The sequence below is a fragment of the Tenericutes bacterium MZ-XQ genome (assembly GCA_002838205.1).
Taxonomy (GTDB): domain Bacteria; phylum Bacillota_I; class Bacilli_A; order Acholeplasmatales; family Acholeplasmataceae; genus Mariniplasma.
This window is the reverse complement of record CP017950.1, coordinates 2,018,497-2,133,839: the sequence shown is the minus strand read 5'-3', so window position 1 is coordinate 2,133,839 and position 115,343 is coordinate 2,018,497. Positions and strand designations below refer to the sequence as shown.

Annotated in this window: 92 protein-coding genes and 1 pseudogene (2 of these 93 only partly in view); 83 read left to right on the top strand and 10 right to left on the bottom strand. The window is 32.4% G+C overall.

Annotation, left to right across the window (positions count from 1 at the left end):
* The 44 genes from BK011_10405 to BK011_10190 all read left to right on the top strand — a co-directional run.
* Nucleotides 1–740, top strand: the 3' portion of a protein-coding gene (locus BK011_10405; GenBank protein ID AUD66079.1) for a tRNA uridine-5-carboxymethylaminomethyl(34) synthesis GTPase MnmE. Its footprint begins 607 nt before the window's first position; the window shows 740 of its 1,347 coding nt (coding positions 608–1,347); the start codon falls outside the window, past its left edge; it ends in the stop codon at nt 738–740.
* 57 nt (nt 741–797) lie between these two features.
* Nucleotides 798–2,444, top strand: a complete 1,647-nt coding sequence (locus tag BK011_10400; protein AUD66078.1) for a hypothetical protein — start codon at nt 798–800, stop codon at nt 2,442–2,444.
* Between the two features lies 1 nt (nt 2,445).
* A complete protein-coding gene (locus tag BK011_10395; GenBank protein AUD66077.1) occupies nt 2,446–2,736 on the top strand; it encodes a nucleoid-associated protein, YbaB/EbfC family in 291 nt (96 codons plus the stop codon).
* A complete protein-coding gene (locus tag BK011_10390; GenBank protein ID AUD66076.1) occupies nt 2,736–3,326 on the top strand; it encodes a recombination protein RecR in 591 nt (196 codons plus the stop codon). The genes BK011_10395 and BK011_10390 overlap by 1 nt, the downstream gene beginning before the upstream one ends.
* An 11-nt stretch (nt 3,327–3,337) precedes the next feature.
* Nucleotides 3,338–3,622, top strand: a complete 285-nt coding sequence (locus BK011_10385) for a hypothetical protein (GenBank protein ID AUD66075.1) — start codon at nt 3,338–3,340, stop codon at nt 3,620–3,622.
* 59 nt (nt 3,623–3,681) lie between these two features.
* Nucleotides 3,682–4,236 carry a DNA-directed RNA polymerase subunit delta gene (locus tag BK011_10380; GenBank protein ID AUD66074.1) on the top strand — a complete coding sequence of 185 codons (555 nt, stop codon included), beginning with the start codon at nt 3,682–3,684 and terminating at the stop codon, nt 4,234–4,236.
* Between the two features lie 59 nt (nt 4,237–4,295).
* The gene (locus tag BK011_10375) at nt 4,296–4,919 is read left to right on the top strand and encodes a hypothetical protein (GenBank protein AUD66073.1); all 624 of its coding nucleotides are present in this window, start codon (nt 4,296–4,298) and stop codon (nt 4,917–4,919) included.
* 105 nt (nt 4,920–5,024) lie between these two features.
* Nucleotides 5,025–6,635 (top strand): CTP synthase, encoded by a 1,611-nt coding sequence (locus BK011_10370; GenBank protein AUD66072.1) that lies wholly within the window; start codon nt 5,025–5,027, stop codon nt 6,633–6,635.
* 94 nt (nt 6,636–6,729) lie between these two features.
* Nucleotides 6,730–7,593 (top strand): fructose-1,6-bisphosphate aldolase, class II, encoded by an 864-nt coding sequence (locus tag BK011_10365; protein AUD66071.1) that lies wholly within the window; start codon nt 6,730–6,732, stop codon nt 7,591–7,593.
* A gap of 19 nt (nt 7,594–7,612) precedes the next feature.
* On the top strand, nt 7,613–8,161 hold the full coding sequence (locus BK011_10360) for a hypothetical protein (GenBank protein ID AUD66070.1): 549 nt from the start codon (nt 7,613–7,615) through the stop codon (nt 8,159–8,161).
* 66 nt (nt 8,162–8,227) lie between these two features.
* A complete protein-coding gene (locus BK011_10355; protein AUD66069.1) occupies nt 8,228–9,271 on the top strand; it encodes a hypothetical protein in 1,044 nt (347 codons plus the stop codon).
* A 105-nt stretch (nt 9,272–9,376) separates the two neighbouring features.
* The gene (locus tag BK011_10350; protein AUD66068.1) at nt 9,377–10,402 is read left to right on the top strand and encodes a hypothetical protein; all 1,026 of its coding nucleotides are present in this window, start codon (nt 9,377–9,379) and stop codon (nt 10,400–10,402) included.
* Between the two features lie 84 nt (nt 10,403–10,486).
* On the top strand, nt 10,487–11,089 hold the full coding sequence (locus tag BK011_10345) for a hypothetical protein (GenBank protein ID AUD66067.1): 603 nt from the start codon (nt 10,487–10,489) through the stop codon (nt 11,087–11,089).
* Entirely contained in the window at nt 11,086–12,300 is a 1,215-nt protein-coding gene (locus BK011_10340; GenBank protein AUD66066.1) for a hypothetical protein, read from the top strand. Before BK011_10345 ends, BK011_10340 begins: the two co-directional genes overlap by 4 nt.
* Nucleotides 12,301–12,399: 99 nt before the next feature.
* Entirely contained in the window at nt 12,400–13,800 is a 1,401-nt protein-coding gene (locus BK011_10335; GenBank protein ID AUD66065.1) for a transcriptional regulator, read from the top strand.
* Between the two features lie 13 nt (nt 13,801–13,813).
* On the top strand, nt 13,814–14,662 hold the full coding sequence (locus BK011_10330) for a PIG-L family deacetylase (GenBank protein ID AUD66064.1): 849 nt from the start codon (nt 13,814–13,816) through the stop codon (nt 14,660–14,662).
* 110 nt (nt 14,663–14,772) lie between these two features.
* Entirely contained in the window at nt 14,773–15,663 is an 891-nt protein-coding gene (locus BK011_10325; GenBank protein AUD66063.1) for a hypothetical protein, read from the top strand.
* A 13-nt stretch (nt 15,664–15,676) separates the two neighbouring features.
* Nucleotides 15,677–17,260, top strand: a complete 1,584-nt coding sequence (locus BK011_10320) for a hypothetical protein (protein AUD66062.1) — start codon at nt 15,677–15,679, stop codon at nt 17,258–17,260.
* A gap of 119 nt (nt 17,261–17,379) precedes the next feature.
* Entirely contained in the window at nt 17,380–18,171 is a 792-nt protein-coding gene (locus BK011_10315) for an electron transfer flavoprotein subunit beta (protein ID AUD66061.1), read from the top strand.
* A gap of 10 nt (nt 18,172–18,181) precedes the next feature.
* Complete coding sequence (locus BK011_10310; protein AUD66060.1) at nt 18,182–19,381, top strand: electron transfer flavoprotein subunit alpha; 1,200 nt, start codon at nt 18,182–18,184, stop codon at nt 19,379–19,381.
* Nucleotides 19,378–20,775, top strand: a complete 1,398-nt coding sequence (locus BK011_10305; protein ID AUD66059.1) for a 2-hydroxy-acid oxidase — start codon at nt 19,378–19,380, stop codon at nt 20,773–20,775. Before BK011_10310 ends, BK011_10305 begins: the two co-directional genes overlap by 4 nt.
* Before the next feature lie 141 nt (nt 20,776–20,916).
* Nucleotides 20,917–21,753, top strand: coding sequence for a hypothetical protein (locus BK011_10300; protein ID AUD66058.1), 837 nt, complete (start codon nt 20,917–20,919; stop codon nt 21,751–21,753).
* A 158-nt stretch (nt 21,754–21,911) separates the two neighbouring features.
* On the top strand, nt 21,912–23,024 hold the full coding sequence (locus tag BK011_10295) for an anhydro-N-acetylmuramic acid kinase (GenBank protein AUD66194.1): 1,113 nt from the start codon (nt 21,912–21,914) through the stop codon (nt 23,022–23,024).
* 32 nt (nt 23,025–23,056) lie between these two features.
* Entirely contained in the window at nt 23,057–24,352 is a 1,296-nt protein-coding gene (locus BK011_10290) for a hypothetical protein (GenBank protein AUD66057.1), read from the top strand.
* Nucleotides 24,353–24,355: 3 nt separating this feature from the next.
* Nucleotides 24,356–25,576 (top strand): hypothetical protein, encoded by a 1,221-nt coding sequence (locus BK011_10285; protein ID AUD66056.1) that lies wholly within the window; start codon nt 24,356–24,358, stop codon nt 25,574–25,576.
* A complete protein-coding gene (locus tag BK011_10280; protein ID AUD66055.1) occupies nt 25,573–29,796 on the top strand; it encodes a hypothetical protein in 4,224 nt (1,407 codons plus the stop codon). The genes BK011_10285 and BK011_10280 overlap by 4 nt, the downstream gene beginning before the upstream one ends.
* A 21-nt stretch (nt 29,797–29,817) precedes the next feature.
* Nucleotides 29,818–30,876 carry a hypothetical protein gene (locus BK011_10275; GenBank protein ID AUD66054.1) on the top strand — a complete coding sequence of 353 codons (1,059 nt, stop codon included), beginning with the start codon at nt 29,818–29,820 and terminating at the stop codon, nt 30,874–30,876.
* Nucleotides 30,869–34,117, top strand: coding sequence for a hypothetical protein (locus BK011_10270; GenBank protein AUD66053.1), 3,249 nt, complete (start codon nt 30,869–30,871; stop codon nt 34,115–34,117). Before BK011_10275 ends, BK011_10270 begins: the two co-directional genes overlap by 8 nt.
* Nucleotides 34,118–34,248: 131 nt before the next feature.
* The gene (locus BK011_10265) at nt 34,249–36,744 is read left to right on the top strand and encodes a hypothetical protein (GenBank protein AUD66052.1); all 2,496 of its coding nucleotides are present in this window, start codon (nt 34,249–34,251) and stop codon (nt 36,742–36,744) included.
* 243 nt (nt 36,745–36,987) lie between these two features.
* Nucleotides 36,988–38,808: a hypothetical protein gene (locus tag BK011_10260; protein AUD66051.1), complete on the top strand. Its 1,821-nt coding sequence runs from the start codon at nt 36,988–36,990 to the stop codon at nt 38,806–38,808.
* A 65-nt stretch (nt 38,809–38,873) separates the two neighbouring features.
* Complete coding sequence (locus BK011_10255) at nt 38,874–41,789, top strand: ABC transporter substrate-binding protein (GenBank protein AUD66050.1); 2,916 nt, start codon at nt 38,874–38,876, stop codon at nt 41,787–41,789.
* Between the two features lie 16 nt (nt 41,790–41,805).
* Nucleotides 41,806–42,729, top strand: coding sequence for an ABC transporter permease (locus BK011_10250; GenBank protein AUD66049.1), 924 nt, complete (start codon nt 41,806–41,808; stop codon nt 42,727–42,729).
* A gap of 1 nt (nt 42,730) precedes the next feature.
* Nucleotides 42,731–43,615 carry an ABC transporter permease gene (locus tag BK011_10245; protein AUD66048.1) on the top strand — a complete coding sequence of 295 codons (885 nt, stop codon included), beginning with the start codon at nt 42,731–42,733 and terminating at the stop codon, nt 43,613–43,615.
* Between the two features lie 12 nt (nt 43,616–43,627).
* A complete protein-coding gene (locus BK011_10240; protein AUD66047.1) occupies nt 43,628–45,100 on the top strand; it encodes a hypothetical protein in 1,473 nt (490 codons plus the stop codon).
* 10 nt (nt 45,101–45,110) lie between these two features.
* The gene (locus tag BK011_10235) at nt 45,111–45,731 is read left to right on the top strand and encodes a hypothetical protein (GenBank protein AUD66193.1); all 621 of its coding nucleotides are present in this window, start codon (nt 45,111–45,113) and stop codon (nt 45,729–45,731) included.
* A gap of 11 nt (nt 45,732–45,742) precedes the next feature.
* Nucleotides 45,743–48,304: a hypothetical protein gene (locus BK011_10230; protein AUD66046.1), complete on the top strand. Its 2,562-nt coding sequence runs from the start codon at nt 45,743–45,745 to the stop codon at nt 48,302–48,304.
* Nucleotides 48,305–48,307: 3 nt separating this feature from the next.
* Nucleotides 48,308–49,240, top strand: coding sequence for a hypothetical protein (locus BK011_10225; protein ID AUD66045.1), 933 nt, complete (start codon nt 48,308–48,310; stop codon nt 49,238–49,240).
* A 46-nt stretch (nt 49,241–49,286) separates the two neighbouring features.
* Nucleotides 49,287–50,228: an ABC transporter permease gene (locus BK011_10220; GenBank protein ID AUD66192.1), complete on the top strand. Its 942-nt coding sequence runs from the start codon at nt 49,287–49,289 to the stop codon at nt 50,226–50,228.
* Between the two features lie 11 nt (nt 50,229–50,239).
* Nucleotides 50,240–50,881: a hypothetical protein gene (locus BK011_10215; protein AUD66044.1), complete on the top strand. Its 642-nt coding sequence runs from the start codon at nt 50,240–50,242 to the stop codon at nt 50,879–50,881.
* Nucleotides 50,874–52,013 carry a hypothetical protein gene (locus tag BK011_10210; protein AUD66043.1) on the top strand — a complete coding sequence of 380 codons (1,140 nt, stop codon included), beginning with the start codon at nt 50,874–50,876 and terminating at the stop codon, nt 52,011–52,013. The genes BK011_10215 and BK011_10210 overlap by 8 nt, the downstream gene beginning before the upstream one ends.
* Nucleotides 52,006–53,589 carry a glycoside hydrolase family 3 gene (locus BK011_10205; GenBank protein ID AUD66191.1) on the top strand — a complete coding sequence of 528 codons (1,584 nt, stop codon included), beginning with the start codon at nt 52,006–52,008 and terminating at the stop codon, nt 53,587–53,589. The genes BK011_10210 and BK011_10205 overlap by 8 nt, the downstream gene beginning before the upstream one ends.
* A complete protein-coding gene (locus BK011_10200) occupies nt 53,582–54,493 on the top strand; it encodes a hypothetical protein (GenBank protein AUD66042.1) in 912 nt (303 codons plus the stop codon). The genes BK011_10205 and BK011_10200 overlap by 8 nt, the downstream gene beginning before the upstream one ends.
* Before the next feature lie 4 nt (nt 54,494–54,497).
* Complete coding sequence (locus BK011_10195) at nt 54,498–55,400, top strand: N-acetylmuramic acid 6-phosphate etherase (GenBank protein AUD66041.1); 903 nt, start codon at nt 54,498–54,500, stop codon at nt 55,398–55,400.
* A 9-nt stretch (nt 55,401–55,409) separates the two neighbouring features.
* Nucleotides 55,410–56,132 (top strand): glucosamine-6-phosphate deaminase, encoded by a 723-nt coding sequence (locus tag BK011_10190; GenBank protein AUD66040.1) that lies wholly within the window; start codon nt 55,410–55,412, stop codon nt 56,130–56,132.
* A 44-nt stretch (nt 56,133–56,176) separates the two neighbouring features.
* Here the strand turns inward: BK011_10190 and BK011_10185 are convergent, their stop codons facing one another.
* Nucleotides 56,177–56,344, bottom strand: a complete 168-nt coding sequence (locus tag BK011_10185) for a ferredoxin (GenBank protein AUD66039.1) — start codon at nt 56,342–56,344, stop codon at nt 56,177–56,179.
* Between the two features lie 184 nt (nt 56,345–56,528).
* Between BK011_10185 and BK011_10180 the strand changes: the two genes are divergently transcribed.
* From BK011_10180 to BK011_10155, 6 genes are all read left to right on the top strand, one after another.
* Complete coding sequence (locus BK011_10180) at nt 56,529–58,553, top strand: hypothetical protein (protein ID AUD66038.1); 2,025 nt, start codon at nt 56,529–56,531, stop codon at nt 58,551–58,553.
* A gap of 87 nt (nt 58,554–58,640) precedes the next feature.
* Nucleotides 58,641–60,284, top strand: coding sequence for a hypothetical protein (locus tag BK011_10175; protein ID AUD66037.1), 1,644 nt, complete (start codon nt 58,641–58,643; stop codon nt 60,282–60,284).
* A 98-nt stretch (nt 60,285–60,382) separates the two neighbouring features.
* Nucleotides 60,383–61,474 carry a hypothetical protein gene (locus BK011_10170; GenBank protein AUD66036.1) on the top strand — a complete coding sequence of 364 codons (1,092 nt, stop codon included), beginning with the start codon at nt 60,383–60,385 and terminating at the stop codon, nt 61,472–61,474.
* Entirely contained in the window at nt 61,446–62,573 is a 1,128-nt protein-coding gene (locus BK011_10165; protein ID AUD66035.1) for a hypothetical protein, read from the top strand. The genes BK011_10170 and BK011_10165 overlap by 29 nt, the downstream gene beginning before the upstream one ends.
* A 14-nt stretch (nt 62,574–62,587) precedes the next feature.
* Entirely contained in the window at nt 62,588–63,001 is a 414-nt protein-coding gene (locus BK011_10160) for a hypothetical protein (protein ID AUD66034.1), read from the top strand.
* A 172-nt stretch (nt 63,002–63,173) separates the two neighbouring features.
* Complete coding sequence (locus tag BK011_10155; GenBank protein AUD66033.1) at nt 63,174–70,175, top strand: hypothetical protein; 7,002 nt, start codon at nt 63,174–63,176, stop codon at nt 70,173–70,175.
* A 43-nt stretch (nt 70,176–70,218) separates the two neighbouring features.
* Here BK011_10155 and BK011_10150 read toward each other — a convergent pair whose 3' ends face one another.
* Nucleotides 70,219–72,567, bottom strand: coding sequence for a hypothetical protein (locus tag BK011_10150; GenBank protein AUD66032.1), 2,349 nt, complete (start codon nt 72,565–72,567; stop codon nt 70,219–70,221).
* Nucleotides 72,568–72,648: 81 nt separating this feature from the next.
* On the opposite strand from BK011_10150, the gene BK011_10145 reads away from it, so the two are divergent.
* The 9 genes from BK011_10145 (at nt 72,649) to BK011_10105 (ending at nt 81,707) form a co-directional block, all read left to right on the top strand.
* Nucleotides 72,649–73,059 carry a hypothetical protein gene (locus tag BK011_10145; protein ID AUD66031.1) on the top strand — a complete coding sequence of 137 codons (411 nt, stop codon included), beginning with the start codon at nt 72,649–72,651 and terminating at the stop codon, nt 73,057–73,059.
* An 82-nt stretch (nt 73,060–73,141) separates the two neighbouring features.
* Complete coding sequence (locus BK011_10140; protein ID AUD66030.1) at nt 73,142–73,438, top strand: TrpR-like protein YerC/YecD; 297 nt, start codon at nt 73,142–73,144, stop codon at nt 73,436–73,438.
* Nucleotides 73,439–73,538: 100 nt separating this feature from the next.
* On the top strand, nt 73,539–75,038 hold the full coding sequence (locus tag BK011_10135; protein ID AUD66029.1) for a hypothetical protein: 1,500 nt from the start codon (nt 73,539–73,541) through the stop codon (nt 75,036–75,038).
* Between the two features lie 242 nt (nt 75,039–75,280).
* Nucleotides 75,281–76,549 carry a hypothetical protein gene (locus tag BK011_10130; protein AUD66028.1) on the top strand — a complete coding sequence of 423 codons (1,269 nt, stop codon included), beginning with the start codon at nt 75,281–75,283 and terminating at the stop codon, nt 76,547–76,549.
* Nucleotides 76,550–76,691: 142 nt separating this feature from the next.
* Nucleotides 76,692–77,600: a hypothetical protein gene (locus tag BK011_10125; protein ID AUD66027.1), complete on the top strand. Its 909-nt coding sequence runs from the start codon at nt 76,692–76,694 to the stop codon at nt 77,598–77,600.
* Nucleotides 77,597–78,019, top strand: coding sequence for a polysaccharide synthesis protein GtrA (locus tag BK011_10120; GenBank protein ID AUD66026.1), 423 nt, complete (start codon nt 77,597–77,599; stop codon nt 78,017–78,019). Before BK011_10125 ends, BK011_10120 begins: the two co-directional genes overlap by 4 nt.
* Nucleotides 78,016–78,393, top strand: a complete 378-nt coding sequence (locus BK011_10115) for a hypothetical protein (GenBank protein AUD66025.1) — start codon at nt 78,016–78,018, stop codon at nt 78,391–78,393. Before BK011_10120 ends, BK011_10115 begins: the two co-directional genes overlap by 4 nt.
* 44 nt (nt 78,394–78,437) lie before the next feature.
* Entirely contained in the window at nt 78,438–80,309 is a 1,872-nt protein-coding gene (locus tag BK011_10110; GenBank protein AUD66024.1) for a molecular chaperone HtpG, read from the top strand.
* 129 nt (nt 80,310–80,438) lie between these two features.
* On the top strand, nt 80,439–81,707 hold the full coding sequence (locus tag BK011_10105; protein AUD66023.1) for a hypothetical protein: 1,269 nt from the start codon (nt 80,439–80,441) through the stop codon (nt 81,705–81,707).
* Nucleotides 81,708–81,736: 29 nt separating this feature from the next.
* Here BK011_10105 and BK011_10100 read toward each other — a convergent pair whose 3' ends face one another.
* Nucleotides 81,737–82,309, bottom strand: coding sequence for a glutamine amidotransferase subunit PdxT (locus tag BK011_10100; GenBank protein AUD66022.1), 573 nt, complete (start codon nt 82,307–82,309; stop codon nt 81,737–81,739).
* On the bottom strand, nt 82,309–83,184 hold the full coding sequence (locus BK011_10095) for a pyridoxal biosynthesis lyase PdxS (protein AUD66021.1): 876 nt from the start codon (nt 83,182–83,184) through the stop codon (nt 82,309–82,311). Before BK011_10095 ends, BK011_10100 begins: the two co-directional genes overlap by 1 nt.
* 99 nt (nt 83,185–83,283) lie before the next feature.
* On the opposite strand from BK011_10095, the gene BK011_10090 reads away from it, so the two are divergent.
* Nucleotides 83,284–84,669, top strand: coding sequence for a hypothetical protein (locus BK011_10090; GenBank protein ID AUD66020.1), 1,386 nt, complete (start codon nt 83,284–83,286; stop codon nt 84,667–84,669).
* 43 nt (nt 84,670–84,712) lie between these two features.
* Here the strand turns inward: BK011_10090 and BK011_10085 are convergent, their stop codons facing one another.
* Both BK011_10085 and BK011_10080 read right to left on the bottom strand, forming a co-directional pair.
* Nucleotides 84,713–85,564 (bottom strand): hypothetical protein, encoded by an 852-nt coding sequence (locus BK011_10085; protein AUD66019.1) that lies wholly within the window; start codon nt 85,562–85,564, stop codon nt 84,713–84,715.
* Entirely contained in the window at nt 85,561–85,908 is a 348-nt protein-coding gene (locus tag BK011_10080) for a hypothetical protein (GenBank protein AUD66018.1), read from the bottom strand. The genes BK011_10085 and BK011_10080 overlap by 4 nt, the downstream gene beginning before the upstream one ends.
* Before the next feature lie 172 nt (nt 85,909–86,080).
* Between BK011_10080 and BK011_10075 the strand changes: the two genes are divergently transcribed.
* Both BK011_10075 and BK011_10070 read left to right on the top strand, forming a co-directional pair.
* A complete protein-coding gene (locus tag BK011_10075) occupies nt 86,081–88,384 on the top strand; it encodes a hypothetical protein (protein ID AUD66017.1) in 2,304 nt (767 codons plus the stop codon).
* An 88-nt stretch (nt 88,385–88,472) separates the two neighbouring features.
* Entirely contained in the window at nt 88,473–89,660 is a 1,188-nt protein-coding gene (locus BK011_10070; protein AUD66016.1) for a hypothetical protein, read from the top strand.
* A 40-nt stretch (nt 89,661–89,700) separates the two neighbouring features.
* Here the strand turns inward: BK011_10070 and BK011_10065 are convergent, their stop codons facing one another.
* The gene (locus BK011_10065) at nt 89,701–90,402 is read right to left on the bottom strand and encodes a hypothetical protein (protein ID AUD66015.1); all 702 of its coding nucleotides are present in this window, start codon (nt 90,400–90,402) and stop codon (nt 89,701–89,703) included.
* Between the two features lie 178 nt (nt 90,403–90,580).
* Here BK011_10065 and BK011_10060 point away from each other — a divergent pair, with 178 nt between their 5' ends.
* The 16 genes and pseudogenes from BK011_10060 to BK011_09985 all read left to right on the top strand — a co-directional run bounded on the left by BK011_10060 (nt 90,581) and on the right by BK011_09985 (nt 107,544).
* Complete coding sequence (locus BK011_10060; protein AUD66014.1) at nt 90,581–93,949, top strand: hypothetical protein; 3,369 nt, start codon at nt 90,581–90,583, stop codon at nt 93,947–93,949.
* Nucleotides 93,939–94,520 carry a hypothetical protein gene (locus tag BK011_10055; GenBank protein ID AUD66013.1) on the top strand — a complete coding sequence of 194 codons (582 nt, stop codon included), beginning with the start codon at nt 93,939–93,941 and terminating at the stop codon, nt 94,518–94,520. Before BK011_10060 ends, BK011_10055 begins: the two co-directional genes overlap by 11 nt.
* 242 nt (nt 94,521–94,762) lie before the next feature.
* Nucleotides 94,763–96,949 carry a ribonucleoside-diphosphate reductase, adenosylcobalamin-dependent gene (locus BK011_10050; GenBank protein ID AUD66012.1) on the top strand — a complete coding sequence of 729 codons (2,187 nt, stop codon included), beginning with the start codon at nt 94,763–94,765 and terminating at the stop codon, nt 96,947–96,949.
* An 88-nt stretch (nt 96,950–97,037) separates the two neighbouring features.
* Nucleotides 97,038–98,393: an aldehyde dehydrogenase gene (locus BK011_10045; protein AUD66011.1), complete on the top strand. Its 1,356-nt coding sequence runs from the start codon at nt 97,038–97,040 to the stop codon at nt 98,391–98,393.
* A gap of 4 nt (nt 98,394–98,397) precedes the next feature.
* Nucleotides 98,398–98,709, top strand: a complete 312-nt coding sequence (locus BK011_10040) for a hypothetical protein (GenBank protein ID AUD66010.1) — start codon at nt 98,398–98,400, stop codon at nt 98,707–98,709.
* A 405-nt stretch (nt 98,710–99,114) separates the two neighbouring features.
* Nucleotides 99,115–100,023, top strand: coding sequence for a hypothetical protein (locus BK011_10035; GenBank protein AUD66009.1), 909 nt, complete (start codon nt 99,115–99,117; stop codon nt 100,021–100,023).
* Nucleotides 100,007–100,588 (top strand): hypothetical protein, encoded by a 582-nt coding sequence (locus tag BK011_10030; GenBank protein AUD66008.1) that lies wholly within the window; start codon nt 100,007–100,009, stop codon nt 100,586–100,588. The genes BK011_10035 and BK011_10030 overlap by 17 nt, the downstream gene beginning before the upstream one ends.
* A gap of 12 nt (nt 100,589–100,600) precedes the next feature.
* The gene (locus BK011_10025) at nt 100,601–101,227 is read left to right on the top strand and encodes an NADH:ubiquinone reductase (Na(+)-transporting) subunit D (protein AUD66007.1); all 627 of its coding nucleotides are present in this window, start codon (nt 100,601–100,603) and stop codon (nt 101,225–101,227) included.
* Nucleotides 101,228–101,240: 13 nt separating this feature from the next.
* Nucleotides 101,241–101,813: an NADH:ubiquinone reductase (Na(+)-transporting) subunit E gene (locus BK011_10020; GenBank protein ID AUD66006.1), complete on the top strand. Its 573-nt coding sequence runs from the start codon at nt 101,241–101,243 to the stop codon at nt 101,811–101,813.
* A 15-nt stretch (nt 101,814–101,828) separates the two neighbouring features.
* Nucleotides 101,829–102,911, top strand: a complete 1,083-nt coding sequence (locus BK011_10015; protein AUD66005.1) for an oxidoreductase — start codon at nt 101,829–101,831, stop codon at nt 102,909–102,911.
* An 82-nt stretch (nt 102,912–102,993) separates the two neighbouring features.
* A complete protein-coding gene (locus BK011_10010) occupies nt 102,994–103,722 on the top strand; it encodes a hypothetical protein (GenBank protein ID AUD66004.1) in 729 nt (242 codons plus the stop codon).
* Nucleotides 103,712–104,458 carry a hypothetical protein gene (locus BK011_10005; protein AUD66003.1) on the top strand — a complete coding sequence of 249 codons (747 nt, stop codon included), beginning with the start codon at nt 103,712–103,714 and terminating at the stop codon, nt 104,456–104,458. Before BK011_10010 ends, BK011_10005 begins: the two co-directional genes overlap by 11 nt.
* Nucleotides 104,449–105,174: pseudogene (locus BK011_10000) on the top strand (hypothetical protein). Before BK011_10005 ends, BK011_10000 begins: the two are co-directional and overlap by 10 nt.
* A 55-nt stretch (nt 105,175–105,229) precedes the next feature.
* On the top strand, nt 105,230–105,766 hold the full coding sequence (locus BK011_09995; GenBank protein ID AUD66002.1) for a 2'-5' RNA ligase: 537 nt from the start codon (nt 105,230–105,232) through the stop codon (nt 105,764–105,766).
* Between the two features lie 8 nt (nt 105,767–105,774).
* Nucleotides 105,775–106,272 carry a GNAT family N-acetyltransferase gene (locus tag BK011_09990; GenBank protein ID AUD66001.1) on the top strand — a complete coding sequence of 166 codons (498 nt, stop codon included), beginning with the start codon at nt 105,775–105,777 and terminating at the stop codon, nt 106,270–106,272.
* Between the two features lie 243 nt (nt 106,273–106,515).
* Nucleotides 106,516–107,544, top strand: a complete 1,029-nt coding sequence (locus BK011_09985; GenBank protein ID AUD66000.1) for a cysteine synthase — start codon at nt 106,516–106,518, stop codon at nt 107,542–107,544.
* A gap of 79 nt (nt 107,545–107,623) precedes the next feature.
* Here BK011_09985 and BK011_09980 read toward each other — a convergent pair whose 3' ends face one another.
* On the bottom strand, nt 107,624–108,040 hold the full coding sequence (locus BK011_09980) for a hypothetical protein (protein AUD65999.1): 417 nt from the start codon (nt 108,038–108,040) through the stop codon (nt 107,624–107,626).
* A gap of 137 nt (nt 108,041–108,177) precedes the next feature.
* Complete coding sequence (locus tag BK011_09975; GenBank protein ID AUD65998.1) at nt 108,178–108,414, bottom strand: hypothetical protein; 237 nt, start codon at nt 108,412–108,414, stop codon at nt 108,178–108,180.
* A gap of 176 nt (nt 108,415–108,590) precedes the next feature.
* Here BK011_09975 and BK011_09970 point away from each other — a divergent pair, with 176 nt between their 5' ends.
* The 5 genes from BK011_09970 to BK011_09950 all read left to right on the top strand — a co-directional run bounded on the left by BK011_09970 (nt 108,591) and on the right by BK011_09950 (nt 113,719).
* Nucleotides 108,591–108,962, top strand: a complete 372-nt coding sequence (locus BK011_09970) for a hypothetical protein (protein AUD65997.1) — start codon at nt 108,591–108,593, stop codon at nt 108,960–108,962.
* A 135-nt stretch (nt 108,963–109,097) separates the two neighbouring features.
* Nucleotides 109,098–110,492: a tyrosine phenol-lyase gene (locus BK011_09965; GenBank protein ID AUD65996.1), complete on the top strand. Its 1,395-nt coding sequence runs from the start codon at nt 109,098–109,100 to the stop codon at nt 110,490–110,492.
* Nucleotide 110,493: 1 nt separating this feature from the next.
* Nucleotides 110,494–111,732: a hypothetical protein gene (locus BK011_09960; GenBank protein ID AUD65995.1), complete on the top strand. Its 1,239-nt coding sequence runs from the start codon at nt 110,494–110,496 to the stop codon at nt 111,730–111,732.
* Entirely contained in the window at nt 111,729–112,805 is a 1,077-nt protein-coding gene (locus BK011_09955; protein AUD65994.1) for a butyrate kinase, read from the top strand. The genes BK011_09960 and BK011_09955 overlap by 4 nt, the downstream gene beginning before the upstream one ends.
* 17 nt (nt 112,806–112,822) lie before the next feature.
* Entirely contained in the window at nt 112,823–113,719 is an 897-nt protein-coding gene (locus BK011_09950) for a hypothetical protein (protein AUD65993.1), read from the top strand.
* A gap of 320 nt (nt 113,720–114,039) precedes the next feature.
* Here BK011_09950 and BK011_09945 read toward each other — a convergent pair whose 3' ends face one another.
* Nucleotides 114,040–115,343 carry the 3' portion of a hypothetical protein gene (locus BK011_09945; protein AUD65992.1) on the bottom strand. 262 nt of this gene lie beyond the right edge of the window, so 1,304 of the gene's 1,566 nt are visible here — the last part of the coding sequence; its start codon lies off the right edge, out of view; it ends in the stop codon at nt 114,040–114,042.

Sequence of the window (115,343 nt, the reverse complement as noted above, 5' to 3'; positions counted from 1 at the left end):
TCAATGATTTACTGAAAGAGTCAGAGAAAAATCAACTCATCAGAGATGGTGTAAAAACAGCTATTGTTGGTAAACCGAATGTTGGAAAATCAAGTTTGCTAAATGCATTATTAAATGAAGAAAAAGCAATTGTTACAGATATTGAAGGAACAACTAGAGATACGATTGAGGCTTATATTAATGTAAATGGTGTAACGTTGAAACTCATTGATACTGCCGGCATTAGGGAGACAGAAGATGTTGTTGAGAAGATTGGTGTAAATCGCTCTAAAAAGGCAATTACAGATGCAGAACTTATATTATTAGTTTTGGATCAAAGTAAAGCTATATCTAAAGAAGATAAAGATTTACTAGAGCTAACAAAAGATAAAAAGCGTTTGATAATTGCAAATAAAGCAGATCTTCCAAAAGCTTTACAACTAGAAGAGGTTCTACAGATTTCTACACTGACTAAAGAAGGTTTAAAAGATTTGGAAAAAGCGATATTGAAGTTATTATCACTTGAAGACATTGATTCAAGAGATTTTAATTATTTATCAAACGTTAGACACATCCAAAAAGTTAAAGAAGCAAGAACATCACTGCTTAATGTTTTATCATCGATTGAACTTGATATGCCAGTTGATGTTTACGCGATTGATTTAACTCAAGCTTGGAAGTCATTAGGTGAAATATTAGGTGAGTATTATCAAGATGATTTATTAAATGAATTATTCTCGAAATTTTGCTTAGGAAAATAACCTATTAACATATCATATATGTTATAATAAAAAAGATAGAAAGGGTGGATGAATATTATGGCATATGTAGCATTATATAGAGCGTATAGACCTAAAGCTTTTGAAGAAGTTGCTGGTCAAAAAGTCATCATAAAGACATTACAAAATGCACTTATGCATGATAAGATTCAACATGCTTATCTATTTAGCGGTCCAAGAGGAACCGGAAAAACATCGATTGCAAAGATTTTTGCGAAAGCGGTCAACTGTTTATCTCCAATAAACGGTAGTCCTTGTAACAAATGTGATGTATGTAAAGGGATTGATCGTGGTGATATTCCTGATGTGATTGAAATTGATGCCGCATCAAATAATGGTGTCGATGAAATTCGAGAACTTCGCGATAAAGTAAAATACATGCCATCAGTTGGTAATTTTAAAGTTTATATCATCGATGAAGTTCATATGTTAACAACAGGTGCATTTAATGCACTTTTAAAAACATTAGAAGAACCACCAAAACATGTGATATTTATTTTAGCAACCACTGAAGTTCATAAAATCCCACCAACCATTTTATCTAGATGTCAACGTTTTGATTTTAAAAATATTGAAACTAGAGATATGGTTGAAAAACTTAATGAGATTGTTGAAAAAGAACAAATTTCTATAACTGAGGATGCAGTCATTGCGATCGCTGAAAATGCTGAGGGTGGATTAAGAGATGCGATAAGCTTACTCGACCAAGCAATATCTTATGCAGATGATGAAATCTCTGAAGAAGATGTACATCAAGTTTCAGGTTCAGTTTCAAAAGCAGCACTTAAGGAAATATTACTGGCAATTGTAAATAAAGAAGTCTCAAAAGCAATTGTCATTTTAAAAGATTTGATTGCTGAAGGTAAAGAAACTAGCCGTATTGTTACAGATTTAATTCTAGCTTTAAGAGATATTTTGATAGAGAAAACCATGAAGGTAGATTTACCTAAATATACCGAATTATTAAGTGTTTTCCCAATTGAAAAAATATATTTTTACTTAGAAGTTTTAAATAAATTATCACAAGATATCAAATGGACCCATCAAAAGCGTGCATATGTTGAACTTGCACTCATTAAAATGATGGAACACCAAACAATTAAGCAACTCGATTTTGAAGCAACTATTTTAGATTTAAAGGCTTCTATTCAAAGTTTAAAGGAACAATCTAAAACACAAGTTAGAACCGTTCAAGCAACAAATTTAGAGCCGTTAGTGACGATTAAAGACGTTGAGCATATACTTAATCAAGGCGACAAAGATAAAAAGCAACTCTTACAAAAAGGATGGTCGTATTTAAAAGATTATCCAAAAGATCATCTAAAGATGGCTGCATATTTACTCTATCAAGGGAATTTAGAAGCGGTTTCTGATTATATGCTTTTAGTTTATGATAATTTAGATATGTGCAGACAAATGTATGATGAAGAGGTTTATGAACAAGTCTTGGAAATCATTAATAACAAGAATGACTTAATTAAAGGATATTATGCTATTTTAAAATCTGATTGGCTTGTGATTAAGGAAATATATGCAGATCTGTGGCATAAAGGACAAAAGAAACCTAAGTTACCGCCACATGATTTGAAATTATACAAAGATTTAAAAGAAGAAAAAAGAACATCAGAAACTCTAAGCTTAGCAAAAGAGTATTTTGGTGAGAAAGTAATTGTAAAGGAGCAATAAAATGAATCCCAATATGTTAAACAAACTCAAAAAGATTCAAAAACAAATGATGGAAGCACAAGAAGCTTTAGAAAGAAAAGAGTTTTTCGGAAAAGCAAGTGGTGTGACAGTCATTATGCAAGGTACAAGACAAGTCATTGATGTACAAATCAATCCAGAAGTATTAGAAGAAGTAGAATTACTTCAAGATGCTATTTTATTAGCTGTCAATGATGCTTTAAAGCAAATTGATAAAGAACAGGAAGAAACAATGGGCCAATTCTCTGGTGGCATGGGTGGTTTTGGATTCTAATGATTCCCAAAATTTTACAGAAAGTCATGGATGACTTTCAAAGATTGCCGGGCATCGGAGAAAAAACCGCTGAACGTTTAGCACTATTTTTGATTTCTGATATGGAAGAAGAACAGTTAATTGATTTTAGCGAACATCTAAAAAAGTTAAAATCGGAAATAAAAACTTGTCCTGTGTGCCATATGCTAACCGATCATGATTTATGCGACATTTGCGCAGATGAGACAAGAGATCAAACACAAATCATGGTGGTATCAGATGCTAAAGATGTTTTCATTTTAGAAAAGATGAATTCTTATCAAGGCGTATATCATGTTTTAGGTGGACTCATAGATTTTTCTAGAGGCATCACAGATAAAGATTTAAACATTGATTCATTATCAGATCGTATCAAACATGCGAGTGAAATGATTATTGCGACCAATGGAACTGTAGAAGGTGAAATGACTGCAAAATTTTTGAAATCTTTATATGAAAATGATACATTAAAGATTACAAGATTAGCATCAGGTCTTCCTGTTGGAGCTGACTTGAAATATGCTGATGAGTTAACATTAAGTAAAGCTGTTGAAAACAGAATGAAATATTAGGAGGTATGTCCATGTTAAATTTCTCGTTATGGGATACAGTTAAAGGATTTCTTCTAGGTCTATATGACAGATTTAATGCATTTTTGCAAGACACATTAGATATAGATGGAAAACTGATTGGTTTATACCAAGAATTTATAGTACCACTCCCCGAGGTTATAAAAATCGTCGGTATTGTGTTTACAGGTATTATTATTGTCTTAGGTATACTATCTTTTGTGAAGAAAATGTTAAAATTATTCATTGTTTTAGCAGTTATTTTGGCAATTGTACTTATTTTAACAAGATTATCATAGAAAAAACTTGCAAAATGAGTATGAATCGTTTACAATATATACGGTTTTAGGAGGCAAAAATGAACGATAAATTTAAATCAATGTCAATGATTGATATTGTTGAACATTTGTTAAAGGAAAATAGCGAGCCTATATCAATACATGATATCATCAAACAAATCAAAGAGATTAAGAATGTTTCTGATGATGATGTAGATCGCTTAACGCAACTTTATATGGATATAACGCAAAGCGCTAAGTTCGTGTATGTTGGCGATGATAAATGGGACTTGAAAGAAAGAAACTTAGAGATGTGGGATAAAGACGGATATGCGTTTGTTACCCCTGATGAAGTTGAAGAAGATGTAGAAGAAGATTTAGACTTCACCGAATTTGATATCGAAGATCTTGAAGAACAAGAAAAAGATGTAGATGATGATGACGAGGATGAAGAAGAGGAAGAAGACGAAGAAATCAAGGAAGAAAAAGAATATATCGATGTAGAACTTCCAATCAAATCTACTGATGAAGATGATGTAGATGACGATGTGGATTTAGAGTTTGATGATGATTATGATGAAGATGATTATAATGAAATCATGGACGACTACGAAGATATGTATGATGAAGATTAATGAATAGAGTGTGCTTAGCACGCTCTTTTTAACCTATAAAAAAGAGAGGATTTGATTTTATGCCAAGTTGGATTGAATGGGTAGGGTATGTAGCTAGTTTAATTGTCTTGATTTCACTAGTGATGAGTAGTGTGAAAAGATTAAGATGGATTAATCTATCTGGATCACTTATTTTTGCAGTTTATGGTATTTTAATTTCTTCATATCCTGTAGCAGCTATGAACTTAGGTATTGTTTTAGTGAATTCGTATTATTTATATCAAATTTATAGTAAAAAAGACTTATTTGAACTAATTCCTGTTCAAGATGATGCATATTTTGAACATTTTATAGATGTTTATAAAAAAGATATGAGTGAATATATTCATTTATCGCATGATATAAAACAGACTGGATTACTTAAGTTTTTTGTTTATAGAAATACTGTACCTGCCGGATTATTTATCGGAAGAGCAATAGACGAAGATAAACTTGATATTTGGGTGGATTATACTACACCAATGTATCGAGATTTTAAGATAGCAGAGTACATCTACACAAAGAAAAAACAAGTTTTTTTAGACAAAGGGTTTAAGATGTTATATACAAAACCTGGGCAAGAAAAACATAATAAATACCTTGAAAAAATCGGATTTACATTAACTGAGTTCAAAAATGAACCTTATTATTCTAAAGAAATATAAAAATATGATTGTATGATGTTTTTGTTTTTGATATAATAAACAAGGGCACACCAAAGAGTCTCCTAAATGAGGAGACTCTTTTATATTTTTTTAGGAGGATAAGAAATGGCTAAATATATCTTTGTAACTGGTGGGGTTGTTTCAAGCCTAGGTAAGGGCATAACTGCTTCAGCAATCGGACAACTATTAAAGAGTAGAGGATTAAAAGTATTCATGCAGAAGTTTGACCCTTACATTAATGTTGATCCAGGAACAATGAGTCCATTACAACATGGAGAAGTTTTTGTGACTGATGATGGTGCTGAAACAGATTTAGATTTAGGACACTATGAAAGATTCATTGATGAAAATTTAAACAGACACTCGAGCATTACTACAGGCAAAATTTATCAATCTGTTCTAAAAAGAGAACGACGCGGAGATTATTTAGGCGCGACTGTTCAGGTGATTCCCCATATTACTGATCAAATAAAGAAGAAACTAAGGGATGTTGCTAAACATACCAATCCAGATGTCGTCATTACTGAAATTGGTGGAACCGTTGGGGATATCGAATCCCTTCCATTTTTAGAAGCAATTAGACAAGCAAGACATGATTTTGGTTTTAATAATACTTTATATATCCATAATACTTTAGTTCCTTACTTAAAAGCAGCTAATGAAATTAAAACGAAACCAACTCAACATAGTGTTAAAGAATTAATGAGCTTAGGGATCCATCCCGATATTATTGTTTTAAGAAGTGAAAAACCAATTGAACAAAGTGTTAAAGATAAAATCGCATTATTCTGTGATGTTGATGATCATGCTGTCTTTGAATCGTTAGATGTTGATGTATTATATGAAGTGATTACAAAAATGCATGAACAGCATATTGATGATTGGATTTTAAAACATTTTGGATATGAAAATTTAGAACCAGCTGATGTTAAGCCATGGTATGAACTTGTAGATCGTATACACAATCTAGATGGCAAAGTTACTATAGGGTTAGTTGGAAAATACGTGAAACTCCATGATGCTTATTTATCTGTGTCAGAGAGTTTGAAACATGCAGGGTATTTTCATAAAAAACAAGTTGAAATTAAATGGATTGATGCTGAAGAAGTCGATGAAAACAATATTGAATCTTTTATCAAAGACTGTGATGGTATTTTAGTACCTGGTGGATTCGGTCACCGTGCAACAAAAGGAAAAATTGCCGCAATCACTTATGCTAGAGAAAATAATGTTCCATTTTTTGGTATTTGTTATGGTATGCAACTTGCAGTGATTGAATACGCACAACATGTACTTCATCTAGTTGGCGCAAACTCCACAGAAATTGATGAGAAAGCTCCACATCCAGTCATCTCACTTCAAAGAGGAAGAGAAACAGATGAAGATTTAGGTGGTACATTAAGATTAGGTCTATATGATTGTGATTTAAAGAAAAACACTAAAACATATGATGCTTACCAGGAAAATGTAATCAAAGAAAGACATCGTCATCGTTATGAGTTTAATAATAAATATTTAGAGGATTTCGAACAAAGCGATATGATGATATCTGGGTTTAACAAAGACTATCATTTAGTAGAAATTGTAGAACTAAAAAACCACCCATGGTTTATTGCAGTTCAGTTTCACCCAGAGTTTTTATCTAGACCATTAAGACCACATCCACTTTTTAGAGATTTCATAGGGGCTTCAGTTAAAAATAGTGTAAAAAAATAGGGGTTACACAAACGTTTACACAACAGTTATCGATTGTAATAAATAGGTAATTGTAATATAATATAAGTGATAAAAATTCAAGGAGGAATATAAAATGTTAGTATCAGCAAGAGAAATGTTAATTAAAGCACATAAAGAAGGTTATGGTGTTGCTCAAATTAATATTAATAATTTAGAATGGACAAAAACAGTATTACAAACAGTTAACGAATTAAAATCACCAGTGATTTTAGGTGTATCAGAAGGTGCAGCTAAATACATGGGTGGATTTAAAACAGTGATGGCGATGGTTAAAGCGTTAGATGAATTCTATAATGTCACTGTACCAGTTGCAGTTCATTTAGATCATGGAACATATGAAGGTGCATTTAAAGCTTTAGAAGCTGGATTCACTTCAATTATGTTTGACGGTTCTCACTATGATTTTGAAGAAAATTTAGCGAAAACTAAAGAAGTCGTTGCTGCATGCCATGCAAAAGGTGTATCAGTTGAAGCAGAAGTTGGTTCAATTGGTGGTGAAGAAGATGGTGTTATTGGCGCAGGAGAAATCGCAGATCCAGAAGAATGCCGTCAAATTGCAGAAACTGGTGTTGATATGTTTGCTGCAGGTATCGGTAATATCCATGGTAAATATCCAGAAAACTGGAAAGGTTTAGATTTTGAAGTCTTAAAACAAGTTCAAGATGTAACTGGTGGTATTCCATTAGTATTACACGGTGGAACTGGTATTCCAGCAGACCAAGTTAAAAAAGCTATTTCATTAGGTGTATCTAAAATTAATGTGAACACAGAATTACAATTAGCTTTCGCAGCTGCAACTCGTAAATATATTGAAGCAGGCAAAGACTTAGAAGGTAAAGGATTCGACCCTAGAAAATTATTAGCTCCAGGTGTTGAAGCTATGAAACAAGTGGTTACTGAAAAAGTTGAAATGTTTGGATCAAAAAACAAAGCATAAATATTGTTGAGGTGAAATCATGCGTGATGAATTAAAGTATCATGAGTATGCAAATTGGAAAATGGAAAACCATGATTTATTAAAGTATTTGACTGAAAACAATTCCGATTTATTGATACGTTTTAAACACGTTTTGGATGTCACTGACTATTTGTATGACAAACTGATTGATGACCCTAATTTTTCGGATGATGAAGATCAAATATTTGAAACAGGTTTTTATTATCTATTTGATCAAATTGAGACAATCACTGAATTGTTAAAGCCCTATCAAAATGATTATCAAGCTTTGGAGTTAAGAGCTAAGGATATCAACTTGTTATTAGCAGCTATTGATTTTCAAAACGAACTAGCAAGTGTTGATGATTATGATGAGAGTGATATGGCAGATTTGATTGATTTTGAGGAAGAATTAACAAAAAAATTGGAAAATAAAGAAGAAGTCACAGAAGATATGTTTGAGAAGTTAGATCATATGACTTATGAGATATTTAACAAGATGAATGTGGAATATTTCCCAGTGAATGATATCTTTCTTGAAATTGCAGATGAATTAGGCATTTTATAAAACTTTGAAGGAACTTTTTAGTTCCTTTTTGTTATAATGAAGTTACAAATACATTGGGAGGACTATATGAAAAAATTGTTTAGTATTTTTGTTTTAAGTATGACTTTGTTCTTATTAGTGGGATGTAAAGATAATCAAGGAGAATTCCCAGAGATTAACGAAAACAAAGAAGTTGAGATGACCGCTGAAGAAGTAACAACCCTTTTATCAGCAGTCAATATGGAAACTGAAGTTGAAGATGCTATGATGTTATCTATAAATATTGATATGTCAGTAGTAAGTGAAACAACTGATATGTGGACAAGCAGTAAAGTATCGGATACAAGTGTAGACTTATTATTAACATCAACAACATACATGTATATGAATGATGATATTGCTGAAGTAAAGATGTTATCTGAAAATGATATTGATTTATCAGTCATAACAAATTATGTAGATGAAGCAACGGAAGATGAAGATGATCATTTAAAAGGGAGCTTTAATGCGTATTTCACTGATCAATACTTATATTACAATGCTGATTTAGAAACTAGTTCTGAAGTCGTTGAAAATGGCAAGTATAAACTTAACTTTGGAGTTACACAAGAGATGTGGGATGAAGTGTTTACAAGCCCAGAAGATATTGTAGATGATTATCTTGATGTCGGTATTGACTTAGAAACTGCTATAGATGATAGCGAAATGATTGGCGTTATGCTTGATGCAGATATGTTAAAAGTGTATCAAAGTGGCGGTGAAACCACAGTACTCATCGACATCACTAAGCAAGGTATTTTAGAACATGCCAATGACTTACTTGATGTGATGTATGATACATCTGGTTGGACTGAAGCGGATTATCAAGAATACAAGATGAACGATTTTGAGATGCAATTAGATATGTTTACAGAGCTTGAATTACAAGTAGCATTCGTGCTTAAAGATGATCAAATGACAAAAATGGGGTATCAATTTAATATTTCTGGTGAGACAGAAGACATGAGTATCGATTTAACAGGTACAATGGTGTTTGACATGTTTGTAGATATGCCAAAAATGCCTAGTGATTTAGAAGATTATGAATTAACTGAATTTCCATTAGAGATGTTTTTTAATAGTTATATGTGAGATTAGGAGTTTTCTTTTTATCTTTTTCTTAACTATATAGAAATGAAGGAACTTTTTAGTTCCTTTTTTGTTATAATAAAGTTACGAATACATTGGGAGGACTATATGAAAAAGATATTTACTATGATTGTTTTAAGCATGGCTTTATACTTATTGTCTGGGTGTAATGGCAATCAAGGAACGTTTCCAGAGTTTGATGAGAGTCATCAAGTTTTTATGAGCTCTGAAGAAGTTGTGAATTTACTTTCATCTATTGATGGAGAAACACAATTATATGAGGTTATGTTACTATCAATCGATTTAGATATTTCAGTAAAAGAAGAATTTATGGATATTTGGACATATACTAAAATATCAGAAAACACAGCCGATATAAAACTTCAATCAAAGACATACATATCTTTAGCAGAAGATATAAGTGAAGTTCAACTGATTTCTAACACCGAAATTGATGCGGTAATCAAAAGTACACATATGGAAGATGAATCGCTGAATGAAGAAGAAACCATTACAGGAACAGTTGATGCTTATTTTTCTAATCAAAATATATACTATGATGCGGATGTCAAGGGTGGTTCAGCGTATATGGATAATGGGAAATATAAAATAAATGTTGGGATAACTCAAGCAATGTGGGATGAGATTTATAGTGATACATTTTTAGATGATTATGCGGATGTAGATTCTGATTTAGTTTCTTCTCTAAATGATCAAAAAATGATCAATACATTGTTTGCTACTGAAATGATTAGAACTTATCAAATTGGTGATGAGACAATCATTGTTCTAGATTTAGAGAAACAAGAACTTTTAGAACATGCAAATCAAATATTAAATAGTATGTATGACACGTCAACTTGGACAAATACTGACTATATAGAACATAAGTATGAAATCTTTGATCAACCATTGAGCGCTTTTGAATTTTTTGATACACAAATTGCCATAGTAATCAAAGATAATCAAGTCACTAAAATTGGTTGTGACATGTATATGTATAGTATGCATAATAGAGAGAAAGTTGAGATTTCAGGCAGAATTGTTTTTGATATGTTTGCTGAAATGCCAAAAATGCCTGGTGACTTAGAGGATTATGAGTTAACAGATTTACCATTAGAGATGTTTTTTTAATGAATATCTGTAAGATTAGGGGATTTCTTCTAATCTTTTTTCTTATCCAAGTAAAACTTTGTTATGATAGTAATAGGTGATGAAATGAAAAGTATAGTATTTTTTGGTGATAGTGTTACAGAAGCACATAGAAATATGAAAGATACAAATGACCTTGGACAAGGGTTTATTTATTTGCTGGAGAAAACATATCCACAATTTCATTTTTTTAATAGGGGTATTGGAGGTCAAAAAGTTTTAGATCTTTTAAAGCGAGTGCATCATGATGTGATTGATCTAAGACCTGATGTTTGTTTTATTTGGATTGGCATCAATGATGCATGGTTACCTTATTTACTGCATCAGTCACCTACAAAAGATTCATTTGTTGATCATTACCAATTACTGATTCATTGTATACAAGATTCACTTAAAGAAGTAAAACTGATCCTCATAAAACCATTTGCGTTACCGATTGGACATGTATCCATTGATGTTTATCGCGACTTAGAGTTATTTAGAGACTTTGTTGAACATATTGGCGATATTAACAAATTAGATGTGATTGATATTAAAAAAGATATTGAGTCACAGTTAGTGCTTATGCCTGGAGATGCATTATTTTATGATGGTATACATCCAACACCAAAAGGATATGAAGTCATAAAAGACGTGATAGACAGATATATAAAGGAGCATATACTATGATTTATCATACAATAATTATCGGTGGCGGACCAGGTGGGCTGATGGCAGCTAATGTCCTAGAGAAAAATAATATCAATTATTTACTTTTAGAAAAAAATGAGAAGTGTGGAAAAAAACTTTTACTCACAGGCGGTAGAAGATGTAATGTTACAAACCATTTATCAGTTAGAGATTTTATTGATACATTAACCTTTAAGCATAAAAGGTTTTTATATAGTGCACTTAGCCAATTTGGATCACAGGATGTTATATCGTTTTTTGAAGTACATGGATTAAAATTAGTTCTAGAGAATAATTTTAAATACTTTCCAGAGACAGAAAAAAGTCTTAGTGTCTTAGAATCATTATTAAAAGATATAAAACCTAATCATATTAAATATCAACAAGCTGTTAGAGAACTTCATAAAGAAAGTGATGTATTTAAATTAGTAACAAAAACTGATACTTTTTATGCAAAACATGTTGTAGTTGCTACAGGTTCAAATAGTTTTCCATCAACAGGCAGTAGCGGTGATGGTCTTGTTTTTGCGAAACATCTAGGCATAAATTATCATGAGTTTACACCTGCTGAGACTCATGTGTACTCAAGTCAAATTAAAGAAAACTTTAAGGCTTTACAAGGGGTATCTTTATCTCAAAGATTAGTAACACTGAAGCAACAGAAAATCTCTTATCAAGGAGATTTACTGTTTACTCATTTTGGATTGAGTGGTCCGGTGATCATGCATTTGTCTGAGTTTATTTATGATGATGTAATGAACAATGGAAAATCAATTGTATCTTTTTCCCTTGTTGATAAAACTAAAGATGAAATCATGGATGATTTGATGAAAAGCGGAGATCAGTTTATTATTAAAAAACTAGAATCATTTACAACAAAAAAAGTTGTAGGTGTTATTGTTGAAACCCTCCGTATTGAAAATAAAAAAGTCGCAGAAATAAAAAAACAGGATCTTAATCATATTGTAGATATGCTCACTCAGTTTGAGGTCGTTATTGACAAAGTTGAAGATAAAGAAAAGGCTTATGTGAATAAAGGAGGCATTGATACAAAAAATCTAAATCCAAAATCAATGGAAGTTAAAACAATTAAAAATCTATTTTTTGTTGGCGAGGTTACAGACTTACATGGACCAATCGGAGGATATAATATTACGATAGCATTATCCACTGGACACCTTGCAGCGACACACATTGTTGATCAATTTTGAAAAAATTTTTTTAAATGTGATAAAAGCATTTTATTGTTAGAAAACGATTGTCTTTTTACATGTTTACATGTAAGATATCTATGAAAGCATGGTGATGATATGAAAGCATTTAAATACAATAAAAAATCAACGTTAGATACACCCTTAGACACAAACTTTAGTCCTGCAATTTTAGCGATAGAAGCATTTGAAAATGAAGTTAAAGCATCTCTAAAATATCAACATATTTTTATAGGTTTAAAAAGAAGTGAAAACGATATATCTGTCTACCAAACAGTAGTTTTTGATAATTCAAGCGCAAATATTAGTGATAATGAGTTTTATCTAGAAAGACTAATTAAAGCTCTATTATGGACTAAAGGTGGATATCAAATATTGTTTAAAGGACCTAAGGCATTAGGCGAATATTTAAAACATGTGTATTCACAGCAAGGACTTAGACAGTTCGATGTCTTGTTTATGGAACGTATCTATGAACACCCTTTTGAAGTGATTATACTTAATGACGAAGATGAACTCGTTGAGATTGAACAAGCTAAATCTATAGGCAAGCATCTAAATGGGTATCGTATTGGTTTTGATGCAGGGGGATCAGATCGAAAAGTTTCTGCAGTTGTCGATGGGAAGGCCATCTTCAGCGAAGAAGTTATTTGGCATCCTAAAACGAACAGTGATCCAATGTATCACATCAAAGGTATTAAAGATTCAATCTTAAGAGCTGCATCCAAAATGCCAAGAGTTGATGGTATTGGTGTATCAAGTGCTGGTGTTTATGTAGATAATCAAGCAATGGTTGCATCTTTATTCAGACAAGTGCCTGACGATTTATATGCTAAACATATTAAAAACATATATATCGATATTGCAAAAGATATGGGTGATATTCCAATTGAGGTTGCCAACGATGGAGATGTCACTGCACTTGCTGGCGCGATGAGTTTGGATGACAATGAAGTCTTAGGGATTGCTATGGGAACTTCAGAGGCTGCAGGATATGTCGATCAAAAAGGGCATATCACTGGATGGTTAAATGAATTAGCTTTTGTTCCTGTAGATTTTAATCAAGAAGCTGCAATTGACGAATGGTCAGGTGATTATGGCGTAGGTGTGAGTTATTTCTCACAAGATGCTGTAATTAAATTAGCTCCCAATGCAAACATTCATTTTGATGCAGATTTATCACCAGCAGAAAAATTAAAAGTTGTACAAGGTTTAGCTGAAAACAAACATGAAGGTGCATTAGAAATATTTAGAACTATCGGAATTTATCTGGGTTATGGATTAGGATTTTATCAGAGATTTTATCCAATGAAACATGTATTAGTTCTAGGAAGAGTAACTTCAGGTATTGGTGGAGAACTCATTATCAAATGGGCGAAAGAAGTTTTAAAGCAAGAGTTTAGTGATTTATATAAACGAATTAATTTACAATTACCAGATGAAAAATCAAGACGTGTTGGGCAATCAATTGCAGCAGCAAGTCTTCCAAAAATAAAATGAAAGAAGAGATAAAATGAAATTATTAAAACCAACCGCAGAATTTTTTGTATTTGATGGTAAACCAGTTGAAGAAGCGATTAACCGCACAACTTATATGTCGATAGCAGCTCATCAAGACGATATTGAAATTATGGCATATGATGGTATTTTAAAATGTTTTAATAATCCAGAAGAGTGGTTCTTTGGAGTTGTTGTCACAAACGGTTCTGGAAGTGCTAGAGACGGTGGATACAAGAACTACACTGATGAAGATATGATTAACATTAGAAAACTTGAACAAAAAAAGGCAGCTTTTATTGGTGAATTTGGAGCTCTTGCTTTACTGGATCATCCAAGCAAAGAAGTTAAAGACCCTGAAAATACAGAAATTGTTGATGAGATGCTTATGCTACTTAATCAAGCAAAACCAAAAGTATTATACACACACAACCTTGCAGATAAGCATGATACACATATTGGTGTGACAACTAAAGTCATCAAAGCGATAAGAAAAATGGATAAGAAAGATCGTCCAGAAAAAGTATATGGATGTGAGGTGTGGAGAAATTTAGATTGGATGGTTGATTCTGAAAAAGTTAGTTTTGATGTGAGTGCTCATCCAAATCTAGCTGCAAGTTTAGTTGAAGTTTTTGACTCACAGATCGTTGGTGGTAAACGTTATGACTTAGCAGCACTTGGCAGAAGACTTGCGAACGCAACCTTCAGTGAATCTCATTTTGTGGATAAGACCAATGCAGTGAGTTTAGCTATGGATTTAACACCACTTATTGAAGATGATTCATTAGATATTTCAGCATATGTGTTGGATTATATAGAAAGATTCAAGAAAGATGTTCAAAATCGAATTGATAAAATGTTATAAAATAGCGCCGTTTCATTAGAAACGGTTCTTTTTTTAGGTATTAAAAATTATTTTCACAATAGAAGATATAGAATGAAATTATACACTAAAAAAGTGAAAGAGGGAGTTATATGAAAATATTTAAAGTATGTCTAATGATCATGATTGTTTTATCTGTCATTGGATGTGAAAGAGGATCGGATACAGAAACAGCATCGTTCTTAGGAGTATCTGATATTACAGTTCCATTTGGATCTGATTTTGATCCACTTGATGGTGTGTCAGCTGTTGATACAGAAGATGGTTTTATAGATGCATCTGAGATTGAGGTTGAAGGTGCAGTCGATACGAGTGTTGCTGGTACTTATACATTGACTTATAAAGTTACTGGTAGTGATGGCAAAGAAGTAACAGTAACTAGAGAGATAACTGTTGAAGAGGAACCTTTGGTATGTGGTGATAATAGGGAAGAACAAGACGGAGTTTGTGTTGTTATTGATCAAGATCTAGAAGATATAAAAATTGCACTTAATAACACGATAAGTCTAACCAATTATCAAATGGGTGTCGTTATAAGTTATAGTGAAAATACAATTGAGTATACGTATGAGATGACTTTAAGTTTTGATGACAATATCGCTTTATTTGAAATGGGAGAAAATGATATTACATATTATGAGACAACATCTACGGGGATAAATGCATACATGAAGCAAGGTGATGTTTTTGTCTTAGAGTCTATTGACGAAGTCAATGGATTTAATATATATGAAGATTTAGATCCTAGATGGTTTACAAAGATGGGTGACTATTATTTATTAGGTAGTCAACATCTAGTAAGTATATCAGGTATGTTAGAGGATTATTTCCCAAATGGTGCATTAAACAACTTTAAAATAGGGCTTAATGAAGATGTCCTAGATTATTTTAAATTTGATGTAGTATCAGGAGATTTGGTTTATCAATTAACTTTTACATTTGGTATGATTAATGAAGTTGAACTTCTATTACCAACAGTCTAGGGAGGTATAAAATATGAAAAAGATATTGATATTTATACTACTTACAGTATTTGCTTTTGGAGCATTTGAAGCACCTTCAACTTATGCTTATTTTAGAGTTAATGAAGCAACAAAATATACTGAATATAATGAAGGAGTAAGACATACAAAAGTTACTGGGACTATCGATTATGATGGTGTAGTATCTAATCAAGTGATGAATTATATTGGCGCAAACGTAAAGACCAATACAGCTTTAAATATTGTCACTGGGGATAATTATTACTCGCATCAAGATGCTGATGGCAAGTGGGGGATGTTTAATATTCATGCACTAGTAGAAAACGTACACAACAGATATGATCATTTTGAAGTTTTAGGTGGTGTTAACGGTGATTTTTACGACATTAATAATACCGGAAGACCAATTGCAGTATATATGAGAAACTTTGAAGTTATATATGGTGCTGGCGGAAATTCTAATCGTCCAGTTGTTGGTTTTGAAGATGATGGCGATGTAGTTTATGGAGTACCACAGTTTGATGGTTATGAGTTGTTAGTTTTCAATGATGAAGGGCAGCTTAAAAATAAAATTAAAGTAAACAGAATTAATAGCAATCCACAAAATGACGAAGAAATTAGTGTTTATTTTGATAATCATTTAAACGTATTACCTGCGGATATCAATAAAGTTTATTTAGATGGTATCGATACAAAAATCACAGAAGCAAACGGTAGTTATTTTTGTAAAGGGGTACTAAACAAACAGACAACATCACAAGATGATATTTTGGAGAACCAATTTGTTATTGCGGGTAAAGATTTTAATAACGATGATTTAATTACTGAAACAGATGTTGTAGTGATACAACAAGATGTAATTGGCGATTTTGAAAATGTTAGATTCGCTCTTGGCTCTGATCAACAACCACTTGTTATCGATGGACAACCAAATGCAACTCTAAATGCAGGAGCTGCATGGAACTATAGAGCACCACGTACAGCAGTAGGTGTTAAAGATGATGGAACAGTATTCTTTGTTGTTGTTGATGGAAGAAATATGCCAATGATGATGGATGGTGTAACTTTACGTGAAATGGGAGAAGTTATGGCATACTTTGGCGCAGATCAAGCATATAATTTAGATGGTGGTGGATCTTCAACCATGACATTAAAAGACTTTGAAAATGGTGGTTATTTGATTTTAAATACACCATCAGATGGTAGACTCAGAAGTATTAGTAATGGTGTGTTTATAGTCAAAGGTGAGCATAAACCTGTCCCAGATCCAATTCCTACTTGGCCAGATTTAAGAGATCAACTTGCACAACCAACGAACATTTATGTTGATGATCAAAATGTGTTGAGATTTAACGAAGTTCCAGGAAGTATATCCTATAGTGTTTTGATCAATGGTGTTGAAACCATTGTTGATGATAACGAGTTGTTACTTGATCTAGATGTTGGAATTCATGAGATCACAGTTAGGGCTAAAGGTGGAGTAGACTATAAATCATCAGATTACACAACCTCATTTCTTTATCAAGTTTATCCTAACGATATTAGCTTACTCATTGATATGATTAAAGATTATACAAAATCATCAATTAATGATTAAAAAAATGAATATATTTTCCTAATCATGAAAAAAACATATGTCTAATGACGTATGTTCTTTTTTGTTTTACATATCTATGATATGTTATTAATGTAGAATTGAATGTAGAGGTGTTAATTTTGAAGATAATAACATGTATTAAACAAGTGCCAGCTTCATCACAGGTTGAAGTTGATCCTAAAACAGGAGTGCTCATAAGAGACGGCAATAATGTAAAAATGAATCCATATGATTTATATGCACTAGAGGCATCTTTTAAAGTTAAAGAAATGAAAGATGATGTATCAGTACATGCAATTACGATGGGGCCGCCAAGCGCAACCAGTGTTTTAAGCGAAGCTTTATATATGGGTGCTGATGAGGCAACTTTAATTTCTGATAGAAGATTTGCTGGCGCTGATGTGCTTGCGACTTCTTATACACTGAGTCAATTGATTAGACATATTGATGATTATGATTTGATTGTTTGTGGGAAACAAACTACAGACGGTGATACTGCACAAGTAGGGCCTGAAATTGCTGAATTTTTAGGTATTCCTCACGTCCCTTATATCAAACAAATCGTTGAGGTTAAAAAGGATTCAGTGATCGTTATTAGTGGGTATGATTTATATGATGAGAAAATCGAAGTGAAATTTCCTTGTTTGATTACAGTTGAAAAAGATAGTTATGTACCTAGACTTCCGTCGTTTAGACGAAAGGAAAAATTTATTGGATATCAAATTCCCATGATCTCATTAAAACATCTAGAAGATCAAGATCCTGAGCATTATGGATTAAGTGGTTCTCCAACACAAGTTGAAGAAATATTCCCTCCAAATAAAAAGATGGCATCAAAACTTATCGAAGGATCAAGTAAAGTCTTATCAAAAGCAATGTATGATATTTTAAAAGAAAGCAAATTTGTGTAGGTGATTGTTTATGGCATATATAAAAGTAAATCAAGACAAAGTCACTAAAGAAATTGCAGATAAACTCATTGACATGTGTCCTTTTAATGCATTCGAGTATCAAGATGCATATTTATCAATTAACGCATCTTGCAGGATTTGTAAGATGTGTGTTAAAAAAGGACCTGATGGTGTATGTGAACTTATTGATAATCCAAAACCTAAAATTGATAAGAGTCTATATAACGGTATTGTTGTGTTCGTTGAACAACATCACAATGTTGCGCACCCTGTAAGTTTCGAACTCATTGGTAAAGCAAAAGAACTTGCCGAGAAAAGCAATGAAAAAGTCTATGCACTCATCATTGGTGATGATGTAGAACATATTGCTGAAGAAACATTAACTTATGGTGTTGATAAAGTATTTGTTTACGAAGATCATTCCTTTAAGGATTTTAATGTAGAACTTTATACGAATGTTGTTGAAGCGTTCTTTAATAAACATAAAAATAACGTGTTTTTATATGGTGGTACACCAATGGGAAGAAGTTTTGCTCCTAAAGTTGCAGCTAGATTAAAAACTGGTTTAACTGCAGATTGTACGATGTTAGATATGACTGAAGGTAAAGACTTACTACAAATCAGACCAGCTTTTGGTGGAAATATCATGGCTAAAATCCATACACCAAACGATCGTCCACAAATGGCAACCATTAGATATAAAATGTTTGATAAACCTGAAAAGGTAAAACCTTTTGGTGAAATTATTTATGAAAATGTAAGTGAAATTTCTAAAGAAACAACAATAAATATTTTAGACCACTATCCAAAACCTAAGGTTGATGACATCAGTGATGCCGAAGTCATTATCGCAGTAGGTCGAGCATTTAAAAAACAGAAAGACTTAGATTTGATCGAACCACTTAGAAAAAAATTAAACGCGGAAATCGCATGTACAAGACCTTTAATAGAAAATGGATGGTTCGATGCGAAAAAACAAATTGGGCTTAGCGGAAGAACGGTGAAGCCAAAATTAATTATCAATCTAGGCATTAGTGGAGCAGTACAATTTATTGAAGGTATGAAAGATAGTGAGCTTATCATTAGCGTTAATAAGGATAAACATAATAAACTATTTGATATAAGCCATTATGCAATTGTCGGTGATGTTTATGAAGTATTACCAGAACTAAATAAAATGGTAGATCAAATATTGGAGGCTAAAAGATGACCTATAAAAAAATAGATGAAAAAGACATCAAGATATTATCATCTTTTGTAGATCAAGAAAGATTCTTTGTTAAAGAAGATATTGAAAAAGATTTTTCACACGATGAACTAGGAACTGTAAGTGCATATCCTGATGTGCATATCCTGGTAACTTCAAAAGAAGAGATATCTCATATCATGGCATATGCATACGAACAAAACATTCCTGTAACAGTAAGAGGTGCAGGTACTGGTTTGGTGGGGGCATGTGTACCTATTTATGGTGGTATTTTACTTGATACATCTAGAATGAATAGAATCATTGAGTTAGATAAAACAAACTTAACTCTGAGAGTTGAACCAGGAGTTTTACTTTTAGATATTTACGAACATGTAGAAAAAGAAGGATTGTTCTACGCACCAGATCCAGGTGAAAAGACAGCAACAATTGGTGGGAATATTTCTACAAATGCTGGTGGGATGAGAGCAATCAAATATGGAGTAACTAGAGATTGGGTTCGCGGTTTAGAAGTTGTACTACCGGATGGGTCAATCGAAAAATTTGGTGGAAAAGTTGTTAAAAATTCTACTGGTTATGGATTAAAGGATTTAATCATAGGTAGCGAAGGAACGTTAGCCATCATTGTAGAAGCAACTTTAAAACTGATTCCAAAACCACTGAAGACAGTAAGCTTACTCGTACCATTTATCAATAGAGAAGATGCGATTGCAGCTGCACCTAAGTTAATTATGGAGCATGTACTTCCGGTTGCTGTAGAGTTCTTAGAAAAACAATCATTGCAATACAGCGAAGAGTTTTTAGGTAAAAAAATACCTCATAATAATTTTGAAGCTTACTTACTTTTAAGTTATGACGGTAATAATGAAAAAGCGATTGATGAAGATATTGAAAAAGCGAGTAAGCTGTGTTTAGAAAAATATAATGCCATTGATGTATTTTTAGTGGATACTGAAGAGAGAAGAAGTAGTGTTTGGAATGTAAGAGGTGGATTTTTAGAAGCCATCAAATCTTCATCAGATGCTATTGATGAATGTGATGTTGTACTCCCAAGATCTAATATTTCTGAGTTTTTAACATATGTTAGAGAATTATCAGAAGCATTAGATATTAGAATTCCTTATTTTGGTCATGTTGGTGATGGTAATCTACATATCTATTTCTGTAAAGATTCAATGGATGAAAAGATATGGAAGGAAAAAATTGATAAAGGCTTTCATTTAATGTATCAAAAAGCATTTAGTTATGGTGGTTTGGTTTCTGGTGAACATGGTATAGGTTTTGCTAAAAAATCTTATATGAAAGATTTGCTGGGCGAAAAACAACTAAAGATCATGAAAGGAATCAAAGAGAGCTTTGATCCAAAACATATCCTGAATCCTGGGAAAGTCATTTAGAATAATTATAGATACTTTCATTTTGGGTTATACTAAATAAATATGAGTTTCAAAAAAACAAATTAAATGGTATAATATAATTTGTGAAAACACTTACATGTGTAAGTGAATAAATAACCTGAGGTGATTGATATTAGTGTCATGTTAAATATGCTTAAATATAAAGAAGACTTAAGCATGGCTGAACGCGCAGTCTTAGATTATTTAATAGAGAATAAGGCTATACTAAAAGATTTTAGCGTTGAAAAAATAGCTGAGGCTGCTTATACATCTCCTGCATCTGTTGTAAGAATGTGTAAGAAATTAGGCTATAAAGGATTTAAAGATTTTAAAATCGATTTCATCCTTGCGAATGCTAAAGTTGAAGTGCCTGAAAACAAAGAATATACAGATGTTATTTTAACCAAAGATTCTCATTGTGGACAATCTGCAATAGAAAACAATATTAAAGTCTTAGAAGATACACTTAAACTATATGATGAAGAAACTGTTACTAAAGCAGCTGAAATTATCATGAGCGCAAGAAAGATTTTAATCTTTGGTAAAGGATCATCTTATTTGGTATGCAAAGACTTGGAAATGAAACTTAGAAGAATTAATAAGTTTTGTATTGCACAGGGTGAATCACATGACCAGTTGGTTGATGCAACTTTCATCAATCAAAAAGATGTAATCATCTTTATTTCAAACTCAGGAAAAACTAAAGAAATCATAAGTGCAGCGTTACTGGCAAGAGAAAACAAAGCTAAAATTATTAGCATTACAAAAATAGGCAGTTCAATGTTAGCTGATTTATCAGATGTCGTACTATATACTACATCTCTTGAAGGAGAATTTAGAAGTGCAGCAACCACTTCAAGAATTTCACAGATGTGTATGGTTGATGCATTATTTGCTAGATGTGCATATGTGGATATTGATAGGTCTGTTAGAACATTAGAAATGACGTATAAAACATTTAAAAAATTTAAACGATAAGCATCTTCTTTATAGAAGATGTTTTTTTCATGGGAGTGCTTGTTTTTTTTAAACTTGAAAAAAACAACCTAAACTGAAGCGCTTTCTTTTTTTCTATGTATTTTGAATTATAATGATAGTGGAAAGGTGTATATATGAAAAAATTGGCAATTGGATTGATGAGTGGAACATCACTTGATGGTATTGATGTTGTATTAACAGAAATATCAGGTGTATCTTTAGATACAAAAGTGAAAGTTATTTATGAGAATACTTATCCATTAAGTGAAGATGTTATCTCTCAAATCCATCAAGCAATGGATGAAAAATTATCCTCCTCAAAACTCATATCTAGTTTGAATGTTGAGCTTGGTTATGTATTTGGTCAAGCTGTTTTAGATTTTGCAAAAGACTATCAAATAGATTTGAATAACATTGATTTTATCGCATCACATGGTCAAACCATTTATCATATTGCGAAAGATGAAAAAGGAGCATATAGATCTAGTCTACAACTTGGAGAAGCGGCGATTATAGCTGATATGACGAGTACAACTGTTGTTTATAATTTTAGAAATGCTGATATCGCTAGTGGTGGTCAAGGTGCTCCACTTGTACCATATGCAGACTATATTCTATTTACTGACAAAATAATTAATAGATCGATTCATAATATTGGTGGTATAGCTAATATGACCTATTTAAAGAAAAACGGTACACTTGATGATGTGATTGCATTTGACAGCGGCCCCGGAAATATGATGATCAATGAAGCTTGTCAAGTATTATATAATTTGGAATATGATAAAGATGGAATCATCGCTTCCAAAGGAAAGCTGATTGAAAAAATGTATGATGAAATCTATCGTCATCCATATTTTAATCAAATTTATCCAAAATCTACAGGCAGAGAAATATTTGGATCAGAATATACATTAAAAATGATTAAGAAGTATAAAGCATACCCTAAAGAAGATATTATTCAAACGTTATCTATGATTACTGTTGATTCTATCGTTGATAGTTATCATAAACTCATTCAAGCTCCAGTGGATGAACTTGTTTTATGTGGTGGTGGAGCATACAATCACTTTATAAGAAACGAAATAGCAAAAAAAATGCCAGACACAAAAGTCATCATGCTTGAAGATTTAGGATATAGCAGTTCCTATAAAGAAGCATTAGCATTTGTTATTTTGGCGAACCAAACATTACACAAACTTCCATCAAATGTGAAATCAGCAACTGGTGCAAAAACATATAAAATATTAGGACAAATTCAATACGTCTAATTCATAAATTAACGAAAGCTAGGTAAACCAAGATGAACCAAGATAAAAAAATAGTTATTTTAGGTGGTGCATCGCCGTACATACCTCAACTTATTGCTAAGATTGTTGAGTACAAAATCCATGAAACTATATCAGAAATATGGCTTGTTGATGATGAAGACCAGCATGATTATTTATTAAGTGTTCATGATTTTTCCAACAAAATACTTAAATACTATCAAAGTGATATCAAGTTGTTTGCATCTACAGAGATGCTAGAATCTTTAAAAGATGCCGATTATGTCTTGTCATGTATTGGATTATATGTAGATTCATCGGATTTAAGTGATGAAAAATTGCTATGTGAAAATGATCTTTTCTCATCTGATCTATACGGTATGAAAAGTATCTTTAAAGCGATTAAAACAATACCTAAAATATATCAAGCAATTGAGATGATGAATACTGCTTGTGAAAATGCATGGTTTATTAATTTATCGCAACCGATGGGAATTATAAGTGAATCCGTATTTAGATATGCAGAAATTGAAAAATACATAGGTATCTCAAATGTTCCTGAAGATATGAATGAATGTTTTGCAAAAGCATTACATGTGAAAACCAATCAACTCATTACATATGCTGCTGGAGTTAATCCATTAACATATATTACCAGTGTATTTCAAAAACAAAAAGATAGACTACATGAATTGTTAGACATTATAAACCGAGCAGAAGAGTTCTGTTTTTGGTCAAATACATTTTTGAATGATTTAGGTGTCTTTCCGAGTGTTGATTTAAAGATGCTTTATTATCATGACGATGAAAAACAAACATTTTTAAAGAAGTGTCGTCAAAACAAATCACCTATGACAATGAAAAAAGCATTTGAAACGAATCTTTACAAAATGTTCCAAAAATCATCAATTGAAGAAGTGTTAAAAACTTATCAATCATCTGATTTTGAAATATACAGCAGTAAAGCTGCAAAACTATTAAATGCACTGATTAAAGATAAAAGGGATTATCAAATCATAAACACAATCAATAATGGGCATGTTGAAGATTTAGAAGAAGGTTGTGCTGTTGAAGTTACCGCTAGAATCACAAAAGATGGTCCAATACCTGTTCATGTTTCTAGATTACCGCTTCAAATAAAAGGATTATTGCAACATCAAAAAGCATTTGAGCAACTCTTATCTGATGCTATCTATTTGAAAGACTTGGATAAAGTTTCTCTTGCGATTAAATCACACCCTTTAATGTTCAATATTAGAGAAGTTGATATTATATTTCAATCGTATCGATTATTAAATGAAAAACGACTCACATACTATCATAAGGAGTAAAAAATGAAATTATTTAAGTATAAACATCCAGAAGAACCAATTTATCATTACAACACAAAAGATCATATCATCATTCCAGATACATATAAAGATAAATCTTTTAAAGCACTATGGGTATCAAATGTTCTAAACATAGATATGCCAACGACTCAAGATATTGAACTGTACAAAAAGAAAGTTTATGAAATATTTGAAACGTGCAACGCTTATCAAATGAACGCAATTATTTTTCAAGTTAGAACAACTAATGATGCATTTTATGAATCCCAACTTAATCCATACAGTCGATTTTTAACTGGAAAAGAAGGAGAAAGACCTCCTTTTGATGTTTTAAAATGGATTATTGAAGAAGCTAGAAAGCATCATATTGAGTTTCATGCGTGGATGAATCCATATAGAGTTTCTATGAAAACAGGTTTATCAAAAACAGAGTATTTAGATACTTGTGATGATTTAAACTTTGCGAAAAAGCATCCTGAAATGCTGGTCACCGATCACCGAGGACAATTAATATTGAATCCTGCAAGAACTGAAGTTAAAGATTTTATTATCGAAACTATTTTAGAACTTATTCAAAATTATGATGTTGATGGCATTCATTTTGATGATTATTTTTATCCTTACGGTGGATTAATCGATGAAGATAACGATTTAAAAGAATATGAACAAAGAGAAATCCAAACACAAACTTTAGACGACTTTAGAAGAGAACAAGTAACTGAAGTCATCAAGCGTGTATATGACCATATAAAAAAAGAAAACCCTAAACTAAGATTTGGTGTTTCTCCATTTGGCATTTGGAGAAATAAAACCGAAGAACACCATGGGTCAAATACTGATCCAAAATGCAGTCAAAGTTATAGCAACGAATATGCAGATAGTTATGACTGGGTCAAAAAAGGATATATAGATTATATTGTTCCGCAGATTTATTGGGAGTTAGGTCATGAAATTGCGCCATTTGCGGATATCGTAGACTTTTGGGTAGATGCTGTTAAGGATACTGATGTAGATTTATATGTCGGACATGGTGCTTATCGTTTAGGTAATGAGGGTGAGTTTGAAAACCCTAATGAGATCATTAATCAAGTTAAATATGTTTCACAATATAAAGAAGTTAAAGGTCATGTCTTTTTCACTTATCACACTTTCATAGATGAAGGTAAAACAGAAGAAGGCATGAAAAGATTAAAGAAATTATTTCAGGGAGGAAGGTCAACATGAAGAAAATCATATTATTTATATTTGCAATCATACTTCTAGGATCTTTGGGTATGTCTATTTCAACACAAGCCGATGGACCACTTGAAGTTTTACAAATAAATGGAGACAATGTTTATCATTATGGTACATCTAATCCAGTGATGACTCCACAAACATATGTAGAAAGAACAAGTGAGTTTAGAGGTGTGTGGGTTGCTACAGTATACAATCTTAATTTCCCATTACACACAAGTGAAACTCAATATAAAGCAGCATTTGATGCATTACTAGATGATGTTGAAGATAATAATCTAAACGCTATCTTGTTTCAAGTAAGACCTAGAAATGATGCATTTTATCAAAGTGCTTACGCACCTTTTAGTAGATATTTAGCAGGTTCTGAAGGACAAGATCCAGGATGGGATGCAATGGCTTATATGGTTTCTGCAGCTCATGCAAGAGGCATTGAGTTTCATGCATGGATGAATCCTTATCGTGTAACAACATCAAGTGCTGAAGCATTAAACGACTTAGCACCAAACAATTTCGCGAGAATGAATCCAAATTTAGTCATTCAAGACAATGATGGAAAATATATCTTAAATCCAGGTGAACCAGCTGTTGTGGATTATATTAAGAATGTCGTCTCAGAAATCATGGATTTATATGATGTTGATGGTATTCATTTTGATGATTATTTTTATCCATATGGTGGATTACCTTCAGGAGAAGATCAAGATGCTTATAACACTTATAAGCTCACCAATGAAACACTCTCAGATTTTAGACGAAGAAGTGTAAACAATGCTATCTCTGGAGTAAAATCAGTCATTGATACACATAATACAGATAGCAATAAAGATGTTAGATTTGGTGTTTCACCGATCGGATTATGGAAAGTTGGAGAACCTGATGGGGCAAACGTTGCTTCAGGTTCAATCCAAAGTTATTATAGTCAGTATGCAGATTCAAAGAAATGGGTTGATGAAGGATGGGTTCATTACATCAATCCACAGATATATTGGAATTTAGAACATTCATTGGCACCTTATGCTGATGTGGTAGATTGGTGGGCTGAAACAGTACGTGGCACTGGTGTAGACTTGATCATTGGTCACGGAATATATCGAACAGAGTATCCTACAGTTGAGTTCTATGAACAAATCAAATATAATCAGAAACATCCGGAGATTAAAGGCTCTATGTTATATAGTGCAAATTTTTTGAATACTACACATATGAACTTAGTGACCACTAATTTATGGACGACAAAACCTTTAAACACATGGCAAACGAGTACTGTAGATGCACCAACAATAAGTCTAGATGGAACTTTAGATGGTGGAGTATATAGAACAGAAGTTGAAGTCACACTCTCATCAACACACGATATTTACTATCACACTGGTGATGGCATTTGGCAGTTATACACTGCGCCATTTATAATTAATGAACAAGGAGAACATACAGTTTACTATAAAGCTATCGATAGTTTAGCTCAAGAAAGTTTAGTTCAAGCACGTAGCTTTGAAATAGAAAAACAAAATTTAGACGTACCTACATTGACTATTAACGGTGAAATGATTGGAGATGCATATGTCGTAGGATCTACAGTCACGCTTGCATCTGATGTAAATCCTATATGGGTTGCAATCAACAAAGGAAGTGTGGGCGAATGGAATCTATATGAAGGTCCGATCACTTTGGATCAAGCAGGTACATATTTCTTTAGGGTCAAAACGATTGATTCAGAAGGCATTGAGTCTGAGATATATACACAAAGCATAGCGGTAACTCTAGAATCTTATCCTGATCCTGTGATTTCAATTGATGGTGTTGGTAGAGATCCATATTATCAACATGCTGAAATTTCATTTACAAGTGATGCTGATTCTATATCATATCAAATCAATAGTGGCGGTTGGCATACGTATACAGCACCATTTACATTAGATGTTGAAGGTACTTATACGATTGTATTTAGAAATGATGATGCGACTATGAATGAAGTCACTAAAGAAATCATCATTGACCAAACACCTCCAGAAGATCCACTTCTAACAATTACTGGTGAAAAAGAGGATATATATTACATTGAAGAAACATTAGTCGATTTGTCAAGTACAAATGGCACTGATGAGATTTTTTATCGACTACACAATGGTAAAACTTGGTCAAGTTGGAATTTATATAGTGAAACACTTATTTTAGCTTTAAACGCAACATATACATTAGAATATTATGCTCAAGATGAAGCATTGAATGTATCAGAGACAATCTCTGAACGCATAAGATTAAATATACCACCAAGTGAAACCAATAGATTTGTGATTCGTGATGGTGAGTATGTAAATTACTATCAAACCAATACACCAGTTGAACTACCAACAACATATACAGAAAAAGATGCAGAAGTTAGAGCTGTTTGGGTAGCAACTGTAAGTAATATTGATATTGGCATGCATTATGGCGAAGATAGTTATAAAAATGAAATCATAACGATGTTAGATCGATTAGAAGAGCTTAACTTTAATGTGATGTTTTTCCAAGTTCGACCAATGAATGATGCATTTTATGATAGCGATTATGCACCATGGAGTAGATATATTATGGGAGCTGAAGGTATAGACCCGGGCTGGGATATATTCCAATTCATTTTGGATGAAGCTCATCATAGAGGTATAGAAGTACATGCATGGTTGAATCCATATCGTGTATCTACTGGAACGGCAGATAAACAAACTCAGCTAGATGCACTTCATGACGAGAATTTTGCAAAACAAAATCCTGATTTAGTCATTCAAGATAGTCAAGGGAAACTCATACTAAATCCTGGAGAACCACGTGTAAGATCTTACATCATTAATGTAGTGAACGAGTTAATGTCTAAATATGATGTTGACGGCATTCATTTTGATGATTATTTCTATAGTTATAGCGGTATGTCTGATTCACAAGATGCAGAAACGTATAACGACACAAAATTAACTGGTGAATCTCTTGATGATTGGCGCAGAAGAAATGTTGATATGTTAATCGAAAATCTTCATATTACTATCAACAACTGGAACAGAAATAGAGATAGAACAGTTGAATTTGGTATCAGTCCATTTGGTATTTGGCTATCAGGTGGAGCATTTGGATCAAATACAAGTCCATATGCACTTCAAAGTTATAGTGATCAATATGCAGACACAAGAAAATGGGTGATGGAAGGTTGGTTAGATTACATCATGCCACAACTTTATTGGGAGTTTGATCATGGAGCTGCGCCGTTTGCTGATCTTGTAGATTGGTGGGCACAGTTAACTGAAGCACATGGAGTTGATCTCATTATTGGTCATGGATTTTACCGATATGCTGATGGAAGTTGGGATAATCCGAATGAGATTACTGAACAATTAAGATACATATCTAAGTACGACAGTGTTGTTGGTAGTTCATTCTTCTCTTATAAAACATTAAATAGTTTTAATAACAATGTCGTTCAAGCATTAGAAAGAATTCAAGAACATTATTGGACAAAGTATGCAACATTCCCTTGGGAAAGCGACGTTGTTAAGGTTATTGAAGTTCCAACAATAGATGTTGTAGGTGATATGGTTGTCGATCATGTTTATGAAACTGATGCAACAATAAACTTTACATCAGAGTATGATGTTTATTATAAGATTGACAACGCTAGTTGGACGTTATATACCGAAGCTATTACCATCGATGAAATAGGAAATTATACAATTTTATATAAAGCAGTAGATGAAGATGGTTTTGAAAGTTTGATAGAAACCATTAATCTTGAAATTGTAAATGCAGTGACTTCGCCAACATATAGTATTACTGGTACGTTGATTAGCGGTAGTAAATATGAAGATAGTGTAACTTTAACCTTATCATCAAATGATGCGATATATTATAAGATCAACAACGGACAATGGACATTATATGATGAACGTATAGTTGTTGATGAGGCCGGCACATACGAAATCAGTTTTAAAGCGATTGGAGCTTATGATGTAGAAAGTTTTGTTAGCACAATTTCTTTTGAAGTTGTGAGTACAACGTGTGAAGATGGTTTTGAATATATCGATGGAACATGTGTTGCTATAGAAGAGCCTACACCAAAAAAAGGGTGTGGATCAGCGATTACAGGTTCTAGTGCAATATTTATGACATTCAGCTTTATTTTAGGTGGATCAGCATTGTTCTTCATAAGAAAAAAACAAGCAAATCATATCAAGTAATTTAAAAAAGAAGGTTTGGAAATGATCATAAATAATATTAATAATATACTAAAGGAAGGTGTTTTAAAAAAACACTTTCCTGGAGTGCATTTTGGATATGTCGAAAAAAATCAAATACCCAAAAGCGATTATGTTGGATATAAACAACTCTACCCTTCAGAGGTAAAACTAAAGGGTGATGAAATCTATGATGTTGCATCACTAACTAAGGTTGTTTCAACAACGACATTAATCATGAAACTTATTGAAGAAAGCAAATTGACCTTAGATACAAAAGTCAATGAAATCATCGATTACTATCCAATTTCAGAAACTAATGTTTATGACTTACTTACACATTCATCAGGACTTCCAGCGGATATTCCAAGAGCAAACACTTTAAGAGATAGAGAAGATGTTGAAAATAAAATTAAAAGTGTTAAACTGAAGGTGAATAAAGGTGAATATATTATATACTCGGATATCGGATTTATTTTGCTTGGGTTTATGATTGAAAAAATCACTGGAAAAACTTTACATGAATACAGTCAAGAAATCATTTTTAAACCTTTAGGTATGAAAGATACATCATATCAACCAAATGGTTATAGATGTGCACCAACAGAATTTAGAGATGATGAAGTCTATAAAGGATTTTTAAAGGGTCTTGTCCACGATGAAAAAGCTTTTGCGATTGGTGGTGCAGGACACGCTGGATTATTTTCAACAGTTAATGACTTAAATATTTTCATAAAAAGTATATTAGAAAATAGATTTGTGTTAAAAAAAGAGAATGTTGATTTATTATTCAAAGTTCAAAAAGAGTTGCCATCTTTGAATGGGAACATCTTAAAAAGGGCTTTAGGATGGGATAAACCAACTAAAGGTGGATCATCATCAGATATGTCTGATTTTGATCAAACGATTTTACATACAGGTTTTACCGGATGTAATATGTTCATCGATAGAAAACATGAGATAGGTTTTGTCATGTTATCAAATGCAGTGCATCCGAAGCGAGAACTTAATGAAATTATTGGTTATAGAAAACATATTGCTCAAAAAATATATGAGTATAGGGAGGAAAATAAACATGCATAAGAAAATTGCGTACATATGGATGGCACTTATTTTATCAGTTAGTCTATTTGCGTGTGTGGAAGAGGATATTACAATATCTATCCCGGATCAAGAGATTACACTGAAAGAGGGAGACACCTATCAAATTGATGCATTAAGTAATGATGAAACATTAACATACTTATCCAGTAATGAAGATGTTTTAACTGTTAGTGATTCAGGACTTATAGAAGCATTAAGCCCAGGAGAGGTTACAGTAAGTATTACGTCTACTATAAACCCAGAGGTTCAAGTAACGCTTGCTGTGATTGTTGAAAAGGATGTTGTTTTAGAGTCAGCTCAAACATCTTATACACTAAAAGTAGGAGAAACAATAGCTATCGAAATAACAAGCAATGATACATATGTTTGTGATGATAAAAATGATCCTACATTTGATGTTGATAATGATTGTAATGTCACTGGAATCGAAGAAGGTGAAGGAACACTTACAGTTACATCTGTAACAGATCCAACGGTATCTATAGAGATTACAATTATCGTTCGAAAAATCATCACCTTAGAAGTAGAACAAGATTATTATGAAATGTGGGTTGGTATGACTGAAGACATTCCGTTTACTTCTAATGATGATGTGTATTTTGAAGTTGAAGATGATACAATTCTAACAGTTTCAGCAACTGGTGAAATCACCGGACTTAAAAATGGAACAACAACAATTGAAGTGATTTCAAGTTATGATGACGAAGTCAGAGAAGAAATTACAGTTAGAGTATTTAATGAAGCTGAAACCATCATTATTCAAGGACATAATAAAGTTAATATAAACACAACACAGACATTAAATGCAGAAGTCGGACCTGATGATGCTTATGAGTATGTAACATGGTCATCTAGTGATAGCGAGATCGCAACCATCAGTGAAACTGGGGTTTTAACTGCATTAAAGACTGGTATGGTAACGATTACTGCTATTTCTGATTTTGATAATAGTATTACCGATACTTTTGAAGTTGAAATCGTTAATTATTTGCTTGTTGATGAAACAAAAGTCACATCTGATACTGTTTTACATTTAGGTGTAAATTTTGAGTATGGTGTTGATTTATTCGCCAATATGAGTGATGCCCTTGAAGTAGCTGAACAAGGTGCAACTTTAATCGTATTTGCTGGGTCTTATGAAGAAGATTTTGTTGTAAGTCAAGACAATTTAACATTTATGGGTAGTGAAGGTGCTATATTATCAGGCAGTATTGAAATTGCAGCTGATCATATTCACATGAGCAACTTTAGTTTTACAGGATCAGCAACGATTATGAATCAAGCTGGTATAGGAAATTTCACTTTTATAGATAATCACGTGGATGGAGTAACCGTAGACAAATTTTTAAATCTATCTACAGTTCATGATATTCATATCGAACAAAATATATTTACAAATTTAGATGGTCATGCGATTTATATTGAAGACTATCTAAATGGTGAGATTATTGTATTTGGCAATCAAATTACAAATGTAGAACATGCAATCTCAATCATGGCAGTGTCAGATTATGATCCTTCAACAGTTGTTCAAGTTGAAAGAAATGTGATTGATCAAGTCATTAACGCGATTGAACTTCAAACAAAATCATCAATTGACATCGCTGATTATGTGAGATTTAATGAAGTTTCAAATTACACTGGATTAGCTGCAAAAGCTAATATGGATCATCATATTGATTTCACATTAAATTATTGGGGTGTAGAAACTCCTTTATATAGCGATTTTGAAAATATTACTGAACATGATTTGAGAGGGTTTTATAGTGATCCATCAGATATCGTCAGTATAGAAGATTATGATCCTAAAATCCCTGTCAAAATTATCGCAGAAGCAAATGAGTTGTTACTTGAAGTTTCAGAGGTACACACATTTCATTTTGAGGTGTTACCGATAGGATCAGATCCTGATAAAGTTAGATTGATCACATCAAATCCAGAAGTAGTTTTCTTTAAGTCATATGGTGTCATTATCGCTTTAAAAAGTGGTTTTTCAGATGTTACATTAAGATTAGGTAGTGATTTTTCTATCAACACAATTGTTAGTGTTGAAGTAACAACAGATCCTGGGGTAGAGGTTTCACCATCTACGACATCACAACAACTCATTGTTGGTGATATATTAACACTAGATACACTCGTATTTCCGGTTCAAATTTCAGATGAACCAGTGTTATTTGAATCATTGAATCCTGATGTTGCTACGATCAATCAATTTGGTGAAGTTTCTTCACATAGTGCAGGTCAAGTAACATTCGTAGTTACACTTGCTAATCACCCTGATGTTCAAACAGAATACACATTAACATTCCATAATCAGTTATTAGAATCTGATCTATTAGATGTGTTAACCACAGGACAAATCAGCTATACAACACCTCATAAATGGTTAGTTTATGGAGTGACACATAACTATATGGATTTCAAGTACGAGAGTGTATCAAGATTTTACTTTGATGAACTAGATATTAACACCTCAAAGATGATACCAATCGGAGTAAATAGACCTGGCATCAAAAAATCTGATCCTCTAGATCACATGCCTAGATATAACGATGAAAATGTTTATTATGTAACGATTCACGAAACCGCAAATACAAGTCCAGGACAAGGTGCTTTAGCACACGCTAATTATTTATACAATGGCGCAATCAACAGTAATGTCTTTGTTTCATGGCATTATACTATGGATGATAAAGACGTATATCAACATGTTCCTTTAGATGAAATAGCTTATCATGCTGGAGATGGTAGTAGAGTAGCCGGTGTCGTTTGGGGAACAAATAACGAACTCATCGGTGGCGGAAATAGAAATAGTATTGGTATTGAAACATCAGTTGCTCAAGATGGAGATAACTATAGAGTATGGCAAAGAACTGCTAAATTATCAGCACAACTTTTAGTTGATTACAATTTACCAGTTGATCATATGAAATACCATAATCACTTTAGTGGAAAAATGTGTCCACAATCTATGCTTAGAGGTGGACTAACACCATTATTTGAAGAACTGCTTGCACATGAGTATTTAATTGCTTCAACATTCCAAGGCGCACAAATCAGCATGGTTAGTGATTACCCCGAATACTTAGACAATACGGGTAGAATTATTCAAATGCCAGAAAGAGCTATGACTGTTTCATATACGATTACAGTTACAGTGGACGGTGTAGAATCATCAAGAGTGTTCTATTCATATTTACCTGGAACTATAAGATAATATTGAAAAAAATATTCAAGATATGCAAAAATAAGGCTTTACTAATGTAAATGCTAGCACAGCGTTGACAGCGTTTTCATTAAGATATAAAATGATGTTGAAAGTTTAATTATAAAATAGGAGGAAAATAAATGAAAAAAATTGTAGTATTTTTATTACTAGGTTTTGCTTCATTTCTGCTATTAGCGGGAAGCCGTGCATATGCAGAAGATGAAATTATTGATTTGTATCCATATGACCAACCTGGATGTTTGACAACATCAGATTCATGTTTAGGTACAAGAGTGGGTACAGCTAACTGGACGTTTACTTATGGTGGACATAGATATCATTCAGTAAGAGGTTCAGTGAGATATGTATCTGATTTTAGTGATGATGATAGCAATGGTAATTTTACAATGCTAGAAATGACTGGTATTTCTTGGTCATCATTCGGTTCTACAATCATAAACAATACAGCTGAAACTGCTGAGTTAAAGGTGGATAGTGGAGATAAGAACAGAATGGACTTATACTCAGGTGCTAGACATGATGTATTCTTACATTTTGATGAAAATGGTGTTCTTCAAATGTATGAAGATGCTGTAAACACTTATTACATTCATAACGATGGTACAGAAGTTGCTCCTGATTGGAGATTAGCTACTCAAACAGAAATAGATGCTTATGATGCTGCTTCTGATCCAGCTACAGAAACACCTAACACTGTTGTAGATAACATCAGAATGAAGTTAGATGATACAGATAGTGATGGCTATGTATTAGAAAGACTTAAGTTTGTTGAAATGATCGCAGATGGAGTTGACATAGCTTTAGATCCTGAAAGTGCTTGGTCAAGTGTAATTGATAGCAACCCAGTTGACATTATCTTACCTTCAGGATGGACAGTCATGAGTTTTGCTTACCTAGATAGAACTGGTAATGCTAAAAATTTAGATTTCATTAAGGCTCTTCCAGCAATTATGACTAGTGAAACAGTAGATCCAATGGTTTCTGAATATACTCACCAACCAGCTGCATTTGATGGCTTAACTGATTTAGATGACGATGCTGTTACACCAGGTGTAAACATTGTTGTAGAATACAATGGAACATTTGATTTATCAAATACAGTTTCAGTTGAATGGTTAGATATGTTAGATGATACAGGCGCAATCATTAACAACGAAGAAAAACTTGATTATGTAGTTGATATCGTTAGAGATGAAGTTGTTCTAGAAACAATTAACTTCACTTATGATAGTGGTACAGATGCTTATACACCTAGTGCTGCTGTAACAACTGTTGATGCAAGTGAATTCGGTGCTGGTTATCAAGCGATTTATCAAGCTGTAACTCCAGAAGGCGATGAAACAGAAGTAGTTGTTGACGTTGTTATTGGTGTTATGCCTCCAAGATTTGCTGGCGTTGAAGATCGATTCATCAATCAAAGTATTGCTATTGATTTATTAGAAGGTATTACTGCTGATGATGGTTATGGAAATGATAAAACATCTTCTATCGAAGTTACACATCCTGCAGAATTAAATGTTTATAACCCATTCCCAGGTGAATATCAAATTGACTTAGAATTTACGCATAACGTATTTATTCCTGGTATTCAAACTGCTGTAACTATTAATGGTGAAGTTATTGATTTAGATCCAGAGTTAGATGTGAATAGAGATATTGCAACTAACCTTCATGCTGCACCAATGGTGTTTACTGATGCTGAAATTTTCCGTGGTATTGGATCAGGTTGGGGATCAGTAATAGTTAAAGTTGCTGCTGATGGAACTATGATGGAAAGATATGATAGATATAACTGGGAACATACAACATCAACAGGAACTGTTGTAGGTAGTTTAGAATTATTTACTGCATGGCAAGCAGCTATGACTTTAGAAGAAGGCGAATTCATCGTTACTGCTCATGGTTCAGTTGAAGCTCCAAGATTAAGAGCTGCCAATTTAGCATTTGGTGATCCAATCACTTTTGAGCCAGGTACAGATGATTTCAGTTATGACATCGTTACAACTGACAGCTATATCTTAACAGTTGATGATATGACAGCTCCAATTTTAATGGTTGTTAATCAAAACTATTCAATTTATGCTGGTGAATATTCAAACGTAAATAACGCTATCTTAGCTAACGTTGTTGCTTATGACTTCACTGATGCTCAAGATGACTTAGTTATGTATGTTTCTAACAATGGTGGATTAAATGTGACTACTCCAGGTACTTACACAGTTGAAGTAACTGTAGAAGATGCTGCAGGTCATACAGATGTTCAATCATTTAACGTAGTCGTTAAAGAAGCTATGCTTACTGAAGCAGATGTAGAAGCGTTAATTGAAGAAAACACTTTATCATCAGCAGATGTTATAACATTAATTGAAGCGAACGTACTTGCAGAAGCTGACGTATTAGCATTAATTGAAGCAAACGTTCTTTCTGAAGAAGACGTTCAAGATTTAATTGACGCTGGCGTTATTACAGAAGCTCAAATTCAAGCATTGATTGATGCATCACTTCCAGAAGATACTGGTTGTGGATCTGCAATCACTGGTACAAGTGCAATCTTTGTTACATTTAGTTTAATACTTGGTGCTGCTGCTATATTCTTTATTAGAAAAAGAGGATAAGCAAAATAATTAACTTAATCATTAGATAAACAATCTATAAAAAAGTGCCCGATAATTTATATCGGGCGCTTTATCTATCAAGAGTTTATTTTTCACGTGATGTAAACGCTTTGAAAATTATTTTTCATATTTGAAAATATGGCTGTTTAGCCTATAAATGATGGGCAAAAAATAGTATAATTAACATGTAAATAGAGTTTGAAAAAATAAATAAATTATAATAATGAAAAGAGAGGTTATGAAATGAAAAAAGTATTTAGTTTATTACTAATATTAGCTTTTGCATTTGGGCTTGTTGCTTGTGGTGATCCTGAAGATCCAGTAGATCCAACTGATACAGCGTCAATTCTTGGTGCAACTGATATTACAATAGAATTTGAATCAGATTTTGATCCACTAGATGGCATAACAGCAACTGACAGAGTTGATGGAGATATTACTTCAGCAATCACAGTTACTGGTGAAGTGGACACAAATACGCCTGGTACATATACACTAACTTACAAAGTTACTGGTAGTGATGGCAATGAAGTTACTGTAACTAGAGAAGTCACTGTAAATCCAGACCCTAATGCTACAGCTTCATTTGCTGGAGTTGCAAATAAAACAATTGCATTTGGTTCTGTATTCAATCCACTTGAAGGTGTTACAGCTACAGATACTGTAAATGGAGATATCACTTCAACAATTACAGTTACAGGAGCAGTAGACACAAGTACACCAGGAACTTATACACTTACTTATACAGTTGTAGATAGCAATGGAAAAGAAGTAAAAGCAACTAGACAAATCGTAGTTGAAGAAGATAATCAAGTTGCTGATCCAACTGAAATCGTGATTATGCATGGTGCACCTTATGAAGTTGACCCATTCCACCCAGATTTTAGTGGTACTGAACAACAAGCTAGACAAGCTAGACAAAGAGCTGTTGAAGAAGAATTAAACGTAATTGTTAAATATCAAGCTTATCCAGCGAGTGCTGCATGGGGCCCTTCAAGAGTTACAGCAATTATTAATGCTTCTGTTGCTGGAGATCCACTTGCAGATATATACTGGACAACAAGTGACTGGATTCAACAATTAGCTGATGGAAATGCAATTGTTCCTGTTGACCAATACATGAGTACACATGGCGCAAATATTCACGAAGACTTTATTGAAGTTGGTTCATATATGAATCATGTATATGGTTTTGGTGCTAACAATTTAACCGTTGATGTTGGCTTATATTATAACGCTGATTTAGTCGCAAGTTTAGGTGTTGAAAATCCTTCTCAATTATATTTAGATGGATTATGGACATGGGATAGATTTGAAGCATGGGCAACTGAAGTGCAAACTGCACTATCTGCTCAAGGCGAAGATTTATATGCTTTAGGTGGCGTACCAAGTGCTTATGCAGAATCAATGGTACCACTTAATGGCGGTAGTTTAATTAATGCAACAACTGGTAGAGTATCGTTTGCTCAAACACCAGCATTAGAAACTTATACATTCTTAAGTGATTTATGGACTCAAGGTTTATTTGAACCATCAGGACAATATGATGCAGGTTCACCATTATGGCAAACTGGTAAAGTTGCTATGCATCCAGGTAGTTTATGGTTTGTAACTGCTGATAATAGATGGGGTGGATTAGCATTTGAACTAGGATTTGTTCCTTATCCAATGTCAGACGCATTTAAGACTAGTGGTGGAGAGTATGTATCACCAGTATCTGGTGTTGCCGTTTATAACATTGCTAGTGGTATGACTCCAGAAAAAGAAGAATTAGTATTCCAAGTTTGGAACGAACTTCAACTATGGAAGACTGAACAAGAATTAAAAGATGAGTTTGAACTTACATTGTTGACTAAGTTTGATGATGAATTATATGTTGAAGCTTACTTAGCTATTTATGACAAGATATATTTAGAACTAATTAATGCAATTGGTATTAGTGCTTATGGTGAAAACGGATGGCGTTCTAATATTAATGCAGGTATTAGAGAAGGTACTGCAAGAACAAACATGGATCGTATTAAACCGATTTATGAAACTGCTTTAGAGGATTATTTAACCTGATATAAAAAAAATGAAGTCAATCCCCCTTTATCATAAAGGGGGATATTTCAAAGGAGTGGATTGTAATGAAAAAATTTCTTATTATAACATTATCGATTGTGTTGTTAGTGACGGTGTATGCAATTATTGATAGTCTCGTGGCTAGAGCACAAAAGAACTATTTGGATTATAATAGAGAACCTGTAAGTGAGGTGGATCCTTCAGTGCTTGGCGAATATGATGCTGAAGCTTATTTCAGTTATGTTTCCAATAAACCTCAAGACTATCCTGAAAATAAAATCATTACAATTAATGCTTCTAGCTATTCAAGTATTGAAGGCGAACAAGAAATATTAGATGTATATGAAGGTGTCTCAAGTCCACTTTTAACAAAAGAGAGTGGTTCAGTAACATGGAATGTTGAAGTTGCTGAAGCGGGTTTTTATAATATTAAAGTAAATTATTTCCCATATGAAGGGAAAAGTTCATCAGTTGAACGTACAATTTATATCAATGGTGAAGTTCCATTTACAGGAGCAAGTAACATTGTTTTTCATCGTCTGTGGGCATCTGAGGGACAACCTGAAGTGGATATTCATGGTAATGATATTAGACCAAGTCAAATTGAAACACCATTTTGGACAAATGATTTTGTTAAAGACTCTATAGGGTATGTCAATGAACCGTATCAATTTTATTTCGAAGAAGGCACAAATAGTATCACTATAGAATCTGTAAGAGAACCATTGTTAATTGATACAATCGAACTTCTATCTGTGAAGCAAATTAAATCTTATGAAGAAGTATATGAAATGTATCAAGATATGAACTATCAAGTGATTAACCAAGAGAACATAATGATTCAAGCAGAAGATGTATCTTATACATCATCACCAACCTTATATCCATTAAACGATCGTACGAGTCCACTGACGATGCCGAGTCATCCTTCATTGATTAAGTTAAACACAATCGGTGGAGCTAATTGGAGAGTCTCTGGAGATCAAATGACATGGACAATAGATGTTGAAACATCAGGGTTATATGCAATAAGTATGAGAGTTAAACAAAAACTTGCCTCTGGTATGAATGTTAGTAGAAATATCTACATCGATGGTGAAATTCCATTTGCAGAAATGGAAAATTATCAATTTCCATTTTCAAACGATTGGCGCATTCAAACCATTGGTACATTGGAAGAACCATATTTATTTTATTTAGAAGCAGGAACTCATGAACTTTCAATGGAAGTGTCACTTGGAGAATATGGTCCTTTAATCGCACAAATTCAAAACTCAATTAACAATTTAAATAAACTATATAGAGAAATCTTAGTATATACAGGACCCGAACCAGATCCATATCGTGATTATGAGTTAGTCACAAGAGTTGATCGTTTGGTCGAAAGATTGGATAACGAAAGAGTTAATTTATCTAATATAAGACAAAGAATCATTGAAATTTCTGGATCAAAAAGCGAGAAAACAGGTATCTTAGATACAGTGATTTTACAGCTTGATGATTTTGTAGAAAAACCAAGAGAAATTCATAAAAATTTATCTACATATAGTGCAAATATATCTTCACTGGGTACGTTAGTTATTTTACTATCTGAACAACCTTTAGAAATTGATTATTTTGTACTCCACGCACCTGATGCAAAACTTCCACAGAATAAAGCATCATGGTTCAAACGAACTATCTTTAGCATACAGTCATTTTTCGCAAGTTTCACTACTGATTACACCGCAATTGGACAAACAGATACAGGTGAAATCAACGAAACCATCGAAGTTTGGTTATCTGTAGGTAAGGATCAAGCAAACATTTTGAGAAAACTCATTGATGAATCATTTACATCAGAAACTGGCATACAAGTTGATTTAAAACTTGTAAACGGTGCAGTTCTACTACCGGCTACTCTAGCAGGTGAAGGACCTGATGTTGCAATGGGTGTTACATATAATATTCCAGTGAATTATGCGATGAGAAACGCAGTTTATGATTTGTCTAAGTTTGCTGATTTTGCAGATGTCAAAGATCGTTTTATGGATAGTTCAATGGTAGGCTTTGAGCATGAAGGTGGTTATTATGCTCTACCTGAACAACAAATTTTCTTAATGATGTTCTATAGAACGGATATTTTTGAAGAGATTGAATTAGAAGTTCCACAAACATGGGATGACGTGATTTCAATGATTCCAGATCTTCAAAAACATAATTTAGAGTTTTACTTGCCAGTTCCAATTACTCAAGGTAATATTGTTAACTTACCTTCAAACCCAATCTTTTCCACTATGTTCTATCAAAATGATGGAGAATTCTATATTAATGGTAATACAGAAAGTGGATTTAATGAAGGTATGGGACCTGAAGTTTTTGAAACATGGACAAGATTTTATACAGATTATTCATTCCCTGTAGAAGCAAACTTCGTAAATAGATTTAGAAGTGGGCAAATGCCTATTGGGGTTACATATTACAATATTTACAATACTTTAAGTGTGTTTGCACCTGAAATTAGAGGTAAATGGGATTTTTCATCAGTTCCAGGTACAGAATATATCGATGAGTTTGGACAATCACAAATCAGAAGAGAAACTGTATCAACGAACACAGGTGTTATGATTATGGATCAATCTTCTAAAAAAGATGCTTCATGGGAATATTTAAAATGGTGGACAAGCACAGAAGTGCAAGTTCAATTTGGACGTGAAATGGAAGGTATCTTAGGAGCAGCAGCAAGATATCCAACAGCTAATGTCGATGCACTTGCTCAGCTACCTTGGACAGTTGAAGAATATCGAAAACTTTATGAACAATGGCAATGGGTTCGCGGTATTCCTGAAGTTCCAGGTGGATACATGACAGGTAGACATTTAGATAACGCATTTAGACTTGTTATTGATGAGTTTGCTAATCCAAGAGAAACCATTTATGATTATGTTCAAGTGATTAATGATGAGATTGAAAAGAAAAGAAGAGAATTCGGTTTAGATTAAGAAAGGAGGCATTAATATGCAATCAAAGATTGACATGAAGCTGAAAAGACAGCTTTTATGGAAAGAAGTAAAACAAAATAAGCATAATTATATATTAATGGCTCCATATGTTATCTTGTTTTTAACTTTTACGATTATACCAGTGTTTATGTCGCTGGGGATTAGTTTTACTTACTTTAATTTATTAGAAACACCAAGATTTATTGGTTTAGATAATTATGCGAAGTTATTACTTGATGATGATGTGTTCATCATCGCTTTAAAAAATACGTTAATACTTGCGGTAGTCACAGGACCTGTAAGTTATTTACTTGCGTTTGTATTTGCTTGGTTGATCAATGAACTTAAACCTAAACTAAGAGCATTTATGACTTTAATCTTTTATGCACCATCGATTTCAGGTAATGCATTTTTGATTTGGTTATTAATTTTCTCTGGGGATGTTCATGGATATGCCAATGCTATATTAATGAACTTAGGATTTATTGATAATCCGATTTTGTGGTTAAAAGATCCTGACTATATGCTAGGTGTGATCATCTTAGTACAATTATGGTTGAGTTTAGGTGTTTCTTTCTTAGCATTTATTGCAGGGCTTCAAAGTGTTGATAAAACACTATATGAAGCAGGCGCAATCGATGGTATTAGAAACCGTTGGCAAGAACTATGGTATATTACATTGCCATCAATGAAACCACAACTACTATTTGGTGCTGTGATGCAAATTACAACATCATTAGCAATTGCAGAAGTATCGATGCAACTGGTAGGTTTCCCGTCTATTCAGTATGCGGGACATACAATTGTAACCCACTTAATTGATTACGGGTCAACTCGTTTTGATTTAGGGTATGCATCAGCGATTGCAACATTATTATTCTTAATCATGATGACTGCGAATATTGTTGTTCGCTCTATCTTAAGAAAGGTGGGTGAATAATATGCAACAGATTATTGAGCAAATAAAAAACAGAAAGTATCGTAAGAAGAAAAGAATTAATCGTTCTAAAGCTGGAGATATTACACTGTTTATTGTATTATTGATATTTGGTGCATTCAGTGCATTTCCACTCATTATGACTGCGTCTAATGCATTTAAACCTCTAGATGAGTTATTCTTATTCCCACCTAGATTATTACCAAGAAATATTACATTTGACAACTTTAGAGATTTATCGGAGTTGATGAGCAATTCATGGATTCCGTTTACAAGATATTTCTTTAATACCATTTTAATTACTGTAACAGGAACTTTAGGACATGTTTTAATTGCTTCTATGGCTGCATTTCCTTTAGCTAAATATAAATTTCCTGGAAGAACAATTATTTTTACACTTGTTGTATATTCATTGATGTTCGCACCTCAAGTTACTGCTACACCTAACTATATTATTGTTTCATGGATTGGTTTAGTAGATACACCAATGGCGATTATATTTCCTGCAATAGCTTCATCATTAGGTTTATACCTTATGAAGCAATTTATGGAGCAAATTCCAATGGAGTTAATTGAAAGCGCGAAAATTGATGGCGCAAGCGAGTATCGTATTTTCTTCCAAATTGTGATGCCACTGGTTAAACCTGCGTGGTTAACACTCATCATCTTACTATTCCAAAGACTATGGATTACTGATGGTGGATCATTTATTTTTAGTGAAGAATTAAAACCTGTTAGTTATGCTTTAAGACAAATTGCACAAGGAACGATCGAACGTGCTGGTACGATTGCTGCAGTCTCTTTCATTATGATGATAGTGCCTGTAACATTCTTTATCTTCTCACAATCTAGAATTGTTGAAACGTTCAGTCATTCTGGAATGAAATAGGAGCGTGATGATATGAAATTATTTATGATATTTTCGATGTTGTTCACATTACCTATACAACTTTCTGCATTAAGATACAATTACTCATATTATGGTGATGTCATTCATTCTGCACCAGGTATGAACTTTGCAACATATTTTAATGGAAACACTATAGGAACATCCTTAACATCGCCTGAAGATATAGTGGTTTATGATGATATGATTTATATGGTTGATTCAGGAAAAAATGCATTGATTATAGTCGATGATAATTTTCAACTAGATTCAGAATACTCATTATTTACTACAAGCGCTGAGTATCAACAGCAAATGCTTGATCAAGGGTTGGAGGTTGTTACTGAAGTGACATTAAAATCACCTTATGGTGTGGATATCAATGAAACGGGTATTTATATTGCTGATAGTGGTAACTTTAGAATCGTTAAGTTAAATCACGATTTTGAAGTTGTCGGATTGTTTAGTGATATTGAAGATGCAACATTTGATGAGATCAATTTTGAACCACGAAAGATTACTGTCGATAGTTCAGAAAGAATGTATGTGGTTGCTAGAAATGTTTATGAAGGTATACTTGAACTTGATAGTGATGGTAGTTTTAATAGATATACTGGGGTAAACCCAGTGTCACTAAACCCTATCGAAATCTTTCAAAGATCAATTATGACAGAAGAACAACTTGCTCAACTTCAATTATATTTACCTACTGAATATACAAATGTTGTTATGGATGAAAAAAACTTCATCTACGCAACATCTAAACCTTCAGAAGAAAATGCTGAAAACATGATTCAGTTGATAAATCCAAAAGGCGTTGATGTGTTAAATCCAAGAGGATACCATCCACCAATGGGGGATATTCATTATATTGAAGGTATGAACAACTATGTTATTGATGGGCCAAGTGATTTAGTTGATATAGCTTATACAGATCATGGTATTTATACTGTTTTAGATCAAAAACGCTCAAGACTTTTCACATATGATAGTGAAGGTAATTTACTTTATATCAATGGGGATGAAGGTGCGCAATCAGATAAATTCTCTGAAGGTGTATCATTAGCGTATTTAGGCGATGAACTTTTAGTTTTAGATAGGAAATCTAGAACAGTCATCGTTTATCAACTTACTGATTTTGGTTCAAAAGTTAATCAAGCAATTATGCATCACACAAATGGTGAGTTTGAAAAAGCTGCTGAATTATGGGCGAAAGTATTAGTGCTAAATACAAATTATGAAATTGCTTATAATGGTATCGGTAAATATTATTTACGAGAAGGTGAATATAAAACAGCTGTTGAATACTTCAATTTAGGGCATGATCGCTACTATTATTCAAAAGCTTATCAAGCATATCGAAACGAGATTTTAAAAGCTAATTTTGGATGGATTGCTGGTGGTATTGTATTAACAGCAGGCTTGTTCATAGGCTTTAAGATCAGATCAACATACAAAAAGGGAGGTAGCATACTATATGAAGACTAAACTTAAACGTATTTGGTTTGATTTTATCAAGTTTCCAAAGTACATCATGCTACATCCATTTGATGGATATGATGAATTTAAGAGATATAAAAAAGGCAAGATGAGTGTTGCATTAATTTTTATCGCACTTTATGCATTTTTCAGAATATTCACTTATCAAAACGAAGGTTTTTTGATTAACGAGAGAAATCCGTTAATGCTTAATAGCCTTCAAGAAATATTCTCTGTGGTATTGTTGTTGGGCTTATTTACAATCGGTAATTGGTCAGTAACAACACTCATGGAAGGTAAAGGTAGTTTTAAAGAAATCGTGATGACGACTGGATATGCACTATTCCCACTGATTATCATTGGGTATCCAAGTGTAATATTATCTAATTTCTTAACTATGGAAGAAATGGCATTTTATCAATTGTTAATGGGCATTGCATATGGACTAACGGCATGGATGTTATTCATGGGTGTTTTAAACATTCATCAATATGGTTTAGGAAAAACGATCGTCGCATTTATATTAACTGTGGTTGCAATGGCAGTCATGATGTTTTTTGGTTTGTTATTTTTCGATTTAATTCAACAATTTATTGAGTTCGTAGCTTCAATATATGAAGAATTAAATCTGAGATATTAGAGGTGGTGTGTATGAAAAAGATTATCGCGCTTATTTTAATCATCGGTATCGTTGTCACATACATATTTGCTTTTAATATGAAGGCATCCAGTATGGTTGAACATCAAGTTAGAGCATATGATCCAAGTAATTTTACTGATGCTAACGATTTATCAAACATAAATAGACTCGTAGCGTCTAATGATGATTTTGAATTGTATATTGATGAAACCACATCATATTTTAAGGTTGTTGATTTACGAAATGGTGAAGTTTATTTGTCTAATCCAGATATAGAAGATCCTTGGAATGATATACCGACTAAGCAAATAACAAATTCAGCTATTGAAAAACAAAAATCTACTCTAGAGATTCAGTATTTTAATCGATCAGGTTCTTTAACAACCATTAATAATTATAAGTATAGTATTTATCATCCAGGAAGTGTTTTAAATGATGAAGGTGAAAGAACCTTTGGTATAAAATATGTTGATCATGGTGTACAAGTTAAATATGTTATTGAAGATTTAGAAGTAGATTATTTATATTTCCCTAAATATCTACCAAAAGATGTCATGGAAAGTATGGATCAATTTGATATATTAAATCGTATTGCTTATACAGGATATGACGAAGAAAGAGAATTATATGAGATTGTTAAATACAAAGAGCTAAGTACACTTGTAAAAAGAAGACTTTACGATATCTTCTATAATGAAATGGATTACACAAGAGAAAGAGCAATTGAAGAAAACGAGTCTTATGGATACTTTGAAAAATTTGAAAAAGTTAGATTTGAGATCGCAATTGAAATCGTATTAACAGATAAAGGTGTTAGAACAACGATCTTAAGAGATTCTATAGTTGAAAATGATGCAACTAAAATTGCTAAAGTTTCGTTATATCCACTATTTGGAACTGCTGTTTCGATAGATGATCTAGGAGATCCTACAGAAGGATATATCGTTCTTCCTGATGGTAGTGGAGCTGTTATTGACTTTAACAACGGTAAGTATTTCCAAAATGCTTATAACAAACGTCTCTATGGTCAAGACTTAACCCAGTTACCGTATAAAATGGCAGAACAACAACAAAAAATTAATATGCCAGTCTACGGTATGGTTAAAGAACATGGCGGTTTTGCAGCCATTATCACTGAAGGCGATGCAATGGCATGGTTAAACGCTGACGTTTCTGAAAGAATAGATTCATATAACAAAGTATTTACATCATTTTCATTTAGAGAAGTTGAATCGGTAGTCATCGGTTCAGGGTTTAACCAATATGGTGTAGATTTATGGACTGAAGAGATTGTTCAAACTGATTTTACAGTAGAGTATCAATTTTTAGATGGCCAAGACAATAGTTATGTAGGAATCGCTAAAGCATTTAGAGAATATCTTGAAGATACATATGGATTATCAAAAAAAGATCAAACGACTCAAACAGTTTTAACAACTGAATTTATCGGTGCTTATGATCGCAAAGAGTTTTTCTTAGGCGTTCCTTATTATACAAATGAGTCTATGACAACATTTGATCAAGCTCAAGAGATTATAGGATTACTATCTGATAAAGGATTAAATGCCATGAATGTACTTTATCAAGGTGCAATTAATGGCGGTCTATCACAAGATTTAAATAATCGTGTTGATTTTGAAAAAAGTTTGGGTGGACAAAAAGATTATGAAGCATTAGAAGAATATCTAGAGTCACTAGATATTGATCTATATCAATCCATTAATATAGTGACAGCAAAAGATTACCATAAGATGTTTGACCAGTTTAGATATACCGCAAGTAGAATTCGAGGCAGTCATGCAATGATGTTCAATTATCATTATCCATCTAGATTACCTTATTCTGAGACACCATTTGAACATAGCTCAGATGCATATGTCATTAATCCTCTATATTACGAAGCGATTTATAATCGTATGATTAAGGATTATACATTTGATCATCTAGAACTATCTCTCATGGGCTCTATGATTGCAGGACATTACACGGATAATCAAACAATTTATCAACAATATGCATTATGGCTACAAGAAAGATTCTTGAGTCAAATAGATCAAGAAATGATGTTAAACAATCCTTTATATTATGCATTTGAAAGTGCAAGTTATATCACTGAGTTGCCAGTAGAAGCAACTTTATATTCAATCATTGATGATCAAATTCCGTTATTGCAACTTGTATTATCAGGGGTTGTTGATTATTCAAGTAGTAGTATCAACTTAGCAAATGATAGAAGTGTTCAGTATCAGTTCTTAAAACATATAGAAACAGGATCTAATTTAAAATACACATTAACTTACGATGATTCAAGAGAACTATTAAATACTGAGTACAATTATTATATGGCAACTGACTATCGTAATTGGTTAGACACTATAGAACAACAAGTGGAAGAATTAGATGATTTAGGTATTCATCAAGGGACACTTGTTAACCATGAGCGTATAGCAAATAATGTTTACAGAGTGACTTATTCACACGGACTAACTATTTTAATAAATTATAACTTAAGATCAGTAACTGTGGGTGCATATATCATCCCAAGCTTAAGTTATGTCGTAGAGGGGGTTTAATTTATGGAAGACATTAAAAAAACACCTAAACTCCCAATAAAGTTACCAAAAATGACTTATAAACAACAAAAATTATTTTGGGCAATTATTTTCTTATTGCCATGGGCTATAGGCATATTATTATTATTCTTAGTACCATTTATTGAGTCGCTAAGATATAGTTTCTTTGATTTAACACCGCAAGCTGGTGAAATCGTTAAAGAGTTTATTGGGTTTGAGAACTATAGATATGCGATGAATACACATGTAACATCGATATCATCATTTAGAGTTGAGTTATTGACGACAACAACAGATGTATTAATCAATTTACCTGTATTGCTTATCTTCAGTTTATTTATTGCTGTATTGCTTAACATGAAATTCAAAGGTAGAGCGATTGTAAGAGCAATCTTCTTTGTGCCTGTGATTTTGAACTCAGCAGCTGTAGTTTCAGCAGTTGGTGGAGGAGAAGCAATAAATGCGATATTAGAACAACAAGGTATCGATCGCATCTTTGATTTAGAATTTTATCTGCTGCAAACAGGTATGGCACCATTTTTAATTACATTTATTGTGGGATTAATTGAACGTATTTATGATATCTTAGCTTTAGCTGGTGTACCTATATTGTTATTTTTAGCAAGTATCCAGTCTATTCCTAAGCATCTTTACGAGGCAGCTAAGATTGAAGGTGCAACATCTTATGAAATGTTCTGGTTGATTACACTTCCAAATGTTACACCACATATTATCACAGTTACAGTTTATGCACTTGTAGATACATTCTTGACATCATCAGTTTCAACCATTATTAGTGATGAGTTAAACAGTCAAAATTGGGGATTATCATCAGCAATGGCATGGATTTATGTGGCAGTTATTATACTTATCTTAATTGTACTTGGTGCATTTGCAAAACTTCTTAAGATAGGAGAGTCACACTATGAAAACTAATATATTAGAACAACTTAAGGCCTCTTATCATGGAGTAGTTGAGGATATTAAAGATCCAAAGAAAAATGCGAGACGTTCAAGAAAAGCAAAAGAATTTAGTTTAACATTTATAAGAAGTATTTTACTTATTGGTTTATGTTTTGTGATATTGTTCCCAACCATTCAGCAAATCTTAATGGCGCTTCGTGCTCCTATAGATGTTAATAATCCTGCAGTCATCTGGATTCCAGAAAACTGGAGTGTTATGAATATAAAAATTGCTAGTATTGTTTTAGATTATAGACATGCAGTATTTAATTCATTTAAGTTAAGTGGCATTTCTATGATTTTACAGATGGCATCAACTGCTCTTGCAGGATATGCATTTTCAAGACTTAAATTTAAGGGAAGCAATATATTATTTATTTTAGTCATATTGACAATAGTTATCCCACCACAAGCTTTATCATTGGCACAGTATTTATATTTTAGAAATCTCGGTTTAATTGGTAAAGAAGGATCCATTTATTTAATGAGTGGTCTTGGCATGGGGATTAGAAGTGGTATATTTATCTATATTTTTAGAAGTTTCTTTAAAGGGCTTCCTAAAGAATTAGAAGAATCAGCGATGATTGATGGTGCAGGAGTCTTTAGAACATTTTGGAGTGTTATGCTACCAAATGCAAGAGGAGCGCTAGTTACAGTTGGCTTATTTGCATTTGTATGGCAATGGAATGATGCATATTATGTTAAGATTTTTGAAGTGAGTACACAGCAATTTCCATTACTTACGATGCGATTGATTAACGCTGCTGAGAATATGTATGCTGCATTGTTCTATACAGGTGGATTGGATTTAATTGGTCAAGATGTTTGGGAAAACCCAGTATTCTTAGCACTCATCTCTAATGTATCAGCATTACTCATGATGTTACCACTACTGATTATGTATTTATTTGTACAAAAACAATTTGTTGAATCCATCGAACGTACTGGTATCGTTGGTTAAAAGGAGATTTCATGGTTTACGAAAAGTCTTTATATCAAAAAATTAATACGGTTGCTGACTGGATGATAAGAATCATTATGATTAATATTTTAATGATTTTCACAAGTCTTTTAGTTGTCACAATTTATCCAAGTTTAGCAGCTGGGTATAAACTTTTTCATTGCTATATTCATAAAGATGAAGAAAAATTATTTAAAGGCTATTTCAAGTTCTTCTTAGAGGATATTGGTAAAAAGATTGGTATTGGACTTATCTTTATTGTTGTTCTTGTTTTAGGGTATATCAATACAACATATTATGTTGATATATTAAATGAACAATCTACATGGTTTTATTTGGCAGGATATTATGTTACACTGGCATTCTTAGTTAGCGCATTTATTGTAACACTTTATACACTTGCTGTGATGTATGTTGTTCCTAAAGCAAAAGTAGTTTTAATGTTTAAATTAGCGTTTTATTTATCTGGAAAGTATTTCTTGAGAACTGTGTTATTGGTGTTAACAACGGCTTTGCCGTTTGTGCTCCTTATGACACCAATAACACAACTCATCTTCGTTTTTGCTGGATTATCTATTCCAATATTGTTAAATGCTTTAATTACTGATAAGATTGTTGATTATGTTGAAGGGTTGGTGAAAAGTGATGTTTAAAGTAGGTATAGAAAACATTGATATGTATCTAGATTTATTTAAAGGTAAAAAGGTTGGACTTATTACAAATCCGACTGGCGTAGACAGAAACTTTAAATCAACCATTGACATTTTAAAAGAAAAGACAGATCTGGTTGCGTTATATGCGCCTGAACATGGCGTTCGTGGTGATTTGCAAGCAGGTGTTAAATTAGAAAATTACCTAGATGAAGAAACTGGTTGTATGGTTTATTCATTATATGGTCAAAATAAAAAACCAAGCTACGATATGTTAAAAGATATTGATGTCTTATGTTTTGATATTCAAGATGTAGGATCTAGATTTTATACATTTATTTATACCATGGCATATGCTATGATGGCTGCAAAAGAGTTCGGTAAAAAATTTGTTGTCTTTGATCGCCCAAATCCTGTTGGTGGGGTTGAAGTAGAAGGTAATATTTTAGACTTAAAATATCGTTCATTTGTTGGCTATTATCCGCTTGTTCAAAGATATGGTCTTACCGTTGGAGAGCTTGCGATAATGTTTAATGATGCCTATGAAATTGGATGTGACTTGGACGTTATTAAAATGAGTGGATATCAAAGAGATCTAGATGCTATCCATTTAGATTTTCCTTGGGTTTTGCCAAGTCCGAATATCCCTACAAAAGAGTCTACATATACGTATTTAGCAACATGCTATTTTGAAGGAACAAATGTAAGTGAAGGTAGAGGGACAACAAAACCATTTAGTTTTGTTGGTGCACCGTGGCTTAAGAGCAATGCAGTCATCGATAAAATGAATGATGCAGACCTAGAAGGTGTCAAATTTAGAAAAGTATATTTCACACCAACATTTTCTAAGCATAAGGATCATTTATGTGAAGGTATTGAGGTTGTAGTTACAAACTATCAGACATTCAAACCCATTAAAACAGGGTTTACGTTGTTGCACTATATAGCAAATATGCACGAAGAATTCAAATTTTTACCACCTTATAAAGAAGGTATGAATCCAATGATTGATTTATTAAATGGTGATGATTTTTTAAGAACTCAAAGATTATCATTAGAAGAAATATATATGAAGTTAGCAGAAGATTCACATGCATTTAAAGAAACGAAAGGACAATATCACCTCTATGAATAATCATAAATTTGATGTTAAAAACTTGACACTAGAAGAAAAGATTGGACAATTGCTGATGTTTGGTTTTGATGGCGAATCTGTTACGGATGAAACTATTGAAATGATCAAAAAATATAAAGCAGGAAATGTGATCTTATTTACTAGAAATATTACAAGTGGAAAACAATTAAAACAATTAAATCAAACATTACAGAAACTTGCTTATGAGCATATAGGTATACCTTTATTTATAGGTATCGATCAGGAAGGCGGTATGGTCACACGAATTCAGCAAGGTGCGACGTTTTTTCCTGGTGCAATGACTTTAGCAGCAAACGCAAGTATTGATGATACTTATAAAATTGCGGATTATATGGGGTATGAACTAAAAAAATTAGGTGTGAATATGAATTTTGCGCCTGTACTTGATGTGAACAATAATCCCAAAAATCCAGTAATTGGTGTAAGAAGTTTTTCAGATGATCCAAAAGTTGTTAGTGAATATGGTTCAGCGTATATCAAAGGTATGCAAAACCATGTGATCGCTACAGGAAAGCATTTTCCGGGTCATGGAGATACCGTTGTCGACTCGCATTTAGGTATGCCTAAAGTTGATTATGATCGCGAAAGATTAGAAAAAATTGAATTTGTTCCATTTAGAAAAGCGATTGATCAGGGTTTATTAGCAATGATGAGTAGTCATATTGATTTTCCTGCGCTTACTAAGGATGGCCTTCCAACAACTTTATCAAAAGAAGTCATAACGGATTTACTAAGAAATGAGTTTAAGTTTGAGGGTTTGATTGTTACTGATGGTATGCAGATGAAAGCTATTGCTGACAATTATGGTACTGTAAACGCAAGTTTAATGGCAGTTGAAGCTGGAGTTAATATTTATTGTATCTGCCATTCAAGAGCGTTGCAAATCGAATCTTTAGCTTATATTAAGGATGCAGTACTTAACGGTAAAATAGATGAAAATGTTATAGACGATAGAGTGAAACGTATTCTAGATTTTAAAAAAATGTTTGTTCACCCTGTTCATTTAGAAGAAACATATGAAGATATATCAAAAGATATCTTAAAGAAAGAAGTAGTTGATTTGAGTTATAAGGTTGTTGAAGGTGCCGCGAGTCTTGTTAAAGGTGAACCTTTGAAACTAAAAGAAAAGGCATTATTTATAGGTATTATGCCTAAAGCAACAACGATTGCTGATGAAAGATTAGGACATCACGACATGTTCGAGATGATAGAAAAAGACATGAAGTCTCTTGATATGATTAAACTTTCAATTAGACCAAGTCAAAGTGATATCGAACTTGTATGTACACAAGCAACTCAGTATGATCAGTTAGTGGTTACAACCTATAATGGTAATGTGTATCAAGAACAAATTGAACTTATTGAAAAACTATCGGAATTAAACAAAGAGATGCATGTAATTTCTTTAAGAAACCCATATGATCTCTATTATAGTAAGAAAATAAAGAACTACGTGTGTTTATATGAATACACACCTAACTCTATGAAAGTATTGCTAAAATATTTAAAAGGTGAACTAGAGTTAAAAGGAAAGGTCCCGGTTAAATATGAGTAATTATATTATTGGTGTAGATGGTGGGGGCACCAAAACCTTAGGTGTTTTATATAACCTAGAAGGTGTCGAGATTAAAAGATATACATCTGGTTTCTCAAATTTTAATATTGACTATGACCAAGCAACTCAAAATTTATTTGATGTTTTAGACCACTTAACAAAAGATCTTAAACAAACAGATGAGTTATGGATTCAACTTGGTATATCTGGATACTCGAAAATAAGAGAAAAAGCATCTTTTGAAGACGCTTTAGGAGAAAAGTATCACGCTAAAGTCAGCTTAGAAAGCGATGTCTTAATTGCTTTATATGATGTTAAAAAAACAATGAATGTAAATGTCATTATGGTGATTGGTGGCACGGGTAGCGTTGTTATGTATAGTGATGAGCAAAGGTTAGAGCAAATTGGTGGATACGGTCATTTGCTTGGTGATGAAGGTTCAGCATATCATTTAAGTATTTCAGCCTTAAAAGATGTGATTGATGTTTATGAAGATAAAGGATCATATGACGAGTTTGGTAAACTAATCCTAGACCATTTAAATGTAAAACATCATTTTGGAATTAGAGATTTTGTATATGCAAATGAAAAAACCAAAGTTGCAAAAATTTCATCATATATAGATCAACTTGCTTCAAATGGAAATACAAAAGCTATCAAATTTATAGAGGATGAAGCGAAAACTTTAGCAAGGCAGACCATTAGAGCATATTTGAAAATGAAACATAGACAAAAACTGATTATCGCATTAAGAGGCGGATTTCTTACTAAATCAGCTATAATGAAAAAATATTTTTTAGAACAAATTAAGATGAGTATAAAAGACTTTGATTTAAATGAAAATGATGAAAGTCCTGTGAAAGGCGCTTATTATTTAAGTCTTTTAAAACTAAAGAAGGGGTGATTTTATGATAGATATTAGTAAAATCAGTACTGAAAAAAGAAACAACAAGACTAAGAACATTGATATCGTATCAACAAAAGAAATTTTAGTTTTAATTAACAATGAGGATAAAACAGTTCCATTAGCTGTGGAAAAAGCTTTAGATCAAATATCTGAAGTTGTAGAAGTTGTCACAGAAGCTTTTACTCACGGAGGCAGACTGTTTTATATTGGCGCAGGAACATCGGGACGTATCGGGGTTTTAGATGCCAGTGAATGCCCTCCAACTTTTGGTGTACCAGAAGATATGGTTGTTGGAATTATTGCTGGTGGGGATACAGCACTTAGACTTGCCATAGAAGGGATTGAAGATTCTAAAGCAGCAGCTGTCCTTGATTTAGAAAATCACCATTTAAATAAGAATGATGTTGTTATTGGTATTGCAGCAAGCGGTAGAACACCATATGTTGTGGGTGCTTTAGAATATGCCAATAAGATTGGATGTAAGACAGGTTGTATTACAACAAGTTTTGATTCTGAAATTGCTAAAGTTGCAGCATATCCAATTGAAGCGATTACTGGTGCCGAACCTTTGACAGGCTCTACACGCATGAAAAGTGGAACTGCCCAAAAATTGATTTGCAATATGATTACAACGGCATCTATGGTGAAAATAGGTAAAGTTTACGAGAATTTAATGGTTGATGTGCAGATGAGTAATGATAAACTGGTCTCAAGAGCTCAAAGAATTGTTACCGAGATTACTGGTGTAGGAACTGATGTTGCACAAAGATATCTAGATAAATACGGTTCTGTGAAATATGCCATATTTGCAATCATGAGCAAGATTGAAGATCCATCAAAAATTAAGGAATTGTTGGATCAACATCATGGAAACATAAGAGAGTCATTAAAATACAACATATAGGATGAGAACATGAAAATAATCAGATGTAAAAACTACGAAGAAGTGAGTCAAAAAGCAAGTGAAATTCTTGTAGAACAATTAAATAAAAAGCCTAAATCAGTTTTAGGATTAGCAACAGGATCCACACCGATTAGATTATATGAAAAACTTATTGAAGCATACGAAAAAAACCTCGTTAGTTTTAAAGAGGTCGTTAGTTTTAATCTAGATGAATACATTGGCATTGATCGGAATCATCCGCAAAGTTATTATCAGTATATGCATAATCATCTTTTTTCAAAAGTTGATATGAAGTTAGAAAATGTTCATATACCGAATAATGATGTTAATCATATTGATAGTCATGCAGAGGCTTATAATAAAGATTTAAGTAAACAACATATAGACATTCAAATATTAGGTATTGGTAGCAATGGTCACATTGGGTTCAATGAACCTGGTACACCTTTTGGTAATGAGACATTTATTGTTGAGTTAGATGAACAAACTAGAAGAGATAATATGAGGTTTTTTAATAGTCTGGATGAAGTGCCAAAATACGCGATTACAATGGGTATTAAGAACATCATGAGAAGTAAAGAAATTATCCTTATGGCTAGTGGAAAAGAAAAAGCAGATGCAGTTTATAAAATGATTTATGGAGAAGTTTCAGAAGATTTACCAGCATCCATATTACAATTACACCCAAATGTGGTCGTGATTGTTGATGAACAAGCTGGCTCAAAAATATAAAAAAAACGCCTAGAAGTATAGGCGTTTTTTTGCTTTTTAAGCTATTAAACTTCAATAATAGCGTCTGTTGGACATACCTCTTGGCAAGCACCGCAATCAATGCAAATATCTTCATCTATGACGTAGATATCACCTTCAGAGATACAATCAACAGGACATTCTGCTTGGCATGCGCCGCATGCAATACAAACATCTGTTATTCTTCTTGGCATAAATTCAATCCTCCATCTCCGTATACATCTATTTTAAAGCATCTGTCAAGAAAAGTAAACTGCAGGAGAGAATTTTATGGATTTTAACCGAAAATCTAAGAAATGAAGCATTTGTTAAGGAAAACTTAAGAATTAAAGTATAGTTATCTATGATAAAATTAAATCACAAAAGTATGGTGAAAATATGAGTGATGATTCAAAAAATGTTGTACAACAAGATGATTTCATATTAAAGACAATAGATTTGGCAAATATAATATTTTGGAAATGGGATGCGAGTAAAGATCGTTTTTTTATTTCTGATAAGGGCAAGAAAATATTAGGTTATGATGATTTGGGAGGAGCATTTAGTGATTGGTCACATATTTGGCATCCAAATGAACAAAACCGAATGATAAAGTTAATTACATCTATGATTGATTCTGAGAATAATCATTTTGTAACTTTACAAAGATTTAAACATAAAGATGAAACGTATCATTGGTATTTTAGTAAAGGACTGATTACTGAAGTTGACCATCATGTTGAACTTTCAGGATTCAGTGTCAATGCCGATGAATTAACAAAAGTATTTACTTACTTAAATTTAAGTGTAGAAGATAGTCAAGATTATATAACTGCAACCAATACTGCAACATGGTATTGGAATATAAAAACTGGATATACTGTGTTTAATGAAAGATGGGCGGATATTGTTGGATATACTTTAGAAGAGTTATCACCCATAAGTATTGAGACTTGGAAAGAACTTGTACATCCTGATGATAAAGAGCATGCATTAAGAACAGTTCAAGATTCAATCGATCAGAAACAAGAATATTATGAAAATACATTTAGAATGAAGCACAAAGATGGTGGTTATAGATGGGTATTAGATCGTGGTAAAGTAATCGATTGGGATAGCGATCAAAAACCACTGATTATGGTGGGAACTCATCATGATATTACAGAATCTAAAGAGTTAGAATTAAGATTAGCTGAAGGTGAGAGAAGATATAAAGATTTAATTGAAAGTAGCTATGATATCATTTATACACTAGACCTTGAGTACAACATAACCTTTGTTTCTAAGGCATGGGAAAGATTGTTAGGATATTCCATTGAAGAAGCGTTAAATACATCTTTAGTACCTTATATACATCCAGACGATGTCAAACAATTAGGGTCATTTTTAAGAGATATTAGCAAACAAAATAAACGACTTGAAATCACCACTTATAGATTAAAACATAAAAATGGATCTTGGAGATTTTTTAGCACAAACGCAGTAACTATAAAAGATGAAACTGGAAAAACGATAGGATTTTCTGGAACTGCAAGAGATATCACTGACCAAAAAAAATTAGAAGAAACTCTATCTTTAGAAAGAGACACATTTAAAAAAACTTTATTTTCTGTCGGGGATGGCATTATTGCGACTGATCAAAAAGGGGTTATCACAATGATTAATCCTGTCGCTAAAACTTTTTTTGAAGAAAGATCACGAGTTATTATCGAAAAAAAATTAGATAAGTTTTTTAGAGTTGAAGATATGAACGAAGGAAAATGCTTAGGCAATATCGCGTTGCAAGTGATTAAATCCAAAAAAGGCATTCAAGTCAAACAAGGTATATTGGTTAATCATAAGAATCAGAAATTTCCTATTGAATACTCAGCATCACCTATAGAAGATATTCACGGCATTGAAGATGGAGTAGTCATTGTATTTAGAGACATATCAGAACGCATTGAAAAACAAAAAGAAATTGAGTATCTTTCATACCATGACTATTTAACAGGATTATATAATAGAAGATATTATGAGGATTATATTAAATTAATCGATGCTAAAGATATCCCCATAAGCTTGATGCTACTAGATGTAGATGATTTAAAGAAGTTTAATGATACTTTCGGACATCATGTAGGTGATCAACTATTGCAAAAAGTTAGCGAAGTCATAGAAAAAATTGCAAGTGATGCTACAGTATGCCGTATTGGTGGAGATGAGTTTGTTATTCTTTATGAACAAGACATAGATCTTTTCGATATTGAGAGTCAAATTAAAGAGCAACTAACTCAAATAAATCTATTTGGATTAAATGTTAGTGTATCAATTGGATTTAACAAACGATTAGACAAATATGATCGGATTGCTGATGTTCAAAAAAGAGCAGATAAATATTTATATGTATGTAAATCAAGGCACCATAAGCATAAAACTTTATAACCTAATCATTTACTTTATTTAATTATCATTTGCATTGACACAATCAACATTTTATCTTATACTTTTAATAAATGTTTAGGAGTGTTTATGAAAACTTTTTTCAGATATAGGACCCTCATCATTAGTGTACTCATTTTGAGTGTGTTTATAAGTCTTGGTCTAGTGTATCAATATGGAGAACACAAGTTGGAAATTACAGATGCATATCCATTATCAGAGGGTTGGAAGGATCACGCGACCAACACTTATTTTGACTTACCATATGACTTTAATTTAGAAGCTGGAGAAACTCATGGTTTTTCTTTGATTTTACCTGAAACATTTAAACACCCGCAATATTTATTAATTAGAGGATCTTTACAAGATGTTGTTGTAGCAATCGGTGGAAACATCATCTATGCCCATGATTTAAGAGAAGAAAATCCGAGTATACCTTATGCAAGTTTATGGCACTATATTCCAGTACCTGCAGATAGTGATGGATTAGAGTTGACAGTCTTTTTAAGCACACCATTTGAGGCAATGAGTGGGAAAGTTAATGAAATCTATTACGGTGCTTACAACGATTTAAATGCCCATATTTTTATTGATTATGGGCGTGGCTTATTGGTGGGGTTATTAACTTTAATTTTGGGCTTAATCATATCATTTATTAGTTTATTTGTCGATAAGATTAAAAACAATGATGTAGTCTATTTAGGGTTGTTTGCAATTGTGTTGTCATTATGGATAATTTCTGAATCAAGAACACTACAGATTTTTGTAGATAGTCAGTATATGATTGGAGCTCTATCTTATTACGCGCTTGCATTATTACCTATACCAATAGCAGTTTATTTAAAAAGAAATATTTTAAGTGATTACGTAAAAGTTTTTCATGGAATCATCGTTTATTCATTTAGTTTATTTATAGGTATTATATTACTTCAACACTTTAATGTTCTTGGGTTTTTCGAAAGTGTCATCTTGACTCAGTTATCGCTTATTTTATTAGCTTTATTAGTATTTGTTTTATTGGTGTTAAATCTCAAGAGACATCCAAGACATCAAGCTACAAAAACTTTTATGTTATATTTTGTTATATTTGCTATCATTGGATTTATGGAGTTTGCTTCATTCTTGTTTGAAGATTTTGATTTAATTTCTGTTTTTGTACAAGGCATAGTTGTTATATTCATGATTGTTCTTTTCTCTAGATATATCATGATTCTTAATAGAAATTATCATATTAGAATCGAACGAGAAACACTAGAAAAAATGGCATACATTGATCGTTTGACTGGAAGTAAAAACAGACACGCTTTTGAAGAAGATTTAGATTTATTATTCAGTCATCCTCAAAGTAAGAAACAGTTGAAGATGCTTTATTTTGATTTTAATGATTTAAAAACAATTAATGATAACTTTGGGCATGATGTTGGCGACCAAATGATAATCGACGGATATCAGATGATTGAAAAGACATTTGGGGAACTGGGTAAGTGTTATCGTATCGGTGGAGATGAGTTTAGCTGTATTTTTGTCGGTGTAACCAATAAGCTATATCAACAACAGTCAGTACTCTTTAATGAAATGGTTGATGCGTATAACAAAGATAGACCATATCAGTTTAGCGTATCTTATGGCATTGCAGCATATCAGCAAGATAGAGACATCAAACCAAAGGACTTAGTGAAACGAGCAGATCAAAAAATGTATTTAGATAAAGAAAAATATAGAACAAATAAATGATAACAAGGCTCGTTTTGAGCCTTTTTATTTGATGCAAGCATTTATAAGATTATCATGTTAAAATAGAGTTAAAGATCTTTGTAAGTGGGGCAATATGTATGATGACTACTGATCAAGTAATTCTTGAAGTGAAAAATCATATTGGATGGATTAAACTAAATAGATTAAGTGCTTTAAATGCTTTATCATTAGAAATGATAGAAGTTATTAGTAATCAATTGGTCAAATGGAAGACCAATGATGATATTTATATGGTTTATTTATCATCTAATCATCCAAAATCTTTTTGTGCTGGTGGAGATGTAAAATCTTTATATGAGCATAGCATTAAGGGCGACTTAGTTTATCCAAGAACATATCTTTCTAAGCAATATACGCTGGATTATATGATCCAAAACTTTCCAAAACCTATATTAACATTTATTGATGGTTATGTCTTTGGAGGCGGTGTTGGACTTTCTATAGGAGCTTCACATATGGTGGTTTCAGAACATGTAAAACTAGCAATGCCAGAAACAAAAATCGGATTTTTCCCGGATGTTGGAGCTAGCTATTTTTTGAACAAAATACCTCATCATGTCGGCAGGTATATGGGTATTCTTGGACCTGTTTTATCAGATAGTGATTTAGTCTACTTAAATATTGCGGATTATGTGATTAAACATGACTTGTGGGAAAACATTGAAAACACCCTTTTTGAACACCCTTTTAAAGCCATAGGAACACATGAGCAATTATCAATGTTTTTAAAACTTTACGCTGCTCAGGATATTCAAACATCGATTATTGAAACTCATGTGAGATCAATTGAAAAAGTATTTTCTAAAGATACAATTATGGATATGTTTGATTCTATTGATTTAGATATTCCATTTGAGGTAGAGTTGAGAAGTAAGTTTTTAGAAATGTCACCTACCGCAATGAATTTCACATTAGAAATGTTGAAAAGAACACAAAAATTATCTTTGTTTGAGTGTTTTAAATTTGAGCAACTTCTAAGTGAACAAGTCATACACACTCATGATTTTAAAGAAGGTGTAAGATCCTTATTGGTTGATAAAGATAAAGCATTCGATTATCAGCCAAAAGCACTTTCTGATGTTAATAAGGATGAAATTGACACGCTATTCAAATTTGATATACATCATCCACATTTGATGGATGAACTCATTAAAGATTATGAAACTTAAAACATTTAAGACTCTACAAATTGTCGAGTATATATTAAAAATTTTCGTATGGATGATTTTCATTTATTGGGGATATCAATTATATTTGAGTATGCTGAGTTATGATGAGGTATATCGTGCACCTTGGTATATAGAACTACTTATGATGACAAGGTTATGGGCAATCATATATGTTTCTATATTAGTACTTTATCACATCATCAAAACCATTAGAAAGCAAAAGGGATTACCCAAGTTTAGGATAAGATATTTATTTAAAATGAATCATCATCCTTATATGAAGATTGTCTTTGTGCTATTGATAGTATTGATAACTTTATCCTTTTTAATCATTAAGGCTCAACCCCTATTGCTGTATCATCCGAATCATAGCACTTTCGCTTATGAGAAGCTTATGGAGTTAGATCTATATGAAACTTATCAAATTGAAGATGTAGATTCAAATCTAACCTATCAAGGATTCGGAAAGATCAATCAAGAAAAGATACTACCAACCATTATTTATTTTGCAGGTAATGGTGAATCATCAGCTCAAACATTTTATCGTATGTACAAAGAACATTTTTTTACTCATTTTGAAGACTATCAGTTTATTATGATCGATTATCCAGGTTATGGATTAAGCGATGGAAAAACAAATGATGATGCTATGATTCAAATGAGTGAAAAAGTCTATGAGTATGTTTCTAACTTGGATTATGTCGATCAAAACAATATCTATGTTTATGGATATTCCATAGGCACTGGAGTAGCAACTTATATAGCATCTCAGTATGATATTAAGGGACTGATATTAATTGCACCATATTCCAACATTACAGATATCTTTAATGCGCATCTCCCTATGTTTAAAGGCATATTATCCAAACTTGTTGTTGAAGAATTTGATTCCATGACCTATGCAAAAGATGTAGATGTCAGTCCACTGATTATCGCATCAAAAACGGATATGACGATACCATTTGAGCTATCAGAGAAGTTGTCTTTTGCATTTGATGATTTATATGAGTTTTATGTTGTTGATCATACAGCACATAACGAGTTTTTGGATAAAGAAGATGTTATATTAAAAATTGTTGAATACTTAGAGTTACCATAGAAAGAAGGGGTATGATGGAACAAAATCAAAATATATTAATTCGGTTGATTGGATACTCAGTTGATAAAGTATCATTTATATTGAACAAAAGTTTTGATGTAAAAGAGCATCCGAAAATCAAAGTTACACCAAAATTTGATAGAGAGATGACAAGGATCGATGATAACACATTTACAATGTCTTTATCTGTATCTTTTGATGATCCGAATAATGCGATTCCATTTTTTATGGATGTTCAGATATCTGGTAAATTTTTGTTCACTAGATGGGAAGATGAAAAATTATATCCGATCGCAAAAACCAATGCAACTTCCGTTTTATATCCATATATCAGAGCTTTAGTAACTACGGTGACAGCAAATTCAAATGTCCCGCCTTATATATTACCTGTAATGAATAGCAATATTTTATTTAAAAATAAAGCATAGTTGCCTTATTAAAGGAAAAACTACATAGTTATATTGCAAAATTCTTAAGAATATTGTAATATAGAGTAAAGAGCTTTATACATAAATAACTACATCCGAATGCAGACGAGAAATATTGCTCTTGTCTGCATTTTTGTCCTAAATGCTCTAAAAAGGATGCGGAGGATTGGATATGCGAAAACTTGTAAGCATAATGTTTTTGATGTTTATGCTTTTTTCGTTGGCTGCTTGTACAGGCACCGAAGAGATCACCATTACGTTTAACTCCAATGGTGGTAGTGAGATTGATGATTTAGTTATTGATGCGGATACATCTAACATAAACCTGCCAGAACCAACCAGGGATGGTTATGTGTTTGACGGCTGGTTTTTTGATGAAGGACTGACAGATCCGTTTGCAATTGCAGGGTTACTGACAAATCAAAGCCCTACCTTATATGCAAAATGGATAGAGGATGAGGAAGCAACAGTAACCATTACTTTTGAAAGCAATGGGGGTAGTAGTGTTACTGCTATTGTGGGTGTTCCAGGTGATACATTAGGAGAACCTTCAGCACCAACCAGAGATGGATACACATTTGAAGGATGGTATAGTGATCAAGCATTGACTACACCTTATACTTTTACGACCATTCCTGAAAATAATGTCACATTATATGCTAAATGGGAAGAAGTTATTGTGACATATACCATCACTTTTAATAGCAATGGAGGTAGTAGTGTTGCTGCTCTTGAGTTAGAAGCAGGTGAAACTATACCGACACTTCCAACACCAACTAAAGCTGATTATAACTTTGATGCTTGGTATACTGACTCAGGATTAACAACAGCATTTACAGCGACTGTAATGCCTGAAAATGATTTAACGTTGTATGCGAAGTGGACACCTAAAACCTATCAAATCATTTTTAATTCTAATGGTGGATCTACAATAACAACAATTGAAGCGTTATATTTATCAACAGTTACTGCACCAGAAAATCCAACAAAGGAAGGATATAACTTCCAAAGTTGGCATACGGATGAAGCTTTAACTTCAGATCCTTATGTATTTGGTACAATGCCATCAGGCGGTATTACATTATATGCAAAATGGAGTCCAATTGTATATACCATGACATTTGTTACAGATGGTGGAACAACAATTGATCCCATTGAACTAGGATATGAGTTAGATATACCAGATGTGACTGCACCAACAAAAGAAGGATATACATTTGCTGGATGGTATAGTGATGAAACTTTAACAACAGCGTACACAATCACTACAATGCCACTAAATGGTATTACGATTTATGCAAAATGGGATCCAGCATTAGTGAATGTGGATATTGAAATATATGTAGAAACTTTAACTGACGGTGTATATGAGCTAAAAGAAATACAAAACACAACAGCATTTACAGCATCTACTTATACACATACACCAGGTGTTGTTTCAGGTTTTACTTATGATGCTAGTAATGATCTAAATGATTTAGATACTTTTGTTGAAGCAGATGGAACAGCAAAAGTTGTTGTGTATTATACAAGAAATGAAATTACAATTTCTTATGATTCAAATGAGGGCTCACTTGTTACACCAACTACTGGATTATATGAATCTGCGATTATCCTACCGATTGACCCACAAAAATTAGGATATACATTCGTTGGTTGGTATAAAGATGAAGCACTTACACAAGTGAATGATCTTACAACATATCCAAATGCTGATATAACATTATATGCGAAATGGGAAGCTGCAGCATCTACGATTAAGTTCGACACTAAAGGTGGAGATGAGCTTGATGATTTAGTTGAACTTACCGGTTCTACAATCACTCTTCCAACACCAACCAAATCAGGTTATGACTTTTTAGGTTGGTATAAAGATGTTGAACTTACATTAAGTTTTGATGATACCAACATGCCAGCAGGTATGACAGTAGTTTATGCGAAATGGCAAATTAAAACATATACGATTACCTATGATTCCATGGGTGGAAGTGCAGTCGTCAGTGAATCTCATCTGTTCATGGCACCAATTACAGAACCAACTGAACCGACAAAACAAGACTATATTTTTGGAGGTTGGTATTTAGATAGTGGATATACACAACCGTTCGTATTTGACGAAATGCCAGATGAGAATATTACACTATATGCATATTGGATTGATGCAACAGATCCGAATTCTTTGATTGTTAAGCTAAATCAACCATCTGGAACGATTGTTACTGTTACAGGTATTGTTTATGGTGAAAATGATCAAACAGTTTTAGGATTCTATATTTATGATGATACAAGTTATGTATATGTCATGGGTGATCATACAGGTGTTGATCTTAATGATATGGTTACTATAACTGGTGAGTTAGCATTTGATGGAGATATTCCGTATATTACAAACATTACACATGTGACTGTTGATTCTTCAGGAAATACACCTAAAGTTGCACTTGATTTTCCATTTGCTGATATCGAAGATTTAAGTATACCTTCTACTTCATACATTCATAATTTATATCAATTTGAAGGTATATTGTTCAGTGAAGATGGTCAATATGCATTACTTGATACTGTATCACTAGAGGGTATTTCTTTGTACGGTCCTTCTTATAATCTAACAAGAACAGCTGAACTCGAAGCCTTAGTTATGGAAAGAGTTCAAATGACTTTTGTTCTTGTATTTGATAAAGGCTATTACGAACTTTCTTTAGTCAGTGTTGTAGCTAATCCATTCACAGAGTTAGAAAAAGTTATGCTCATTCAATACTTGTTTACAACATTCGGATTTGAAGATGAGTATATGGAAGAGACAACATTCTTTATTCCTGATGCTGACCCACTAGGATTTACATTTGTGACTTATCAAGCAGTTGGTGACAACGCAGTCTATTACGATCATACAGCACAAATGTTTATAGATGTAGATGATGTAACAGTGATTGATTTTGAAGTAACATTTACGTCTCAAGCAGATCCACTCGTCACAGACACAATAACAATTAGTGTTACAGTAATTCCGCTTTATACACAAACAGTTGTAGAACTTTTAACTGGTATAGAGGGTGCCACTTATACACTTGATGTTATTGTTGTCTCAACAACAGAAATGGGACATGCACTATTAAAAGATGATACAGGTTCTGTATTTGCTTATAATGATGATAATCTTCGAATTGGCGATCGCTTGATTGTTACGGTTAAAAGAAGACTAGAAGGCAACATAGTCGTCTTGAGTAAAGAAAATATGGGATTTGAGATATTAGATATTATTTCAACTGAAAATGAACTTAATCTTGTCCCAACACCTATGACTTTAGAAGAAATTAACAGTCTTGATTTGACTGATCCTACAGTATACGGACAGTATATAGAAGTTAGAGGTTATATATTAGAATCATTTATGGGTTATCATGGTTCTAGATTAGTTGATGGCATCTATGAGTTAACAGTTGAATCATCAACATATTCAGGTTTCGAAAAACTCATGCAATATGGTTACTTAGAAGTTTATATCAAAGGTTATATCGGTATGAGTCATGAATCTATGGTATTACTTTATGAAGGTATTAGAGAAGATATTAGAATTCCTGAATATACTGATCAAGAACTTGTTGATACCATTAAGCAATCAGCAATGTATCAGTTTGAAAACATCGAGTTTTATGCATTTGATTATTTCCCACTTTATCCATATCACCCTGAACTAGGCGCAAGCATTACTTGGGAATTATCACAAGACATGATTGATCATTACGATATGGAAAGTCAAAGTTTTACCTATAGTTTAGTTGATGTGCCAATATCTATGACTGCAACCATTACGAAAGGTGATGCAAGTGCAGTCTTGACTATTACATCAACACTTCATGCGCTTGAAATCACTCCACTGGCGGAAATTCCAGGAGAGTATATGTATGGACAATATGTCATTCAAGGTGTGATTACTTATTGGCATCCTATGTATAGTTATATCTCAGATGGATTAGGTAATGAGTTCTTAATTGCTGAAACACTTCCAGGTGTTAGAAAAGGTGATGAAGTTTTACTTAATGTATATCTAGGCACATACAATAATACACTAAGATTTGTAAGTAATTATGGATCAGATAATTTTGTATTAGACATCATTCAGACTGACCAACCTGTTACTTATACATATCAAACATATGATATGGAAACTTTAGTCAATCTGAATTCAAAAGATTACAGCATTTATAATCAATGGATTGAAGTTGAAGGTCATCTTGTTACTGCTTATGGTAACTATTCTATGATATTAGAAACTGTTTATGGACAAGTTGTCATAGAGTTTCCAGATCAACTTACTGAAGATGAACTTATGCTTTATGAAGGACAAATGGTCACACTTCGAGCAATCTTACATACACATGATTACTATTATGGTTTTGTATTGAGATATTTAGGATTTGAAGGAGATGTATTGGTTTCTAGTTACACAGATTTAGAAAAACTAGCGATCGCAAAAGCTTATATCTTAGATGTTTACCAACAACCTGTTGAAGAACAATCGTATTTCGACTTTAATGAAGCTTATCGATTATTTAAAGATGGTATCTTTACAATGAATCCACTTGATGATATAAACGGTACGCTTGATATCATCTATGATTATATTGGTTCGGTTGAATCTGATGAAACAATTAGCGTGGATGTGACGATTGAGTTTGGAGTTGAAACTGAAACATTTAATATTACCATGACAGTTCTCAATAATGAATCATCATCTGTCGTTATTTCAACAATCGCAGATATGGTTACTGATCCATTAAATGCCTATACGATAAGAGGTATGGTTGTTGGTGTCATTGAGTCTATAGATAATCAACATATATTACTGATTGATGATACAACAGGTATTGTTTATGTAACCCTCGATTATGATGTTTATTATCAATTATATGATTATGGTATGTATGGATTAATCGGTGATACTTTAGAGATTAGCGGAAAAGCTGTTGTGATTCAAAATCGTTACGAAATTGACTTTAATGCAATTTCTGTCTATGCAAGAAATGAAACAGTCTCATATGTATTTACAGAAGAAACAATATCAGATTTACTTGCTCTAGATATGACAAATACTACCATTTATGGTACACCAGTAAATGTAAGTGGTGTCGTAGAAGAAATTTATATTGATTCAACAAGAGCATTCGTGATCAATGATGGTACACATCATGTTCTCATTTCAATGACAGATGCATATTGGCCAGTATTAAGTCAATATGTTGGATATCAAGTTGCAATCGATGGATTCGTTTTCGGAGTGAACTCATTATACGATGAAACAAGTTTAACCATCATGCTCAATGATTATAAATACGATGGTTCTAACTCAATTCAATTAGACGGTTACACAGATGAAGAAGTTGTTATGATGGCACTTGATCGAGTTGTGATGCAGTTTGAAAGTTATAATCCAATACGTATGCCATTTGAATGGGTTTCATTACCAGGATTAAATCAAATATTTAGTAAAGGTTATCCAGGTATGACCATGACATATAGTGTTGTGAGTGGTGGAGAATTTATTGAGTTTTATAGCAATGCTTTTTCTACAAAACTTACTGGAGAAGATCAAATCATTGAGCTTAATCTTGAAGTTTCTTATAATGGTATTACAAAAGAAATGATCCTTAAGGTTCACTTAAATGGATTTACTGCAGTGACTCTTGCTGATCTATTTGCTGTTGAAGAAGGCACGAAAGAAATCGTTTTAGAAGCAGAAGTTTTAATGAGTGGATTTGGATATTACTACTTACTGATCGAAGATAAGGTGTATTATTTAGAAAGCTACGGATATAGTTATGTGAATCCAGGTGATCAAATATTACTGATTGGTCAAAAATCATTAATCAGTGGTAAAGCAGATTACACATATAATATTTACTTATTGACAACTTCATATGGTAGTTCAAGTATCACTTATACACCAGTGACTATTAATGATTTATACATCAATGATTATGACTTAAATCCAATAGATGAACAACCGCTTGCTGTTAGTGGTAAGTTAGGTTATGATCCATACCTTGAAATGTTTACATTAACTGATGATAGTAAGATGATTTATTTAAGATTAGCTGGATGGAGTGGTGGAGAAGATTTATTTGATTATATGGATGCATATGTTCAAATCGGTGGATTCATTTCAACTAAACTTGTTAGAGATGAGTATATGGTCTTTGATACATTTGGCACTTTAGATGTACTTGATTTAATACCACTTGCTGGGCAAGATAGTGTTGATGAAGTTATTTTACTCATTGATCAATATTTAGGAGACCTACATTTAAAATCAGGTATGATGATTGAAGATGACCTACCTTTAGGAGATCCATTCTATTATACGACCATAGCATATGAATTAGTAGATCCACTAGATGCAGCTTATATCGATCTTAATCATATGCTGTTAAATATTGTTGATGTTGAAACAGTTGTTGATATATTGGTTACTGTGACTTCACAAGACGGGCTTGCTACAGGACAAACAACGATTCAGTTAACGATTCATCCAAGAACTGATATGAGTATTAAAGAAACTTTACGTGTTCCTGAAGGTACATATGTTCAAACAGTTGGCGTTATCAACCAAATCATTTATGATGGAACTGATATTTATTACTTTATGATTGATGATGGTACTCATGCAACTAAAGTTTATATTAATGATTGGGCAACATTTGGATATGCTGACTTGGATTTAAGTATTGGTGACGAAGTCAGAGTAATTGGCTCAACGCTATTTGAAGATGATATGGGTGTAGTGAGTTACATTGATTTAGGTGCTGTCGTTGATGAACTTCAAAGTGGGCAAACAGTTGTTAAAACGCCTGTTGTCGTTGATTTTTTAGATATCATGAATCTAGAGTATTTAGATGAAGACAATGCTTACTTATATGTTGAGATTACAGGTACTTTATATTCTGATGGGTATACGTATTATATTCAGTCTGATGAGTATTTTGTAAGTGGTTATTATGGTAATCAATATTATAGTATTGAGATTGTTCCTAGTGATTATGATGCATTTAATACTGAATTAAATGCCCAAGTTGGTAGTGAACTCACTATTGAAGGGTATTTATGGTTAGATTCACTAAATTACATGTTCCAGTGGTATATTACTGATGGGGCACATCAGATCATAATCCCTTAATTAAAAGTCGTAAAAAAGGGTCGTTCAGTGAACGACCCTTTTATTATTTGTTCCAAAATTTATTTAAAGATATTTTTAATTTATGTTGTGAAGATATACGTTCATATGTTTTCCATTCGATAGGGAAGAGTTTCCTATAGTAAGGTGTATCAAAGCGATCGTCAATTAGAATTGCTACTCCGCGATCGTTGGGTGTTCTGATGACGCGTCCTACTGCTTGAATGACTTTGTTCATGCCAGGATATTGATAAGCATAATCAAATCCTTTGTTAAAAGTTTTTTCGTAGTAGTCTTTGAGTTGATTGTTGAGTTCATTAATCATAGGTAGTCCTACACCAACAACAATGACACCTGATAGCATGTCACCAATATAATCTATACCTTCGGAAAACATCCCACCCATTACAAATAACCCAAGTCTTGTTTGATTGCTATCCGATTTAAAGATGTTTATTGTTTGATGTCTTTCTTCGTGATTCATCGCTCGTTCTTGTAAAATGATTTCAATGTCATGATTTGATAAGATATCATAAACTTGATTTAAATATTGATAGGATGGAAAAAATGCGATATAGTTGCCGCTTTTTTCATTGATTGTACTTAAGATGATTTGAACAACTTCATGAATGGAATCTGACCGATCTTTAAAACGTGTTGATATTGAGTTATACAATACAAGTTTAAGGTTTTCTGGCGGGAAGGGGGATTTAATTTTCAGGGTTTCTCCGACGTCTTGACTGATCAACTTTTTATAGTATTCAATTGGATGAAGGGTTGCGCTAAAAAAAGTTGAACCATATGCTTTGTTTACCAAGGTATCTAAAATATATTTTGAAGCATCTAAGCATCTAAGCTCGATGATGAGATCGTCATCTTGATCTTTGTAGATGTTTGTTAAATAAGTATCACTATAATAATCATAGATTTTTATGAATGCTAGAAATGTAAAATATATATCTAATATTTGGGTTTTGTTGTTATATTTTGGATTTTCTTTTAAACTGTTTTCTATTTTTGTGAGTAGATTTCTTACAGTATCATACAAAACTTCATCTAAATCTTTATCTGACAAGAAATAAGCATATTCAAGTCTTTCTTCGTAGATTTGAAGCGCATCTAATACTCTTTTTATTGCATGCTTAATCGAGGGCTTAAGTTTACTACCTAATCTTCTTAATTTGATTAAATCAGATTTATAGATAGTTGCACTATACATATCTCTAGATCTAGAAATCATGTTGTGTGCCTCATCGACTAGTAAAAGAGGTTGATAATTGAACTCATCAAAGTATCTGACAAGATGAACTCTAGGATCGAATACATAATTGTAATCACAGATGATGATATCTACAAAATAAGACACATACAAACTATATTCAAATGGACAAATCTCGTGTTTTCTAGCATAGGATTCTATGGTTGATCTATCTAACATATCTGCGTTTGAAAAAATGTCAATAGTAGCATCCTTCAAACGATCAAAGAAGCCTTTTGCGAAAGGACAAATATTTGGATCACAATTTCTTTTCTCTAAAAAACATGTTGTGTCCTTTGCGGTGATTTCTAAAGCTTTTATGGTTAATCCTTTTTGTCTTAATATATTGATTGCATCTATTGCAATTGACTTTCCTTGAGTTTTAGCAGTTGAATAAAATATTTTTTGTCTGTCGTTATCGAGTGCTTTAATGGATGAGAATAATGATGCCATCGTTTTTCCAATACCTGTAGGTGCGATTGCATAAAGTATATCTTTATCTTTGATAGTTTGATATACAGCAGCCATCATCTCTCTTTGCCCACGACGGTAAGTATCAAATGGGAATGATAAAGATGATATGGAATCAAATTTTTCTTTTTGATAGTTTTCAATGATATAAATCCATTCTAGATATTCAGAAATAGATTCGCTAATAAATACTTCTAAATCACGAAGATAAAAGGTAAAGGGAAAATATCTGATTTGATAATCAGATATTTGAATATAAGAGATTCTACCCTCGATTTGATCTAGTTCTTCGTTTTTCATGTACATATAGGCATAAAATTTAAGTTGTGCCAAGTGTTCTTGATTAAATGAAAAATCATCATCAAATATATTTTTCCTAGTAGATTTGATTTCATCCAATAAATAATCATCATGATCTTTGATGAGTCCATCGATACGACCATTTAAAAAAAGCAGATGATCATTTTTTTCATACATATAAGAGATAGAGACTTCACTTTTATCATCAGAAGTATATCTGTTTTGAACATATTGATGTGCTTTAGTCCCTTCTAACGCTGAGACGTTTTGAAAGGTTTCACTTGATAAATCTCCACTTGCATATAAAAAAGAAACGATATCTCTAATCGCTACACGAAATTCTTTCAAATGATCACATCCTTTCATATCTATTATACTTTAAAAGCGATATCTTTTGAATGGTTTTCAGGAAGTGTTATAATTAGAGTGCAAAAGGAGAGTGAAAAGATGAAAGAATTTCTTTCAAGAACAGCAACCACATATGGTGGAAGAAACGGTGAAATCAAAGATACCCAAAGCGGTATAACATATAAACTTGCTAAACCTATCGAAATGGGTGGTAAAGGACTAGAAGGAACCAATCCAGAAGAATTATTTTCTGTGGGTTACAGTTCTTGTTTTGCTAGTTCAATGGAGTATTTACTGCAAAACGATAAGGTTAAATATGATGATTTATATGTTAAAGCTGAAACGAAACTCATGATGATCGAAAACGAAGGGTTTAGATTCAAATTAGTTGTTGAAGCGAGAGTTAAAGGTGTTGATGAAGATACACAAAACAAGTACATTGAAATGGCAAAAAACTTCTGCCCATATTCAAAAGCATTTAAAGGGAACATTGAAGTTGATTTCATTTAGTCGTTAAAGTCTCAGTGTGAGACTTTTTTCTTATGTGAAAAAATTTAGTTTGATGATATAATAAAGCAAAGAAGGTGTTATGATGAGCTATAGATCAAAGTTTGCAAATAAGGATATAGATGATTTGTTTGAAATGATGTTAAAACTTGAAACAGTAGAAGAGTGCTACCGTTTTTTCGAAGATCTTTGTACGATTAAAGAAGTGTTCGACATGGCACAAAGGTTGAAAGTGGCGAAGATGTTAGAAGAAAAACATTCTTATCAAGATATTGTTAAAGAAACTAAAGCTTCAACAGCAACTATATCTAGAGTTGCAAAGTCACTGACTTACGGTGCAGAAGGATATCATACTTTATTTAAGAAGGTAGAAAAAGATTAAACTTTAAGTATATAAAAGAGATGGGCCTGTAAATAAATAAAACAGACCTAAACAAAAACCGAGTCTCCTAAAAGACCCGGTTTTTTGGTATAATTGAAGTATGACAAACACTCAATTTCACCAAGTTTATTTTAACGCAAAACAGTTAAAATTACCACTATCTACAGGTATTTTAATACCATTTGATAGTGAAGTAAGAACATTTGACGAAGTATTTTCAAAAATGGAGGTCAAAAAGTACTTAAAAACCGAAAGAGATCCAAGAGGAAGAATCGGTTATGATCCAGTCAATATGCTCAAATTGATCCTGTTTTGCCAGATGGAAAACATCACAAGTTTAAGAGCGATGGAAAAAGCAGCAAGAAATGATATACGTATCCTGTGGTTAACAGATGAACTACAACCAACGCATCAAGCGATTAAAGATTTTATGGATCGCTATTTAATTAAGAATCTAGAAGCTATTTATTATGATCTGAATCAATTTTTGATTCAAGAAGAAAGCATAGATATAGAGAAACTCTATATCGATGGCACAAAGATTGAAGCGAACGCAAACAAATACACCTTTATCTGGAAAAAGTCATTAGAAAAATTCCGAGATAAATTATATAAAAAAATCACCAAACAGATCAAAGCACTCAATGATACCTATCAACAGATGGATATCTTTTTTCCAGTATATGACATCTATGAAGTAGAATATCTAAAAAGGATTCTAGACTTTCTAACACGTGAACTTGAAAAACAAGGGACACAGTTTGTATATGGGAAAGGACAAAGAAAAACAGTTCTACAAAGGGATTATGAACATATAAAAGACTATCATTTAAAGCTACTTGAATATAATGATTTTATCAAAACGATAGGTCCCAATAGAAACTCCTGTGCAAGAACTGATCATGACGCGACATTTATGCACATGAAAGAAGACCATATGAGAAATAGTCAGTTAAAGCCGGGGTATAATGTACAAATTGGCGTATCTGATGAATACATCCTACACTTAGATATTTATCAAGATCGAAATGATTATCAAACATTAATCCCCTTTTTAGAAGGCTATAAGAAAGCATATGGCAGATATCCATTATATCCTGTAGCTGATGCAGGATATGGGGGATTGATGAACTATAGATATATTACAGCATGCAATATGCAGTTATATCAAAAATACAGTATGTATAGCAAAGATACATTAGATAAGAAAAGAATGAATGACCCGTATTTCTCTCATGATTTAATCAAAGACAAAAAAGATTACATCGCAAAAAATGGCGAAAGATTAACTTACTTATTTCATAATCACAGAGGCAATGATGTCTATCAGTTACCAAACGGTAAAACCAAAGAAGTCAATGATGAAAATATAGCCTATCAAAAAGAAGTGATCAAAAACTTAACATCACCATTAGGTATTGAACTTAGAACACAACGTTCGATACAAGTTGAAGGGGCATTTGGCGTCATCAAAGAGGCTATGAAATTTAGAAGATTTAAACGTCGTGGCATTCAAAATGTTAAGTTTGAGCTTACGCTCATCGCAATCGGGTATAATTTAGCAAAATATCATAAGAAAAAGTATAGAATCATAGAATAATTTTCTAGTTGAAAACTAAAGATTTTAGCTAATCTCTTTTTAGTATGCTCAAAAATAGGTGTTTTTGGAGAGTTATCCACAATTTTAAAGAAAAAAGGACGATGTAGTCCATGAAGAAGATTAATTCTTCATTTCTTTACAGTCCCTTTTACTTAATAGGAAATTCTATTTCAACCTTTTATCATATGTATAAAAATGGTAAAATAGAAGTGTAGAAAACATTTGAAGAAAGGGGGACTTACATGCGCTACAAAGCCATAAAAACGAAGTTATATTTAAGTCAAAATGAGAAAAAATTCTTACTTTTTCTAATGCATGAAGCCAAGCATTTATACAATCAAGCCTTATATCATGTTAGACAACATTATTTTGAATATGGAACATATTTAAGCTATGTTGATAATTACAAATTATTAAAAGATAGCATCCATTATAGAACCTTATCAACATCGTTGGGACAGTCAGTTATAAAAAAAGTTGATGAAGCCATGAAAGCTTTTTTTGGATCGGTCAAATCAAAGAAAAGTAAAAAAGTAAAACTACCTAGATACTTAAAAAAAGATGGCTTTTTCTCACTTGTTGATCGAATGGTCTATAAACCAAATGATCATGAGTATATACTACCTAGAGGACATTTTATTAAAAAGATATCTAAAGACTTTGAAGATATATCCAAACAGTTATCCAAACATGCATTATCATTATTGGAAATTGAAACATTATCATTAAAGATAGACACACCTAAATGTATATCAAACAAACGAATTAAAGAAATCACCATCAAAGAAAAATATGATGGCAAGTACATCGAAGTGATACATGTTTATGAAGATGATGATGAAACCAATGAGCATAACACTAAAAAAGAAGTGATGGGGATTGACTTTGGATATAATAACTTAGCCATGTGTGCAGTAACTAGTGGGAATCATCTATTAGTCGACGGGTTAAGATTAAAAAGTATGAATCAAAGATATTGGAAACGTATATCAAAGCTAGCTTCTTTAAGAGAAAACCAACATGTACTTACAAAAAGAATGATTTCATTGATGGAAAAAAGAAACCATCAAATGTCTTATGGGATATATAAAGCAGCTAAATTGATTATTGAACATGCTAAAAAAGAACATGTAAAAGAAATCATCATCGGATATAATGAAGGGTTTAAAGATGCGAAAACAAGTAAGAAAAATAATCAGTGGTTTAAATCGATCCCAATCGCACGATTAAGAGATAGAATCATAACTTTAGCAGAAGCAAATGATATTTCATATCAAGCCATTAATGAGGCATACACATCAGTGGCATCTTTTATTGATCAAGATGCATTTAATCAAAAAGAGTATTCTGGCAGAAGAATTAAAAGAGGACTTTATGAAAGTAAAAAAGGCACTTTAATTAATGCAGATTTAAATGCCTCATTAAATATGATTAGAAAATGTAAGCCTGATGCCTTAGGGACAGGGTTTAAAGGTTGGAACACGCCTAAACGGACTTACCTATTTGGGTAAGGTGTCGTTTTAAAGGAGTAATTTTTAAATTACTTTTGTTCTGTGTGAGAATATTTCAAACACAAAAATGAATTTTAGTACTTTATTGTGTGCTTTAATTATCTTAAAGAAAGTACTATAATAGATATAAGGGGTGTTTTAGATGTTTATCACGGTTACATTGAATCCAGCAGTCGATGTCATGTTAGATGTTAATCATTTAAAAGTTGACAAGCATGTAAAATTGCTAAGAAAAACAAAGGTTGCAGGTGGAAAAGGTATTAATATTTCAAAAGTTTTAAAACAACTAGAAGAAAAAACGTTCGTGACTGGTTTTGTTGGTGGGACTAATGGTAAGTTCATTGAAAAAGCGATGTCTAAATTACACATTGATCATCAGTTTGTTCGTGTACCAGAAGAGACAAGAGAAAACTTGAAAATATTTGATCAAAAAGAGTCATCTACATATGAGATTAATGAAGCTGGACTTCCAATAGATTTAACAAAAATGGATGAACTCATTGTTTTATTAAAGTCAATCATCAAAAAGAACGATGTGCTTATCATATCAGGTAGTGCACCAATTAATTATGAAGTAGATGTATATAAAGTTATGATTGAAACGTTAAAGCCGTTATGTAGAGAGATTGTTTTAGATACGTCTAAAGAATGGTTAAAAGTTGGACTTACTGCTAGTCCGGATATCATTAAGCCCAATTTAGAGGAGTTAGAGTATTATACGAGTAAAAAATTAAAAACAGATGATGAAATTATTGAAGAAGCATTAAAGATCATTGATTCAGGTGTTTCAGAAGTGATTGTGAGTTTAGGTAAAAAAGGTAGTCTTTATGTATCAAAGGATTATCAATACAAAATTACAGTTCCTGATATCAAAGTTCACCAAACGGTTGGAGCTGGCGATGCATTACTTGCAGGGTTTTTAAGTGCTAAGTATAAAATGGCTTTAGAAAATGCACTTCTTGAGGCGACATATGTAAGTTTATCTTATATTGCAGATATAGAACATGAAACTGAAATCAAGGAGCAAATCAACATTGTAAAAATCAAATGAAAATAAAAAATGAAGATATCATCCAATTTTTAAAGTTTACAGGATTTTCCATATCAGCGGGAGTTATACAGATTCTCTCTTTCACACTGATTTTTGAGTTGATACATGTCCCTTATTGGCCAGCTTATTTAACAGCATTAACACTATCAGTTTTATGGAACTTTACATTTAATCGTAGATTTACTTTTAAATCTGCTAATAATGTACCCATCGCAATGACTAAAATATTAATATTCTATTTGATATTCACGCCACTATCAACATGGTGGGGTGATGCATTTGTAGATTTAGGAGTTAATGAGTATGTTGTATTAGGTGGAACAATGATCATCAATTTTGTTACTGAATTTTTATATTCAAGACAGTTTATTTACAAAAATCAAATGAATACAAGAATACCAAAGGAGAAAACGATATGAAATATGTACACACAAAAGATGCCCCAGAGGCTATAGGTCCTTATAGCCAAGCAATTTTAGAGCAAAAAACATTATACACTTCAGGACAATTAGGCATTGATCCTAAGACACAAAATTTTGTATCAAACGATATTGAAGGACAAACAAAGCAGGTGTTAAAAAATATTGAATCAATTTTGAGTTCAGCTGATTTTAAAATCACTGATGTTTGTAAAGTGACGATATATTTAAAAGACTTATCTGTATTTTCAATTGTTAATGAAATCTATCAAGATTTCTTTAAAGATCATAAACCTGCAAGATCAACGATAGAAGTATCGAAATTACCGAAAGATGGACTCGTTGAAATCGATGTGATTGCACAAAAATCTTGACATAGATAACTAAATTTACTACAATTTTTAATGGAGGCGATAAAATGTCAAAAACAAAACAATTTAAAACAGAATCACAGAAATTATTGCATTTAATGACACATTCAATCTACACACAAAAGGAAATCTTTTTAAGAGAATTGATTTCAAATGCAAGTGATGCAATCGATAAGAGACATTATGTATCACTTACTGATGATAAAGTATCATCAACTGATTATGAAATTTGGCTAGAACCAAATAAACAAGATAGAACATTGACCATTAAAGATAATGGTATAGGTTTTACTGAAGAAGAACTTGTTGAAAATTTAGGTACCATTGCTCAAAGTGGGTCTAAACAATTTTTAGAAAAATTAGAAAAACAAGATGTTGATATTATTGGTCAGTTTGGGGTAGGGTTTTATTCAGCATTCATGGTATCTAATAAGGTAGAAGTTTTTACTAGAAGCCCTTATTCAAATACAGGTTATAAATGGTCCTCAAAAGGTGAGTCTTCTTACACGATTGATGAAATCGAGAAAGAAGATGTAGGAACAACAATTGTTTTATATCTACATGAAGATGATCAAGAAAACGAAGAGGATTATTCAACATATTTAGAGACTTATACACTAAGATCCCTTGTTAAAAAGTATTCTGATTATGTCAGATATCCAATTAACATTATGGTTGATAAAGGTGATGATAAGAAACCTAAATTAGAAAAAGAAACATTGAACCAAATGATTCCAATTTGGAAAAGACAAAAATCAGATATTAAAGATGAAGAGATGAACGATTTTTATAAACATCAATTTAATGATTATGAAAATCCTTTAAAAGTTATTCACACTAAAGTAGAAGGTATGTTAACATATACCGCACTACTTTTCATCCCTAAAAAACCAGCATATGATTTTTATAGTGAAAAATATGAAAAAGGATTACAACTTTATTCAAAAGGTGTGTTTATCCAAGATAAGAATAAAGATTTAATCCCTGATCACTTTAAGTTTGTTAAAGGCTTGGTAGATTCTGCGGACTTATCTTTAAATATCTCAAGAGAGTTACTTCAACAAAATAGACAAGTTAAAAAAATTGCTTCTCACTTAGAAAAGAAAATAAAGAGTGAGTTAGAAAGTATGCTTAAGAACGAAAGAGAAAGTTATATCGAATTTTATGAAGCATATAAGAATAATTTGAAATATGGTGTGTATGATCAATTTGGAATTCATAAAGATACTTTAAAAGACTTGATTATGTTTAAGACATCTCAATCAGATGATTATGTCACATTTAAAGAGTATGTTGATAGAAAACCTGAAGATCAAAAAGCGATTTATTATGCGACTGGTAAATCAAAACAAAGTATTTTAAATCTTCCACAAATGGATATGATGAAAGAGAAGGGTTATGAAGTTTTACTATTTACTGATGAAATAGATGAGTTCATGATTCAAATATTAAATAGTTATGAAGAAGTACCATTTAAATCAGTTCAACAAGGTGAAGCTGATTTTATAGATGATACTAAAAAAGAAGATTTAAAAGCAAAAGAAAAAGAACATAAAGACATTTTAAAAGCATTGAAGAAAGCATTAAAAGATAAAGTTAAAGATGTTAAATTAACTGCAAGACTTAAAGATTCACCTGTGTGTTTAGTTTCTGGTGAAGGATTAAGTCTAGAGATGGAAAAGATTTTAAAGTCTATGCCTAATCAACAAGATATTAAGGCTGAGAAGATTTTAGAAATTAATCCTGACCATGATTTATTTAAAGCAGTAGAAAGTGTTTATCAAAAAGATAGTCATAAGATTGATGAGTACGCATCACTTTTATATCATCAAGCGATGCTTATCGAAGGTTTACCAATTGAGGATCCAACTGAGTTTTCTAATAACTTAGTGAAATTAATGATTGAGTCATCAAAGTAAAACAAAAGCCTTAGGCGATATCCTAAGGCTTTTTTTGCTTAATAGGAAATTCTATTTCAACCTTTTATCATATGTATAAAAATGGTAAAATAGATATATAGTAAACATTTGATGAAAGGGGGGACTTACATGCGCTACAAAGCCATAAAAACGAAGTTATATTTAAGTCAAAATGAGAAAAAATTCTTACTTTTTCTAATGCATGAAGCCAAGCATTTATACAATCAAGCCTTGTATCATGTTAGACAACATTATTTTGAATATGGAACATATTTAAGCTATGTTGATAATTACAAATTATTAAAAGATAGCATCCATTATAGAACCTTATCAACATCGTTGGGACAGTCAGTTATAAAAAAAGTTGATGAAGCCATGAAAGCTTTTTTTGGATCGATGAGATCAAAGAAAAGTAAAAAAGTAAAACTACCTAGATACTTAAAAAAAGATGGCTTTTTCTCACTTGTTGATCGAATGGTCTATAAACCAAATGATCATGAGTATATACTGCCTAGAGGACATTTTATTAAAAAGATATCTAAAGACTTTGAAGATATATCCAAACAGTTATCCAAACATGCATTATCATTATTAGAAATTGAAACATTATCATTAAAGATAGACACACCTAAATGTATATCAAACAAACGAATTAAAGAAATCACCATCAAAGAAAAATATGATGGCAAGTACATCGAAGTGATACATGTTTATGAAGATGATGATGTAACCAATGAGCATAACACTAAAAAAGAAGTGATGGGGATTGACTTTGGATATAATAACTTAGCCATGTGTGCAGTAACGAGTGGGCATCATCTATTAGTCGACGGGTTGAGATTAAAAAGTATGAATCAAAGATATTGGAAACGTATATCAAAGCTAGCTTCTTTAAGAGAAAACCAACATGTACTTACAAAAAGAATGATTTCATTGATGGAAAAAAGAAACCATCAAATGTCTTATGGGATATATAAAGCAGCTAAATTGATTATTGAACATTCTAAAAAAGAACATGTAAAAGAAATCATCATCGGATATAATGAAGGGTTTAAAGATGCGAAAACAAGTAAGAAAAATAATCAGTGGTTTAAATCGATCCCAATCGCACGATTAAGAGATAGAATCATATCTTTAGCAGAAGCAAATGATATTTCATATCAAGTCATCAATGAGTCATACACGTCAGTGGCATCTTTTATTGATCAAGATGTATTTCATCAAAAAGAGTATTCTGGCAGAAGAATTAAAAGAGGACTTTATGAAAGTAAAAAAGGCACTTTAATTAATGCAGATTTAAATGCCTCATTAAATATGATTAGAAAATGTAAGCCTGATGCCTTAGGGACAGGGTTTAGAGGTTGGAACACGCCTAAACGGACTTACCTATTTGGGTAAGGTGTCGTTTTAAAGGAGTAATTTTAAAATTACTTTTGTTCTATGTCAATCATAGAAACAAAATATTTATGGATAGTTAAATCATCAGTTAATTCAGGATGAAATGCAGTGCCTAATAAATGATTTTGTCTAGCAGCGACGATCTTACCATCAACAACAGATAGTATCTCTACATCTTTATGCGCATGTTCAATGTATGGTGCTCTTATAAAAACCATTGGGATTTCAATTTTGTTAAATAATCCCGTGGTGATAAAGCTGGATAATTGCCTGCCATAAGCATTTCTTGTTACAGTCACGTCCATAACTTTTAAAAATGCATATTCTTGATTTGTCAGATTTTTTGCTAGAAGAATAAGTCCAGCGCATGTCCCAAATGTTGGAAGACCTTCATTGATTTGACTTTTTAATGTATCAAACATTTTTAACTCGTTAAGAAGTTTATACATTGCTGTTGATTCTCCACCGGGAAGAATTAAACCATCTTTATCTCTTTTTAAATCTTCGAGATTTCTAATGAAGAAGTTATCGATATTAAGCGCATCTAATTTTTCTTTGTGTTCTATGAATGCGCCTTGTAGTGCCATAATACCAATCTTCATTAGATGCCTCTTTGACTCATGATTAATTTAATTTCATCTTCGTTGATACCAACCATAGCTTCTCCAAGATCTTCTGATACCTCAGCTAAGATTTTTGGATTATTGTAATTTGTAACAGCCTTAACAATAGCTTCTGCACGCTTTTTAGGATTGTTTGATTTGAAGATACCTGAACCAACAAACACTCCTTCAGCGCCAAGTTGCATCATAAGTGCTGCATCAGCAGGTGTTGCTATACCACCGGCAGCAAAATTTACAACTGGTAGTTTTTTATGTTCATGAACATATTCAATTAAATCCATGGATATACCCATTGTCTTTTGTAATGTAAAAAGTTCATCTTTTCTTAAAGCTGCGATATCTCTAATTTCTTTTTGAATTAAACGCATATGACGTACAGCCTGAATAATATCACCAGTACCAGGTTCACCTTTTGTTCTAATCATAGATGCACCTTCTGAAATTCTTCTTAAAGCTTCAGATAAATTTTTAGCTCCGCATACAAATGGTGCATTAAATTCATGTTTGTTGATATGATATAAATCATCAGCTGGGGATAAAACTTCTGATTCGTCGATATAATCAATTTCTAAAGCTTCTAGAATCTGTGCTTCTGCAAAGTGACCAATTCTAACTTTTGCCATCACTGGAATAGACACAGCTTTTTGAATTTCTTTAATCAATTTTGGATCGCTCATTCTTGAAATGCCACCAGCAGCTCTAATGTCTGCAGGGATACGTTCTAGTGCCATGACAGCTACCGCTCCAGCAGCTTCAGCTATTTTAGCCTGTTCAGGTGTAGATACATCCATGATGACACCACCTTTTAACATTTGTGCAAGTTCTTTGTTTAATTTAAATCTTTCTTTATTCATGATATGACCTCCTTTATTTTCCATGTATAGTATAACAAGTAAACTGGTATACTTGAATAACCAGATTATGATAAAATATATATACCAGGTGGTGAGATGATGGGATATAAAAAAACGTATTTATATGAAGAAATTTATGAACACTTAAAACATTTAATCGAAAAAGATATTTTAAACGAAAACGACATCATGCCTTCTAAACGAAAACTTGCTGAACAGTTTAAGGTAAGTCCTTTAACTGTTGAAAAAGCTTATGTGCAATTAATGGATGAAGGATATGTTTATAGTATTGAAAAAAAAGGGTATTTTGTAGGAAAAAAAGTGGTTCTATTTAAACCTAATAAAGATGTTAAAGATTATCGATTCCAGGAAAAAGAAAGAGAATCATATCGATATGATTTTAGTACAAGTCATGTTGATACCGAATTTTTTCCAAATCAAGTGTGGGCAAAATTAGCGAGAGAAGTTTTATCGGAACAGCACCATCAAATGCTCAATGATGTAGATCCTATGGGTTTATATGATTTACGTGTTGAAATAGCCAAACATTTAGATATTTATAGAGGTATAGAAATAGATCCTAAACAAATACTTATAGGTTCGAGTAGTACACAATTATTAAGTGTTGTTATCGAACTTTTAGGAAGAAAGCAAATATATGGTATCGAAGATCCGGCATATCCAAAAATCTATCATATATTAAACACCTTAGATATCGAAGTGGATATGATTGGCATCGATCAAAATGGTCTTATTGTTGATGAGTTGAAAAAGTCTAAAATCAACGTCATACATGTTGTTCCGTCTCATCAGTTTCCTTTAGGTGTCACCATGAGTATTCAGAGAAAAAAGGAACTGCTCAACTGGGTGTATGAGAAAAAGGAAAGATACATTATTGAAGATGACTATGATAGTGAGTTTAAATACCAAGGAAAGCCGATAGAAGCTATCAAGGGATTGGATACTTTAGATAAAGTGATTTATATGAATACATTTTCTAAATCGTTAGCACCTTCATTTAGAGTTGCTTATGTTGTCCTACCTAAACGTTTATTGAAATCATTTGATCAAATATCAAATTATCATAGATGCACAGTTCCAAATTTTGAACAGTATATTTTATATAAGTTTATGAATACAGGATCATTTACTAGACACTTACACCGGATGATGAAGGTATACAAGCAAAAACTTGATATCATTTTAAGTATGATGAAAAACGAACCTCGTATGAGTATCAATGGTTATGAGTCTGGGCTCCATTTCATCTTATCATTTAGATCCTATAAGAGCGAAAATGAGTTCATTCAAATATTAAAATCTAATAGTATAAAGGTTTCAGGTGTGAAAGCTTATATAAACATTCATGAGAATTTATCAGAGGATATTCATCTTGTTGTCGGATACGCAGGTATAAGTCTTGGCGACTTAGAACAGGGATTCAAAACACTATTAGATATATGTAATCAATATGTTAAATTATGATAAAAGCGCCCTATAGAAACTGTTTGCTAAATATGGACAGTAATTAAAAAAGGCTAGGAAGAGTTGACATTCTCAATTGTAGAGGTGTCAACTCTTTTATTATTTTACTTTGTCTATCTTCATTGTAATATGTGATGTAAGAATCGACAAGTGTTTTCATTTGTTTTATTGTGATTTGATGATGAAGATGCATACATTCACTTTTAAATTGACTGAAGAAAGATTCTATTGGACAATTATCTACGCAGCTGCCTTTTGCTGATACACTATGTTTTATCCAATGTCTTTTCAACCACCTATGGTAAGTTTGTCCAACAAATGCGGTACCTTGATCAGAATGCAGTATTAATCCTTTGCGATAATTTCTGGGTACGGTTCTTGTTGCTTGTTTTAAAGTATCCATGACTAGTTTCAAATCATTTCTTTCGGAAACTTTGTAACTGACAATATATTTATCATAGAGATCTTTTATCGCACACAAATAGATGGTTCCTTGTGTTGTGGGCAAATAAGAAACATCTATACTCCACTTTTGATTTGACATTTTTGTGGTAAAATCTCTTTGAAGGAGATTAGGAATGCGATGATGGTTGACCTTGCTATATCTTTTTCTCTTTCGTCTGATAATAGACTGAATACCATTCAGTTTCATGTATCGATACACGGTGCTCTTCGTGGTAAAGACGCCGTGTATTTTCTTTAATTTCATTTGAATTGTTTCTATGCCCCATCTTTTATCTTTATGGTAGAGACTAACAATCTGATGGTTAAGCAATTCATTGAACGCTTTATATTTTGGCCTACCTAAGCGAATCCATTCATAGTAACCGCTTCTTGAACATGACATCCTCATGCAGAGATAGATGATAGAATAACGATCCTTTAATTGGTCTATGACTTGGTATTTTTCTCGCGCGTTCTTAGGTAGGCTACCGCTTTTTTTATGTCTTCACCACTTTTGATATATTTTAACAGTTCTTCTTTACTCATGATGTCCAAGTTAAGCTTCTTAGGTCTACCTTTGTTTGGTATATCTTTTTTCGTACCTTTTCCTCTACGATCTACACAAGTGCCATGCTTTCGATACTGTTTTACCCATAAATCTAATTGACTATGAACAATATCAAAACTTCTAAGTATTTGACGCTGTGTTTTCTCTTTGCTTAAATACAGTTCTACAATCTTGTTTTTCTCATCAATTGTATACGATGGATGCTTTCTTGTTTTTCTTTCATTCATTCTAACGACTCCTTTATATTCATTCTAACAAAAAAAGCTAGAACACTATACTATGTCCTAGCCTTTTTTTAAGTTGTCCGTTTTAATCAAATAGTTTCATATGAGCGTTTTTTTATAAGAATTTCAAATAACTGTTAAAATATGGAGTGAACAAAAAAAGGAAGTGAAAGACATGTTACAACTAAAAAATATTAAAAAAGATTACATGTTAGCTGGAAAACCATTTCCAGCACTAAAAGGTGTAGATCTAGAGTTTAAAGAAAATGAGTTTGTTTCAATCTTAGGTCCGTCAGGGTGTGGAAAAACAACAATGCTCAACATCATTGGAGGTCTTGACAGATACACGAGTGGTGATTTATTAATCGAAGGTAAATCAACAAAAAACTTTAAAGACCAAGATTGGGATGCTTATCGGAATGCGACGATTGGTTTTGTTTTTCAAACCTATAACCTCATCTCACATTTATCTGTCTTAGACAATGTTGAGATGTCATTAAGACTTGCTGGCGTATCTCCAAAGGAAAGAAAAGAGCGTGCACAAAAAGTACTTATTGAAGTCGGTTTAGAGGAACATTTATACAAAAGACCTAATCAATTATCAGGTGGGCAGATGCAAAGAGTTGCGATTGCTAGAGCACTTGTTAATAATCCCAAAATTCTTTTAGCTGATGAACCTACAGGAGCATTAGATAGCGAAACAAGTGGACAAATCATGAGACTCATTCAAAAGATATCAAAAGATAGACTAGTGATCATGGTTACGCATAACTCTGAAATCGCAAATACATATAGCGATCGCATTGTTCATTTACTAGATGGTCTTGTTACTGATGACTCAAGACCAGCTGATTTAAATAAAGAAGATAAGAAAGAAAAGTTAATCAATCAAAGAACTTCAATGTCTTATGGTACTGCCATAAAAACCAGTTTTAAGAACTTATTAACTAAAAAAGGAAGAACAATTATAACTGCGATTGCAGGTAGTATTGGTATTATTGGGATTGCATTGGTCTTAGCTATTTCTAATGGCATGACTGAATATACAAGTAATATTCAATCTGATACTTTGGCTGGTTTTCCAATTACAGTCGATCAAACTGTAGTGCAATTTGGACCACCAGAAGAAGTGACAAATCCTAGACCTGATTTAGAGTTTATTGATGATGATGTTTTTTATCCTTATGACCAAACATCAAGTTTGACTCAACACGAGAATATTATTACTCCTGAGTTTGTTGATTATCTCGAAGATATGGATGATAGTTATTATAATTCTATTTCGTATACAAGAGGTATCATGTTAAATATGGTAAATCTGTCAGATAATGGTGGTTATATTAAAGTACAAACAACCAGTTCAGGTAATCCATTTTTTGGAGGTAGCTCATATTTTAATGAAATGCCAAACAATAAAACCTTTATAGAATCTCAGTATGATGTACTTTATGGTAGTTATCCAACAGATTATCAAGATGTTGTCTTAATTGTAGATGAAAGAAATAGAGTAGATTTATCACTACTTGAAAATTTAGGTATATCTATTGAAGATGATTATCAATCTTCTGATTTAGTCGGACAAACATTTAAGGTTGTTTTAAATGATGTTTATTATCGTGAAATATCAGGTGTTTATATACCAAGTACAGATTATGAAACGATGTATAATGACTCTACATCAATCACTTTATCTATATCAGGTATCTTAAGAGTAAAAGAAGACGCATCTTCTGAAATATTAGATACTGGCATTGGATATACTTCTGATTTAACAGATAGACTACTTGAAATTGAAAAAGACTCAAATATTGTTTTAGCACAAAGTGCAAATCCAAGTACAAATGTACTAACTGGACTTTCCTTTAATACTCAAATTACATATGAGCAAGTGATGAGGTTAATCGGTGGAGATGATACACCAGTGGGTATCCAAATTTATCCAGTATCTTTTGATGATAAAGATGAGATCAAAGCGTATATCGATGCATATAATGAAGGTAGAGACGAAGTTAATCAAATCATTTATACGGATTTAGCAGAATCTATATCATCAACCATTCAGGGTTTGATTAACACAATAACAATCATTCTAACTGCGTTTGCGGCGATATCGCTTGTCGTATCTTCTGTGATGATTGGTATTATCACATATGTATCGGTTGTTGAAAGAACAAAAGAAATTGGTATCATGAGAAGTTTAGGCGCTAGAAAGAAAGATATATCTAGAATCTTTAATGCTGAAACTTTACTCATTGGATTTACTGCAGGTATATTTGGTATTGTGATTGCATATCTATTAATTATCCCTATTAATGTCATTGTGGAAAACTTCATTGATGAGCCTGGGTTTGCAGGACTATTAGTTACACATGCATTATTTTTAATTGTACTATCGACAATACTAACTTTAATTGCTGGCTTGTTTCCAAGTAAAATCGCAGCTAAAAGAGATCCTGTGGTTGCACTTAGAACTGAATAATACCCAAAAACACGAGAAAATAATCTCGTGTTTTTTTTCAATCTCTATGCTATAATCAAAATATAACTTATACAATCAGGGGAAAACCATGAAAAAAATTTATATACTTTTTTTAGTACTCATTTTGATTAGCATAAGTGGTTGTACGAAAAATATTGAAAATATAGAGTTGTTTCATCCGATGAGTAACGATGTTAATCACAGTAAAGAAGACATCCTAACATATATCAATCATGTTGTCGATGAAATGCCTATTGATCCCAATTTAAATCTTACCTATGGACTTGATATTATTGATCGAAGCTATTATGATTTTTATCAATCAGAATCATTTGACATAGGTAATAATGATGATTTTATTTCAGTCAAGGCATATTTAGAATATATGATTTTAGATTTGGGCCAAGTTCAATCATTTATTGAGAATGAATTTTTAGAAATTGATGATCAAAGAAAAGTTAGATTTTGTTTAGAAGATGAAGCGCTTAGAATTGAAACACTTAGTGCTTATGCAAAGTCTAATCAATTTTTTCACCACATCACTTATATAGATAAAGATGAAGAAAACCGAATTGTTTATGACAAGCTGTACTTTGAATATGAACTTGATCAAAGGAATCTAGTCATGTCAGGTAGAGAATCCTTTGTTAAGGGGAAAAGCACTTTAACTATTCTTATTGATCATAAACATGAACGTTTTGCATATGAGCTTAATGATTATGAAACAATGAGCTTCTTTTATTATTCAAACTTCATGAGTAAAATTATTAAGTACAAAGATCAAGAGAGTCCTTTTGAGTATATAAAGATACAAGATAAAAAAGAACTCACACTATATAAAAATCATAGAGTGTTTGGCTATTTTGATATGAGCTCTGATCGAATTGAAGCAAAAATCAACTTATTAGAAGTTCCATCTTGGAATCAACTTGTTAAGATTTCAATTGATATAGGATCCTACAGAATCATCAATGATAATCAAATGATCACTGATACTTATGCAACAATTGGACTTGATGCATATCATTTGCCTTATGTCGATTATATAATACCTTTAGAAAATGATGGAAATTCTACTGTGAATCAAGATTTAAACTTTAGTTTTTCTGATGAAGATATCATTAGTGCCTTCCAACAATTTGAAAGTGTCATAGATCAAGCTTTACTTGATTATGATATTGTAGAGGATATCAAAGACAATATAAAGTATATGATGGAAATCATTTCATATTATCCAAGTGGATCATTAGTAAAAAAACATGTGAGATTATTTTAGTATTAAGGACAGCAAAAAGACAGTTCGAAAACTGTCTTTTTTAATTTTGATAAATATCATCATCTGACACATCATCCATATCGATAATGATGCGTCCATTTCTTGTATCTTTTATATTATTTTCTTCGTTAAATCTTGTTTGAGATTTTGGAGCATCAGGAATGAAAATATAAGTAATGATAATACCTACGATAAATCCACCGATATGACCCCAAAAACTTAATACACCACCTAAAGCTAGAGTTAATACGATATTTATAAATGAAATCGATCGAATTGATCTTATACCATATGGTGAAAACCAGTTGGATTTCAAATATGTTAATATGAGTAATCCACCCATAATTCCATATAATGCACCACTAGCTCCAATCGTTACGATATCTGGATCGCTAAATAACCAAACAGCTACTGACGAACCTAATCCACTTACCATATAAAGTATGACATATTTTGAGCTCCCTAATAATCTTTCGGTAAATCCTCCTAAAAAGTATAAGAAATAAGAGTTCATTAAAAAGTGGAATAAACCTCCGTGCAAGAACATGGCGACTAACAATCTATAGTATTCTTTATTTTCTGTAACATATCTTGGAACTAATCCACCATTATCCGCTAATGACTCCGGGCTAAATCCACCATTAAATAGAACCACAAAGAACATGATTGTATTTAATGAAAGCAGAACAAATGTTACAGGATGTCTTTTAAAATATAATTTTATTAAATCTGAAAAATTCATATGCATCACTTCCTATATTTGAGTTTACATGAAATATTTAAAAAGATAAAGCCATATGGAAATTATGGTATTTCATGGAATGATACAAAATGATTGCATTCATACATATATATTTGGTATAATCAATTCTAGACCCGACCGAACGGTCGGTCGGATATGAAATACAAGGAGAAAATTTATGAGCAAATATAGTGTAAAAAAACCAATTACTGTTTTAATGGGTGTCTTAATCATCATCGTTTTAGGCGCATTTTCTTTAACTAGACTTCCATTAACTTTATTTCCAGATATAGAGTTGCCTTTTGTTGTAACGGTTACAGCATTTCCTGGAGAAAACCCTGAAACATTAGAAAGAGAAGTTACTGATAAGATTGAATCTACAGTAGCTACCATAGGGAATTTTGAAGAAGTAGAATCTATGAGTTATGAGAATTTCGCTGTCTCAGTTATCACATTTGCGGATGGAGCAAATATGGATGCAGTTGTTATTGAAATGAGAGAAAATTTAAACAACATTGCATTTGCAGATGGTGTTGACCAAACAAGAATCTTAAGAATATCACCGGATATGCTCCCAGTCATGACAGTTACTTTATTTAAGACATATGATGAAAACTTATCTGATGAAGAAATATTAATTCGTAACACAGAATGGATTAATAAAGAAGTGATAACAGATTTAAATAGTATTCCTGGTGTTGCTGATATATCCATAGCTGGTGATGCTGATGTAGTCTTACAGGTGCAACTTGATGAAGCTAAACTAACAACTTATGGCGTCACTCAAACAGATGTTTTAGCTATTATTGAAGAACAAAACGTTGGTGGCCTCATTGGTGTTGCGCTTGACCAAGGCGAGATTAGAATGCTTTATCTTGGTGATCAACCACAGACGATTGAACAGATAGAAAATCTTGCGATTTTGTTTGATGGATCAGATGTTGTGAAACTTTCAGATTTAGCTATAGAAAACGGCATTAAATATATCGATGCATCAGAAGAAAGCTATTCAAAAATAAATGGACAACAAGGTATTCAAATATCATTTCAAAAACAAAATGATATTGGAATCACTGAAGCAACAGCAAACATTATAGCAGCGTTAGATGAAATCATTGAGAATAATCCTGGCGCAGAATATATGATATTACTAGATCAAGGTGAATATATCAATACATCAATTAATTCTGTTGTTCAAAACATTATCATTGGTGGTTTATTAGCGATTATTATCTTATTTGTATTTTTAAAAGATATCAAACCAACACTGATTATTGGCCTCGCTATACCGATTTCAGTTGTAGCAGCTTTTATGATGATGTATTTCTCAAATGTAACGTTAAATATAGTCTCTATGGGAGGTTTAGCACTTGCAATTGGTATGTTAGTGGATAACGCTGTTGTTGTTATTGAAAACATATATCGTATGATCCAAGAAGGCAAATCTAAAGTAGAAGCATCCATTGAAGGTGCAAAACAAGTTGCTGGAGCAATTACTGCTTCAACTTTAACGACTGTAGCTGTGTTCCTGCCAATCGTCTTTGTTGAAGGTTTAATCAGTGATGTGTTTATGTCTATGGCACTAACGATTGCATTTGCTTTAAGTGCTAGTTTGATCATTGCATTATCTGTTGTCCCATCGATGAGTGCTAAGCTTCTTAATGATCAAAAAGAGATTAAAGAAGGAAAGATTATTCATACATTAAAATCGTGGTTTGAATCATCAGTTTTATTCACGATTAAGCATAAAGCTCTAACATTTGCTGTTGTTATATTGCTACTCCTAGGTTCATTTTTTGTAGTATATCAAAAAGGATTTATATTACTTCCAGAATCTGATGAAGGTAGTATAGATGTTAGTATTGAAACTCAAAGCTTAACATCATTTCAAGGGAAAGCAAATCTTGCAGATGCTATGACAGAAGTGTTCATGGACATAGCAGATGTTGAGACAGTTGCGACTACCATCAACAGTAATACTGGTATGGGAAATATGAATATGTTTGGTTCTGGTTCAGATATTAGCTTTACAATAAACTTAAAAGCTAATCGTAAATTAACTACAGTCGATAATGAAAATCTAATTATTGATATCATAGATACGTTTAATTATGATGATATTGAAGGCATCAGTAATTCAGATATTTTAGATTACAATGTTAGTGCTCAAAATTCAGCAGGACCATTAACTGGAGGTTCTGGAATTGCAATTAAAATCAGTGGTTATGATCTATTGACTTTAGAAAGTATCGCTAATGATGTTTCAGGCATTTTGGCAACTATAGATCATGTAGTTGAGATTGATAATGGGGTAAACCAAGGTAGTGATAATGTAAAATTAACTGTTAATCAAAATCAGGCGATGACTTTCGGTTTAACGTTAGAAGATGTCAATCAAAATTTGAACTATCTTTTCGATAATTTATCTGGACTTACAGCTGGTGAAGTTGTAACTGTAAGTATTGAAGGTATTTCTTATGAACTTAATATTCCAAATGAAGCTCTAGAAGGTTTTAGCTTAGATTTATTTGGTGATTATCTAACTTTCTTAGGTGGCGTAAAATTATTCGATGATCAAACAAGAGCAATGATTGAAACTTATCAAGAAAACTCAAATATGAGTGTTTATGTTCCAAATTTCATGTTACCAACATATGTACCTGGAACTCCAATTCAATTTATTATTAATCCATTTTTAGTCGTAGATAACGGAGAAATAGTGCTTAATCCTATGGATATGGTTAATCCAAGTTTAGCTAGTTTAGCGGTTGCTCCTCTATATAATATAAGTGATACATCTCAAAGTGTGACTACTGTCGAAAAAGTAACTGGATTTAATACGATTTATACAGATGGCACAAATCGTTACTTAACTGTTAGAGCTCAAGTTGAAGAAGGTTTTAATGTTACACTGATTAGCTCTGATGTCACAGAAAAAGTCAATGATTATATCGAAAGTGACTTTCAAAATTATGGTAATGGTTATGATATAGAATTTGCTGGTGAAAATGAAGAAATCATGGACGCTGTTGAAGATTTAGTGATTGCAGCTGTTGTAGCTATTTTACTTGTTTATATGATTATGGCTATTCAATTTCAATCTTTACTATATCCACTCATCATATTAGCAACTATACCTTTAGCGTTTACTGGTGGATTCATCGCGTTATTTATTACAAATATGAACTTATCGATGGTTTCGATCATGGGGTTAATTATACTAGTTGGTGTTGTTGTTAATAATGGTATTGTGTTAATCGATTACATCAATAAACTTAGAGATAAGGGTTATGGTGTTAAAGATGCAATCGTCGAAGCTGGTAAAACAAGACTAAGACCAATCTTTATGACGGCATTAACAACGATTTTAGCCTTGTTTGTTATGGCTTTAGGAATTGGTGAAGGATCTGAGTTGTTACAACCTATGGCTATTACCGCTATCGGTGGATTAATATATGCAACGATTTTAACTTTGGTTGTCGTTCCAGCGATTTATGCTTTGTTTAACCGGAAGGTAATTAAAGAGGAGATTAACCATGCAAACTAAAGATAAAATCATTGAAACTATGATTGATTTTATTAAGGAAGATAAAGATATTTCTCAGGTTTCATTATCTGAAATTGCAAAAAAAGCTGAGATTGGTAAATCTACAGTCTATGAATATTTTTCAAATAAAGATGAGTTAGTATCAGATACATATATGTTTATGTTTAACTATTATGAGAACTTATTAACACAACCGCTTAAATCAACAGCGTTTAGAGATGCTTTTATTGAGCAAGTGAAGATGATTTTAGATGCTATGAAAGACGCGAAAAATATCATTGAAACAATCATGAATAAGCATCATCAAATCAATTATCCAAATCAAGCGACTTTTGATGACAAATTAGATGAGATAAAATCAAAAATGGAAGAAAGATTCCTTAGTATATTCAAAATGGGCGTTGAGCAACAGATGATAACACCGCCATTTAAACAAGATAAAACTAGAGGTTATGTCATTCAAGCTTTAATTAATGGACTTTTATTTCAGTATATTAACGATCAAACAGATTTAAATGAAAACGAGTTATTAGACCTTATTTATGATGAAGTCTTAAAGACATTTAAGTGATAAACTTCAAAGAGTTAATCAAAAAAATGATTAACTCTTTTTTCTTTAAGCAAATATTTTGAAGTTAAAACTATATATGTCTATAATGTAGATATTAGAGTTAAAAGGATAGTTGAGCGATATCCAAATTGTTTATATTTTTTATGTTCTAAATGAAAGTATTTTCATTCAAAAAATCATACACATACTAGTTCATAATATGATACAATGCTAGTATAGAAAATTAAGGGGTGTAGATAAGTATGTATGTAGTGAAACGTAATGGAGCAAAGGAACTCTTTGATTTCAACAAGATTGCTTTAGCAATGTTTAAAGCCTATAAAGGGGTAGGTGCGAACTTTTCTTTAGAAGACTGCAAGAAGCAAGCTGAGAAAATCACAAAGAGTTATAAGAAAGATGAAGATGTCAATATTGAACAAATTCAAGATGACGTTGAAAACTTTTTGATGCAGTCTAAGCAGTATGAAGCTGCTAGAGCATATATTAAATATCGTGAAAAGCAAAAACATGATCGTGATAACCCATGGTCAGATAATGACGAAAGACAAGATTTAATCTTACAAAAATACTTAATTAAAGGTGAAGGAAAAAAAGAATTCTTAAAAAGAATTAGCTTAGGTAAGTCATCTTTAGAAAAAATCCTAAGAAAAAAAGAAGCTATTTTTGGTGGTCGTAATTTGTATGCGATTGGTAGAGATGGAAACATTACTGGTTCAAATTGCTATGTAACAGAAGATCCACAAGATAGCTTAGAAAGCATTTATAAAGTCGACTACCAAATCGCTAGAACTTATAGTTATGGTGGCGGACAAGGGATGAACTTATCAAATATTCGTCCTAAAGGTGCTAAGGTTAATAATAGTAGTAATACAACACCTGGTGTCATGGTATTTGCAGAGAAATATTCACACACAACGTTAAATACACAACAAGACGCTAGACGTGGTGCATTAATGTTAGTTTTAAATATTGATCACCCAGATATTATTGACTTTATTACTACAAAACTTGATTTAAGTAAAGTGAATGGTGCAAATATTTCTATCGCTTTAACAGATGACTTTATGCAAGCAGCTAAAGACAATAAAGATTGGGTGATGAAGTTTGAAACACCATATGAGATTATTGAAAAGAAAGTAAATGCTAAAGAGTTATTAAAACTTGTAGGTTATGCTGCACACACAATGGGTGATCCTGGTGTTGTGTTTATCGATCATATGAATGATTATCACTTCATGAGTGAGTATGATGATGTAAGATTTACTGCAACTAACCCATGTGGTGAACAACCACTTATGGCACATGGTTCATGTAATTTAGGTAGTATTAACTTAAATGCTTTTGTCAAACATCCGTTTACTGATGAAGCGTATTATGATTTCGATCGTTTTGACTTTGTAACTAGTGAAATGATTTATGCACTTGATGAGTTGTTAACATTACTCGGAGATCGTCATGCACTTCCTGAACAAAGGAAACACGTAACTGAGTACCGTGAAATCGGATTAGGTGTTATGGGATTAGCTGATTTAGCATTATCGATGAAACTCCCTTATGGATCAAAACCTTTCTTAGAGTTTTTAGATAAACTCATGAGAAGAATGATTAATACAGCAACTAAAGCGAGTGCATTAAATGCCAAAGCATTAGGTGTTTTCCCAAGATTTGATTATGATAAAGTTTCTAATTCAACATTCTACAAGACTGCTATCGATAAAGATACCGACGAATTAGTTAAAAAATATGGTATGAGAAACTCGAGATTATTAAGTATCGCGCCTACAGGTTCAATATCTAATATTCTTGGTGTTAGTGGTGGTGTTGAGCCGTTCTTCCAAATCAACTATACAAGAAGAATTGTAAGTATGTTTGAAGAAGAAAAAACAATCACTGTTTGGGAAAAGACTCCGCTTGCACTTGCAAAAGCAATGCATGTCGAACCAGAAGATCTACCTGCATGGGCTTTAATTACATCTCAAAATATTGATTTTGAAGATCGTGCAAATGTTCAAGCAACCATTCAAAAATATGTTGATACAGCTATTTCATCTACATTCAATTTGAATAATAATGCAACAGTTGAAGATGTAATGAACATTTATACAACCGCATGGTCTAAAGGATTAAAAGGAGCTACAGTCTTTAGAGATCGTTGTGCGAAGATCGGTATTTTAGCAGGTGTTAATGAAGATACTAAAGATTTAAATCCTGCAACCCCACCTCATCTACATGTTGAGGAAAAATGGGTTGATAAAAAGAAAGGCGAAGTAAAAGAGTATGTAACTCATATTTCTGTTTCTCAATCAGGATATACACCTGAAAAGATTGAAAAAGAGTTGTGTCCTTTATGCGGAGACGTTCTTGTTAAAAAACAAGGATGTATACAATGTAGTGATCCAGACTGTGTTTACGAGAAATGTGCAATCTAGATATTTAGAACCAGATAATCTCTGGTTCTTTTTTTTCGAGTAACCTATAGATATTTGTTATAATATAATTAACTTAAGAGGTGATGATATGCTAGATATACTAAAAAAACAAAAATCATATTTTTTAACAGATGAGACTAAAAAATATGATTTTCGAATGAAGCAACTTCAAAGATTAAAAGAAGCAATTGAAGCGTATGAAGATAAACTCATTGATGCTTTATATAAAGATTTACATAAATCAGCAATTGAAGCATATACAACTGAGATTGGATTTGTTTATAAATCAATTAAAATTGCGTTAAAAAGTTTGAAAAAATGGATGAAAGTTTCCAAGGTAAGAACACCTATTTTTATGTTTGGGTCTAAATCTTATAAGATGTATGAACCGCTTGGAAGTGTATTAATCATTGGTCCTTACAATTATCCATTCCAGCTTGTTATTGAACCTTTGATTGGTGCGATATCAGCAGGTAATACTGCGATCATTAAACCAAGTGAATATACAAAAAACACAGAACAAGTGATCTTGAGTATGTTTGATGAGTATTTTGATGAAGCATATATAAAAGTTGTGACAGGTGATAAAGATGTGACAAGTGAATTATTAGATTTAAGATTTGATCATATCTTTTTTACAGGCAGCACTGAAGTAGGTAAAATAGTATATCAAAAAGCAAGTAAACATTTAATCCCTGTAACTCTAGAACTCGGCGGAAAAAGTCCAACGATTGTCTTAAAAGATGCTGATTTAAAACTAGCCGCAAGACGTATTGTGTTTGGTAAGTTTTTAAATGCAGGTCAAACATGTATAGCACCTGATTATATTTATGTCGATGAGACTGTTCATGATGAGTTTCTTGCTTATTTAAAAGAAGAAATTCAAAGACAATATCCAAATATCAATGATTTGGGACATATAGTAAATGAAAGACATCATCAAAGACTTAAAGGTTTGGTTGATGAAAACAAGGTAGTTTTTGAGTATGAAAACAAGGATGAGGGTTATTTTCTATCTCCGGTCATCATGACCAATGTCACTTGGGATGATAAAGTCATGCAAGAAGAGATTTTTGGACCGATTTTACCTATTATTAAATTCAAAGATACACATACAATCATAGAAACTTTAAAGACAAAAGAAAAACCACTTGCATTATATCTTTTTACCGAAGATAAAAAGATGATGCAAGAAGTGTTTACTAAACTTTCCTTTGGTAATGGAGCAATTAATGAGGCATTAATGCAAGTTGCAAATCCAAATCTTCCTTTTGGTGGAGTTGGACACAGTGGTATGGCAAGATATCATGGTGTTTATAGCTTCAAAGCCTTCTCACATTTAAAGACCTTTACAAAGAAGACGACATTTTTTGATGTGAAATTAGCTTATCCTCCATACGATAAAAATAAAGAAAAAATCATTAGAAAGATATTGAAGCCATAAACATATGAAATTATCTAAAGAAGACAAAAAAACGATAAAACAGTTAAAAAAAATGTATAAAACAAGTCTATTTAGGCCACTATTCTATACATTTTTTTATGGGTTAGCGTTGATTGGTGCGATTGCTTTACCAAGTGAATTAGTTAAACATAGATGGATTATTATTATTGTTTTAGTCCTATTTCTTACGTTGACATGGACAATGTATACACTAGAAAAAAAGCATGATAAAGATATAAAAGAAGAGGTAGATGAAATCATCTATAACATTGAACACGATCTTGAAATCGATGATGAAGAGATGAATCTCGTTTAAAAAAAGCTTTTATCCATTTATACGTTCTTTTTTTGGACAGTTGTTTCATCTTCACTTTTTAGTTTAGTCATTGTTTTTAAGGATATCTTGCCTGTTGGTCAAATCCTTTTAACAATCATATTCATATTTCTAGGATTAATCACTTCGATTTTCTTTATCATCAGTCTAGTTAAATATCTTGAAATGAAATCTTATTCTAATCATATGCTTTAAACAAAAAAGACCTAAAATCAAAGTTTCAGGTCTTTTTTGTTTAACTTTGATTGATTTTTATTTAAATTTATTTAGAATTCAACTAAAAATGCATGAGAACCTATACATGCAAGTTTATTGTGATAAAATAAAGATAAATTTAGTGGGCTTATTAGTTCACTTATAAAACATATAGAAAGTAGCGGTGACTTTATGACATTATCCTATGACTCAGTGATTAAGAAGGCACTCGATAAAAGAAACCTGACAATCATGACGATTGCTTTATCGGTTTTAGTGCTTGCGTCTACGATCATATTCGGTTATCAAGTCTTGGTGGTTGCTGCAGTTTCACTTGTAACTGCACTTCTAGTAGAATTGATGTTTTCTAAAGGTAGAAAAATCGAATTTGACGGCGCATGGATGATTTATCCATTATTACTTACACTGCTCATACCATCAACATTAGAATTAAAGCATGTTTGGATGGTTGCAGTAGGTTCTGCATTTGGAACGTTTTTTGGAAAAGGTATTTTTGGGGGAAGTGGTAAATATGTTTTTAATCCGGCACTTGTTGGACTTTTATTTATAACGATTTCATTTCCGGCATATTTCCCTACAATGCTTGTTAGAGCAAATCAGGTAGGCACAGATTATACATTGATGCAAATGCTTTTAGGTGATGCACCCGGAGCTTTGGGTGAGACTTTGAGATTAGGAATCATTATTTTGGGACTTGTTTTAATTGGTCTTAAAGTGATTGATTGGAAAATCCCACTGACCATTTTACTAGGTGTATTTGTTTTTACTCAGTTAGGTGTATGGTTCGGATTTGATGGTTTTCCTGATAGTGCATTTAATAGTTTATTTGTTGGGAATTTGGTCTTAGTCTCATTTTTTATCGCAACCGATGAAACAACAGCCCCTCTATTTCCTTGGGGTCGTGTGTTATTTGGTATTGGGATTGCTTTTTTAACAGTTTTAATTAGATTCTTTGCAACATTCCCTGATGGAACTATGTTTGCAATTATATTAATGAGTGCGGTAGCACCATTAATCGATAGTATGTTTTTTGCTAGAATCGAAAAGAAAGAAGGTGCAACTGATGAATCAAAATCTTAAAATGATGATATTTGTCGTAATTTTAGGTTTAGTAACAAGTGCACTATTGTTAGGTGCTAATGCATTGACAGAAGATCGTATTGAACTAAACAAGGAAGCTAAATTGAAATCAGCGATACTAGACGGATTTGAAATTGAGTATAACTTCACAAATATCCATGATGTTTTCGATGATGAGGTAACTATTTTAGAAGAAGATGGCTACACATTCTATGTAAATGATCAGACAGGTTCTGTTGCTTATCGCTTCGAGGGTAGCGGATTATGGGGACCTATCATTGGTATATTAACTTTAGACTCTGATTTTGAAACGATTGTTCGTATTACGATATTGGAACAAGAAGAAACGCCTGGTTTAGGTGGTGTGGTTGCTGAAAGACCGTATTTAGATAATTATGTTGGTGTTAAAATGACGCCTTCGATTGATGTGACTAAAGAAGGTGCAACAGAACCGAATCAAGTCGATGCAATTACTGGTGCTACTGGTACTTCAAATGCATTTGAAGGCATCCTCAATGACAACTATGATGAGTATAGTGCTGCATGGCAAGCACTTAATGAGTAGGGGGATGATTAAATGAAATTAATTAGAATTAAGTATAAGAAATGGTTTAACATTTTTAAAGATGGTGTTGCGACAAGCAATCCAATTGCTATAGCTGTTTTAGGGATTTGTTCTGCGTTAGCAGTTTCAAATCGTGTAGAAAACGCAATAGCTATGGGTTTAGGTGTTACATTTGTTGTGATGGCAAGTTCTGCAACGGTTTCTTTGATTAGAAACTTTATTCCTGGAAAAGTAAGAATGGTAACTTACATGGTTATTATTTCTACATTTGTTATTATCGTACAGTTATTTTTGCAATCATATTTTCCACAAATTGCAGATTCACTTGATGCATATGTTGGACTAATTATTACAAACTGTATTGTTATGGGACGTGCTGAAGCTTTTGCTGCTAAAAACCCAGTTAAATATTCTTTAATTGATGGAGCAGCAAGTGGTCTAGGTTATGCACTTGTTTTAGTAGCTGTTGCGTCTGTTCGTGAAATATTAGCATTTGGTACTTTCTTAGGTACTCGTGTTGTTGGACCAGATTGGATTAACTGGGTTGCAATGACAATGGCTCCAGGTGGGTTCTTTGTATTAGGACTTATGATATGGGGCATTAGAGTAATGACCAAGAATTACGAAACAAATATATAGGAGGGCATAGAAAATGAATATTATTGAACTATTTATATCGTCAATATTAAATAATAATATTGCACTTGTTTTCATTTTGGGTATGTGTCCTTTGATTGCAATCTCTACGAGTGTTAAAAATGCTAAAGGGATGGGAATTGCAGTTGTATTTGTTGTGACTATTACTGCTGTTATCAATTATCCGATTTATCAATTGTTACTTGCTACAAATACTGAATTTATCAGTTTAATCGTGTTTATTATCACAATTGCAGCTGTTGTACAATTGCTAGAGATATTCTTAGAAAAATTTTCACCAAGATTATATAATGCATTTGGGATTTTCTTACCACTGATCACAGTAAACTGTGTTGTATTAGCAGTTTCATTGTTTTTCGTCAATAGAGATTATACATTTTTAGAAACTGTATCCTTTTCATTTGGATCTGGTGTTGGTTGGATGATCGCGATTATTTTAGTTGCAGGTTTAAGAGAAAAGCTTGCGAAGATTTCTAATCCACCTAAAGGATTAAGAGGAAAAGCAATCGTATTTATTATCTTAGGTATCTTAGCATTAGCATTTATGGGCTTTACAGGATTAGTATAAGAAGGAGGAGATGTTATGAATTGGGTATTACCTATTGTTTTAGTTAGTGTATTAATTGTCATCTCTTTAGTTCTTATTTTAGTTGAAAAATTACTAGGTGGTGGTGGTGAAAAAGTCATCACAATCAACGATGAAACTAAAATACCTGTTAAAGGTGATGACACAGTTTTAAATACATTATCAAGCGAGAAAATATTTATCCCATCTGCATGTGGCGGTAAAGCAACATGTGGCTTATGTAAGTTTAAATTAGTTGGTGGAGATGGACATTTAAAACCAACAGAAGAACCATTTATTAGCGAAGAAGAAAGAGAAGAAGGCGTGAGACTTTCTTGTCAAGTAAAAGTAAAGAGTGATATGAAAATATTATTACCTAAAGGTTTGTTAAACGCTAAGGAGTATAAGACAGTTGTATCGCATGTTTCTGATTTAACTTATGATATTAAACTGGTTAGATTTAAATTAATTGAACCAAAAGAGATGGATTTTAAACCTGGACAATATGTGCAAATTCAAGTGCCTGGGATTGAAGTGATCAGAGCTTATTCAATTGCATCTGATCCAAAAAATAAGAGTGAAATTGAACTTATCATCCGTTTAGTTCCAAATGGACAAGCAACAACATTTGTTCATAAAGCTATGGAAGTAGGCGATAAAATCATCATTACAGGGCCTTACGGAGACTTTTTCTTAAGGGAAGACTCAAATAAAGATATGATTTGTATTGCTGGTGGATCTGGAAAGGCACCGATCAGATCGATTTTATATGCACTTCAAGCTAGAGGTATGCATCGTAAAGTTAAGTACTTCTTTGGAGCTCGATCGAAGCGTGATTTATATTATACAGAAGAGTTTAGAGCGCTTGAAAAAGAGTTTCCAAACTTTCAGTATATTCCAGCACTTTCAGAACCACTTCCAGAAGATGAGTGGGATGGAGATGTTGGTTTAATTACTGATGTTGTTGATCGTCATACCAAAGATTTAAGTGATGTAGAAGGTTATCTATGTGGTTCACCAGGTATGATTAAAGCATGTATTAATGTATTAAAGAAACATGATATGAAAGATGACAACATTTTATTTGATAACTTTAGTTAAGGAGTGTATTTTTACACTCTTTTTACTTAAATTTGGTCATATTTTTTGAATTTCAATATTCCAATTTGTGTTAAGAGTAGGTATGGATTTATCATATCCGCCATTTGAAACTGTTGATGATGATGGTAATCCTACAGGTATTAGTGTGACACTTGCTGAAGAGTTTGGTAAGTTTTTAGGAAGAGAAGTGGAAATTGTAGATTTACCATTTGGAACTTTGATTACAGAATTAAATGCGAATACAATTGATGTGATCATAGGATCGATGAGTATTACTGAAGAAAGAGCATTATCTGTTGATTTTAGTGATCCATACTTTAATTTTCCGCTTGTATCACTTGTTAATAAAGACTTCTTTGATACAAATAATATCCAAACTAAAGATGATGTTTTCACTCTAGAAGGCGTTAGATTTGTTGGACCTAAAACATTCGCACCACTTGATATCGCAAGAAATTTAGCGAACAATCCGGTAATTAGAGAAGTTGATGATGTGAATGCGGCAGTACTAGAGGTTGTTAGTGGAACATCAGATGTATTTTTAATGAGTATTAGTAATGCAGCTGGGCATCATTTGGCAAATCCAGATACCACTGAAATATTACTAGATCCAGTGGTATTATCACCTATTGGTATGGCATTTAGAAAAGGTAATGAAGATTTAGTTGCACAAGCTAAAGAATTTATTGCAGGATTAGAAGCAAATGGAATTTATGATATTTTAAGAAATTTATATAACGATGATATAGCAGCAAACATTCCTGGAGAAACTTTAAACGTTTATTTACAAGAGATTATTGATGAAGAGTAATAAACCTTTAAATGTCGGACTAGCGCTTTTGTTTTACACAGCGCTAGTCGCTTTTATTGTATTTGCTTATCCAGGGAGAAGTAATTTTAGAATTGAAGCTATTTTTGGTTATTCCAACATCCTAATTAAAGGATATGTGAATACCATTGTCATTAGTATCATTGTTTTATTTTTAAGCATTATTTTTGGTTTTGTATTGTATTTGCTATCTGAGTCTAAATTTTTGGTATTTAAGTATATATCTAATATATTTAGTGAAGTCATCTTTGGTACGCCAACGTTAGTGTTTTTGATTGTTACCTATTATTTTATTGCAGTGCCTTTAGACCTTAGGAACCGTTTTTTAGCAGGCATTGTTGGATTTACTCTATTCATGGGACCTTATATGAGAAATGCTTTTATGGGTGCGATGAAATCCATTGATGATACTCAATATCAGGCTATGAAAGTATTAGGTTTTACAAATTATCAAAAATATAGATATATCATTTTACCGCAATTAGTAAAAGTAATCGTTCCGCCAATGATTGGTAATCTTGCGATTATCATTAAGGGATCGAGTTTGCTTAACTTTATTGGCGTGGAAGAGTTATATAACCAAATCACAACCATTCAATCTAGAACTTATGCAGTAGTGGAAAAGTATTTAATGATGTTCTTGCTTTATTTAAGTATTACATTACCTTTAATATTCTTAGCTAAATACTTTGAAAAGAAGGTGGCATCATGGATTTAATGTTAAAAAATATTGTTCAAACATATGAAGATAAGTTAATTTTAGATGATGTCAGCTTGAAGATTGAAAATAAATCAGGTATTGCACTTATTGGACCAAGTGGTGCTGGGAAATCAACATTACTAAGATTATTATCAGGCATTGAAGATCCTGTTTCTGGTGAGATTTGTCTAAATCATCATGAAGTAACTCATGAAGACAAAAGCGAGTATTATAAGAAAATTGGATTTGTATTTCAAGCACATAACTTATTTCCACATTTAACTGTACTTAGAAATATAACATTAGTATTAGAAAAAGTGCACAAGATGGATATTAATGAAGCAAATAGGGTTGCATTAGATTTATTGTAGCAATTTGAACTTATTGAACATAAAGATAAGATTCCAGCAAAGATATCAGGTGGTCAGGCACAAAGAGCGAGTATCATTAGATCTTTGGCAATATCTCCTGAAGTTGTGTTTTTAGATGAACCAACAAGCGCACTTGATCCAATCTTAACGCACGAAGTATTAAAAACAATACTAAAACTTCGTGAAAAAAATATGAATTTTATGATTGTCACCCACGAGATTGCGTTTGCAAAAAAAGCTGCTGATTATATTGTCTTTATGGAAAATGGCAAAGTGATTGAACATGGAGATGTTTCTATCTTAGATCATCCAAAAACAGATAGACTTAAAAATTTTATTGATAAAGTGAGTTATGACATATAAAGGATTAGAAATAATCCTTTTTTTGTTATAATGAATGTATGAAAGTTGGTGTTTTATGAGAATATTTGTAGGCATTGATATACCAGATCATATTAAAGAAGCAATCCAGATTGAATCAAGCAAGTTTTTAAAGTACTGTGAATCATTCAGACAAGTTGAGCATCATCTTTATCATGTAACATTAAAGTTTTTAGGCGAACTTAGTGTGAGTGACTTAGAAGATTTAGAAGATATTTTAAGAGCTTCTTTAAAAGGATATAAAGCATTTGATGTTCACCTTAAAGATTTAGGGTATTTTGAAAAGAAAGACGGAAATATCTTATGGATGGGTATGGGACTAGGTGTAGGAAAACTTAAGGAACTCCATAAAGCAATAGACGATAAGATTAATGAGCGGTTCCAACTTGAAAAAGGTTTTTTTAGTCCACATGTTACGCTTGCTAGAAAAGTGATTGTTAAAGATTTGAATACATTTAAGAAAAATAAGACAAGAGAGTTTATTTTTGAAGCTAAAGAGGTTGTCATATTTTATAGTCATCATGTGGATGATGCTTTAACCTATACACCAATGACAAAGATTAAATTAGATTAAAGGATGAGATGATGAATAACATTATATTAAAAAAAGATGAGTTTACGATTAGAAGAACTGATATAAGTGATGCTGAGTTAGTATTAGCATATATAAAAAAAATCGCAGCATATGAAAAAATGAGCGACTTGGTGGTTGCAGATGTAAATGATATTCAAGTATCGATATATGAAAAGAAACAAGCAGAAGTTGTTATTGCAGAAGTAGATGACAAACCTATCGGATTCATGCTTTATTTTTTTTCGTACTCTACGTTTTGGGGTAGGGCAAATTTATATTTAGAAGATCTATTTATTGATGAACCTTATAGACACAAAGGATATGGGAAACTCATGTTTAAAGCACTGGGAAAGATTGCGATTGAAAATAATTGTAAGAGAATCGATTGGATGTGTCTAGATTGGAATAAAAAATCTATTGAGTTTTATGAGAGTTTAGGTGCTAAGGCTTTAAATGAATGGATCACTTTTAGATTAGAGGATGAAGATATTCATAAGTTGATATAAAAACAATGATGAAAATATGTTTAGAAATCAAAAGGTGCATTTTATCTAATGTATCTTTTTGATTTTAATGAGGATGAATTTTCGCTTAGCTGAATCCATATCACAACTTAGTTGCATTAAAAAAGTAATCATAAAAAGCTGATCTTGTAGTGTTTAATATTGAATCTAATCATTTGCATATTGTTTATGACTAAACAAGAATGTATAATAAGGTTATAATTTTTTGACTTTCGGGAGGATTTTATGCATAATATGATAGGTAATACCCCCTTATTAATCTTAAGATATCAGTATCATGGAGAAGAACGAGTCATTTATGCAAAAGCTGAGTTTTATAATCTTACAGGATCTATTAAAGATAGGATGGCTAAACATATTATAGAAGAATCTTATAAGGATGGAACGTTAAGAAGAGGAATGCCGATTGTCGAAGCTACAAGTGGAAACACAGGAATTTCATTTAGCGCTTTAGGTGCAATGAATGAACATCCGGTACATATATTTATGCCCGAATGGATGACTAACGAGCGTAAACAAATGATTAAGAAGTATGGTGCTATACTTCATGAAGTTAGTCATGAGCAAGGTGGTTTCGAAGGTGCAGTAGCATTAGCTGATGCGTTTGCACTAGAAAACAACGGTTTTAGACCTCAGCAATTCAGAAATGAATATAATGTCGATGCTCATTATAAAACGACCGGACTTGAGATATGTACACAACTTAAAAAAATAGGCATTGAACCAGATGGTTTTATTGCAGGTGTAGGATCTGGAGGCACAATCATGGGTGTTAGAAAACGTTTAATCCAGTGTCATCCTCATTTGAAAGTTTTTCCACTAGAACCATTTGAATCTCCAATTTTATCAAAGGGTTTAAAAGGTATTGATCATAGGATTCACGGGATTGGCGATGGATTTATACCTGATATATTGAAGACTGAGTTGCTAGAAAAACCAATCGTAGTTCATGATGGTGATGCAATTCTAATGTCACAAATGCTTGCTAAAAAATTAGGTTTAGGTGTTGGTATATCAAGCGGTGCTAATTTTTTAGGTGCAGTTATGCTCCAAAACACTTATGGTAAGGACTTTAAAATCGTTACCGTGTTTAGTGACGATTCAAAGAAATATCTCTCATCAGACTTAACAAAAGAGGTTTCAGTTGAATCAGATTTTATTTCTCCTAACATTAAACTTATTGATGTCGATGGGGAATGTGTTTGCGATACTAGAATTATTCAAGGTACTTGTTATAAAGAGTTTGGTAGATAAGTAAATAAACTTATTTTTTCATTAAAGAACATTCACAAAAAAAGCAATCAGTCAAAGATACCACTGATTGCTTTATTTTTTATAGTGAGTTTAGAAATGAGATTAGTTTTTGGTGTTGAACTTCACTACCTTTGAAGGTAATCACATCAACACTTGCTTTTTTTTCTAAGTTGAAATAAAAAGGCTTTTCATAATTGCTGATGTAAGTTGTTAGTGCTAATTTTTGTTTTAAAGATAAGTTTTTAATTTGTTTAATAACCATGAGATCTTCTCCTTCTTGGCTAATGCCATTTAAATAATCCATAACTTCATTGATGTGGTTATGTCTTTGAGTCTTTCTTGTGATATCTTGTGAAAAGTATTGGTGAATATTATGCTCGCTAAATCTCCATGTTCCACCAACTTTTCCCCCCTTTAATAATCCGAGCTTCATGTGTCTTCGTATGGTTCGTTCGGGAATATTAAGCATATCCATTATATTTTTTAATGTATACATGTTCTCACCTCAACTTTAGTATACATTTGATAATTAAAAATAACAATGACAAAATTGCATGAAATGGCAGGTTTGATGATATACAAAAAAAGATGATAATCATATATCATCTCTTTGAAAGTTATAGTTTTTGAATGTTAAGCAAATACAGTAGGTCTCTTATACATGAGAATTGTGATGATGTCTATAATCCATAGCACTGCCCAACCAGCAAGTAGCCATATGATACCAACAATGATTTGAACTGTATCGTTTCTATCTAATCCTTTAACGATACGATAAATCCCCCATGCAAAACTATCAATACCAGGTAAAGCCAAAATTAGTTTGATGATTACTGGCAGATCATCTACTGCTTTAATGAACTCTTTCATTTGAAACCTCCTATTTTTCTTTAAGTATACCACTGTTTGATATTAAAAGAAAGTATGTAAGTTTTCTAGAAATAAAATTGATTATCAACATTAAAAATACTTAAAATAGATTAAAAATATGGTAATTTTTCAAGTTTTTTTATAAAATAGGGTTATAAAATAAAAGAGGTGATTAGATGTGTGTATTTTGTGATTTTTTAAACAAAGAAGATAAAATCATTTTACAAAACGATTATGCATTTGTGATTTACGATGGTTTCCCAGTGAATAAAGGACATATGCTTATCATGCCTAAACGACATGAAGAATCATTTTTCAATCTAACATCTGATGAAAAAAAGGCAATCGATCAACTTGTGTTAAAGGCAAAAGAATACATTGATTTTAATTATAAACCTGACGCTTATAATTTAGGTGTTAACGAAGGTGTTTATGCTGGACAATCCATACTACACTGTCATGTCCATATCATTCCGAGATATATCGGTGATGTCTCAAATCCTAGAGGTGGTGTAAGAGGCGTTATTCCAGCGAAACAAAACTATTAAAAGTATCAAAAATCTGTAACGAACCTAGGGCATCTTTTTTTAAGATGCTTTTTTTGTTAGCGTTTTCATAAAGGGGTTTATTTTATGCTTTTTAACATGTATAATAGAAGTGAAAAGACGAGGCCGAGGTGAAACATGAACAAGAAATATGTAGCAGAACCATATAGAATTAAGATGGTTGAACCTATTTTTGAAACAACAAAGGAAGAAAGAATAGAACTATTAAAAAACGCGGGATACAATCCTTTTTCTTTGAAAAGTGAAGATGTTTACATTGATTTATTGACCGATTCAGGTACGGGAGCAATGAGTCAGGAACAGTGGGCAGCGATGATGACAGCAGATGAAGCTTATGCAGGAAGTAAAAGTTTTTATAAGTTAGAAAGTGTTGTAAAACATATAACAGGATATAAATACTTTATTCCTGCCCATCAAGGCAGAGGGGCCGAACAAATCGTATTACCTCAACTTGTAAAACATAAGGGTATGTATTTTATCTCTAATATTCATTTTGATACGACAAGAGCACATGTAGAACTCGCAGGTGCAAGAGCTCTTGATTGCGTGATTGATGAATGTTTTGATATAGCATTAGAGCATCCATTTAAAGGGAATTTTGATTTAAATAGACTCGAGCATATAGTCCTTGAAAAAGGTAGAGAAAATATTGCTGGTATTATCATGACCATCACGAATAATAGTGCTGGTGGACAACCTGTAAGTTTTGAAAATATGATGGGTGTAAAAAAAATCAGTGACACATATGATATTCCTCTAATTATAGATGGAGCGAGATATGCAGAAAATGCTTATTTTATAAAAGAAAGAGAAAGAGGGTTTGAAGATTTATCTATCTTAGATATTGCAAGAAAAACATTTGATTTAGCAGATATTTTTATGATGAGTGCTAAAAAAGATGGTTTAGTCAATATGGGTGGAATTATTGCGATTAAAGAGAATCAAGAGTTGTTTAGAAAGTGTCAAACATATATCGTACCATATGAAGGGTTTCCTACTTATGGTGGGTTAAGTGGTAGAGATATGGAGGCTTTGGCACAAGGATTGATGGAAGCCTTGGATATTCGATTTTTGAGACATCGGATTGATCAAATCAGATATCTAGGGGATATGTTGAAAACAGCTGGAGTCCCTATTCAATATCCTGTCGGAGGTCATGCAGTTTTTGTAGACTGTGGAAAGATTGCTCCACATATTCCCTATGATCAGTTTCCTGCGCTCAGTGTTACAAATGCACTTTATATAGAAGCGGGTGTTAGAGGTGTAGAGATTGGTTCTCTGCTTTTGGGTAGAGACCCAGATACACATGAGAATTTGAAAAGCCCTATCGAGTTTTTAAGATTAACTATTCCTAGAAGACTTTATACATATCAGCATCTACATGTAGTTGGAGAAGCGATGATTGAAGTGTTTAAAAGAAGAGATGAACTTTTAGGTTATGCGTTTGAGTATGAATCACCAATGCTTAGACATTTTACATCAACATTTAAACCCATAAAGAAGGAGAATTAACATGCATATTGTTTTTATTAGTATTATAGGATTCATGTATATTTTTGAGTTAGTTATAAATATATTAAATGTGAGTTATTCAAAGCAAGGCATTCCTGATAATGTTAGACATATTTATAATGAAGAAGAATATAAAAGATGGTTGTCATATCATCAAGAGCATTTAAGATTGGGTATTTTAAGAAAAACAGTTTCGACAATTGTTATATTATCGTTACTCATATTTAATATTTTTGGTAATTTGGAAGCATGGGCAAAATCCATTTCAGATTTTAGTATTACTCAAACGCTGCTATTTTTACTTGTTTACTTGGTTTTAGAGACCGTGATATCAATACCATTAGATTATTATAGTACATTTTATATTGAAGAGAAATATGGGTTCAACAAAACAACATTCAAAACTTTTTGGACAGATAAGATTAAAAGCTTCTTATTGTCTGCAGCCTTATTTGGGGTTTTAATATCTGGACTTCAGTCGTTGTATATCGCTTTTTTAGATCAATTATGGTTATTTATTTTATTTGCATGGTTATTCCTAGCGATCGTTTTAGTTTTAATATTTGTATTGAACACCAAGGTTTTCGTAAAAGCATTTAATAAACTAACACCTCTTGAAGATGGCGATTTAAAAGAAAAGATAGATGCTTTAGCTATAGAGCTAGGTTTTGAAGTGCAGAAGATATCAGTGATGGATGCATCTAAAAGATCGAGCAAACTGAATGCATTTTTTAGTGGTTTAGGTAAGACTAGAGATGTTGTATTATTTGATACCTTAATAGAAAAACTAAATGATGAACAAATTCTAGCTGTATTGGCGCATGAACTAGGACATGCAACACACAAAGATACAACAAAAATGTTATTACAAAATATTATTACATTTGGTTTTTTTGCAGCGTTAATTGGCTTTATATTGCAATATTCTGAATTATACACTCAGTTTGGATTAAGCGGCATATTCTTTGGATTTGCGCTGGTTTTATTTATGATATTAATGGAACCTATTTCTATTTTATTGGGTCTAGTCACAAATAGATGGTCTAGAAAAATAGAGTATAGAGCAGATCGCTTCGCGAAGAAACATGTTGGAAAAGATGAATTGATTGGTGCTTTAGAGATTCTAGCTAAAGAGAACTTCGCCAACTTAAACCCACATCCTTTATATGTATCAATCTATTATAATCACCCAACCATTTCACAAAGAATTAGTGCACTAAATCAAAAGGAGGATTTATGAAAAAACACTTAATATTAGCAATTAATCCAGGATCAACATCTACAAAACTAGCAATTTATGAAAATGAAAACCTTGTTTCTGAGTTTAAGATTAGTCACGATACAGAAAAAATTATGAGCTATAAAAGAATCATCGATCAATATGATTTTAGAGAACAAGTCATTTTAGAATTCTTAAAGAAGGAAAATGTTGACTTATCAAAATTTTCAGCGATTGTTGGAAGAGGTGGTATGCTTAAACCGATTGAAAGTGGAACATATCAAGTGACTGATGATATGGTTAAAGATATGTATGAAGCAAAAAGAGGAGAGCATGCATCTAATTTAGGATGTTTGCTTGCTAAAGATTTAGCTGATAAACATAACATACCATCATTTGTCGTTGATCCAGTAGCAGTAGATGAAATGGATGATCATTATCGATATACTGGATTTCCTGAACTACAAAGAAGTTCACTATTTCATGCATTAAATCACAAAGCTGTTGCAAGAAGACGGGCAAAAGACTTAAGAAGAAAATATGAAGATTGTAATTTCATCATTGCTCATTTGGGCGGTGGTATTAGTGTTGCAGCTCATGAAAAAGGGAAAGTTATCGATGTGAATAATGCACTAGATGGAGACGGACCAATGTCTCCAGAAAGAAGTGGATCACTACCAGCTGGGCCATTATATAAGTTAGTATTTAGTGGGAAATATACACTTGATGAAATCAAAAGAAAAAATTATGGAAAAGGCGGAATGGTGGCATACCTTGGAACAAATGATGGCAGAGAAATCATGGAGATGATTGAAAAAGGTGATGAAAAAGCAAAATTTATATTTGAAGTTATGTGCTATCAAATCGCTAAAGAAATCGGAAGTGAAGCTACTGTTTTAAAAGGTCATGTAGACGAAATTATACTCACTGGCGGTTTGGCATATAATAAACTACTTGTTGATCTAGTTAAAGAGAGAGTTGAGTTTATTGCGCCAGTGATTGTCTATGCTGGAGAAAATGAAATGGAATCTTTAGCACTAGGAGCGCTTAGAGTATTACAAGGTGAAGAAAAACCGAAAGTATATAAATCATAAATGAGGAGTTGATTCATATGTTACATACAATTAATGACTTAATTCAAAGAGCAAAAGAAAAGGAAATGAGCACATTAGTCGTCGCATGTGCTGATGATAAACATGTTTTAGATGCTGTAGAAAAAGCAAGAGCGGAAGGTATCATTAGACCAATATTGGTTGGGAATAAAGAAATCATTCTTATGCTACTTGATGATTTAACAATTGATCCAGCATATTATGAAATCATAGATCTTATGGACCATGAACAAGCTTGTGATTATTCAGTTAAACTAGTTAGTGAAAACGATGGATATGTTTTAATGAAGGGCTATGTAGATACAAAAATCATTTTAAAATCTGTTCTAAAACCTGAATTTGGGTTTAAAGGAGATCATAGATTATCACATGTATCAATTTTTGAGTTAAAAAATTATCATAAGTTGCTAATGATGTCAGATGGAGCGATGAACATGTATCCGACTGTTGATGAAAAACAAGAGATTATTGAAAATGCTGTTAAAGTTTTTCATAAATTAGGAAATAGTAATCCGAAAATTGGTGTGATTGCAGCAATTGAGAAAGTCAATCCTAAAATGCAACCGACTGTTGATGCACAAGAACTAATCAAGAGAAATCAAGAAGGCATCATCGGTGGATGTATGATTGATGGACCATTTGCAATAGATAATGCAATCAATAAAGAAGCTGCAATTCATAAAGGTATTGATAGTGATGTTGCCGGAGATGTGGATTTAATTTTGATGCCACAAATAGAATCTGGAAATGTATTTTATAAGAGTATGATGTTTTTAGCAGACGCAAAAAGTGCATCTATGGTTGTTGGTGGTAAAAGACCAATCGTCTTAACATCTAGAGCAGATTCAACAGAATCTAAATTTTATTCGATTGCGCTTGCTGCAGCATTTGAATAATCATTAAGATTTCATTAAGTCCCTTGATTTTAAGAACTGCGTTCATTATAATGGGTTCAAAGGTTTTAGTTTCTCATGGGGGAAAACACAAAAACTCCTTTTTCTATTATACAGAAGGGACGATTTAATGTCATGAAAAGAAAGCACATATTCATAGTTGTTGATTTAGTCATCTTATTGGCATTAGTGCTGATTTGCTTATTGTAAAAATATCTTAAAGATATTAAAAAAACATACCTGTATTTTGGTGGTATGTTTTTTTTGATTTAAAATTATTTAAAGCTTTTTAATGTTCGCACATTGCTTATAAACGTTATTATTTAAAGATGTTTAATAATTTTTATGTTGTTTTCATCGAAGATACTAACTTGGTGACTTTTGCTAATTGAATCAATAAGAACTTCAGTGATATCAAGTGGAAAGTGTTTGATGACTTTTAAGTCTTCATGCCATGTGATATTACCACCACCGCTTAATCTATACGAATTAATAACGAAAGTAAATATGTCACTATCGTTAATTGGTACATCATTGACTTTAATATGTTTTACTTCATTATCTTTGGTTTTGTATATGTGATACTCATAAGAAACCCCACTGAAAATATCATAGTTATAGAGCTCTTTTTTTGGGTACAAATACTTTGGATTGATATCTATTTCTTGATGATCGTTAATATAAAAGAACTGAGCGTTATGTAAAAGTGCTGATTTTAAGGTCTTACCACTAATCTCACATAAACTTAGAGTATTTGGATACACATAAGTATTTAAGACATCTCTGATCGTGATGTTTTGATTAAATCCTGTTACATCATTGCCTAAACCACAACAGCTAATCATCGCGTTTGTGACATCTTTTTGAACAGCATTAATATATTGAAACATAATGTGATTATTAAGTCTATCTTTTAACGGATTCTCTAATTTAAAAGGTTGTTCAGTAAACCCGATGACTTGATCGAGTTCTTGGTTGGCATCATCAATAAAATCTTTAATCAAATCTATGGCTTCAGGATCATCTTGATAATCTTTCATATAAACTAGTTTTGCATCGACAGTATCAACATTCCAGTCTCCATTTTCGTTATTAAAGATGATGTCAGTTTGAGAAACACATTCACCTGCATATCCAGGTTGTAACATCACGCGATTTTTTTCATTGAGGACAAGATGTCTATGTTCGTGACCCGTGAGAAGAAGATCAACATCAGGTATGGATTTAAATATTTTACATCCAAGATTTTCAGTTGGGTTTTTAGCTTCATTTACTCCAGTATCTATGTTGCACTCATAGCCTCCGTGATATGCAACAATGACATAATCAGGATGCTCTTTTTGCTTGATTGATTCAATGATGTTTCGTGCACTGATATCAGCTTGTTCGAAAATTAAATCACCGATGGTTTTTTTTGTTTCCCAATTTGGGATATAGTTATTAGTGATGCCAATGATGGCAACTCTTAAATTATCTTCAAAAGTTTTGATATCATAAGCTGAACGAAAGTAAAGTTTATCACCATCGTATACATTTGAGCATAAAACTTTTACATGTGTTTGATCCAAAAACTCATTTAAATACTCAAGCCCATAGTTGAAATCGTGATTACCTGGGATAAAATAAT

Coding starts and splice junctions, on each gene's coding strand:
- BK011_10400 (AUD66078.1), top strand. CDS start 798: ATGGCATATGTAGCATTATATAGAGCGTATAGACCTAAAGCTTTTGAA.
- BK011_10395 (AUD66077.1), top strand. CDS start 2,446: ATGAATCCCAATATGTTAAACAAACTCAAAAAGATTCAAAAACAAATG.
- BK011_10390 (AUD66076.1), top strand. CDS start 2,736: ATGATTCCCAAAATTTTACAGAAAGTCATGGATGACTTTCAAAGATTG.
- BK011_10385 (AUD66075.1), top strand. CDS start 3,338: ATGTTAAATTTCTCGTTATGGGATACAGTTAAAGGATTTCTTCTAGGT.
- BK011_10380 (AUD66074.1), top strand. CDS start 3,682: ATGAACGATAAATTTAAATCAATGTCAATGATTGATATTGTTGAACAT.
- BK011_10375 (AUD66073.1), top strand. CDS start 4,296: ATGCCAAGTTGGATTGAATGGGTAGGGTATGTAGCTAGTTTAATTGTC.
- BK011_10370 (AUD66072.1), top strand. CDS start 5,025: ATGGCTAAATATATCTTTGTAACTGGTGGGGTTGTTTCAAGCCTAGGT.
- BK011_10365 (AUD66071.1), top strand. CDS start 6,730: ATGTTAGTATCAGCAAGAGAAATGTTAATTAAAGCACATAAAGAAGGT.
- BK011_10360 (AUD66070.1), top strand. CDS start 7,613: ATGCGTGATGAATTAAAGTATCATGAGTATGCAAATTGGAAAATGGAA.
- BK011_10355 (AUD66069.1), top strand. CDS start 8,228: ATGAAAAAATTGTTTAGTATTTTTGTTTTAAGTATGACTTTGTTCTTA.
- BK011_10350 (AUD66068.1), top strand. CDS start 9,377: ATGAAAAAGATATTTACTATGATTGTTTTAAGCATGGCTTTATACTTA.
- BK011_10345 (AUD66067.1), top strand. CDS start 10,487: ATGAAAAGTATAGTATTTTTTGGTGATAGTGTTACAGAAGCACATAGA.
- BK011_10340 (AUD66066.1), top strand. CDS start 11,086: ATGATTTATCATACAATAATTATCGGTGGCGGACCAGGTGGGCTGATG.
- BK011_10335 (AUD66065.1), top strand. CDS start 12,400: ATGAAAGCATTTAAATACAATAAAAAATCAACGTTAGATACACCCTTA.
- BK011_10330 (AUD66064.1), top strand. CDS start 13,814: ATGAAATTATTAAAACCAACCGCAGAATTTTTTGTATTTGATGGTAAA.
- BK011_10325 (AUD66063.1), top strand. CDS start 14,773: ATGAAAATATTTAAAGTATGTCTAATGATCATGATTGTTTTATCTGTC.
- BK011_10320 (AUD66062.1), top strand. CDS start 15,677: ATGAAAAAGATATTGATATTTATACTACTTACAGTATTTGCTTTTGGA.
- BK011_10310 (AUD66060.1), top strand. CDS start 18,182: ATGGCATATATAAAAGTAAATCAAGACAAAGTCACTAAAGAAATTGCA.
- BK011_10305 (AUD66059.1), top strand. CDS start 19,378: ATGACCTATAAAAAAATAGATGAAAAAGACATCAAGATATTATCATCT.
- BK011_10300 (AUD66058.1), top strand. CDS start 20,917: ATGTTAAATATGCTTAAATATAAAGAAGACTTAAGCATGGCTGAACGC.
- BK011_10295 (AUD66194.1), top strand. CDS start 21,912: ATGAGTGGAACATCACTTGATGGTATTGATGTTGTATTAACAGAAATA.
- BK011_10290 (AUD66057.1), top strand. CDS start 23,057: ATGAACCAAGATAAAAAAATAGTTATTTTAGGTGGTGCATCGCCGTAC.
- BK011_10285 (AUD66056.1), top strand. CDS start 24,356: ATGAAATTATTTAAGTATAAACATCCAGAAGAACCAATTTATCATTAC.
- BK011_10280 (AUD66055.1), top strand. CDS start 25,573: ATGAAGAAAATCATATTATTTATATTTGCAATCATACTTCTAGGATCT.
- BK011_10275 (AUD66054.1), top strand. CDS start 29,818: ATGATCATAAATAATATTAATAATATACTAAAGGAAGGTGTTTTAAAA.
- BK011_10270 (AUD66053.1), top strand. CDS start 30,869: ATGCATAAGAAAATTGCGTACATATGGATGGCACTTATTTTATCAGTT.
- BK011_10265 (AUD66052.1), top strand. CDS start 34,249: ATGAAAAAAATTGTAGTATTTTTATTACTAGGTTTTGCTTCATTTCTG.
- BK011_10260 (AUD66051.1), top strand. CDS start 36,988: ATGAAAAAAGTATTTAGTTTATTACTAATATTAGCTTTTGCATTTGGG.
- BK011_10255 (AUD66050.1), top strand. CDS start 38,874: ATGAAAAAATTTCTTATTATAACATTATCGATTGTGTTGTTAGTGACG.
- BK011_10250 (AUD66049.1), top strand. CDS start 41,806: ATGCAATCAAAGATTGACATGAAGCTGAAAAGACAGCTTTTATGGAAA.
- BK011_10245 (AUD66048.1), top strand. CDS start 42,731: ATGCAACAGATTATTGAGCAAATAAAAAACAGAAAGTATCGTAAGAAG.
- BK011_10240 (AUD66047.1), top strand. CDS start 43,628: ATGAAATTATTTATGATATTTTCGATGTTGTTCACATTACCTATACAA.
- BK011_10230 (AUD66046.1), top strand. CDS start 45,743: ATGAAAAAGATTATCGCGCTTATTTTAATCATCGGTATCGTTGTCACA.
- BK011_10225 (AUD66045.1), top strand. CDS start 48,308: ATGGAAGACATTAAAAAAACACCTAAACTCCCAATAAAGTTACCAAAA.
- BK011_10215 (AUD66044.1), top strand. CDS start 50,240: ATGGTTTACGAAAAGTCTTTATATCAAAAAATTAATACGGTTGCTGAC.
- BK011_10210 (AUD66043.1), top strand. CDS start 50,874: ATGTTTAAAGTAGGTATAGAAAACATTGATATGTATCTAGATTTATTT.
- BK011_10205 (AUD66191.1), top strand. CDS start 52,006: ATGAATAATCATAAATTTGATGTTAAAAACTTGACACTAGAAGAAAAG.
- BK011_10200 (AUD66042.1), top strand. CDS start 53,582: ATGAGTAATTATATTATTGGTGTAGATGGTGGGGGCACCAAAACCTTA.
- BK011_10195 (AUD66041.1), top strand. CDS start 54,498: ATGATAGATATTAGTAAAATCAGTACTGAAAAAAGAAACAACAAGACT.
- BK011_10190 (AUD66040.1), top strand. CDS start 55,410: ATGAAAATAATCAGATGTAAAAACTACGAAGAAGTGAGTCAAAAAGCA.
- BK011_10185 (AUD66039.1), bottom strand. CDS start 56,344: ATGCCAAGAAGAATAACAGATGTTTGTATTGCATGCGGCGCATGCCAA.
- BK011_10180 (AUD66038.1), top strand. CDS start 56,529: ATGAGTGATGATTCAAAAAATGTTGTACAACAAGATGATTTCATATTA.
- BK011_10175 (AUD66037.1), top strand. CDS start 58,641: ATGAAAACTTTTTTCAGATATAGGACCCTCATCATTAGTGTACTCATT.
- BK011_10170 (AUD66036.1), top strand. CDS start 60,383: ATGATGACTACTGATCAAGTAATTCTTGAAGTGAAAAATCATATTGGA.
- BK011_10165 (AUD66035.1), top strand. CDS start 61,446: ATGAACTCATTAAAGATTATGAAACTTAAAACATTTAAGACTCTACAA.
- BK011_10160 (AUD66034.1), top strand. CDS start 62,588: ATGGAACAAAATCAAAATATATTAATTCGGTTGATTGGATACTCAGTT.
- BK011_10155 (AUD66033.1), top strand. CDS start 63,174: ATGCGAAAACTTGTAAGCATAATGTTTTTGATGTTTATGCTTTTTTCG.
- BK011_10150 (AUD66032.1), bottom strand. CDS start 72,567: ATGAAAGGATGTGATCATTTGAAAGAATTTCGTGTAGCGATTAGAGAT.
- BK011_10145 (AUD66031.1), top strand. CDS start 72,649: ATGAAAGAATTTCTTTCAAGAACAGCAACCACATATGGTGGAAGAAAC.
- BK011_10140 (AUD66030.1), top strand. CDS start 73,142: ATGAGCTATAGATCAAAGTTTGCAAATAAGGATATAGATGATTTGTTT.
- BK011_10135 (AUD66029.1), top strand. CDS start 73,539: ATGACAAACACTCAATTTCACCAAGTTTATTTTAACGCAAAACAGTTA.
- BK011_10130 (AUD66028.1), top strand. CDS start 75,281: ATGCGCTACAAAGCCATAAAAACGAAGTTATATTTAAGTCAAAATGAG.
- BK011_10125 (AUD66027.1), top strand. CDS start 76,692: ATGTTTATCACGGTTACATTGAATCCAGCAGTCGATGTCATGTTAGAT.
- BK011_10120 (AUD66026.1), top strand. CDS start 77,597: ATGAAAATAAAAAATGAAGATATCATCCAATTTTTAAAGTTTACAGGA.
- BK011_10115 (AUD66025.1), top strand. CDS start 78,016: ATGAAATATGTACACACAAAAGATGCCCCAGAGGCTATAGGTCCTTAT.
- BK011_10110 (AUD66024.1), top strand. CDS start 78,438: ATGTCAAAAACAAAACAATTTAAAACAGAATCACAGAAATTATTGCAT.
- BK011_10105 (AUD66023.1), top strand. CDS start 80,439: ATGCGCTACAAAGCCATAAAAACGAAGTTATATTTAAGTCAAAATGAG.
- BK011_10100 (AUD66022.1), bottom strand. CDS start 82,309: ATGAAGATTGGTATTATGGCACTACAAGGCGCATTCATAGAACACAAA.
- BK011_10095 (AUD66021.1), bottom strand. CDS start 83,184: ATGAATAAAGAAAGATTTAAATTAAACAAAGAACTTGCACAAATGTTA.
- BK011_10090 (AUD66020.1), top strand. CDS start 83,284: ATGGGATATAAAAAAACGTATTTATATGAAGAAATTTATGAACACTTA.
- BK011_10080 (AUD66018.1), bottom strand. CDS start 85,908: ATGAATGAAAGAAAAACAAGAAAGCATCCATCGTATACAATTGATGAG.
- BK011_10075 (AUD66017.1), top strand. CDS start 86,081: ATGTTACAACTAAAAAATATTAAAAAAGATTACATGTTAGCTGGAAAA.
- BK011_10070 (AUD66016.1), top strand. CDS start 88,473: ATGAAAAAAATTTATATACTTTTTTTAGTACTCATTTTGATTAGCATA.
- BK011_10065 (AUD66015.1), bottom strand. CDS start 90,402: ATGAATTTTTCAGATTTAATAAAATTATATTTTAAAAGACATCCTGTA.
- BK011_10060 (AUD66014.1), top strand. CDS start 90,581: ATGAGCAAATATAGTGTAAAAAAACCAATTACTGTTTTAATGGGTGTC.
- BK011_10055 (AUD66013.1), top strand. CDS start 93,939: ATGCAAACTAAAGATAAAATCATTGAAACTATGATTGATTTTATTAAG.
- BK011_10050 (AUD66012.1), top strand. CDS start 94,763: ATGTATGTAGTGAAACGTAATGGAGCAAAGGAACTCTTTGATTTCAAC.
- BK011_10045 (AUD66011.1), top strand. CDS start 97,038: ATGCTAGATATACTAAAAAAACAAAAATCATATTTTTTAACAGATGAG.
- BK011_10040 (AUD66010.1), top strand. CDS start 98,398: ATGAAATTATCTAAAGAAGACAAAAAAACGATAAAACAGTTAAAAAAA.
- BK011_10035 (AUD66009.1), top strand. CDS start 99,115: ATGACATTATCCTATGACTCAGTGATTAAGAAGGCACTCGATAAAAGA.
- BK011_10030 (AUD66008.1), top strand. CDS start 100,007: ATGAATCAAAATCTTAAAATGATGATATTTGTCGTAATTTTAGGTTTA.
- BK011_10025 (AUD66007.1), top strand. CDS start 100,601: ATGAAATTAATTAGAATTAAGTATAAGAAATGGTTTAACATTTTTAAA.
- BK011_10020 (AUD66006.1), top strand. CDS start 101,241: ATGAATATTATTGAACTATTTATATCGTCAATATTAAATAATAATATT.
- BK011_10015 (AUD66005.1), top strand. CDS start 101,829: ATGAATTGGGTATTACCTATTGTTTTAGTTAGTGTATTAATTGTCATC.
- BK011_10010 (AUD66004.1), top strand. CDS start 102,994: ATGGATTTATCATATCCGCCATTTGAAACTGTTGATGATGATGGTAAT.
- BK011_10005 (AUD66003.1), top strand. CDS start 103,712: ATGAAGAGTAATAAACCTTTAAATGTCGGACTAGCGCTTTTGTTTTAC.
- BK011_09995 (AUD66002.1), top strand. CDS start 105,230: ATGAGAATATTTGTAGGCATTGATATACCAGATCATATTAAAGAAGCA.
- BK011_09990 (AUD66001.1), top strand. CDS start 105,775: ATGATGAATAACATTATATTAAAAAAAGATGAGTTTACGATTAGAAGA.
- BK011_09985 (AUD66000.1), top strand. CDS start 106,516: ATGCATAATATGATAGGTAATACCCCCTTATTAATCTTAAGATATCAG.
- BK011_09980 (AUD65999.1), bottom strand. CDS start 108,040: ATGTATACATTAAAAAATATAATGGATATGCTTAATATTCCCGAACGA.
- BK011_09975 (AUD65998.1), bottom strand. CDS start 108,414: ATGAAAGAGTTCATTAAAGCAGTAGATGATCTGCCAGTAATCATCAAA.
- BK011_09970 (AUD65997.1), top strand. CDS start 108,591: ATGTGTGTATTTTGTGATTTTTTAAACAAAGAAGATAAAATCATTTTA.
- BK011_09965 (AUD65996.1), top strand. CDS start 109,098: ATGAACAAGAAATATGTAGCAGAACCATATAGAATTAAGATGGTTGAA.
- BK011_09960 (AUD65995.1), top strand. CDS start 110,494: ATGCATATTGTTTTTATTAGTATTATAGGATTCATGTATATTTTTGAG.
- BK011_09955 (AUD65994.1), top strand. CDS start 111,729: ATGAAAAAACACTTAATATTAGCAATTAATCCAGGATCAACATCTACA.
- BK011_09950 (AUD65993.1), top strand. CDS start 112,823: ATGTTACATACAATTAATGACTTAATTCAAAGAGCAAAAGAAAAGGAA.